This window comes from Aureisphaera galaxeae (assembly GCF_028561275.1).
GTDB lineage: Bacteria > Bacteroidota > Bacteroidia > Flavobacteriales > Flavobacteriaceae > Aureisphaera > Aureisphaera galaxeae.
The window spans coordinates 1-115,343 of the sequence record NZ_JAQQTF010000007.1; the positions used below are offsets into that span (position 1 = coordinate 1).

Consider the following 115,343-nt stretch of genomic DNA (forward strand, 5'->3'; position numbering starts at 1 on the left):
ACTGTTGTCGATGCTGCCTATCTGTACGCGCTGGATGTACTCGTCGTTGGTGTTGTTACCGTTGGACGCACAGTAGCCCGTCGGAGGGGTTCCCCCACCGCCGCCACCCGCGGTAACGGCCACGTTGTCGATCGCGATATCCGCCTGCCAGGTCCCACCCGTGATACGGTTGAAACGAAGCTCCACAGTACCGCCGGCATAGGCGTTCAGGCTCACGCTCTGGGCGTTCCACTGGTTGCCCTGGTTGCCAGTCTGGCTCCAAAGGCTCGTCCAGGTCGTACCGTCCGTGCTCGCCTCCACAGCGATGCTTCCCATATCCGTCGAACCGAACATGTGGTAGTCGAAGGTGAAGTTGGCGGCCGTCTCGCCGCTTAGGTCGATGCAAGGAGAGTTCAGGATCGCCTGCTTGTTAGGGTAGCCCGTTCCGTTCCCGGAAGCCTCCACGTACATGTACCACGTACTACCAGATCCGCTTGATGGACCCGTGTTGTTCGATGGCGTGCCACCGCTGTCGCGCGTCCAGTTAAGGTCATCCCCAGTCGCCTGGGTCCAGGCACCGATCGAGCTCTCGAAGCCCTCGCTGTAACCAGCCGTCACACCGCCGGTACAACCGCCCCCGCCACCACCGGTGGTCGTTGCGTTGGCCGCAGCGCTCTGTGCGGAGTTGTTCCCAGCAGCATCAAAGGCACGCACAGTGAAACTATAGCTCGTCGCTGGCGTAAGGCCAGTAACATTGGCCGATGTACCCGTAACGGTACCAAGGCTCGTTCCTCCTTGGAACACCTCGTAGCCGGTCACACCCACGTTGTCCGTAGAAGCCGTCCAGGTTAGCGTTAGCGAAGTGTCCGCTATGTTGGATGCAGCTAGATTCGTGGGAACAGTTGGAGCTTGGGTATCTGCAGTACTACCACCCTGCATGCTGAATGCATCCAGCGCGATATCTGCTTGCCAAGTACTTCCAGTTACACGATTAAAACGCATACGGAAGTTGCTTTGACCGGCATAGGTGTTCAGATTAATGCTTTCTGAATTCCATTGGTTTCCTTGGTTTCCTGTTCTGTTCCAGATACTGGTCCAAGTAGCACCATCGTCGGTACTTACCTCAAGATCGATACTTCCCATATCGGCAGCACCAAACATGTGGTAGCTAAAGTCGAAGGTAGCTCCAGACTCACCACTCAGGTCATAACAAGGTGAGTTAAGGATAGCACGCTTGTTAGGATATCCTGTTCCGTTTCCGGAAGCTTCTACGAATACATAGAAAGTTCCATCAGCAGCATTGGATGGTCCTGTGTTGTTAGATGGAGTTCCACCACTGTCGCGTGTCCAGTTTAAATCGTCCTGTGTAGACTGGCTCCAGTTACCTAAGTTGGTTTCGAAGCTTTCATCATCTGGATAAGAAGCGATGGTTCCAGAACATGCGTCTGGCGTTCCACCACCACATCCACTCGTAAATGAAGTAGACTGGTCATTGTTTCCGTTAGAACCTCCGTTTGTATTTTCGTTGGCATCTACCCCAACCCCACGAGCTGCGAATACATCCCAAATAATACAGTTATAGGCTCCAGCATATAGATCCTGATCTGCCTGAAGAATCCCATCTCTTCCAGAAACAAATCCCGGGTTGTTGGCAGTATTCTTTAGTCCTTCAGTAACCAAAGCCAAAGCAATGTTATTTCCTCCGGTTCCACTGTAGAAATCGGTATCGAATCCTTCCTGAGCCACTAAAGCCCAAGTAAGATCCCAAAGGATGGTTCCAAAAGCGTATCCTACACCGTGAGGAACGGCCAAACCGCTAATGTCTCCATAGGTTGTTCCGTTGATAGCAGTATTTGTAGAATATGGAGTAGGTCGAATTCCTCCACCATTAGAATCTTCGGCTAGAGCATAGTTTCCGATTCCTCTGGAATCGGTTCCTGCATCTCCCGTTTTCATGGTTAGCATTAATCCGAACCAGTCACTCCATCCTTCACCCATTTGCTCAGATCCTCCCAATACATTCTGGCTAGGTCCTCCGACCAAACGGATAGAGATTCCGTGACCATACTCATGGGCTATGATTCCATTGTCTAAGTCCCCATCAATTTGTGGATTTGCGGTGTTCCAAAGGAACATCTGCATTCTTGGGTTACTACCGTCCGGTGGCGTGGCAAAGTTTGCATTGTTAATTCCCGAACCGTCCTGCGCATCTGCATTTACAGAGTCACTTCCAGATCCTCCGTTTCCATAGTTATTCTCCTGGAAGTTACCACTGGCTTCGTTAAAACCATACTGATAAAATACGTCGTGCATGATGTTGTTCCAGTAGAAAAGGTTGGTAATGGCAGCCGATTGGTAGGTACTTGGCTGATTGTTGAAGTTGATTGGAAAATCGAAATCCAATCCAGCACCACCGTTAGGTGCGAATCCAGTTCCGTTGTTTCCATTGGCATCTTCCTGTGCCCATACGTTGTTTCCACGTGTAATGGTATATTCTGCACCTGCAGCTCCATTAGTATCGTGCCATCCGTATGGAGAAGCCGTTAAGTTTTGCGGATCGTTTACAATAGTACGACCCCCATCCAATGGGCTTTCCAATGGCATCGCATATACATTATAGCTTTCGCCAGCCATAAAGTTTGCAGGACCTTCTACTACAGGAGCTTCTTCTATAATGCGCTCCGCAGCGTGATCATGGTTTTCATGGTCATCTCCCCAGCTACAGGTAATCACCCAATCTTCGGTGCGAAGTACCTGCCCAGTAACTGCATCAATATTTTCGTTCCACCAGTGCTGGCCGTCTTTTTGGTAGTAACTTACGTTCCATACCAAACGGATTTCACCATTGTGTACTTGGTACATAGGCTGAACCACAATAGGCTCTTCAGATGCACGGGCATCGTTATACACATAGATCCCTTCAGCATTTTTTGTCCCGTTAAGAGCAGGCGCTATGAGGTTGTGCTGTTGCACGGTTTTCATAACAGCTGCCTCCGGTGTGAGGGATGCTTGGGTAGTTGCAACTTTCTCTGCAATGTTCGAAATAAACTGATCGATATGCCAAGTTACTTTTCCGTTGGTCACGGTCAGTTTGTATGTGGCATACTGAATTGGGATATTGTTGTGCATTTGTTGAATGTACACGTGTTGAACATCCGGATTTAAGGAAGGTACCACATCGGTAATCTTCCATTGTGTTAGGTCTGCTTGTTTAAAATGGGATTCCCCTTTAAGGACATTAAAATAGTCCTGTACAATCCCGTCCATCAAGCCTTGTGAAAAGGTTAATTGTCCTATCATACAGAGGAGGACAAAGAGGTACGTTTTTTTCATTTTTTCTCAATAGTTTATGATTAGTGTTTCATACCCAAAAGGGCATACGTCTCCAGTGCTTCCCAAAAAGGGAAACAAGGTAAAGGGTCTTCGATAAGGGGAGTATTTAGTTGTTTAGGGGAAAACGTCTAGAAAAATCGGATTCGTGTCATAGTTTAGGTTTGTTAGTTAATAATTGTTGTACGACGTCTCGTTAGATTGGGGAAGGAAATTCCTACAAAAACACACAAAATCAGCACTTTAACAATTTTTGTAAATGTTAATCTTTTTTGTCAAAAAATTAAACATTTGCACTAATATTGTTTATATTTTTAAGAATTTCGCAACAAAATAAATGTTTTTTTATCAAATATCAAATTTTATTCGATGAACGGTAACACTAATTCACTAATCCATTCATTTTTAACTTTTTATACCCTATCGATTTAATGGGATAATAAAGGTTTACCTCTATTTCGGAACAAAAAACTATCTTTGAATGCATGGCAAATTCCCCGCTTCTACATATTAAAGACCTCACCATTTCCTTCGGAAAAAAGAGCGAAAAAAAGACCGTGGTTCACGGCATCTCTTTAGATGTAAATTCCAACGAAGTTTTGGGTATTGTGGGGGAGTCCGGATCGGGTAAATCTGTCTCCTCACTTTCGATCATGGGATTGCTTCCTAAAAGGCTTGCCCATATAGAAGGTGAAATCCTTTTTGAAGGAAAAGACCTCTTGAAGGAGGAGGCCTCATCCCTTCGTAACATTCGGGGGAAGGATATTGCCATGATCTTTCAGGAACCCATGAGTGCCTTAAATCCGTCTTTAAAATGCGGCAAACAGGTTTCGGAAATACTGCAGCACCATCTTTCTATGTCTCCCTCCGAAGCAAGGAAGGAGACCCTATCCCTTTTCGAAAAGGTGAAATTACCGCGGCCCAATGCGATTTATTCCAGCTACCCACATCAAATAAGCGGTGGACAAATGCAACGTGTTATGATCGCCATGGCCATTGCTTGTAAACCCAAGCTCCTTATTGCCGATGAGCCCACCACAGCCTTGGACGTAACCGTTCAAAAAGAAATTATAGAATTACTGAAGGACTTACAGAAGGATACCGGAATGAGCCTTATTTTCATCTCCCATGACCTCAACTTAGTGAGTCAAATAGCCGATCGGGTCGTCGTAATGTTCCAGGGCGAAGTAGCTGAAAGTGGAAGCGTTTACTCTATATTTAAACTGCCCAAAGCAGATTACACCAAAGCATTGCTGGCTTCGCGGCCCACTTTGGGAGAACGTCTGGAAACACTTCCTACCATTGCTTCAATTAAGGACGATAGCTTTGTCCCCAAGGAAATATCGGTCCAACAGCGCGCCTTAAGACATAAAAAGCTATATACCCAAACCCCCATTCTCGAGGTGCGAAACCTTAAAAAGGAATATTACGGAAATGCACGACTTTTCGGTCGTAAGGAAGTGGTAAAGGCAGTAGATGATGTGAGTTTTTCCGTTTTTGAAGGGGAAACACTAGGCTTGGTTGGGGAATCGGGCTGTGGAAAATCGACCTTAGGGAAGACCATTCTTCAATTGGAGAGAGCCTCCTCGGGTAAAATCCTGTATAGAGGGAAAAGCTTGACCGATCTTAGTGCCAACGAAATACGAACGCTTCGGAAGGAGATTCAATTGATTTTTCAGGACCCTTATTCTTCTTTAAACCCAAGGCTTACCATAGGAGCCGCCCTAATCGAACCCATGCAAGTACACGGTGTTGGGAAATCTAAAAGGGAAAGGGAGAAAAAAGCCCTGGCTTTGCTTACACGTGTGGGGTTGGACGAAAGTTATTTTCATCGTTATCCTCACGAACTCTCTGGAGGACAGCGCCAGCGCGTGGGGATTGCCCGCACCATAGCCTTAGAGCCCAAACTCGTTATTTGCGACGAATCGGTTTCGGCTTTAGATATTTCCGTACAAGCCCAGGTATTGAACCTCTTAAACGAACTCAAGGAAGACTTTGGTTTTACCTATATCTTCATTTCACATGATTTGGCCGTCGTAAAATTTATGGCCGATCAATTATTGGTCATGAATAGTGGTAAAATAGAGGAATTGGGCGATGCGGACGAAATCTACGCACATCCCAATAGTGACTACACCAAAAAATTAATTGAAGCGATTCCCAAAGGAATATAATTGCGCATAAAAAAAGCCCGTCCTAACCTCACAAAGAACGGGCCTACCTTTATCTGAATCGTTGCAGACTTGGGGTAAAAAAGTTATCTCAACGTTACATCAATAAAAACACTTTTTTGGCTAGGTACATCATACTCTTAAAGAGCTGGAGCGTACTTTTTATTGATTTGGCAATAGTTTTCATAAGTAGGTAAAGTTGGTTATTTCTTTAGGGATGACTAATTTGTGAAAAAAATCTAAAAACAGGATAAAAGACACTGTTTTTTCGATGAAATGCTATTTTTTTTAACACTTTGTGTTGAACTCCTACAAAAATGATAGGAAAACATGCATTTTTTCGTTCCCTTTGCTTGAGCGTTCAGACCCTTCCCGTACCCTTTTTTGGTTTGGTGGAAAGCACATGTTCCACAGGATAATAGCTTCTTCCGTAGTTGGATCGTTTGTCTTCCCCTAACCTTTTAGCCACCTGATTGGTCATCTTAATTACAAATACTTCCTCCGCATTGGGAAAGGATAGATCTCGGCCATCGGCATCAATTTTCTTACCACGGGAAGAGTGATCCCTTTTGCGAGCTAAATAGTCTTCTGTTTCGTAGAGTTCGTTATAACAGTGTATCAATTCGTGAGAAAGCAAGGCGACAGGAGAATTATACCCCTTATTACGCCTAAACCACTTTTTCTTATGGTTCTTTCGAAACACAACCCCGTGAGTATCGTAGAACATGACACAATTTATATTGGGATTATAGGCATTCTTCTGTCCGGGAATGATCTTGATATCATTTTCCGTATCGGCCACCAGGACATCGATAATATCAACGGTTTGAACCTCCCCTTCATCCTCATACCGAATGGTCAAAGTATCCGTTCGGTACAGGAAATCAATAGCGATAAGGGTATTGCGAACAAATCGATCTGCTATTGTGGAATAGTCCCTATCCTCTTGGTAGGTATAGTGCACCCAATTCCCCTGCAGATCCTGAATATGCATGTTAAAAGGTCATTTCGGGGATATCGCCTTCAACGATTAGGTCGCCTTCTGTAGCGGTTTTTATATCCTCCACACTCACTCCGGGAGCACGTTCCAATAAGCGGAAACTGTTATTTTCTATAGCCAGTACAGCCAAATTGGTCACAATCTTCTTCACGCAATTAACGCCTGTGAGGGGCAATGAACATTCTTTCAATAGTTTGGATTGTCCTGCCTTATTGGTGTGCATCATGGCAACAATGATATTGTCTGCAGAAGCTACCAAATCCATCGCACCTCCCATTCCCTTCACCATCTTACCCGGAATCTTCCAATTGGCGATGTCTCCGTTCTGGGCCACTTCCATTGCTCCTAATATGGTAAGATCTACGTGCTGTCCACGAATCATGGAAAAGCTCATGGCAGAATCGAAAAAGGAAGCTCCTTTTAGTGCCGTAATGGTCTGCTTTCCTGCATTAATAAGATCTGGATCCTCTTCCCCTTCAAAAGGAAAGGGCCCCATTCCCAATACTCCATTTTCACTTTGAAATTCTACTTCGATATCGTCACGGACAAAATTGGCAACCAGTGTCGGGATACCAATTCCTAAGTTTACATAGTAACCGTCCCTTACCTCTCTCGCAATTCGTTGTGCTATCTGTTCTTTGGATAATGCCATTAGTCTCTTTTTCTTACGGTTAGATTTTCAATTCGCTTTTCGTACTTCTCCCCTTGAAAGATGCGCTGTACAAAAATCCCTGGGATATGGATATCGTTAGGGTCCAATTCACCCGCCGGCACCAGCTCTTCTACCTCCGCCACCGTGATATTGGCGGCACCACACATATTGGGGTTAAAATTGCGTGCAGTTCCCCTGAAAATTAAATTCCCTGCAGTATCCCCTTTCCAGGCTTTTATAAATCCGAAATCGGCCTTAAAGGCATGCTCCAAAATATGCATCTTCCCATTAAACTCACGGGACTCCTTTCCTTCGGCCACCTCCGTACCGTAACCTGCCGGCGTATAGAAAGCAGGAATTCCACTTTGGGCGGCACGACAACGTTGTGCCAATGTTCCTTGGGGGATTAATTCTACCTCCAACTCTCCGCTTAGCATTTGCCGTTCAAACTCTGCATTTTCACCTACATAGGAAGATATCATTTTCTTGATCTGTCGCTGCTGCAGTAAGAGTCCAAGGCCAAAATCGTCGACCCCAGCATTGTTAGAAATGCATGTAACACCCTTCACGTTGAGTGCTACCAATTGGGCAATGCAGTTTTCGGGAATACCCGACAAACCGAATCCTCCCAGCATGAATGTCATTCCATCTGCAACCCCTTTACAAGCCTCTTGGACGTTGGCTACCGTTTTTGTAATCATTCTTTAAAATTTTTACTAAAAGTACTGAAATTTGAAGGCATAAAAAAACCCCTTTGTCCAAATAAAACAAAGAGGTTTGGTGCTTTTTTTAATGGGCAGAACTAGAAGTCTATTTCATCATCGGGAATCTCATCGGTGCTTCCCCCGCCTTGACTTTTATAAGCTTCGCAATCGGTTTCAATAGAGATTTTTTGCGGCTTTTTAAAACTACTGGTAGAGACATCTAAGGTCTCATCTGCATAACACTTCTTCATATACACTCCCCAAATGGGCAAAGCCATCGCGGCTCCCTGTCCATAACGTGTGGCCCCAAAGTGTGTGGCTCGATCTTCACCTCCTACCCAAACTCCAGTAGCTAGGTTAGGGACCATTCCCATAAACCATCCGTCACTATTATTCTGCGTAGTTCCTGTTTTTCCTGCAATAGGATTAGTGAATTCATAAGGGTATCCTGTAATTACACTCTTATAGTCAGAACGTGCCTTAGCGAAGCTATGTCGTAATCTCGACCCAGATCCTCCCTGAGTAACCCCTTGCATAAGATTTACGGTTACATAGGCTGTTTCCTTACTTATCACGTCTTTTGTTTTGGGAATGTTCTGAAACAGTATGGTTCCATTTTTATCTTCTATGCGTTGTACCAAAATGGGCTCCACATAAACCCCTTCATTGGCAAACGTACTATAAGCGCCTACCATCTCGTAGAGGGTAATATCCGGTGTTCCCAATGCTATGGAAGGTACCTCGGGAACATCCTTGGTATCCACTCCCATTTTTCCCACCAAATCGATAATTGGGCTTGGCCCTGTCCTATCGATCAATCTTGCGGTGATGGTATTTACGGAACTTGCCAAGGCCCTTTTTAAGCTCATCATACCTCCATAATTTCCATCACTATTTTTTGGACTCCAATCCTTCATGTTTCCATGCTTTCCTGCGGGTATGGTGTAAGGTGTGTTCGGTAAGGTATCACAGGGAGACATATGCATTTGGTCGATCGCTGTGGCATATACAAAAGGTTTAAAGGTAGAACCAATCTGGCGCCTACCGGTTTTCACCATGTCGTATTTAAAGTGCTTATAGTTAATACCTCCCACCCAAGCTTTTATTTCGCCTGTTTGTGGAGTCATGGACAATACCGAAGCCCGAAAGAAATTCTTGTAGTACCGAATGGAATCCATAGGGGTCATGAGCGTGTCGATATCACCCTTCCATGAGAATATGTTCATTCGGGTCTTCTTGCTGAAACTGGCAATAATTTCGTCCTCACCCTTTCCTTGTGCTTCCATTTCCTTCCAACGATCGGTTCTGCGCATAGCGGCATTCATGATCGTATTTATCTCATCTTTGGTAATATCACGGAAGGGAGCTGTTTTGTTCTTTTGGTTTTGCTTGTCGAATTCTTTTTGAAGTCTTCGCATATGGGCATCTACAGCCTCTTCTGCATACTTCTGCATGTTGGCGTTGATGGTTGTGTAAACCTTTAGCCCATCACTATTAATGTCGTATAGGGAGCCATCGGCCTTAGGATTTTCCTTAGCCCATTGTTTCATATAACGTCGAATATGCTCCCGCACATAGGTTCCAATTCCCTCGTCGTGATCCTGAGGGGTGAACTTCACATTTAATGGAAGCTGCTGCAATGAATCCTTGGCATTTTCAGAAATATAATTGTATTTGGCCATTTGCGAAAGGACTACATTCCTTCTATTGGTAACCCCTTCGGGGTTTCTTCTAGGGTTGTACAGGGACGAATTTTTAAACATCCCTACCAACATGGCCGACTCTTCAACATTAAGATCTTGTGGTGCCTTGTTGAAATAAATGTTCGCAGCGGATTCAATACCAATCGCCAAGTTTAGAAAATCATAGGTGTTGAAATACATCGTAATGATTTCCTCCTTGGTATAACGTCGCTCCAAACGGGTAGCGATGATCCATTCTTGGGATTTCTGAACGATCCTTTCTACAATGTTCTTAGCAACCCTTCCCGTAAAAAATTGTTTCGCCAGCTGCTGGGTAATCGTACTGGCTCCTCCTCGGGTTCCTAAAAATGCCACAGCACGAACAGTTCCTTTTCCGTCAATCCCAGCATGATCGTAAAAGCGGACATCTTCGGTCGCAATCAAGGCGTTTACCAAATGCTCTGGTAGATCCTCATATTGAACCGGAGTTCTATTTTCTTTGAAGAATTTTCCGATTACTTCGCCATCCTCCGAAATTATTTGCGTAGCCAAATCCTTTTCTGGATTCTCCAAACTTGTTTCGTCTGGCAATCTTCCAAAGATTCCCCAAGAAACTAATAGAAATAGGAGAAAAAACAGAAGCACTCCTGAACCAAAAATCATCCAGAAAGTTTTGATGTGCTTCCTCACAGGGGTCGGCCCCTTTTTCTTTGCAACCGATTTTTTACTTGCTTGTTTTGCCATGGATGTTAGGGTTGATGGTTTGTTGCTTCTTCTATGCTATAACCGACTTCGGTGATGCCTTCCAATTGGGTAACGCCATGAACCTCACCGTTATTGCGCACCGCATGAGACACGGTTAGCTTATATTCGCCTTCCTCAAAAAAAGTCACATCTTCCTTATACCAAAGCTTGCTTTCCTTTACACTGCCAATACCTTTACCCAACCACGTACCATCGGCAGCGGCCATACGGTATTCTAAAGTATCGGTAATGGTTTTACCATGAGGAAACTCCATAGAGGCAATTAAAAATATGTTGTTAAAAGGGTAGTCATTGGTATTGCGAAGATGAAAGAAAACATTGTACTGTTTTAATGAATCCAGTGCAGGAATCTGAAATTCCATCACCTCATCCTTATGCCAATTTCCAGGCAAGTCGCGCATTTCACTAACGACGATTTGCGAATCACAGGCCGTAAAAAGCATGGGGAGTAATAGGATGCCTATAAGTTTACGCATTCTTATTGTTACGATTTCTGTTGCGATTTCGGTTTCGGCTCTTGTTTTTGTTTCTTCCTGAAGCGGACTTCTTTTGTCCTCCAGTAGTATTCGCCGTAACCGTTTCTGCCTTTTTCTTATTGTTTTTGTTTCTGCGCTTTTTTCTTCTTCGCTTTGGTTGATCGAATCGCGTAAGACTATCCTGTCCTACTACATTTTCGAACAATTCTTGGGTGGGATACACCTTATCCTCGATATAATCTTCAAGACTTGTCGCCTTTTTCCCTTTTTTATTCAGGGCTACGATTTCGTTCACTCGGGCTACCTCCATTTCGTGCCAAGTCATGCCTTCATTTTCATAGGAGAACCACATAAGGCCTTTGAAAATATCCACTTTCTGGCAATGTGCTTTTCCTTTTTCGGTACTTAACTTGATATCGGTTTTTGGAAACTCTTCCAATGCCTCCAAATAGGTGTCTAATTCATAATTGAGGCAACATTTCAACTTCCCACATTGTCCTGCCAATTTCTGGGGATTCAATGAAAGCTGTTGGTATCTCGCTGCCGAAGTATTCACACTCCGGAAATCGGTAAGCCAGGTAGAACAGCACAATTCGCGTCCACAGGATCCAATACCACCCAAACGGGCCGCTTCTTGACGGAACCCTACTTGTTTCATTTCAATTCGCGTGCTGAAGGCCCTTGCCAAATCCTTGATGAGCTGTCGGAAATCGACCCGCTCTTCGGCGGTGTAATAGAAAATAACCTTGGAGCCATCGCCTTGGTATTCTACATCGCTTATCTTCATCTGCAATCCCAATCGCATCGCGATTTCCCTCGATTGCTTCTGCACATCGAGCTCCTTGTCTCGCATTTTCTGCCAAACATCGATATCTTTTTGGGAAGCTTTTCGATAAACCTTGGGCAATTCGTCTAGGTTGGGTTGCACCTTCTTTTTCTTCATCTGCACCCGCACCAATTCGCCAGTAAGGGTCACAATCCCAATGTCGTGCCCTGGGGAAGCTTCGGTAGCGACAACGTCGCCAATACTTAAGGTAAGTTTCTCTGGGTTTCGGAAAAAGTTCTTTCTTCCATTCTTAAAACGTATCTCTACCGCATTAAAGGGATCCACATTGCCGGGAAGTGACATGTTGGAAAGCCAGTCGAATACCGTTAATTTATTACAGCCATCGGAGCCACAGGTTCCATTGTTTCTGCAGCCTTTTGGTTGTCCATTGGCGCCAGTAGCGCAACTGGTACAGCCCATATTTCTTTATATATAGCTCTTTTTCAGCCGAAAAAGAGACGAAGATTAAACATAGTTACGATCAGTAAATATACTGATAAAAGAATTACTGTTTGAACTTTAATTTTTCGGAACGCCCCTTCTTAAAAATCTTATTGCTGTTGTGCTTTCCACTGCGCAATCGTTTCTGCTCCTCGTACGGTAACTGAACAATCTCCACACATTCGTCACTACAACAACTTTGCATTTTATCGGCGCACTCATCACACTGAATGAACAACAAATGACAGGCTTCGTTGGCACAGTTTACATGGGTATCGCAAGGTTTTCCGCATTGGTGGCATTGGGCAATGATATCTTCAGAAATGCGCTCCCCACGTCGGTGATCGAACACGAAATTCTTCCCAATGAATTTATTTTCCAAGCCTTCGCTTTTTACCTGACGGGTATATTCAATGATTCCCCCTTCCAACTGGAATACATTTTTAAATCCTTTGTGCTTGTAATAGGCACTCGCTTTTTCACAGCGAATCCCTCCCGTACAATACATCACGAGTTTTTTGTCTTCCTTATGTTCCTTTAGGTCTTCTTCAATAATGTCCAACGAATCACGGAAGGTATCCACATCTGGAGTAATGGCATTTTTAAAATGACCTATTTCGCTTTCGTAATGGTTCCGCATATCGACCAAAACCGTATCCGGATCCTCAATGAGTTCATTAAAACGTTCGGCGTTTACATGCACCCCTTTGTTGGTTACATCGAAGGTGTCATCGTTCAAACCATCGGCCACGATTTTCTTGCGAACCTTTACCTTCAGTTTCAGGAAGGATTTTAAGTCATGCTCTACCGCGATGTTGAGGCGTACATCCTTCAGAAAATAAATTCCGTCCAAAAACTCTTTAAACGTGTTGAAATTCTTAGCAGGAACGGACAATTGCCCGTTGATCCCCTCGTTTGCCACATAGATTCGACCCAGGACAGCCATATCGTCCCATGCGATGAACAAATGATTTCTAAAAAGTTCGGGGTTGCCAATTTTGGCGTATTGATAAAAAGAAAGCGTAAGCCGATCTTCTCCGGCTTGTTCTAATAATTCCGCTCTCTCTTTTGCACTTAGTGTGTTGTACAGTTGCATGCTATACTTTTTTAGGTGAAAAGATGAAAACTTGTAATAATTGCGGCAAAAGTACGCTTTTGCGCCATTGTTGACAAAAAAAGGTAGTGGGGGCTTTTTCCTGTTGTGCCAAATTTGTAGAAGTGCTACCTTTAACGTTTTAAGAATTTTCAATAGACAGACACATGAGCAGCGAAAAAGAAGCGAAACTAAAGGCACTAAAACTTACACTGGACAAACTGGATAAAACCTACGGAAAAGGAACCGTAATGAAGATGGGAGATGCCGCCGTACAAGAGGTAGAGGTTATTCCCACAGGATCCTTAGGTTTGGATTTGGCGTTAGGGGTTGGAGGCTATCCGCGCGGAAGAGTAGTGGAAATCTACGGTCCGGAATCTTCGGGTAAAACCACCTTAACCTTACATGCCATTGCCGAAGCACAGAAAAATGGAGGGATTGCTGCCTTTATCGATGCAGAACACGCATTCGATCGTTATTATGCCGAAAAATTGGGAGTAGATATAGAAAACCTTATCATTTCCCAGCCCGACAATGGGGAACAGGCTTTGGAAATTGCCGATAACCTTATTCGAAGTGGTGCCATAGACATCATTATTGTAGACTCCGTAGCTGCACTTACGCCCAAAAGTGAAATTGAAGGGGAAATGGGGGACAGCAAAATGGGATTGCATGCACGATTAATGTCGCAAGCACTTCGAAAGTTAACAGCATCCATAAGCAAAACCAATTGTACCGTGGTCTTTATCAACCAATTGAGGGAAAAGATCGGGGTCATGTTCGGAAATCCAGAAACTACAACAGGAGGGAACGCACTTAAGTTCTACGCTTCCGTCCGACTCGATATACGACGTTCTACCCAAATCAAGGACAGCCAAAGCGCTGTGGTAGGGAATAAAACCCGTGTAAAAATCGTTAAAAACAAAGTAGCACCACCGTTTAAGACGGCCGAATTCGACATTATGTATGGCGAAGGGGTTTCTAAGGTAGGTGAGATCATCGATTTGGGAGTAGCTTACGAAATCGTAAAGAAAAGCGGCTCCTGGTTCAGTTATGACGACACCAAACTTGGGCAAGGCCGCGATGCGGTTAAAACATTGCTACTGGACAATCCTGAATTAATGGAAGAACTGGAGCAGAAAATAAAAGAGGCCATCGCAGCGGTGGCCAGCTAAAAATTTTTCAGCCCCACGCAACCCTTTTTTTCACCCTGTATCTACAGAATGTAGCAACTTGGGCGATATGGTTGCCTGCTTACGTTAATTAGGTAGTTGAATTTACTAAACAAGCCAACCATATTTGACGTTACAACAGCTCATAGAAGAATGCAAGCGGCATGATGCTAAAGCACAGGAATTGCTGTATAGGCAGTATTCTGGTGTATTGTTTGGGATATGTTTAAAGTATTCTCCCAACCGTGCCGAGGCCGAAGATAGTTTGCAAGATGCATTCATCACTATCTTCAATCGGATTGAGCAGTACCAAGGAAAAGGTTCTTTTGAAGGATGGATGAAGCGCATTACCGTGAATACGGTGCTTCAGAAATACAGGAAGAAAAAGGTATTCGATATATCGAATGAGGAACAACTGGAAGATGCAGAGGTGGAAGTGGAAACGACTCAAGTTCCTTTGGACTTTTTACTGAAGATCATTCAGGAATTGCCCGACCGTTACCGTTTGGTGTTCAACCTGTACGTGTTAGACGGCTACTCCCATAAGGAAATAGCCGAGATGTTGGGAATTTCTGATGGAACTTCCAAATCGAATTTAGCACGGGCCCGGATGAGCCTTAAAAAGAAAGTAGAATCGTTTCTTGACGACCAAAATAAACAGTAACCCCTCTGCAATGAGGTGATTTTGATGAGTGATAAGAAACACATAGACGACCTGTTCAAAGAGCAACTGCAACACTTTGAAGCGGCTCCTTCTCCTGAGGTTTGGAATAATATCCAAGCCAAAATGAAGAAAGAGAAGGACGACCGTAAGGTGATTCCGTTGTGGTGGCGCGTTGGTGGTGTGGCCGCTTTGTTGGCCCTACTGCTTACCGTGGGCAATATGGTATTTAACCCCTTTGGAGGTGGCGACGATCCTGTGTTGGTTGATGAGAACACGGAACGAAGCATTGAAAAAGAGGACGATACCCCTCCGATTACTGATAAAAAGATAGAGAACGAAGCTATTTCTTCTGAAGATGGGGTTGAAGAAATAAAGAAAGAGGAAGCATCTTCTTCTGATGATACCACCCCGACCGATTCCCAAGATCAATTACTTCAAAAATCGCGTAGTGGTCAAGAAGCCGTTGCTGTAGAAGAGCAGGAGAAAGTGAATAATGTAGCTCCTAACAATGATAAGCTTCTTAAGAAAGATATTGGGGTTGACAAAAATGCTCCTATAAAGGATGCTGTTGTAGCTTCTGAAAATGAAGAAAAACAAAAAGCAGAAGATCATAATCCGTTCCTCGACAAACAAAAAGATATTGATTCTCAAATTAAGGATGCTGTCGTAGCTTCTGAAAAGGAAGAAAAGCAAAAGACAGAAGATTTCAATCCGTTCCTTGACAAACAGAAAGGTGTTGATACCCAAATAAAAGATGCCCAAGAAACGGGCGTTGTGGTTGAAAACCAAGTGAAAGAAGAGCAAAAGAAATTGGACGATGAAGAGGAGCTGTTCAAAAACCCGATGGAGGATAAGGATCCATCTAAGGCAATTCAAGACGTAAATACTGCTGTGACAAAAGCAGAAGAGAAGAAGGATGAAATTCAGGAAACTCCTGAAGACAACAAGAAATCCATTTTCGATGCGATTGCTGAGGATCAAGAAACCGAAATCGCGAAGACCGATGATAAAGATGCCCGTCAATGGGAAGTAACCCCCAATTTCGGGCCTGTATTTTATAATAGTTTCGGTGAAGGTTCTTCTATAGATCCTATGTTCGCCGATAATTCTCAGAGTGGAGAGACCAATTTCAGTTATGGGGTACAGATTAGTTACGCCATTAACGATAAGTTGAGTATCCGTTCTGGGGTGAGTAATGTAAACCTAGGGTATAGCACCGGTGACATTGAATTGGCTACCGGACCCGTAGCTTCTGCCCTTGCCTCTGTAGATTATGGGGGGCGTTCTAATGTGTTGACTGCTTTGGATAAAGGTACCTTGGCCAATGTGCCACCAGATACCATGAATCCTTTTGATAACCTCCGTCCCAAATCCACCGGGGGTAATAATGCAGAATTAACGCAGAACCTTTCGTATTACGAAGTTCCATTAGAATTGAACTATGCCCTCCTCGACAGGCGATTTGGAATCAACATGATTGGTGGTTTCAGTACACTATTCTTAGGCGATAATGAGATTGTGGCCAATGACGGGGATTTCCGTGAAGTATTGGGAGAGGCCAATAACCTGAGCTCGGTGAGTTTTTCGACCAATATCGGACTCGGGTTTAATTACAAAATTAGTAAGAGATTAAAGTTTAATATCGAACCTATGTTTAAATACCAGCTCAATCCGTATACGGATTCGTCTGTAGACTTTAGACCCTATTATTTGGGGGTGTATAGTGGATTGAGTTTTAAGTTTTAGGTTAGTTTTTTAGTTGGTTAGGTTTGGATTATACCAAACAATGATGAAGAAAAACCGTTCCCATCGCCATAGGAACGGTTTTTTGTTTTTGGTCACTGCTCAAAACCCTCTTTTCAAATACAAGAAATAATTCTAAGGCATAAAAGAACCCCAAAGCGAAATGCTTTGGGGTTTAGTTAGGGTATAAATTCCGCACATTCTATGTCTGTTCTCACTTTTTTACAGTCTAATCGCCCTCAATAATAAATCCTTTGTCTTCTTTCTTATATCTTGTTAGAAAATTGTAAAACTCAATTTCATCCTTATTACCATTTTCCAAAGCATTCATTATTAAACCAATATGCGATGGATAAACTCTCGAGGTTCCATACAAATCTATCATGACTCCTTTATTATGAAGCTCAAAATGGATTCGCTCTAAGACACCCAATTTTAAAATAAATATAGGATCTTCTCTTTTGTGATCAGATATGTCATATATTTCTATCATTTCTTCTATTGCGGAAACGAAGTTACTACTTTTCTCTTTTTTATATCAACAATTACTCGATGCCCCTTTTCACCTCTTGTTCCAATGGTTCTAGTAAATACTTTCTCATACCTGACTCTTCCATCAGCTTGTATTATTACACCATCAGGACTTTTGATTGTTCTTCTCCTCAATTTTTCAATTTGTGATGGCTTCTTATATTTACTTTTGTTTGGAAATTTTTTCTTGTCAACATGTCTATTAGGGGTATGTTTGGTTCCTCGAGCTTTTATGGGAAGCAATGCATTTAAGGCAGTGGTTGCATCCTCTGTTGCCTCAGGATCTGCTTCTGCATCCCTCACCAGAATAGTAAGTGCCCTGAAGTACATATTATCTGGAATACCAACTATTGATTCTCCATTCAAAATGAAATTGATATCCTCATTAACCTTTTGAGAACCAACTATGCTATGCCCCTTACTATAATCATATCGATCAGCATTATAGAAGTAAGGTCGTGGATCATTTTCTGAACTATCCGAATCTTCGGAAGATTCTGTGTTTGAATCATCTGATGAAGGGCTAATAACAACCTCATCCAAAGTTCCTCCTTGCCTTGCCCATTGGCCAGTGGAGTCGATAACATAGGTTACTCCATTTACATCATACGTGTCCCCAGGCTTAAAATTTGCAGCATCGGGACAATCCGGGCAAAGACCAGATGGATCTGCAAACCATATTGGATTGTTCCAACCAAAGGCGTATGGGGAAATGTCTTCTTGTTCAAAATTATCCGCCATTGGATCTATCACCATAAATCGGGCAATTGACGAATCAAAATGTCTCCAATCCATCTCGAAAACATTTATACCTAAGTCCTTATTTAATTCTCTTGAATTAAATTTCCATTTTTGAGCTAGACTATTTCCAAAAGGATTAATACTATTATTATATCCCATCTGTACTAATCCAAAGGGATAATAGTTACTCTCTTCAATAATTTCTGTGGTCTCATCAATACTTCCATCACCATTGCCATCACTATAACTCAACCGGATGTTTCCCAAATGATCTTTGAACTGAAAAACGTAGTCAAAATCACTATACTCAGGACTTCCTTTTGGACCTGTGTTGGTTACCGTTGGTACGATATACCCTTCTGGGTGGTTAATGAACTCCAAGGTTTCTATACCCGCACCGGCATATAACTTCTTGTACTTAAGATTACCGGCATAGGAAATAGTGGTCTCTACTCCAATCCCCTCAACAACCTTCTTTTGCAATTTAACCCCAGTGGCATCATAGGTATACTCGATCCTCTTGTTGGGATTGCCATCGAAGGTAACTTGTGTAGGTAGGTTAAGATGGTTATAATCGATATCGGTGATACCCTTGTTGTTGTCCAACACCATGTTGCCGTTCTGGTCATAATGGTAGTCACTGCCTGTATTGGTGCCATCCTTAAACCCATAATCTTCCAATGGAGTACCATTCAGGTTTTCGTCCACCTGCAACAATACATTCCCATCATAGGTATAGCTTAGATCATCCCACATATCTATAAACATGCCATTATCATCATATCCCCTGCGGTTAAGCGAAAGGATGTTCCCGTTCTTGTCATAAGAGAGGTTGGATAAATCATGGTTATTTGTTAAAGCCATGTTAGAAAAAGCAGTGCCCTTTATACTTACAGCTCCAAGGATACGATTTAGGTCATCATAGGCATAATTGTAGCCTCGTACATCTTCATCATCACTTTCCGTTTGCCAAAAGGTCTGTGAAATGTTTCCGTTGTATAGCGGTGTTGGGCTGTCGCCTATAGCGCTATTCACTTCGTTATAATTGATCTTAAAGTTGAACAAGTCCGGAATTCCACCACCGATGCCCCCAGCATCCACCTTGTTAATGTCGGTCAACCAACCACGAATGTTGTATGTATAATCTACATCCTGCAACTCGTTATCGAAGGCACCGCCAAATAGGGTGGCATCGGCAATCTCTGCCCCTTCAAAACCGGTAAAACTTACTTTCCCTATAAGGCGATCCGAGTTGGAAGGAATATTCAGACTCTCGAACTCTGTTCCGTTCTTATAGAACTTCACCGAATTACCCACTCGTTCCACTTTAAAAATGTCATTGGCGGTATAGGTGCCATAGCTGAAAACCCCATTCGGATAGGCATTGCCATCCACCCGCAACTTGATCTTGACCCCTGTGGTGGTGGAATAGTGCAAATGGATTCCATAATCCATGTACAGATTATCCGCATTGTTGGCATTAGAAGATTTTACCAAACCTACCACTACATGTTTGTTCGTTTGCTGTGGACGAAACTGGATACCCCCATCTTCATTTGCCGGGACCTCCCCCTTGGTCTTTGCCAACGACGGCCATGCTTCCGCGTAGCCATTGGGATACGTGTTGGTGATCGTTCCATCATAGGTAACATCCACATGAGTTTGGTCTTCGAACCCATCCACAAAAGAAACGCCCCCCACGCCCTTTTGGACAAGTTGGCCCAGTTCGTCATATTGATTCATGACAATGCGTTGCACAGATTGATTCCCTATCTTCTGTTTGTGTGATACCAAGCGACCCAAATGGTCATACATAAAATAATTATTAGTGATCACAGAAGGAAGGCCCGCCTTTTGATGATTATGCACTGTCTCAAGAGGTTTACCCGTATAATCCAACAACAAGCTTACAAGATCATTTGTTTCCAAATAATCATTAACCGTCCGCATAAAGATTACACGTCCATAAGAATCATAGGCAGAAAAAAAGGTAATCCAATCATTCGAGCCCAAAACACGTGTTTTGATCACAGTTGAAAGCCCTTGAGTGGTAGTGCTTACCAAACCATTCTCAGTGGTGGGCTGTCCCAGTACCGTAGTCGGTACGCCAATACCATCTAAATGACGGTAGGTATCGTAATAATGGATAGTATAGATGTCGTAATTATTTACGTCTGGTTTTACGTTGTTTGTGTAGTAAATCGCTTGGCCATTGATTGTCTGTTCCGTCGCAGTTACGGTCTCGTACAGATCGTTTTCGTTGTCCATTATGGTCTGTAGTGCAACACGCGTACTGCCATAGGTGTTCTTTCCCGTATATGCAACACGGCCTAGAGCATCATACTTGGTGAACAGCCAGTGGTTGGTAAGCCGCAGGTTTGCATCCTGCGTAAAGACGGGACGGTCCAACTGGTCATACACAATATACTCCCATCCTTTCCCAGGTATCTTCTTCTCAATTAATCTATTCCGCTTGTCGTACTTATATTGATATCCTAATTTATCGAGAATATTTTGATCAATAGTATTTCCAATACCCAATATATTGTCCGTCCCTTCTGGCGAAATTGTGTAGGTTAAGTTGCCAAAATCGTCATACACATAATAAGTATCGTGATTTAGCGAACTAGAAGGTCCTTTAAGTCCTCCACTGTTAGGGTCCTCAGACACAACACGCTTTAGAATAACTTTGCCCGCCTTGTCCTTAAACTCATAGGTTGTCCCATTATTACCGTCGGTAGGAATCCAATTTTCATCTTTGGTCTGGGTGATGTACAACTCTCCATTACCGTAATTGCCATCATAGACAAGTTGAGGAGATTCGTAATCATTCCCATTAAACTGGACTCGGAACCTCTTTACAATTAAACCATTTGTATCATACCCAAACTTGATCGTATGGTTATCTCCAGATAACAAGTACATTCTCCAGTCTTCCCCCGGTGCTGCTTGCTGTTGAGTACGCAGTAAGGGCGAAGCTTCAAATTCTGTTTCACTATAGGGATTGGTTGTATTTTCATATTTAGGCGTATTGTAGAAACTGAGAATGTCGTTCTTCAAAGTGCTTGGGGCAGTAAAGCCAAGATCGTTCGCAATCTGCGTGCCACTGGCCCATGGCAAATATTGTTTTGGTTGCAATCCCAAATCGTCATATTCCATATAATTGGCTATGTTTTGACGATTGCCTCCAGCCCTAGCATTCAAACTTTGTACAGGACGACCAAGATCATCATAATAGGTGACTGACTCTATTTTGGAATCATCATTGGTAACTAAGCCTGTCTGTGTTGCTTCTTGATAAGAAGTAGATTTCACATAATTTTCGGTGGCATCTTGTCCCTTCGCCAAGAAAGGAAAGAACACGATTATAACTATTGTATATAGAAACTTTTTCATCTTTCTCGGGTATTAATTTGTTTTGTAATTGTATTCGTAAGAACCTACCAGATTCATATCCTGATCTTTCACTTTTACCAAGCGGTTGGGTGCATCGTATTCAAAGTATTGCACGTCACCATTGGGTTCTGTCATGGAGGTCACCCCTATGTCGGGTTTGTGGGTATAGGTAGTCACCAATGCTTCAGGAAAAGCTTGTCGAATCTTATCAATTTCATCACGTACCTGCTGATCCGTAGGGTCATTATTAAGAATGGCTAAGTTTATGATGGGAATTCCTGAAAATAATTGTGAATATTCAAGATTATCTACCTTGGCGACTGGATAGGTATGATCATACCCCCAGACGTAAGCCGTTTTTTGTGCCGTAACACTACCTGAGGAACCCGCCTTTCGGCTCATTTGCAAAACGTTGCCATAGTCATCATAAGTGTCGAAGTATACATTGGAAGTCGCATCTCCCTCTTTAATTTGAATAACTTCTTGGGGCAGCACAACCTCATTATGAGTAGTGTAAACCATTTCGGTTTCCGAGGTATTCCCATTAATCTCACCACTTACCTTCACAAGTTCCGTTAGACGGTTTTGACTAATAAGCGTATTGATTTCTGGCGTTAAACCGGCCACCACGTCCTGTGGATAGGTGTATTGTGCTTTAACTAAGTCTCCTTTACTGTCACTTGTCTCTACTCGTGTAACTTGACGATGGGAATTGTTGTCGTAATAATAATTGGTGATCTTTTCTATATAATCCCCGTCGAAATAATCCCTTTTTGTAGTTTTTATAGGTCGTTTCCAATAAGCATTGATGTAAAAGTTATTTTTATGATGAAAGCTTTGAGGACCGAAATAATACTTGTCTATATCGGAACTTGGAATCCCATTAGGAGGAGCCGAAGATCTCGTGCAAACATCTCCAGTAGCAGAAGGGTCTGGACATTCGCTAATATAACCTCCAGTATAATTTTCATAGTACCTTTCATACGTAGTCCCATTAGAATGGGTGTCGTAGATAACAATATAGCGATCCTCATTTCCATACAAAGTGTAGTTGGTTGCATAGATTTCGTCATTCAAATCATCTATGAGTACTTCATATTCGGTTTCAAAAGTCTGAAGTAGTTCGTTTTGTTTGTTGTAGACGGATTTTTTCTTCAGCTCTCCAGAGAGGAATTCATCATATCTATAATGGAATTTGTTTACAAAAGTAAATTCATTGTAGAACTCCGAAACAGTATATCCATTAATGGCTTGGGAAGAACCATCTAGCGAATAATTCACCTCTGTTACCTCATCGTAAGTGACAGCATTTTTGGCCCGGGAAGTTTGATTTTTTGAATATCGATAGAGATACAGATAATTTGCGATAGAAACCCCTGTACCACAACCTGGATCACAGGCGCAAGGACAACCAATAAGTTCGGACTCACTAATTAATTCGGTGTAATCCAGATGCTCTTGCAATAACCCAGAAGATGCTTCTTTATAATCGGTTTCATTAGGTACAGAATTCAGGTTTGAATAGTCATCATAATAATACCTTTTGTATCCCAATACATTCCCATCTCCATCGTGATTCTTAATTTTGTCCACTCGAAGTCCCCCGCCATAAATAACCTGCTCAATAAAGTTGGTTCCAGCTGCTTTATCAAAATAGTAGGTATAATGTGGGCTACTACTCATCAATAAATATTTGTAGGTTCCTGGCGCCAAATCCACAGAAAACTCGCCTTGGCTATTCCCTATGGTTTGTACTTGCTCTTGATAGAAATACCGTGAATTTGGATTGTCTCTAAATTCGGAAAGATTCGGAGTCACACTGGGATCGAAAATGACCAAAATAGACCAGGCAACGTTACAAGGTTCGGTTCCACCGGTTGGGTGAAAGTCTGAAGTAATCCGTAAAGGAGTATCTTCATAATCTATGGTAAAGGTCCCTAGAGAATCTAAAGGAACATCGAAACAGGCATCATCAAAAGCAAAATAGCCATATGGGTCTGTAGAATTAGGGTCTACTCCACCTGTAAGTTGGGTGATTGGATCCCAAGTCGTTACCGATGGGAACTCCTTTCCAACGGGATGAAGAGCATAATCGAAGGTAGTATACCCTCCTGTAGGATAATTGATTCGTTTAAGTGTGCCTATTTTTGCATCAAACAAATCCGCATCGCGAATGGCCCCATTTAAGGTAAAGTGATCGTTTTGGACCCTAGGAACAAAATGCGAATTCCCATTCATACCATTGTAGTAGCCCCAATAATCCTGTGCGTAGGACCATCTATCTGGGATAAAACCATCTCCTTCATATTCGAACGTATGGGTTTTAGATTCGGAACTTTCCGTTCCATTACTTCCAACATCATATTGAGTAACCCCCTTTAGGCGTAGCCTTTTTTGGTTCTCGTCAATAGCATTAATGTCTTCAAAATAATCTGTATCGGTTTCTAGACGGGTAACCAGATCTCCTAGATTGTTGTATAGCTTTATTTCGTCTAGGTATTTACCCCCCTCTAAATCTTCCCTTGCCTGAGATGAAAGCAGAAACTCTGCACGCTTTGTCCCATTAATTTTAATCTCTTTTAAATAGTACTGCTCTATTTTAAAGTTTTTAGCTTTTGTCCGAGGACCCCCTTCATCTGGGCCAGCAGTTACTCCCGAAATCCTGTTCTTTATGTAATTAATTTCACCATACTTCTGAGGGTTCGTCCATATATAGGGGACGTCGTTGTAAATAAATTCAATTACATCTCCTTTTACAGCAGAAACGATTTTGGTGAGGTGCCATGAAGACACAAATTTTAAGTATTGGTCGATTTCCTGGGGACCAGATGCCGTATTTAGAATCATGGTAAAATCGGATTCATTGAATTGTGGTTTCATAAACTCGAACCGGTTTCCATGTTCATCGGTAATTGTAAAATCCTGAAGGTATTTATGGTTTAGGACAGAATTTCCTGTAATAGTAGGAGTAATTTTTATCGTTGCATTGTTTACACAAATGGCAGTATCATTATTATAATCGATAAAGAATTTTCCCGAAAGTCCTCCCGGCGCATTGAATTCATAGTAATCTGGTTGTGTTTCATAGGCTCCCGTCACCACATCATCTTTGAATTGGAAATATTCTAACACATCACCGTCGGGATTCGCATTGTAGGGTAAGATGTGTTCCTTAAACTTGTTCATTTTAAGGTCTACCGAAGAAGCATAAAAAGGCTGATAGTCGAAGTTCGCATCAAAAGCATCATCCGGATTTCCAATATTGACCCTGTTTATGACTCCTCCCGCTTGTAAATTCCATCCCAAACCGACCCAGGTAGCCATTTGGTTTACCTTTATTCCTGAGGCGTCATAGGTTAGCGTAATAGGAATGGAAAATTCCCTTCCGGAAATCGTCCCAACGGGAATACTAATATTAGGAGTCCCTGTAAAAAGGGAAGCCCCTTGATCTCCAAATTTCGTCAGGGCAGCCGCTTCTGGCGCATTTGGAATGGTCACATTGGGAGATAAATTTTCTCCCGAAGGCACAAAAGGATCTTGTGCGTAGGTTGCCATTGTGCAGAACAGCAACCCAAGAAAAATGAGTTTTCTCATAACAATTGAATTTAAAATTGAACACAGATAACCACCCTTAAAGGGAGCTGCTTTCAACCCGTGTTTCAAGCAGCGGAGGGATGCCCCTAGAAGAATTTACCATCGAAAATAGAAGGAGAGAAGCAAGTAAAAAATAAAGAATGTATAAGTGCAGGGGTTCCTTTCAAATTCGTAAAGAAGAAATTCGAAATAGAATTTTTGGGACTCTAAAAAATTGAATATCAGCCGTGAATACTTGGATTTTGTAGTTCCTCCAAAATAAGTTCACGGGTCTGATCACGAAGCATGCGTTTGTCTTCCAACTCTAGAATACCGGTGGGAATAATGTCATGTACCCGAACCCGCATCTTTCCGGGACCTCCGCTAAAAAAGGTGTAAGAAAATCGTTTTTTGTTGTCATGAAACGTCATGGGAGCTATAGGAATCTTGTGTTCTATCGCCAAGCGAAAGGCTCCGTCCTTAAACTGATTCAGTAGCATGGTTTCATCATCAGGCACACCGCCTTCAGGAAAAATACAAACGCTCAATCCACGTTGCAATCGTTTTTGAGCTTCAGTAAACACATTGAGACGGCTTTTGGCATCGGAGCGATCTACCAAGATACAAGTTCGTTTGTAGAAAAATCCGAACAGTGGGATTTTGGCCAATTCGGCCTTACCCACAAACACAAAGGGATTTCTGGAAACCACATACAACATCAACATAATATCCGTCATCGACGTATGGTTGGCCACAAACATATAGCTCTTGCCTTTTTCAAACTTTACATCGCGTTTCACCTTGGGATAAAAGCCCATACCAAACAAAATGAGTTTTGACCAAAATCGCGCCAAGCGAAAGAAAAAAGGATACCAGCTGTCTTTTAGGATGCTTACAATGAGAATGGGAAACAATACCACTATGGGAAGGGCTACCAAGACGTAGAACCAAATTCGGTACAAAACATACCCTATGTTGCGAAGAAATCTCATTCGTTGCCAAAAATACTAATTTGAAAGTTGCAAATACTTCAAAAAAATTACCTTTGCTTGAAATTTGAGCAGAACCTAATTATGTCAAGAATTCTCACAGGAATACAAAGTACAGGAACCCCACATTTGGGGAATTTATTAGGGGCCATTATACCCGCCATTCAAATGGCCAATGACCCCAACAACGATTCCTATCTTTTTATCGCAGATATGCACTCCCTCACCCAGATTAAGGATGCGGAAACCCTAAGAAGCAACACCTATAGTACTGCTGCTGCCTGGTTGGCTTTTGGGTTGGACATTGAAAAAACGGTATTCTATCGTCAAAGCGATATTCCACAGGTGACAGAGCTTTCTTGGTATTTAAGCTGCTTTTTCCCCTACCAACGACTCACTTTGGCACATAGTTTTAAGGACAAAGCCGACCGATTGGAAGATGTAAATGCTGGGCTTTTTACATATCCCATGCTTATGGCTGCAGATATCCTTTTGTATGATGCTGATATTGTTCCCGTAGGAAAAGACCAACTACAACATTTGGAAATGACGCGCGACGTAGCCTCTCGTTTCCATGCAAAAATTGGCGGGGAAACCTTCGTGTTGCCAGAAGCTAAGGTACAAGAACATACGATGCTTATTCCAGGTACCGATGGTGCCAAGATGAGTAAGTCCAAGGACAACATCATCAATATCTTCTTACCAGATAAAAAGCTGCGCAAACAGGTCATGGGTATTCAAACCGATAGTACTCCTTTGGAGGAACCCAAAAATCCAGATACCTGTAATGTATTTGCATTGTATCAACTACTTGCCGCCGAAGATCAAATCGCAGAAATGCGCACCAACTACTTGGCAGGTGGTTATGGCTATGGACACGCCAAACAGGCCTTGTACGAATGCATGCTGGATCGCTTTGCTGAAGAACGCGCCCGATACAACCACTACATGGAAAACCTGAACGAAGTAGACGCTGCCCTAGAAAAAGGAGCTCAAAAAGCAAAAGCGGTAGCCGATGCGGTTTTGGCTCGCGTTCGTGAAAAAGTGGGTTATTAACGCGCCCCTCCCTGATTTCTTTTCTTAAGTAAGGCTTCTTTCTTAAGCAATTCGTGCTGGTCGGGCATGACACAATACATATAGAAAAAGAACAAGGCAATACAGAACATTCCCAATTCCAATAAGGTGATCCCATACAAAGGATCTCCGAAGAAAAACAGTGAATTCAGCACCTGTGTAATATCGCTAAGGAAGAAAAACAGGAATGCCGCTGTTATGGTCGATATGCGCGTCGACGTGTTTACAATCTGATACATAAGCCCGATACTGAACAACACCAGTTTTAGAATGGTATAAGCGAAACTGTATAATATGTGCATGGAGCTAAGACCAAAGTCATCGACTATGGCTATGATCTTTTTCGCAAAAAGAAAATCCAATACCAAAATGAGAATGATCATCCAACTCCACTTATTGAATTTCATCTTGAAAGGATGTTCCTTTAGCATTTTTAAGAAAATAAGCACGAAGCCCATGACCCAAAAAAGCTGGACCGTATTGAGATAGATTAACGCTCCGGTTTCCCCCTTCAGAACACGACTAAAGGAAAAATAAACCCCAAAGGCCGAAGAGATAATGAAAAGAGAGAACACCCAAACAAATAACTTGCTCCGCACCTCATCGAAAATAAGATGATAGGCTAAACCTAAGGAATACAGGATGAGGTAAAATACAAAAGCGAGTTTTGAGCTTTCATATCCGGCAATGCAAAGTCCTACGGCTGAGGCCAATAAAGCACCGCGAAAAATGTTCTTGAATGTGAGGGTCATTCCTCAAAAATAGAAAAAAATAAAGGGCAAAATGTTAATTGTTCTTGGTTATTAAAGATTCAAACTGTCCGAAATAACTTACCCGGCAAGGGTTGTACCAAGCCTTTCAGTTCCAAGGAAAGCAGTACAGAAGTGACTTTATGTATGGGCATGGAACATTCTATGGAAATAATGTCCAACAATTCTTTGTCCTTTTCTTTTAGATATTTCCAGATACATTTTTCGGACTCATTCAATTCAACAAACAGCCTGGTTTGCTTAGGCTTAGCAGTTTCCGTTTCCAAATCCCAACCCAAAACGTACACCAAATCCGCAGCCGAGGTTAATAAATGGGCCCTTTGGGTTTTTATAAGATTATTGCAGCCCTGGCTTTGCACGTCGCCCGCTCTTCCCGGTACTGCGAACACATCACGGTCATAGGAATTGGCAATATCTGCGGTGACCAAACTTCCCCCTTTTTCAGCAGATTCAATTACGATCGTGGCCTCACTTATCCCGGCAATGATTCGATTTCGCTTCAGAAAGTTGTTCCTGTCGAAGGGATCATCGCTCCAAAATTCGGTAAGGAAGCCTCCGTTCTCATTGATGTTGGAAACGTATTTTTTGTGCGACTTCGGATAAATCTGATTAAGACCATGGGCTAAACAGCCTATGGTTTGCAAACCACAATCCAAAGCCGCTCTTTGAGCGGTAATATCCACGCCATACGCAAACCCGGATACAATCACAGGATTCAAAGAGGCCAATTCCTCCACCAACTGACGACAAAATGAAGCTCCATAGGTGGTCACTTTTCGAGTACCTACGATGCTAATCACTTTCCGGTTCTTAAGATCCACATTTCCTGTTTGAAACAGTAGAATGGGGCCGTCCAAACAATGCTTTAAACGTTCTGGATAGGCAGGATCCATAAAATAGGAATACTCGATTCCTTCATTCTCGATAAAATGAAGTTCCCTTTCCGCTTCCGAAAGGCAATTGCGTTCATCCAAATATTTCAACTTTAAACTACCGATGCCAGGAATCTTTAAGAGATGACTTCTCTTTTCTTTGAAAATCCCTTCGGCAGAACCTATGGTATTGATTAACTTTTTGGCAGAAATATCTCCCAAATTGGGAACCCGCTGCAATGCCAAAACATACAGCAATTCGGTTTTTGATAGCATAGTGAAATCATGAGTGCCTGAACATCAAAACCGTAGTCCAATGTCAGGTTCATTAAAGGGAGTTATTAAAGCTACAAATTTTTCTGTTGTTAATAAGTTCGTTCCGCAACTATTGAATGCTTCCTTAAAATAATCTATGTTTGTTTTATGCAGTTGGCGAGCTATATTAAGGATTTACTCTATCGTTATGAGTGTGTTATCATTCCAGGGTTTGGGGCTTTTTTAACCCAGAACCATTCAGCTAGAATTGATGGCGCTTCCCATACGTTCTATCCGCCAGGAAAAACGATCTCCTTCAATAGACAGCTGCAAACCAATGACGGCATTTTGGCCAATTATGTGGCTTCTGTAGAAAACTGCAGTTACGAACTGGCCCTTCAAAAAATTCGAAATTTCACGGGAACCGTTTCCTTAGAACTTTCGGAAGGAAAAACAGTCACCCTTAAAAATATCGGTGATTTCTTTCTGAACCACGAAAAAACGGTTCAGTTTACGCCAGAAAGTGTTGAAAACTTCAACACGGCTTCTTTCGGATTGACTTCTTTTGTGTCACCTCCTATGCAACGTGCTGAAGTAGCAGAAGAAGTACAGAAGGACGTGGTTACCATGTACCAAGAAAAGAAGAAAACGGCCTATCCTTTCCTTCGTTACGCTGCCATTGGTCTTTTGGCCATTACCTTGGGTAGTGTTGGTGGATTGAAAGTATATGAAGGCCAAGTGGAGAAGCATAATTTTGCCGAAAAGCAAAAAGCCGATGCCTTGGTTGAAGATCAAATACAAGAAGCTACTTTCTTAATTGATAACCCACTTCCTACTTTGACCATCGACGTGGCGAAAGAAACGGGTAAATATCATATCGTAGCAGGTGCATTCCGTATTGAGTCCAATGCCCAGAAAAAGATCAACCTACTTTCCCAAAAAGGATTTTCTGCCCGTCTTATTGGTAAGAACCGTTATGGGCTTCACCAAGTCGTATACAGTTCTCACAGTGAGCGTTTAGAGGCATTGCGCGCCCTTAGGGACATAAAGCGTTCGGAGAATAAGGATGCTTGGCTTTTGGTTCAGGATTTGAACCGATAAAATCCCCTCTTTTTATTCCTAAAATACCATTGCTTCGTACCTTTGTAAAAAATTACTGTATGCAAGCAAAAACCCCTGCAGAGTCCCGAACCATCATTACCGATTTAGTCCTTCCCAGTGAAACCAACCCTATTGGCAATATGTTTGGAGGAGAGCTTTTGGCCCGTATGGACCGTGCCGCTAGTATCGCAGCTAGACGCCATAGTCGTAGGATTGTGGTAACCGCTTCGGTAAATCACGTGGCCTTTAACAAAATGATTCCCTTGGGTAGTGTGGTAACGGTAGAGGCGCATGTTTCCCGCGCTTTTAAAAGCTCTATGGAAGTATTTATGGATGTGTGGATCGAAGATCGGGAAAGCGGTATGCGAAGCAAGGCCAACGAAGCCATCTATACCTTTGTTGCAGTAGACGAAATGGGAAGTCCAGTTCCTGTTCCCGAAATTAAGCCCGAGTCCGCTTTGGAAAAGGAGCGCTTTGAAGGGGCGTTGCGAAGAAAGCAATTGAGTTTGGTTTTGGCAGGTAAACTGCAACCACAAGAAGCCACAGAATTAAAGGCTCTTTTTTCTTAAACCCTAGCAAATCAGTAGGTTTTACACTGTTAAAAGCCCCCACTATTTTCGGTTTTTAGGTTTCTATTGGATATATTTGGAATTGCTTTAGAAAAACCACCATTTCCTAAAGTTCATTTTACGTAAAATTCACCTAAAAATTCGACTATGAAAAAAACTACCTTTTTTTCAAGTGGAAAAAACGTTCTTACTGGGTTTCTACTTACCCTTTTCTTCGGTTTTTCCTATGCGCAGGACGCGTACACCATTCAATACCAAGATGAAATTCTGGATATTCAGGAAAACATTCAGTCCTTTCAATGGGATCAGATGCCAGAATCCTCTGAATTGGGGAATGGTTATTTTGGTTGGGTTCAATTCTATGAAACTCCAACCCAAGACATTCAGGATGCATTTAAGGCCAACCAATTACGGTTGATCGACTATATCCCGCATCACACATACTTGTTTTATTTCCCCGAAAACACTTCTATAGATTATCTAAGAAACAGTGGGGTTCGTGCCATCGTTCCGGTAGAAGGAAGGTTCAAATTATCTCAGGACCTTAAAAACGGAGATATCGGTAATTGGGCACAACAAGGTGATAAGATTTTAGTGAATCTGGTACACCATCAAAACGTGAATTCCGATTGGATCATTAACGATCTCGCCACCAAGCAAATCGCTTTGGTTCAGGAATATTCTGGATTCCATACGTTAGAACTTTCCATTCCGGACAACTGTTTGGACGAACTTTCCAATCTTCCCTATGTAAAGTGGGTAGAATTGATTCCTCCTCCTGCAGTTAAGGAAGATACGCGCGGAAGAGGGCTTCACAGGGCCAATGGCCTTGACACCCAAGGAGCGGGTAGAAACTATACCGGAGAAGGTGTAGGGGTGCTTGTTCGTGATGATGGTATCGTAGGTCCACACATCGACTTCCAAGGAAGGTTAGACAACTCTTTCGCCAGTGGTACGGGACAGACACACGGTGACGGTGTAGCTGGTATTCTTGCAGGTGCCGGAAATCGTAACCCGACCATGCGAGGTATGGCAGCGGGAGCAGACGTCTTTGTTTCCAACTACGGATCTAACTTTATGGATGCTGCTACTCAAACCCTTATTGGTAATGGTAGTGTACAGATTACAAACTCTTCTTATGGAGACGGTTGCAATGCCGGATATACCTCCAATGCCCGTAATGTAGATCAGCAGATCTATGACAATGAAAATCTACTTCACGTATTCTCTTGTGGTAATTCCAATGGTAACAATTGTGGTTACGGCGCCGGAAGTCAGTGGGGTAATATTACAGGAGGTCACAAGCAAGGAAAGAACTGTATTGCGACCGCCAACGTATTCTTTAATGGAATATTAGCCAGTTCCAGTAGTCGTGGTCCCGCGCATGACGGACGTATTAAGCCAGACATTACCGCTAACGGACAAAACCAAAACTCTACCAACGAAAATCACGGATACCTTACGTTTGGAGGAACTTCGGGTGCAGCGCCGGGTATTGCAGGTGTTTCTGCACAGTTGTACCAAGCGTATGCCGAAGCCAATGCAGGGGATCATCCACCTTCTGGTTTAATTAAGGCCACCTTATTAAATACTGCCAATGACTACGGAAACGTAGGACCGGATTTCCGATTTGGTTGGGGAATCGTAAACGGATTGAGAGCTGGTATCTTGATCGAAGAAGGACGTCACCTTACCGACGAAGTAAGCCAAGGAAACTCCAACACCCACACCATCAATGTTCCTTCTGGAACAACGCAAGTGCGTTTCATGTTGTATTGGACCGATCCTGAGGCAACTCCAGGAGCCAACCCAGCTTTGGTGAATGACTTAGATCTTGTGGTAACCGATCCTTCCAATGGAGATCATTTACCTTTCGTATTGGATTCTACGCCAGATCCTACCAGTCTTAATTTACCTGCTACCAACGGTGTTGACCGTTTGAACAATATGGAACAAGTGTTGTTGAACAACCCTGCGGCTGGAGATTACGATTTGGAAATTACTGGTTTCAATGTACCCATGGGGCCACAAGAATATTTCATTGTTTATGAAATCATTACCGAAAATCTAACCGTAACCTATCCTAACGGAGGAGAGCCTTTCGATCCTAGTGTAAACGAAAACATCCACTGGGATGCCATTAACACTACCGATGGGTTTACGATAGAGTACACCACCAATGACGGAAGCTCTTGGAACAGTATTGTGACGGTTTCTGCTGCTACCACCAATTACCTTTGGAATGTTCCTTCCGAAATTACGGGTGAAGCAAGAATTAGAATTACCAGCGGTTCCTTCTCGGATGAAAGTGATGGCAACTTTAGCATCGCTCCTACAGTTACGGGCATGAATATTACACAGGTATGTCCTACCGAAGCTTCCTTTACCTGGACTGCCGTAGCCGAGGCAGATGGATATGATTTGTACTTATTGGGCGACCGCTATATGGAAGTTGTGGGAAGTACCAATACCAACTCCATTAATGTTCCCATCGCAGATCCTTCGGACGAAATGTGGTACGCTGTTGCGGCCAAGAACGACGCACAAGGATGGTATGGACAAAGAAATGTGGCTACGTTCTACGCAGGTGGACTATTCAATTGTTCCCTTGCCAACGATCTCTCTATGAATGTAATTAACAGTACTCCTAACGACTTCTCTACCTTGTGTGGAACAGGAGATGGTATAGTATCTGTGGTGATTCAGAATACGGGAACCACTTCTCAAAGTAATTTCCCGGTGAGTTATGAAGTTACCGGTCAAGCTCCTGTGATGGAAACCTTTACAGGCACATTGGCCAATGGAGAACAAACCACCTATGACTTTACAACGCCTGTGAATATAACTTCCAATGGAGATTATGAATTGACGGTGTCTGTAGATCTTCCTGGGGATGAAAATGAATTCAACGATGAGCTAAGCATGGCTTTTAATGCCTATGTGGCAAGCACTACCAACTTTACCGAGGATTTCGAAACCAACGGAGTACCACCTCCAGGATGGGTAGTTAGCAATCCTGATGAAGATATCACTTGGGAAGAAGCTACTGGAATTACGGGAAGCGATGGTGCAAGCACCGAGACCGTGTTCTTGGATAATTTCAACTATTCTAATGTGTCTGCAGAAGACCAGTTATGGACAGATGCCTATGATTTCTCTAGTGTTGTTTCGGGTGTGTTCCAATTCGACTTGGCAAAAGCACAAAGATCGGCGGGAGCAAGTGATGTGATGTACGTAGGTGTTTCTACCGACTGTGGAGAAACCTTTACGTTGATCTATGGAAAAGGAGGATTGGATCTTTCTACCATTCCAAATTACGACAATTCAGGTCAATGGGAGCCAACTGCTTCCACCGATTGGAGAACCGAGCAAATCAGTATTGATGCCTATGCTGGACAATCTGCAGTCATCTTCAGATTTATCGTAGACAACAATAATGGTAACAGTACCTTCATCGACAATGTTAATGTGGATGCGCTCTTGGGTACGGAAGACTTTACCCTTTCAGAATTGGTGATTTCTCCGAATCCTGCTACGAATGCCTTCTCAATTTCTATTCAAGGAGGTGTGGATGCACAAGCGAAGGTAAACCTAGTGAATAGTCTTGGACAACAGATTCGAGCGTTCGATGCTTCCATTTTCAATGGAAACGAGGCGACGATAAATGTATCCGATCTTTCGGCTGGTCTGTATTTCGTTCAAATTCAGAATGGAAACCAGACAAGTACCAAGAAATTATTGATCCGATAAGGATTTAACATACATTTTACGGAAAGGACCGTCTTACCATTTGTAAGGCGGTCTTTTTTAATAGTATCTTTGCCATTCCATTCAGAATTAATCCTATGTACGTAGAACAAATCTATACCGGTTGTTTGGCTCAAGGCGCTTACTATATTGAAAGTAATGGCGAAGTGGCCATCATCGATCCCCTACGCGAAGTAAAGCCCTATGTGGAAAAAGCCGCTAGCAACAATGCTTCGATTAAGTATATTTTTGAAACCCATTTCCACGCCGACTTTGTAAGCGGGCACCTTACCCTTTCCAAGGACACGGGAGCTCCTATCGTCTATGGCCCTACTGCCAATCCTTCTTTTGACGCAGTCATTGCGGAGGACGGACAGACCTTTGCATTAGGTGATATTACCATTACCGCCTTGCATACGCCCGGGCATACCATGGAAAGCACTACCTATTTATTGAAGGACAAGGATGGAAAGGACTACGCCATCTTTACCGGGGATACTTTATTCTTAGGAGATGTAGGACGTCCCGATTTGGCGCAAAAAGCAGCTAGTTTGACCCAAGAGGAGTTGGCCGAAACGCTTTATGAAAGTTTGCGCAACAAGATCATGCCATTGGGTGATGATGTGATTGTATATCCTGCCCATGGAGCAGGTTCTGCCTGTGGAAAGAATATGATGAAGGAAACGGTAGATACCTTGGGGAACCAGAAGAAGATGAATTATGCACTGCGAGCGGACATGTCGAAGGAAGAGTTTGTAAAGGAAGTTACAGACGGCTTATTGCCACCCCCTTCCTATTTCCCATTGAATGTAAAGATGAACAAGGAAGGCTACGACCATATCGATACCATACTTGAAAGAGGAACTCGAGCGCTGTCGCCCAATGAATTTGAGGCTATTGCCAACGAATCCGGTGCAATTGTACTGGACGTACGCCATCAAAGCGAGTTTATAAAAGGCCATGTGCCAAGATCCATCTTTATTGGATTGGACGGTGGTTTTGCCCCTTGGGTAGGTGCTTTAATTGCCGATGTGCAACAACCCATTTTGTTGGTAACCCCAGAAGGAAGGGAAGAAGAAGCGGTAACACGACTATCCCGAGTAGGTTTCGATCAAACCTTAGGGTATTTAAAAGGTGGATATGAGGCTTGGCAAAGCGCCGAAAAGGAAACCGATTCCTTGGCTTCCATTCCTGCTACGGAATTGGAAAACATTCTTACTAACAATGCAAACACTCCTGTGTTCGACGTTCGTAAAGAGAACGAATACGCGGGAAGTCATATCACCACGGCAAAATTGACGCCTTTGGATTTCTTGAACGATCACCTCAACGAATTCCCAGGTGAGGAAACCTTCTATGTACACTGTGCTGGCGGCTACCGAAGTGTCATTGCAGCTTCCATCCTAAAGAGCCGTGGTATTCACAATCTGGTAGATATCGCGGGTGGATTTAAGGATATTAAGGCTACTGGGATTGCTTTGACTAACTAATAAATGGTACACCGGTATCCAGAAATTGAAGCCCTGAAGGCTTTTATTGAAAAACATTCCGTTACCGCTAAAAATTCAAATTCCGAAAGGATTCTTGAAGGTCTGCTTCCTGTCTATTTTGAGATGGGAAGGATCGCGGTCGAAATTCAGGTACAGGACGAATACAATGACCTAAGTCGCAATAATGATTTATTGTCGGTGGTTCTTTGTCTTCGGGAATTGGAAATGATCGATGAGGCCGAAAACTATGAAGGTTGGTGTTTTCAGAATGGAATCAAGGGGAATGAAGCCCTACAAGTATATTTCACGGAAATTGAAAAGGTGGTGCCTCAATTAAAACAATACTTCCTAGATAAAGAACTGGATTCTTTTATTTCCGATTGGGATTTTCAATTGAATGCTGGTGCCATTCAGGAACTGCGGAAGTAGTCTACATACGATATACCCAATCTGCCGGGTTCATCTTTTTGGTGTTTTGGTACACGAAGAACTTTAAAATGGCCCTTCCTGTCGATGGATGGGTAAATACTTTGCCAATAACATCCTTGGCATTCACCCTGTCGCCCTTTTTTACGCTCACAGAGGCCAAATTATTGTAGATGGTTATGTAGTTTCCATGACGGATATAAACGGCCTTATTCGCGCCCTTAAGCTGTTGTACCTGCATCACCTCACCCTTAAATACAGCCCGGGCAGTCGCATTGGATTCGGTAATGATTTCTACCCCATTAAAGGTTTGCTTCACATTAGGGAATTGCGGATGCTGTCGCGTTCCGTAACCATTCAACACCCGTCCTTTTTCCACAGGCCAAATAAGCTTTCCTTTGTTACTCTTAAAATCGGCCGCCAAGGCTTTGGCTTCGGGTGTAAGTGCAAAAGCAGTAGAGGATTTTTTGGTGGTGGTTTTTCCTGTAGATTTATTGGATGCGGCAATGGCTTCACGGATTAATCGATCGATTTCACGGTTAATTCTATCGGCCTCCTTTTGCTTGTTTCGGATTTGCTTGGCAAATTTCCCCTCATCTTTCCTTAGAGAGGCAACTAACGCCTCCTGGTTCTTTTTTTCCCGATCCAGTTCCTTTTTGGCTTCCCTATTTTCGGCCAAGAGCTTCTCTTTGTCCTTTCGCTGCCTAATAAGACTGGTGTTCAGTTCCTGCAACTCGACCGTCTTGCTTTTAATACTTTCCCCTTGTTGTTTGCGATGACGGGTGTATTGCTTCATGTACTGCGCGCGCTTGTATGCTTGAAGAAAATTTTCTGAAGACAGCAAGAACATCAAACGGCTCTGTTGCGATTTGCTCTTGTACGACTTGTTGATCATGGAGGCATAATCTTCCTTCAAGGTCACCAATTCTTCACGTAACTGATCTATGGTCGAAAGATTTTCATTGATTTCCCTAGTCAGCAAATTGGCCTGCTGATTGGTCACCCGAATCAGGTTTTGACGGGCCGAAATGCGTTGGTCCAAATCTTCCACCTCGGCCAAAATATTTTTCTTTTCGCCGCGTGTTTTAAATAACAGGGCATTGATCTTCTCAATCTCCTGCAATAGTAATTGGCGTTGTTCTTCCAATTGCTTCTGCTTTTTCGATTGGGCCGAAAGGGGCATAGCTGCTAGAAAGCAGAGCAAACATGTTATGTAAAAAAGACTTTTTTTCATTTCGCAAGATCAATTTCCTCATATCCTTCAGGAATACTAAACGGAAATTTTACAGAAACATTGAGATCAATTTTTTTGAATTCAACATCTATGGTCGTTTCACTGGTACCTTCCAGTGCTCGAATTGCGATTTGAGATGGGTATTGACTGCCTTCCAACTCCTGATATTCCCCATAGGTAAGGAACAACTCACGATCATCTGCAGGTTGGGTTAATTGACTGGACCGTACTTTGAAATTTTCGGGTCGAAGCAGTAGTGAATGTATAAAGTTATTGGGCTGTCTTTTGGGCTCTAATTGATAGCTATCTTCAGAAACAGAGGATTGATATTTTCCCCTGTCCAATTCGAAAATGGATTGCCCCAATAAGATGGCCTGGGTTTTTTCGAAATCCAAGGAAGTTCCCAACCATTCACTCAACAAAGCAAAATCCCCATCGAAATAGGTGTTGCCCAAAGTCTCATAATAACTCACCCTATCTGGAGTAATAAGGGCCTTTGCCAAAGTGATTCCTAAAACAGAAGCCTTCACCCAAATCTTTTGGTTCTTCTCCATTCGTAGGCTCACCGTAATACTTTGTTTTTGCTTTTCGTCCTTATAAGCCACACGTACCCGCGAGGCTAAGGTGGAAAAATTGGGAATGGCCGCTTCATGCGCTGTAATGATCCCCTTCAAAGCCAATCCGGAATTGGGCTTGGTCGACCCCACAACCGTTTTCGCTCCTTTACAGGAAAAGAACAACAAACTCACTAACATCATATATACAACTCCGCGCTTCATGCTTAATTGGAAAGGCTTATGCCCTCTGCTTTCTTTTTATACTCGGTTGCCCTTTTACTATCTCCTTTGTTCGTGTAAGCAATATGTAATTGCTCGTAAAAGTCCTTTTCCATTTTGGGATTGTCCAATAGGAAATCCACCCCTGTTTCCAGGCTTTCTATGGCCATATCCGATTGGTTCAATCGATTGTTGGCAACCCCGTTTAAAAGATATAACAAGGGCTGCGCCGGAAACGTAGATAGGGCATTTTCACTCAGTGTTTTTGCCGCTTCGTACTTTTTAACGTCTATTTGAAGCAAAAGTGTATTCTTTATCAAGCTGAAATTATCTTCGTCTAAAGCTGCTCCCTTTTCATAGAATCGAAGGGCGGCTTCCTTGTCCTGCTTGGTGAGGTAGTAATCGCCTAATTGTTCGTATACCTGTCCACTTCCTTCCGAAGAAAATTGGTTGATAACACCCTCCAAATCGGATTCATACTCTGGATTTTTGCCTACAAAATTCAGGAAGTCTCCCAGTACCTTGTACTTGCTTTCCCGTTCTATTTTCGTAGATCCAAACACAATGTTCATGGATCTCATGGCTTCTGTGGTATTACCTTCTTCCAAATAGAATTTATACAGTGCTAAATGCGCCAATTGCGATTTCGGTTGATTTTTAAGCAGCTCTTTGGCCGTTTCGAACGCCTTAGCCGTTTCTCCCTGTTCACTATACAGGAAGATAAGATTTAGGTAGTCCTGCTCCTTTTTGGGATTCTTATCAATTTTACTTTCCAAGTTCTTGATAGCTCCCTCGCTATTGCCTGTTATTTTGTAGATCTGACGTCTAAGCGCATTTCGGTAGGCAGTTTCACCCCAAGATTCATCCAATTCGTCCAACAGTTCTAAAGCTGCATCATATTGTTGCGTGCGGTGGTACAAATTGGCCAAATCTTCTTTGTAATCCTCATCCCTTAAAATGAGTTTCTTTACCAAAGGAATGGCTGCATTGTAATCGCGCTTCACATAATACAGATCATATAAAGCTTCCATCACATCGAGCTGCTCTCCTTGGGATTCGATGACTTTTTTGAAGTTTTCCTCAGCATCTTCGAACATCTTAAGATGCTTCTGGTTCTTTGCCATTTCAAAATACACCACCGCCTTACTCGTTTCATTGTCTTTTGCGGCTCTTTCCGCCTTTTTAAGGGCTGTTAATGCGAGTTCGTAGTTCTCTATCGCCTTTTGCTTCAAGGCCTCGAAGAAGTTCTCCTGAAAGGCATCGCTCACATTCCCTAAATCGTCGGTAGGTTCTTCCAGTTCAGTTTCCTGTGCCAATGCGGAAGCCGAGACCAAAAGTCCGATGATTAAAAAGAGATATGTAAATTTTATTTTCAAATTTTAAGTTTGGTCGAGCGCAGTCGAGACCTATTTGGCCTATGCCATAAAAAATCCCTCTCGGCTGTGCTAGAGGGGACTGCACAATTACTTCAACTGGGAATAATCCCCAATGCTCACATTGGTAAACTGTCCATTAAAATGGGCGTGGTTACCGATCATCGCATTGTCTAAAGTAGCATTTTTAATCACGGTCTGTGACTGAATTATACTATTTTTAACGGTACTGTCCTCAATTATTGTGCCTTCGCCTATAGAAACGTGTGGGCCAATGGTACAATTCTTCAAAACCACCCCATCCGAAATAAAGCATGGCTCCACAATAGTGGTGTTCTCTTGTTGAAGCGTATTTGAAATCAGCTGCTCATTACCTTCGGCCAAAAACCCAAGCATTTTGGCATTGGTTTCTACCGTTACCTCTTTGTTTCCACAGTCCATCCATTCGTTTACCGTTCCTGTTTTGAATACTTTCCCGTCGGCCATCATGCGCTTAATTCCATCATTGATCTGATATTCCCCGCCATGGATAATATCGTTATCCAATACGTATTGCAGCTCTTTCTTCAACACGCCTACATCCTTGAAATAATAGATCCCAATAACGGCTTGATCGCTAACAAACTCTGTAGGTTTTTCTACCAGTTCGATAATTTCATCCCTTTCGTTCAAGTTAACCACCCCATAGGCTTCGGGATTGTCTACCCTTTTGGTCCAGATCACACTGTCGGCTTTCTGGTCCAAATCGAAATTCGCCCGAATCAAAGTATCCGCATAGGCTATTACGGCCGGACCACTTAAAGAAGGCTCGGCACACATAATGGCATGTCCCGTTCCCTTAGGGTTCAATTGTCGATATATAGACGGCTTTGCTCCCAACCCTTTGGCCAATTCCTCAAGGCTTTCTACTACATCGTCCCCAAACCAAGCGGGATCTCCTAAGATAAAGGCGATTTCTTCGATGGGTTGATTCAATACCTCAGCTATATCACTCACCAAACGGTGTACAATGGGTTTGCCAGCCACCGGGATTAAGGGTTTTGGTACGGTTAAGGTGTGTGGCCGTAAGCGACTGCCTCGACCTGCCATGGGGACAATTATTTTCATAATTTGAATATGGGTATATTAAGATTGGGTATTTTATTTCGTTCCAGTGCTTCCAAAGCCACCTGCGCCTCTTTCGGTTTCGGACAATGCCTCCACCAGTTGCCATTCGGCCCTTTCGTGTTTCGCAATGACCAACTGAGCAATGCGCTCGCCGTCTTCAATCGTAAAATCATCATTGGATAGATTCACCAATATTACGCCAATTTCTCCGCGATAGTCGGCATCTATAGTTCCGGGGGCATTCAATACCGTGATTCCTTTTTTTGCTGCCAATCCACTTCGGGGACGTACTTGCGCTTCATAGCCTATAGGAAGCTCAATGAACAGTCCCGTTTTAACGATGGTTCTCTCTAGGGGTTTAAGGATTACAGGGGTTTCTATATTCGCTCTTAGGTCCATCCCCGCCGATGCTTGCGTTTCGTAATGCGGTGCAGGGTGATGTGATTTGTTGATGAGTTTTATGGTCATAAATCAATCAATGCCATTGGGATTGGTACTTGGGTACGCAATCATGGGCTTTTCTTCTATGTCTGAAATTTTAAAATATTTTTCGGTGTCTTTATGAAAGAAGCTAATTACGGCTTCATTCTCTTTTAAATCGAATGGAAAATCGCCCATAGGGGTGTTTTGGGCTTCCTTTTTAGGATCCAGATCCATTACGACATCCCGATTCTTGTTCGACGTAAAATAAGCAATGTATTTGTCTGGATAGCTAGGGTTATTCTTAGCCTTTTCCACTTTGCTCCTAAAGTACACATTCCTTACTTCGATCTCTTCCGAAATGTCCTCTATGGTGATGTATACATTTACACCAGAGCCTCCTTCCTGAACTCCGGCTACCCATTTCTGAAAGTAGCTTGATGTTACTTTAAATGGGGGCTGTTGTTCGAGGGAATACATGGTGTCTTTTCCTCCCGCACAATTGGAAAAACTAGCTAAACACGCCATTACTCCCAATAATACGGTTAATTGTTTTAAATACTTCATAGTAAAGGTCCTTTCAAAAGCCTTGCCATAAAGGTACGAAAAAGCCCTCCTAAAAAGGAAGGCTCTTCTATAATGAATTCTTGTAAACAATCAATGTTTATCCAGCCAAGGCCTCGGCACCTCCAACAATCTCCAAGATCTCTCCTGTAATGGCAGCCTGACGGGCTTTGTTGTATTCTAATGTCAAGTTCGCTTTCAATTCGCTTGCATTATCCGTCGCCTTGTGCATCGCTGTCATACGGGCTCCGTGCTCACTCGCAACACTATCTCTAATGGCTTTGAACAATTGGGTTTTCAAACTCTTCGGAATCAATTCTTCAACGATCTTTTCCTTAGAAGGTTCGAAAATGAAATCGGAATTGGAAGTAGACTCGCTTGCTTCTTCTTTCTTTGCGGGAACAATAGGCAAGAATTGCTCATGCATCACAATCTGTGTAGCAGCATTCTTAAACTTGTTGTACACCAATACGATTTTGTCGTAAGTCCCTTCAGCAAAAAGATCCATCAATTTTTGAGCGATTTCTGCAGTTGCATCGAAAGTAAGGTTGTCGAAAATTTCGTTGTTGTTTTCGATCACCGTTTCCGATTTGCTCAAAATATCATTTCCTTTCTTACCAAGGGTCACAAAATCTACCTGCTTTCCTGCATAGGTTTCCTGAACAGAACGGTTGGCTTCCTTTACAATGTTACTGTTAAAGGCTCCGGCCAATCCACGATTGGAAGTAATTGCTACTACCAATACTTTGTTCACCTCGCGCTGGTCTGCAAATTTGCTTCCGCTATCCCCATCCAATGTAGCGCTCAAATTCTGAAGCAAGGCCGTTAATGTATCGGCATAGGGACGCATGGCAGTAATAGCGTCCTGGGCTTTCTTCAGTTTGGCTGCAGATACCATTTTCATAGCACTGGTAATCTGCATGGTTGAACCTACAGAGGAGATTCGATTACGGATTTCTTTTAAGTTTGCCATACTCTCAAGTTATGAGTTATGATAATATAGATATCACCCTTCGACAAGCTCAGGGTGACATCATAATGATGCTTAGTATCTAGACGATAAATCTTTTGCAACAGAAGTTAAGGTATCGGTTACTTCGTCGGTCAGTTTTCCAGACTTCAACGTATCCAACACACCTCTGTGCTTAGCATTCAATAATTCGATATAGTCTCTTTCGAATTCCTTTACCTTTTCTACAGGAACATCACGCAACAAGTTCTTAGAACCTGCATAAATGATAGCTACCTGATCTTCTACAGTAAATGGATCGTTCTGAGCTTGCTTAAGGATTTCTACGTTACGCTTTCCTTTTTCGATTACGTTCATGGTCGCAGCATCCAAATCGGAACCGAACTTAGCAAAGGCTTCCAATTCACGGAACTGAGCCTGATCCAGTTTCAACGTACCAGCTACTTTCTTCATGGACTTAATCTGAGCCGAACCTCCTACACGAGATACAGAGATACCTACGTTAATCGCAGGACGCACCCCAGAGTTAAATAAGTCGGACTCCAAGAAGATCTGACCGTCTGTAATGGAAATTACGTTGGTCGGGATATATGCGGAAACGTCTCCTGCTTGTGTTTCAATAATTGGAAGGGCTGTTAAAGATCCTCCTCCTTTTACTTTTCCTTTCAAAGACTCTGGAAGGTCGTTCATGTTTGCTGCAATCGCATCATCGTCGATCACCTTTGCAGAACGCTCTAACAAACGAGAGTGAAGGTAGAATACGTCTCCAGGATATGCCTCACGTCCCGGTGGACGACGAAGCAATAGGGATACCTCACGGTAAGCAACCGCCTGCTTAGATAGATCATCATAAACGATCAATGCAGGACGTCCTGTATCACGGAAGTACTCTCCAATAGCTGCACCTGCGAAAGGAGCATATACCTGCATCGGAGCAGGGTCTGAAGCGTTAGCAGCAACGATGGTTGTATAGGCCAAAGCACCTTTGTCTTCCAATACCTTAGCAATGTTTGCTACAGTAGAAGCTTTCTGTCCTACAGCAACGTAGATACAGTATACTGGCTCACCCGCATCGTAGAATTCTTTCTGGTTCAAAATGGTATCGATACAAACCGTGGTCTTTCCTGTCTGACGGTCACCAATAACCAACTCACGCTGTCCTCTTCCTACAGGGATCATGGCGTCTACAGACTTAATTCCAGTTTGTAACGGCTCATTTACAGGCTGACGGTAGATTACCCCGGGGGCTTTACGCTCCAAAGGCATTTTAAAAGTTTCCCCTTCGATAGCTCCTTTACCATCGATAGGTTGTCCTAGTGTGTTTACTACACGTCCTACGGTTCCTTCACCTACGTTAATAGAAGCAATACGTTGGGTACGCTTTACGGTAGCTCCTTCCATAATTTCTTTGGAAGGTCCTAACAATACGACCCCTACGTTGTCCTCTTCCAGGTTCAATACGATCCCTTCCAAGCCGTTTTCGAACTCTACCAATTCCCCGTATTGAGCATTGGATAGCCCATATACACGAGCAATACCATCTCCTACGGTAAGTACAGTTCCTACTTCGTCTAATGAAGCACTTGCTTCAAAACCTGTAAGTTGTTGCTTTAAGATTGCTGAAACTTCAGCGGGTTTAACTTCTGCCATTTTGTTTTCTGTTTATAAACCCCGTGCTAAATGGGGGAGATACCGGCCTAGACCGAATCTTTTTCAATTTAAATTGACTTACTAAATTCTCTTTTTAATGTTCCTAGTTGGTTGGCAATACTTGCATTGTACTGCATATCACCTACCCTAAGGATGAATCCACCAATGATGGACTCGTCTACTATATTTTCGATGGAAACATTATCGCTTCCTGTCATTTCCTTTACCTTGGCCAACACTTTTGCTTCCATTTCGGAAGAAAGCTCAACCGCCGTTGTAACCTCAGCGACCTTAACTCCTTTGGCTTCATTGTAAAGATTAATAAAGCTATTCGCTACGTTACCCAGAATATCGGCACGTTCATTTTGAGCCAATACGGTAATCAATCGCTTGGTGTCTTCAGAAGTATTTGTAAAAATCTGTAGTAAAGCAGATTTTTTATCCTCCACCTTGATTAGGGGACTCTTCAATAAAGAACGTAGCTCTTTGCTGCCATCTAAAGTCGCCTGCACATCTTGCATATCACCAAAAACGGTGTCGATGGCATTGGTTTCTTGGGCCTGTAGCAAAACTGCTTTTGCATATCGTATGGCTGCTCTACTCATGACTTTCTTAGTTTAATTTGGCGTCTCCCAACATGGACTCAACCAACTTCAACTGCTTGTCTTTGTTGGATAGTTCTTCCTTCACTACTTTTTCTGCAATCTCAACAGATAGGGAAGCCACTTGGTTTTTAATATCGGCAACAGCTGCCTTCTTCTCACTTTCGATAGCTGCTTTGGCATTGGCGATCATCTTATCGGCTTCTCCTTTCGCCTCTTCTTTGGCATCGGAGATCATCTTCGCCTTCAACTCACGCGCTTCCTTCATCATGGCATCTCGCTCTTCTCTTGCTTCTTTAAGCAACTTCTCATTGTCTGCCTGAAGATTCTCCATTTCGTGCCTTGCTTTTTCGGCAGCATCCAATGCATCCTTAATACCATCTTCACGGTCATTCAATGCCTTAAGGATCGGTTTCCAGGCAAATTTTACCATTAAAAAGATAAGAATAAGGAATAGGACGGTTTGCTTAACAAACAGGTCTAGCGAAAAGTTTTCTAATAATTGTTCCATTCTATATAATTCTTTAAAACTGTTTTTTTAATAATCATTTCCCTACAACCAACCGTTGCAGGGAAATGATCTAATTTTAGGATTACTTTCCTAAGAAAATCGCTGCAAAAGCCAAACCTTCCAAAAGTGCCGCGATAATAATCATCGCAGTTTGAATTTTGTTAGTCGCTTCTGGTTGACGAGCGATTCCTTCCATTGCACCTCTACCGATTTGACCTAAACCGATACCAGCACCGATCACGATAAGACCAGCACCAACTAGGTTAGGAACCAATGAAGTAGCTTCTTGAAGAATTGCTAAAGACATAATTAATATATATAGTTAAACAATAAAATTAACGTTTAGTGGTGCTCCCCTTCTTCTACAGCCATACCAATGAACAACGCCGATAGCATTGTGAAAATGTAGGCTTGTAGGAAAGCAACCAACACCTCAATAAGTGTAATGAACATGGATAATACCAATGACAAGGCCGTAGACCCTGCCCAATGCATTTCTTTTTGCATGGTAATACCAATGGCAACCAAACTCATTACTACAATATGCCCTGCTGTAATGTTCGCAAACAAACGAACCATGAGGGAGAACGGCTTAATAATAAGTGTTCCCGCCAATTCAATAAGGGCTAAAAGAGGGCGCAACAAGTATGGTACTCCTGGCATCCACAGCTGGTGGCTCCAGAAATGTCCATTACTAGATGCTAAATAAATAATCAAGGTAAAAATGGCAAGAGCGGCTGTTACAGCCAACTGTCCTGTTACATTAAATCCGAACGGCATAAGCCCAACCATGTTCAAAATCCAGATAAAGAAAAACACAGTCATTAAGTACCCAGTAAATTTGCGGTACTTATGACCAATATTTGGTTTTGCAATCTCATCACGCACATAGATCACAAGCGGCTCTAGCACACGACCAAAACCTGTTGGAATCTGCTTTGTTTTATATTGTTTTCCTAATCTAGAAAACCATAACAACATAAGAAGTCCAATCAGAATAATTCCGAAAACACTTTTGGTGATGGAAAGATCGAAAGGTTTGGTAGCATTTACAGGATGGTGATCTGCATCGAACTCTACGCTAGTAGCTCCTGCATTCAGTTCATAGATTACCCCATGATTTTTTACGAAGCGGCTGTTTCCTCTTTCAACAATCTCCTTTCCGCTATCATCATGGTGAAATGCAGAAGACATAAAAGCTGTCAATCCATTTTCTCCCCAGAGAATCACAGGAAGCCCAAAGCCTACGTGATGTTCTTTACCACCAGAAAAGTAGGAAAACAAATGAAAATCATGTGAATCCTTGGTGTGATGAACAATGTAATCGGTAATTTCTTCAGGGGTGTTGACGGGGTCTCCGTGCTGGGCTTGGTCCTTGTCTTTATCATCCTTTGCAAAAGCGGTAAATGAAACCAGAAAAATAAGACTTATCGACGCTAGAGTTCTTAATGTTACCTTCATTCCTTTTTTTACTTCCTTTATTATCAAATAGTGAAGTTCTAAAATTCGGCGCAAAGGTAGGTATTATTTTCCGAGTAGAATACCTTATTCAATCATTTTTTTAAGGGTTCTTTTTTTTAATATCCCAGACAAGAAAATGACCTCAAAAAACAAGGTGAAAAACATGGGTGTTAATAGGCTAATTCCTTCGGTTTTCGTTAGCGATCCGGCACTGAAAAAATCCTTGTAAAAGAAGATGGAAAATGCAATGATCTTAATCGCAACAGAAGTCAAATACAAAAAGCCAATCTGATCACTGAGTTTTTCCTTTCCCGAAAGAACATAAAAGAGCAGGCATAAGGCTACCGAAAAAACTCCTAAGAAGATATATACCTCCCTCAGCGAAAAGGATAGGGCAACATCAGAGCTTACCAAGAGATACTCATGGAAGTAATAGGCAAGTACAAAAACCAATAGGAAACTACCTATATATATAATTGCCAGTTTCTTCACTTGTCGTTGGCATTGAATTTATTGATGCGATAAACAACCGAAAACATGGCTCCAAACACAGCTAAAATCGTAATGGTTTCTTCTAGAAAAGTGGTTTCAAATTTTTTGTCCAACCAAACTCCGAGTAGGTTACCCAAATATATAATTAAACCCATCTGTAAGCCAATTCCTGAGAATATGGCCCAGTTCTTTAAACCTTTGGGGTTCTTTTTGGACACAATTTAGTTCGCCTGCTCGGAAGAGGCCTTTTTTAACCGTTGCTGACGGTCATACGGGCTGGGTTTGTCCTTGTCCGCCGAAGGATTGCTTTTCTTAGAACCGTGCATGCTACAAGAAGCATTGAAGGTAGCGCCTGGCTCTACGGCCAATTTACCCACCACAACTTCGCCTTCTATATGCGCGGTCGACTTTAGGGTTAGGGTTCCGGAAACATCCAAATTACCCTCGAAACGGCCTTCAATGTCCGCATTTTCGCAGGTAAGCTTTCCTTTAATGATTCCCGATTTTCCCAAAACCACTTTAGAAGGTTTGCTAATGGTTCCTTCTACGATTCCGTCTATTCTAAAAAATCCGTCGGAAACGATGTCACCCGTGAATTTTGTTCCTTCGTTAATCCTGTTTTGGCTTGCTGATGGTTCCATAGTTTTTCTGTCTTTTTTTTCTGAAAACATTGTAGTTAATTTTGGGGATTACTGTTTTCCTCTTGCGTATTGACAGCACTGCTTAGGTACGCATCTAAGTTCTTGTGAATCTGTACAATCTTGTAATGAGGGGATGCAATTTCAAAATAAGGATGGTCGATCCTATACTCTTTCTTCTCTTTCAAAACTTCTGCAAATCCTTTTCCTCCCAATTTGGTATTCAATCCGTGAATGATCACAAATAAGGTGTTGGGATCGTAGTAATCTATAGAGGTAGACATGTCAAAATAATTGTATTCCTTAATGGCTTCATCCAATTTTGCCTGAAGCGCATCGGCTTGTTCTCTTTCTTCGGTAGTAAATTGATATACTACTTTCCACTTGGCATTCTCCTTGGGCGTATTAAATTGCTTCACAGACAATTTAGGAAGAATGGTATTGTAAATCTCCTGTGCCTGCTTTCCTTCTTCCGCTTGTGGGTAGTTCAAAGCGATGAAGTTTAAGGCTTTCTTATATGCCTCGAAACCGTCCTTACGCGCCAGTGCCGTGGCCTTCAACATCTCCAGTTTGGGAACGATCTCATTCCCTGTGTAAATGGTGATGTATTCATCGGCCGTGTCGATCACGTATTGATACTTCCCAGCCTCGAATTCCTTGTACAAGGCTTTGTATTTAAACTCCGGACTCGATTCGTCGGTAGCCAATTGTACATTCGGATTTCGTAGTATTTCCGCATAGCGGGAATCCGGATGATTGGTAAGAATATCGTTCTTCCATTTCTCGGCCATAGCCGTGTTCTCGGTCAATTCGTAAATCTTGAATAGATTGTATTTTGAAGGTAACACCAAACGGTCTTCTGGGCCATATCCCAATAGGGTTTCCAATCGATTGGTCGCCAAATCGTACTCACGGAATTTTTCCTTGTAGATAAGCCCTAATTGATAGTAGGCAAAATTACGATCGCCTGTAAGGCTATCGATCACCTTAGGGTCCCTTGGAATCTTATTAAGATAGGTTTCGGGGTCGAATCGCTCGTTATCGGCAATGGGCTCTATAGACTCCAATTCCTCTTGCCCCTGAAAGGTCCCTGCTCTTCTGGAAGATACTCTCCATCCATCGGTCAACTTTCGCTCTCCCCAGATCTTTCGGAATTCACCTCTACCATAGGCAACGGTCGTACTGTTATAGAAATAGAATTTACCTCCTCCTTGGCCGTCTTTATCTCCTCCCAACGAGGTATTCTTTTTGTAAAACTCTTGATTGGCAATACGTTCATCAACCTCGGCTTGGGCGATAGAATCGGCAATTGCTTTTTCACGAAGCTTCGTGGTATACTCGGTAAAAAATGCCACTTGCTCCGCTTCACTCATAGCAGCAATTCTCAAAATGGAATCGTTTCTGTTGGCGATAAGCTCGTACTTAATAACATCGTCAAGGTTCTCCCTTTTCTTCTTCACGCGTCTCCATTGTCTTGTTTTTGGCTCCAAGAACGTTAGCGTACTATCGTAGTAAGCACCGGCTCTTTGGTACAAGGCACGATCAAAATTGATCTCCGCCAAAGTGGAATAGTTAATCGACTGTAATATACGGTCGTTGGCATAGTTTTGAATGGATTGGTTGTAGTAAATAACCGCCGTGTCGATATTCTCGGTATTGCGGTAATACTCTCCCATCGCATTGTAGATAATATCCTTGAAGGGACGGTTTTCACGATCTTCTTCCAAATCTTGAAGTAGCTCCAAGAAAGCGATTCGGTCCCCTTTTTCATAATCGAAATTCCGACCTTGTTTAATGTAGGACTGAATCATATAAATACGTGGCGACTTTCGGTTCAAGTCGATCACTTCCTGATAGGCCATATTGGCACTATCCTTTTGTTCCAAATAATCGTAGATCTGCCCCTTAATGAAAGAATAACGACCTTTCAACTCATTGTCCTTTACATATTCGGAAGCCAGTTTAATGTGTGGTAAAGCCTCTTCAATAGAATCAAGATTAATATACGCCTGTGCCATAATCGCAGAGGCATCGGCAGCATCTTCGTCGCTCAATCCTTCTTTTTTAAGCAGTTCTGCCAACTCTTCCAAAGCACCTTCCTCATTGCTCAACCTAATGTTGGTCTTCGCCTTCCACATCCTTGCTTTATTGATGCTGTTGCTCGTAGGGTATCTATTCAAAATAAAATTGAATGCGTCCTGTGAAGCGACAAAGCGCTCATCGTAGTAACGCGCTTTCCCCAAAAGCATATAGGCCTCATCTATCTGTGGATTGTACTCTTTCCCGTCGATGTAAATGGAATGCTTCTGAATGGCCTTTGCAGCCTTTTCCTCAGCACGGGTGAATTTAGATTCGGTTTTAGGTTTTTCACCAGGCTTAGTGATTTTCTTCTTTATCTCGATACGTTCTACCGGAAGGATCTCCCAGAAATTGTCCCTGAAAGTCTGGGCCAGTTGGAGCTTTCCTTCATCGTAAGCTACTCCACCATTGTAGAGCGCATTGTACTCGGCAGTAACCGCATGATAGTTGCGGCTCATAAATGTATTTTTCTTTCTCGAACAAGATGCGAGCAGGATAACCGTAACTAAAAGTATCGTAATTTTTTTCGCGTACTTCAACATTCTTTAGAATTCTATGATACTGTAACTTAAATCCTTTGTTTTTAGTATGTACAACCCCCCAAAGGAAACGTAAAAATACGTTTCTTTTTGACATGACTGCTGAATTTGGTTAAAATTTGCCTCCGTTTCGAATTTTGGAGGCCTTAAGGACAAAAATTCCTTCGTACTTTTGCCAAAATTTTTTGCTATGAGCGAATTCCATTTGCTACCCATTTCTGAAATTGAAAGAGAAACCCCAAACGCGGTTTGCATTACCTTCGATATCCCTACCCAACTTACCGACACATTTGCCTTTAAAGCAGGACAATACATCACCCTAAAGGCCCAACTGAATGGCAAAGAGGTGCGTAGAGCCTACTCTTTGTGTAGTAGCCCTAAGAGCGGCACCTGGTCCGTAGGTGTGAAAAAGGTAGAAGACGGAACCTTTTCGGTATATGCCAACGACGTTTTGAACGTAGGGGATTCCCTGGAAGTCATGGCGCCACAAGGACATTTCGTTTTCGAACCTCAAACAGAAGAAAGTAAGCACTACGCTGCATTTGCAGCAGGAAGCGGAATTACCCCAGTACTTTCCATTGTAAAAGATGTGTTGGAGCGGGAACCCCAAAGTCGTTTTGCGCTGGTGTACGGAAATAAAAGCAAGGAAGAAACCATGTTTTGGGAAGCCTTAGAAGACCTAAAGCAACAGTATCCAGACCGTCTTATTGTTGAATATATTTTCAGCCAGAGTGAGGAGAAAAATGCCATGCGTGGTCGTATAGATCGTTCGGTGGTGAATTACTTACTGAAGAACAAGTTCCAGGATTATAACTTTGATAGCTATTACCTCTGTGGTCCAGAAGCCATGATCGATACGGTGACCCAAACCCTTCAGGACAGAGGCGTTTCAAAGGAAAGCATCCTTTTCGAACTCTTTACTTCTTCGGATGAAGGGGAACTTACCGAATCGCATGAGGGCACTACCGAAATCACCGTTATCGTTGACGATGAAACCGAAACCTTCACCATGTCCAAAGAAGAAAGTGTCTTGGACGCTGCTTTGGATAAGGATCTCGATCCTCCCTATTCCTGCCAAGGAGGGATTTGTAGTTCCTGTATCGCAAGGGTAAAGGAAGGAAAAGTAGAAATGCGCAAAAATCAGATCCTAACGGATTCCGAATTGGAAGAGGGCCTTATCCTAACCTGTCAATCGCATCCTACCACGCCTAAGTTAGTGGTAGATTACGACGATGTATAAAAGCTTCTAAAGGATTTCCCGAAGTTTCTGCACCACCCTTTCCGAAGGGACGCTCTTCATCGCATCTTCATAACCTTCGGGGTATTTGTTTCCATATACCGAAGTTGGGATCATAGGAAATTGGTTTCTATCGGCCATTAATTGATAATCATCGGGCTGATTGAAAGGAACGAACCCTGCATAGGGATGGGTTACGCCCCACAAAGTGACCACCGGCACACCATACATGGCGGCCAAATGTCCATTCGCACTGTCCATAGCTAGCATCAGATCTAAATTGGAGATAAGAGCCAACTCTTCTTCAAAAGTTAGTGTTCCTGCCACATTGGTTACCGAGGTAAATTGCGAAGCCAATTCTTTGAGCTGTTTCTCTTCTTCTGCACCACCGCCAAAAAGCATGATCTTATAATCCCCCAAAACATCTAATTCCTGAATGACTTCCTTCATCTGTCCCAAAGGATACATTTTGCTGGAATAGGCAGCGAAAGGAGCAATCCCAATGCATTTTTTGGGCTCCGTCCCAATAAGGGTTAGCAATCTGGGCGTTAGTTTTTCACGTTCCGGAAATTGATGGGCAGAGAGATCGATGGGTATATTCAACGAAGCAAAAACATCTGCATAACGTTGGTGCATCGACTTGAGCTTTACCAATCCCATGCCTTTGGCATTGGTGAGTTTTTTCTTCTCTTGTCTCCCTTTGTCCAAGGTAACCGAAGGAATTCCACTGAAAGACAAAACACGCGTTACCACTTTCGATCGAATGACATTATGTAAATCGGCCACATGATCTATCCCCAAGCGCTTCACTTCCTTAGCCAATCGCCAAAGACCGAAGAACCCTTTGTGCTTTCCTTTGACCTCGGCCTCCTTAAAATTCACATTGGGAATATTGGAAAACAGCGGTTCAAATTGTTTTCTGGAAAGTACCGTTATCCTAAGTTCTGGATAGGTTGCTACCAGCACCCTAAGTATGGGAACAGTCATAGCTACATCCCCGAGTGCAGAAAGCCGGATAACGAGAATGTGTTTGGGAGTTTTCATCTTGGGTATGAAAGCGACCTGAAAGACCTGCCTATTTCTGGCCCCTTAGCACAGGATTCAATTCGTCGTCGTTGTACATCTTCATCTGCTTGTACACTTTCATGTACTTTCTTCCATGAGCGATGTCGTCCAATAATTGCTGAATGGCCGTGCTCAAATCCACACGTTGCTCCAACAATACATCTAATTTTTTCTGACAGGCAGCACGGTGTTCATCGGAGGCATCGTCGCGAGTAGCCTCTTCGTTCATGTGGTATACCTTTAAGGCCAAAATAGAAAGACGATCTACTCCCCATGCAGGACTTTCGGTGTTGATCGTCGCATTTTCTTGCACCTCAACATCGCCGTATTGATCCAAGAAATAACTATCGATATACTCTACCATATCGGTACGGTCCTGATTGGAGGCATCGATTTTACGCTTCAAGTCCAAGGCTGCCATGGGATCGATATTGGGATCTCTAATTATATCTTCGTAATGCCACTGAACGGTATCGATCCAACACTTTCTATACAAAAGATGTTTAAGCAAATCCGAATCCTTATCGTAAGCATTTGTAAAGGGCTGATAAGGATCATCTACAATGTGATAGGTGTCTATTACTTCCTTGAAAATGGTATTGGCAATTTCTGTGAATGTCATCTCTTTTGTATAAACGTGTCCAAAAATAAATTAGGTGGCAAAGGTACCACATTTTACAGTAGGATGCAGCAAGTACAGAAAGGTTCCTTATGCATTAGGAAATGAAAAAACGCAGGAAGGGCAACAACAGGAATACCCATAACAAGATCTCCTTAAACCACTTTTCGGAATCGTGCTCCACATAATTGGCGAGTATGATTGCCATAGGGGCAAAAGCGAACAGGAATTCGGCCGTGTTTTTGGCTTCCGAACCGAGAATGATCACCAAACATACCAACAGCAGCACAACGACCAACATATAATTGGGTCTTTCCTTTTTTTGGATTCGGGATAAAACACCCATCCTATTAAACAAGGCCCAAATGAGAGATCCTGTAATAAAAGCGACACCTATCAATGAAGTTTTACGTCCGTAAGTCGAAAAATCTAAAGAAGGCGTTTTAAAAAGATCGGACAACCATGCAAAGTTATCCTCAATTAAAAGGTGGGCGGCCATGGCAATGAGGATCACCGCCAAAAGACCTACCAGTGGAATAAAGAAAAATCTCAGCTTCGTTATGGGCATGATGAATATGGCCCATTGCAGCCCCAATAACATGATAATGCTGGGAGGGTACAGAAATGTCGCGATGGCAATCCAAAGGGAAGCGTCCAATATTTTGCGTTCATTGTTCTTAAGGGACTGTAAACTAAATATTCTGCGCATGGCAAATAGTAGGCAGACTTGAGCCCCCACCATTTTTATTTCTGAAAAAACATCTGGGAAAAAACATACCAAGGATGCGAACAACAGAATGGTAAATGCGTTGATTTGTGCGAGACCGTTCTTCCGTACGATAAAATCCAATAGGAAAAGGGAAAACACCAATAAGAGAGCGGTTATTGCCGTTTCTCCCAACTCGAGGAGTTGAAAATCGCTTCCTTTTTCAATAAAAAACCAAAGGGTGGCGAACAACAAAAGGTACAGGCTTACAATAAGAAAATTTAATGGTCCGGATTTCCTGAAAAAGCTTGTAAGCATGTAAGTTTATTTCTATTTTTGTACCCCTAAAGATAAAGATATGTCCTTAAAAGAAATTTTTTACGGAATACAGGATTTTACCGAAGCTGTGTTATTTGCACCTTTCAATGCGTTGCGTTCATTGGAATTGGAGAACTGGTGGGGAGCAAATGTCATGTCATGGGTATTTACCTTAATCGGATTCGTCGCTTTTGTGTATTGGATGAAAGAACTTAAGAAGTTCAATGATAACAACGAGGAAGACAGAACCCAGATTTCACACTCCTTCTTAGGAAAAGACTCGGATTTAAGCCGTTCATAATACTAAAAAGCCCCTCGATGAGGGGCTTTTTTAATGCTTTCTTTTTTGGGTTCTACAGATCGAACCCTATGTCCTTTCGGAAATACATCTTGTCAAAAGATATCTCATCCAAGTTTTCATACGACTTTTCCAATGCCCTTCTAAAGTCCTTATCCAAAGAAGTCACTGCCAACACCCTTCCTCCACTGGTCACCACATTTCCATTGCTAATGGTTGTCCCTGCGTGGAAAACAATCGACGTTCCTATACGTTCTATACCGGTAATTTCCTTCCCTTTTTCATACGCCTCTGGATACCCCCCGGAAACGGCCATTACAGTAGTAGCAGCACGTTCGTCAATTTCCAATGCAACGGCATCCAGACTTTGAGTCGCGGTAGCTTCCAATAAACTCACCAAATCGGTTTTAATGCGCGGCAATACAACTTCGGTTTCTGGATCACCCATTCGTACATTGTATTCGATAACAAAAGGATCCCCATCTACCTTGATAAGGCCAATGAAAATGAATCCCTTGTATTCTATTTCTTCTGTCTGAAGTCCATTCACTGTAGGTTTTACAATACGCTCCTCGATCTTTTGCATAAAGGCCTGGTCGGCAAAAGGAACAGGGGAAATGGCACCCATACCACCTGTGTTTAGTCCTGTATCACCCTCGCCAATGCGCTTGTAGTCTTTGGCCGTAGGTAGGATTTTGTAGTTTTTCCCATCGGTAAGCACGAACACACTCAATTCTATACCATCCAAAAACTCTTCAATCACCACCTTTTCACTGGCAGCACCAAATTTTGAATGGGTAAGCATGTTTTCCAATTCGGTTTTGGCTTCATTCAAATCCTTTAGGATCAGTACCCCTTTTCCAGCAGCCAATCCATCGGCTTTCAACACATATGGCGCTTGTAGGGTTTCTAAAAAGGCCTTTCCTTCTACCAGGGTATCGGCGGTAAAACTTTGATAGGCCGCCGTTGGGATTCCGTGTGCACTCATAAATTCCTTGGCGCGTTCCTTGCTTCCTTCCAACTTCGCTCCATTGGAAGAAGGCCCAATGACCATTACATTTTTTAATGCCTCATCATTTGCGAAGAAATCGTAAATACCTCTCACCAATGGATCCTCAGGACCCACCACTACCATGTGGATGTTTTTCTCCTTCACAAACTCTTTGATGGCCGGAAAGTCGTTCACACCTATGGGAACATTCTGGGCTATTTTGTCGGTTCCTGCATTTCCGGGAGCTACATATAAGTTTTCCGAACGAGTACTTTCGCAAAGCTTATACGCAAATGCGTGTTCTCTTCCTCCCGATCCTAATACCAAAATGTTCATGATAGACTGTTTAAATTTTAGACTGCAAAAGTAATTGTTTGTAAATTGACCCCATAATCTTTTTTCTTTTGAATTTGTTCGAAATTACGTTGCGGCTCAATGGTTTCCCCATACAGGATGCCAAAAGGAAACTGAAAGAAATTCAAGCCATTCCCGAAAACGAGTACCACGACTATATTGAAAAAAAGCGTAGCGAAATTGTAGATTTTCACTTTCGGCAGAATCCATTTTACCAGGAATTTTTGGGGAACAAGAAACCTGAACGCTGGGAGGATATTCCCGTCATGCAAAAGGCAGACCTGCAACGCCCGCTTTCTGATCGCCTTTCAAAAGGATATACACAAAAGAACTCGTACATCAACAAAACTTCAGGGTCGAGCGGGCACCCTTTTATCTTTGCAAAAGACAAATTTTCGCATGCGCTGTCTTGGGCGGAGTTCATGGATCGATACCAGTGGTTCGATATTGACCTCAACAAAAGTTTTCAGGCGCGATTTTATGGCATTCCGCTAGACACCTTAGGCTACCAAAAGGAACGACTAAAAGACCGTTTGAGCAGACGCTATCGGTTTCCCATTTTCGACCTTTCGGATAAGAAATTGGAAGGGGTATTACGTGCCTTCCGCAAAAAGAAGTTCGACTACATAAGTGGCTATACCAGCTCCATTGTTTTGTTTGCAAAATTCCTTCAGAAAAAGGGACTCATTCTCAAAGAAGTGTGTCCTTCCTTAACCAGTTGTTTGGTAACCAGTGAAATGCTTTTTGAAAGCGATAAAAAGTTATTGGAACAAACGTTTCAAATCCCGATTGTGAACGAATACGGAGCGAGCGAATTGGGATTGATCGGATTTACGAACAAACACGATGAATTCGTTGTGAACAGCGAAGCCTTATTAATAGAGGTCTTAGACGATAATGGAACAGTTGTTCCAAATGGAAGTCCTGGTCGAATTGTTATCACCTCCTTCTACAACAAGGCTCATCCTATGATTCGATATGATATTGGCGATACGGGCATTCTTTCCCGAGCCGGTTCACCCAAAAAACCTGTACTTCAGCAACTCATTGGGCGCACCAATGACATCGCTCAATTACCCAGTGGCAAAACAGTTCCTGGGCTTACCTTTTATTACGTAACCAAGAGTGTAATTGAAGACGATGGGAATGTAAAAGAGTTCGTTATAGAGCAAACAGCTATAGACGCTTTCAGAATTTACTATACGTCTGAAGAAGCCCTTACCGAAGACAAAGAAAAAATCATTGAAGAAGCCCTATACAAATATCTCGAATCGGGCCTTTCCCTTTCTTTTGAACGAGTGGCCGTATTGGATCGCAGCAATCGCGGGAAATTGAAGCAGTTTATTTCAAAATTATAACTACCACGTTTCAATCTGCTTGGGCCGTACCAAGAAATACTCCCAGAAGAATCGAAGCATACACAGGAAAGATTTCAAGCTGTTATAGTTTAAATACCTTCGGTAAAATTGATAGTTATACTTGACCAAATTCACCTTATTCGAGCTAATGGACCCTTTTCGCACGCGATAATACGCAAGGTCTTCCTGCAGTCCCAAAGCGGGACGACCGCTCTTTTTTATGGCTTCTAACCAAACGGCCCAATCCTGTCTTTTACGAATAGGCGGCGCCATTATTTTTCCAATCTCAGCGCATTTGTAGATACCCGTTAGGTTCCCGATATAGTTATTCGTGTGCTGTTTTTCATAGCTTAACTCAGGTAGTGCCTTTATCCTTTTGCTTAATGGATTGCCCTGCTCGTCCATGTGAACATAGCTGGTAAAGGATACAGCCACCCCTTTTTCCTGCATACTTTCTATCTGCTTTTCCAGTTTGGAGGGATGCCACCAATCGTCACTGTCTAAAAAGGCTATATAATTCCCCTTAGCGAGCTCTGTAGCGTGGTTTCGGGAATAAGCGGCGCCTTTATTCTCGGCATTCAAAATCAGCTTTATTCTAGCGTCTTTTTCGGCCCATGCTTTTACAATCGAGGTGGAAGTATCGGTAGACCCATCGTCTACAATGATCTGCTCCCAATTCTCGTAGGTTTGGTTAAGAACACTTTCTATGTTCTGGCCAATGAAAGCCTCTGCATTATACAGCGGGGTGATAATGGAAACAAGGGGTTGGGTATTAGTATGCTTTTTCTTCACCACGAAGGGCATTGTATATGGTTTGCACCACAATTTTTATATCCAAGAAAAGGGACCAGTTCTCCAAGTAGAAAATATCGTATTTCACACGGTTTATAATGTGATTATCGTCCTCCACTTCACCACGGTATCCACTCACCTGTGCCAATCCAGTAATTCCCGGTTTAATGAAGTGCCGTACCATGAACTTGTCAATGCGCTCAGCATACATATGGGTATGGCTTACCATGTGAGGACGCGGGCCTACGACGGACATTTCTCCCTTCAGCACATTGATGAACTGAGGTAGTTCGTCAATACTCGTTTTCCTGATAATCCTACCTACCCGGGTTACTCTTGGATCCCCTTTACGGATTTGGTGAAGGTGCGCTTCTGGATTGGGGCGCATGGACCTAAACTTGTAGCAGTAAAACTCCTTATAGTCCAATCCATTCCTTTTTTGTTTGAAGAATACCGGCCCTTTGGACTCCAACTTAATGATAATCGCCAAAACCGGGGTGAGCCAAGAGAGTATCCCAACGATAATGATCAGGGACAGCACAATGTCGAAGCTACGCTTTACAAACTTGTTGAAAGGTTCGTCTATAGGGATCTTTCTCAACGAGAGAATAGGCAGTACTCCATAATAAGTAAAATCAAGGCGCTTGGTATAGATTTCCTTATTGTCCGGCAAGAACTTCAGGATTTTAAGATTGTTGTCGGCATAATCGATAAGCTTCACTAAGCTATCGTTATCCAATTCTGCAACAGAGGAATAAATCTCATCAATGTTGTTTTCCGAAATATATTCGAAACATTCCTCCAAAGGCGTTACACTAATGTCGAACGTCTTTCGTAGCTGATAGCCATATTCGGTCCTGTTTTCGAAAAATGTGCGCAGCTGATCCGTCTTTTGGTTCAATCCTATAATCACCACCCTTCGAATGTTTCCTCCCCATAATCTGCGGTACTTTTTCAGTAAGAAGAAAATGGCCAATTTCACGGCAGAAATGCATCCCATTACCGAAATCGCGTAGTACAGAACCATCCATGGGTTCATGGGTTCTTTGTTATAAATTCCAAAAAACGTGAATACGATGAGCAGGAAATAAACCGTCTGCTTTCCTATTAAGCTGAGGAGATTACTCACATGGGTAAAGCGGTATATCTCATAGAAATGGGTGCGCAGTGCTGCAATGATCCAAGCCAGGGAAACGAAAATGACGTAGTTGAGAAAAGGGAAATTGGCGTCTAAAAAATAATACGCCAGGGCATGGATAAGTATAAGGTCGATACCATAGGTAATCGGCCTTAAAAATCCTGAATATCTCCCTGTTCTAAAAATCATTAACGTCTATTGTGTTTTGAGAAATCCTTATGCTCTTTTTTGAACAATTCTTCTTCGGTTAATCCTTTAAAATATTCGAAAGTCTTACGCATCCCTTCAGATCGTGGGGTTTTAACGTCCCACCCCAATATTTCCTTGGCTTTGGAAATATCTGGCTGTCGTTGTAATGGATCGTCTTGAGGAAGCGGTTTGAAAACAATTTTCTGATCCGTTTCCGTAAGCTTTATAATCTCCTCTGCAAAATCCAAAATGCTGATCTCATCCGGATTCCCAATGTTTATGGGCAGGGAATAATCGCTTAGCAATACCCTGAAAATCCCTTCTATCTGATCGTCGACATAACAAAAGGATCGCGTTTGTGATCCATCCCCAAAAACGGTTAAATCTTCCCCTCGCAATGCCTGTCCCATAAAGGCAGGTATTACGCGACCATCGTTCAAACGCATTCTTGGGCCATAGGTGTTGAAGATTCGAACGATACGCGTTTCCAATCCATGAAAGCGATGGTATGCCATGGTAATGGACTCCTGAAAACGCTTTGCTTCGTCATATACCCCTCGTGGACTAATTGTGTTCACATTTCCGTAGTACTCTTCGTTCTGAGGATGCACCAAAGGATCTCCGTAAACTTCAGAAGTTGAAGCAATAAGAATGCGCGCATTTTTTTCCTTGGCCAACCCTAACAGATTATGCGTTCCTAACGAACCTACTTTTAATGTCTGAATAGGAATCTTTAAGTAATCGATGGGGCTTGCTGGAGATGCAAAATGCAATATATAGTCCACCTTGCCGGGAACGTGTACAAATTTGGTTACATCGTGATGATAAAAAGTAAACTTCTCCAAACCGAAGAGATGCTCTATGTTCTTAAGCTCCCCCGTGATAAGATTATCCATCCCTATGACTTCACAGCCTTGGGCTATGAATTTATCACATAGGTGCGACCCCAAAAATCCAGCAGCTCCGGTAATTAGTATTCTTTTATTTTCTAGATGCGTTTCCAAATGCTTCTTGTTTTAGTTTCGACCGATGGATTGATATGTAAATCCTTCGCTCCGCATTTCCTCTACATTATATAGATTCCTACCATCGAAAATGGTGGGCTCATTCAATAACTCTTTCAATTTATTGAGATTGGGCGTACGAAAAATGCTCCATTCTGTACAGATAACCAAAGCATCTGCTCCGTCAAGGGCATCATACATGGAAGAAGCATAGATTAAACGCTCGCCAAATCTTTTCCTAATATTGGGCATGGCTTCTGGATCGAAAACTGTGAGTTCCACTCCAGCGCTTAATAGGGCTTCCATAATATCGATGGAAGGTGCTTCTCTAATATCATCGGTTTCGGGCTTAAACGCCAATCCCCAAATGGCCATTTTCTTTCCGCTAAGATCATTGCCAAAATGTTTATTTATTTTCGGAATTAGGGCCGTTTTTTGTGTCTTGTTAACGTTAATGACCGAGTTCAAAATCTGAAACTCATAATCCAATTCCCTTCCTGCCTTTCTTAGCGCTTTTACATCCTTAGGAAAGCACGATCCTCCATAGCCGATACCCGGGAATAAAAATCGTTTCCCAATTCTCGAATCCGTTCCCATACCAACGCGAACCTTATCCACATCGGCTCCCACCTTTTCGCAATAATTAGCGATTTCATTCATGAACGTGATCTTCGTAGCCAAGAATGAATTCGCTGCATACTTGGTTAGCTCAGCCGATTTTTCGTCCATGATGATCACGGGATTTCCGGAACGCACAAAAGGGGCATATAATTTTTGCATGAGTTTCGTAGCTCTCTCACTGCTAGAACCTACCACAATACGTTCGGGCTTAAGAAAGTCGTCTACCGCAAAACCTTCACGTAAGAACTCAGGGTTAGATACTACATCGAATTCGCAGGTGGCATTTTTAGCAATCACTTGGGTCACCTTTTCGGCAGTTCCCACAGGAACCGTACTCTTGTCCACGATTACCCTATACTCCTTTATTTTTTTGCCAATTTCATCGGCTACATTGAGCACATACGACAAGTCCGCCGAACCGTCTTCATCTTCCGGGGTGGGCAACGCTAGAAATATAATATCTCCATGCTCCAAACCTTCGTCCAATGAGGTAGTAAAGCGAAGCCTGCCAGCATTTATATTTCGATCGAAAAGAACGTCCAAGTGAGGTTCGTAGATGGGAACAATACCACTTCTCATCTTCGCCACTTTTTCGGCATCGATATCTACACATATCACTTCATTTCCGGTCTCTGCCAAACATGTTCCGGTTACCAAACCAACATATCCTGTTCCTATGACTGCTATTTTCATTTACTTACAATTTTTTAAACGCGGCAAAAATACAATTTGCCTAGCTTTTAGGGCTCATTTAGAGCCGTGTTTTCACTCTTTGCTTCAGCAATTAAGAGCATAATGAATATGAACCCAACATAGTAGGCCCCAATTTGTCTATGAAATAAGTTTTCTACCAGCGCAAAACTCACCAGGGTGAACAATAACGCCGTGGGTAAATACGCTTTTCGGTTTCGTACGAATAGAATGACTATGCTACCCAAGAAAAGCAACAAACCTATGGCCCCACAGGCCAAATAAAAATCGATAAATTGATTGTGCGTATTGTATTTTTGGGATAGAAACCACGCCTGTTTTCTTTCGTCCTCTACACTCGTCTCGTAACATAAAAGCATCTCTCGATTGGTTTGGGTGAACCCCTGTCCCTTTAGAAGTGTTCCCTCCATCTTAGAAACTTGATGGGCACAATCCCAAATAACTGCCCTGGGTTCTACCGCCAAAGTATTTTCTATAAGCCCGTCGTTGTGTTGGCTGCCCGAATAGAATATCTGATTTCGAAGGTCATTGTTCAAAATAAACGTAAGAATGATCGCCAGAAGGAAACCTCCGGTTACGAAGAACATTTGCGGCAAGCGTTTCTTTTTGTAGAAAAAGCTCAGTACAAATATGACCAGAAGCACGATGATCGAAATACGTGAAACAATCAACAGGACAAATAGTACATTCAGAATGATATTGGCCACGTAATAGGGGTTGTCCGGGTGATAGGTGTCTCTCATGGATTGATAGGATGCCAGGATACTGAGCACACACAAAAGCCCCAAATAAAGACGCTCCGTTAATAAGGCTTCGATGATGATGGCAGAATCCAAAAAGTTAAAGCTGTCCGACGCATTTACGACCATTACCAATTTAATCAAGGAGAACACTATCGCGGCTAAAGACGAAAAAATGACCGCCTTATAGATTTTTTTAAACCCATCTATGGGAATATACAGTACTACCAATCCTAAGGAAAGCAGTACTTTTTTCAAGACTACCCAATCTTCTTCCAGTCGCCCAAAAACAAGGGCATTCAACACCAAGTATCCCACAAAAACACCCAATAAAATAGTGGGCATTCGCTTTAAACGTAGTATATGGTTTTTGCGAACAATAAATGGAAAGAGAATCGCTAGGATTGCCAGTAATATGTTGGGAAGTGCCCTTAGGTAATTGTCGAATGGAATTGTAAAAAACAACAACAGGAACACATAGGGGTATATGGAAGCAAAAAGGATTCTCACAGGCTCATATATGAGTGAATAAAAGTAACAAAGAATCTGGAAGCATCCTATTTTCCAATACGATCTAGTTTTGTGCCTCGATGGCTTCGATCAATACTTCTGCGGAGCGAACCCAATGGTATCTTTCTTCTACTTTGTTTTTAATGTCCTCTAATGGATACGGTTCTCCCGTGAGGGTTGCTTGTATAGCACTTTCTATTTCTTGTTGATTATCGGGATCCACATGGTATGGGAAGAAATCGAATTCGGACATAGCGGTAGCCGAAGAGCAAATTACTGGTTTTTTGAATACGGCTCCTTCTAAAGGTGGAATCCCAAACCCTTCGGCAAAGGAAGGATACACAACCATTTCGCAGGCTGCATAAAAGTGTTTTAGGTCTGCATCCGAAATCCCCGAAAGACATACGAGATGATCCTTGAAAGTAGCTTGACTTTTCTCCAAAAAGGCATCCATTTCCGGATAATCTATATCATGCTTCCCTATAAAGACCAATTGATATCCTTGCTCATGGAGTTTTAGGTTTGCAAAGGCCTTTAAAATAGAAATGTGGTTTTTCCTGGGCTCTATACGGCTTACATAAAGCAAGTATTTGCTGCAATTGAACTTTTCTTTGATATAAGCCGAAGCATTTTCCGTATCATCCTGAATGGTTACCGCGTTGGGGGTTACATGTATGGATGATTCTGGAATCGCATAGTATTCATGGATTTTTTCCTTGGAATATTGTGAAACCGTCAGCAATACGTCGGCCTTTTTTGCAGACCTTTTAAACAGTTTGCCATTTATAAAGCGATATTTCTTCGGAAAATACGAGGCAAACCGTTCTTCTTCAAAAAGTATATCGTGCGTGGTCACTATATACTTACCCCGTTTTATAAGCGGGGAAACGTACTGAAAGTGGGCATAATCGATTTGATGTTTTCTTATAATCCTGGGAAACTCCGAGAGCAATCTACGATACTTGTTTCCCGAAGGAAGTTCAACGAATTGGGCGTTTTTGTAGTCTCCAAAAACCGCCTCTACATTCTTAATGTCCCAAGCAGCAAAGTAGAAGGTCCAATCCTTCCTAAGATCGAGCATGGCCCTGTACAGGCCCAACAAATAGGTGCGGGAGCCTTGAAATTTTCCATCGAAAACATGGGCGTCGATCAATATCCTCATAAGTGGTCCTTCCTTTATGTCGCAAAACTATGAAAAATGGGGGAAGCAGCCCTTTTTTAAAGAATTTGTGATCCTTATTCTGCTTCTTGGGAGGACTCTTCCATTTTTTTCTCGAGCGTATTCCCTAAGGGGATTTTCGCCATCATCCCATACAGCACCAAGAAATGAAGCATGCCTCGTTGTCTCCAGATATAGGATTCGGTAACAAATACCGAGGCCATAACGATGAGAAAAAAGAGTAGGAAAAGTTCGCGGGTGTTGAGATATCCTTTCAGCATAAAAAACAATAATAGAAGGATCCCAACAAAACCGAACACCCCTAATTCGGAAAAGGCCTGGATGTACTGATTGTGAAAATTGTACACATTGTACCCCCAATAGAGGTTGTAGTGATTCTGCTTTTCTACGATTTTCTCTTGGGAGGCATTGATTCCGAAACCGCTAAGAAAAGTATCGTTCTCATTGGCCATTTCGTAGAAAATACGGGCCTGAAACAATCGGATGGTGGTTCCTGTCCATGGATACACCCGATTGAATTCCTCACACGTAAGTACCTCTTTTACGTTGGAAGTAAACTCCTCTTCCATTCTTTGTTTCAATGGGCTAAATAAAAAGGCAACAACTGCACCAATGGCTACGACCCCTAAAATAAGTACCCGCTTTTTTGAAAAGAAACGCTTACTGATCCAAAATCCGATAAAGGCACACAGTAAGGTTACAATTACCATGTTTTTGGAGGAAAGCAAAAGTAGAAATACGAATAAGATTCCCGCTACCGCTACATTAAACCAGCTTCGTTTTGCATAAAAAGCCATGTATAAAAGACTTAAGGCCGTCATGCAGGAAACGTAAATGGCATTAAGCTCAAATACGGCAACAAGGCCATGATAAAACAGGTCCTCTCGGTTGCCATTCTGTATATATTTAAACGCAGCCACCGCAATAAAGAACAGTGCGAATAAAGCTATTCCAACAGCGAAACGATATAGCACTTTTTTCCAGATATCTTTGGATAGGGTCGGCATGAAAAGAAAGGCCAGTGGCAGGATTAGGAAAGGGAGTTGTCGTTCCAATCCACGCATGGATTTATCTACATTTTCGCTCCATAGGAGGGAACAAACCATTAAGAGGAACAAGCCAAAGGGAGCCCAATACGCTTTCTTCCAAACTACTTTTTTGTGGATTAAAAAAGAAAAGAAAGCAAGGCTGCCCAACACAATGGTTGTAATAGAACTGAATGCATAAGGTAAAGGAAGGCTAATTAGCAAGGCTGCCAATAAATAACCGTGGGTGTCTTCAGAAAGAAGCAGTTCCTTAATCCTTTGCATAGACTTCTTCGAAAAAATTCAAGTACTTATTGTTGATGATGTCCCATGCGAAAAGGTTGCTTATTTTATCCGAATTATTGCATAAAAAGGACTTGTGGGTCGACTTGTCGTTTATGGAATCGATATATCCTGCCACCTCATCGGAGTTCGTAAAATAAAAAGCATCCTCCTCCAAAATTTTCCCATTAAACTCATTCTTATGGGCAATGATGAGTGCATTGCTCGCCATGGCTTCCAACAAGGATGGATTCGTACCCCCAACACTGTGTCCATGGAAGTAAAGATTGGAGTAATACCGAAGATTGTTCAAATGATCAAAGTTGTAGATCCCACCCAAAAACTTGATATGTTCCACCTCTTTGAACTTTTGAGTGAGGTGTTTCCCAAAAGCATTGGTGTCGTGCTTTCCAATCACCAAAAATGGTGTTTTCTGCTTTGCCTTTGCCACTCCATCCAAAATGGTTTCAATATTGTTCTCAGGCTCCATACGGGCAATGAGCATATTGTAGCCTCCCGTTTCGAGTCCATATTCTTTTAACACATCTACATTGGGGTTTTCGAACTTTTCGGCACCATAGGCGATATATCTCGACTCCCTTTTGTACGTTTTCTCCAAATAATTTTGAATCCCAATGGAGTCGGCTATAAGATAATCGCTGCTTTTAACGGCCCATTTCTCTGCATGTTTCAGGAAATGCCGAACTGCTTTGCTGTATTTGGAACGCTTCCATTCCAAACCATCCATGTTTGTGATGATCAAAGGTTTTTTGGGTAGTAATTTGTACCAAACAGAATTACTGGTATACCCCAATTGCAATAGGATGTCGAAGTTCCTTTTCTTGGCGTCTAAAATACAGTTAAGGTCGTAGATAAATTGTCCCGCTGTTCCTATCTTCTCCTCGGGATCGTTACAGTGAATAATGTGGGCGCCCATGAACGTTTTTTCCTGGTAGGGATGTGAGTGCGAAGAATACACATATACCTCATGCCCCTTTTCGGCTAGAAAAGCTGCAAAAAACTCGGCAAATTGCTCGAAACCGCCATGATAGTTAGGAATTCCCCTCGTCCCTAATATTCCTATTTTCAAAATCGCTAAACTGTTTTAGGGCCAAAATGCCACCAATTAAAAATGTTGCCATGTCGTATGGCTTAAATATTCCCGTCACCACCAAACTGGAGGCAAAGATATAAAAGGAGCACGCTACCAGTAAACGATTAAACGATACCCTATTCCTTTCTATCTGTCTGTTATAATACTGCATGTACAGCATACCAATCATGGATAAGTACACCAGCAAGCCTATGAGGCCCGTTTTCATATAGACGTAGGCAACACCATTATGCACCGTAGGAAGGTGTCTAATCTCCTCTCCCTGTAGCATGATATCGAACCCTACATCTACCGTAGAGCCAAACCCTTTTCCTGTAAGCCACGACTTTTCCTCGTTCACTTCGTTCCATACCAAACTGGCTTCATAGGCACGCCACCTGGGCCACAATTCCCTTCGGTCCAATTTGTTCTTGTCAAATTTAATGGGCTCCAAGGTTTCGGTATAGGAGTTCTTCATTTTGGTTAAGAACGTACTAATAAGGGTGGGGTTCTTGGTTTCGGAAGGTTCATACTGACTTAAAAACAGAATGAACAATCCTCCTGTCACCAGCATCCCGAATAAAGCTACAGCTCCCCTTGCATTCAGTTTTAGGTATCCGTAATACGCCAATACCATTAAAACGAGCACAATCATCATGGTTCGGGAGAAATACAAAAGGAAAGATACCGCCAAAAGAATAACAAAGAATTGGTACAGCACCTTAAACCGCGTTTTCTTCACGGGAAGTCCCCGTACGCAGATAATGGCAAAGAGTGCCAACATCTCCACGTGATTGAAACGACCAAACTTATTCCTGAACTTATCCACACCAGGTTTCATCCCGATGATTTCCACCCCGATATGGACCATATGAATAAGGGCGAAAGAAAAACCGGCCAATACAACAATGTTGAAGAAGTCTGTCTTTTTCTCTAGGTTCTTTACCGAGAAATATACGGCCAACAAAATGGTAATGGGGCGTAGGAAATACACGAAATCCTTGACGAAATCGTAGACGCCACCATCGAACGTGAACAGGCTTAAAAAGCCAATGCACATTAAACCAAAGAGTATGGATGTAATGGTAAAAACCTCCTTCGAAAACCGGCTGCCAAAATTGAACAACAAAACCCCAGCCGAAACCAAAAAGGAGATTTCGAGGTTCTCTGTCCATAGTGCTACAATGAGCAATACAATTCCTGTTCTAATGAGGTTCTGACTCATGATTTATCTTTTGTATCCGAAGGGTTCAAAATCCTTCTGGTACAATTCGTATACTTTATCCTTTATTTCTTGTGTAAAAACGGCATCAAATTGCTGTTTCTTGGCGTTCAACTTAAAATATCTCCACAAATAAGGAGTACGTACCAAGTGACCTACGGCCCGATTCCACTCCCCCTTAGATTTGTTTACATGGGGGAGGGTTGCGCCTTTAAGCCCACAAATCTCTTTTACTTTTTCGATATCTTCCTTTATCGTCTCCAGCCTTCCCAAATAATCTACCATAAGCTCGCCCTTTTCACTGTATAAATAATCATACTGCGACTTAAAAAAGAAGTCATTTTCCTTCAGTTTTCGAGGCAATACATGGTTTACAAAACTCCTAAAACTAATGATCTTGGAATACCCCAGAAAGTTATAAAAAGAAAATGCCCTTTTATAAGGATCCCGTACAAAGGAGAATTTGAAATAATCCTTGAAACGGGCTTCGTCTATATAGTTTAACTTCACATATTCTGAAGCTGTAAGATGGGCCAAGCGAAAAGGCCCTTCTTCGTTCGGTTCTTTCTTCCTTAATAGCAAACTTGCCCTTGTATCCCAGTTAAGCCCTAGTTCGTTTAGGAACATGGTCTCTATGCTCTGACCGGCCACCTTGGGCACATGAACAAAAATTACTTTATGCTGTTTGCTAATCATGCTTTCTCTTCCTGTTTATTTTGAATTATATCCCCATTTCTCTTGCAATGGAATGCTCGTCAATTCCTCCAGCTTTCGTACATCTTCGGCAAAATAATCCATCAATTCTTCCCTAAGTCCAGCATCTAATGTTATGTCCATTTCCTCGCTGGTAAAAAGTTTCCGTTTTGTCCAGTCCCTCAATCTGCTTGGCAGGATGGATTTTATGGTATCTTTTATAAAGCGGCCTCTCAAAAAATTGAGCAAACCTATGTTTTTATACGCCACTTTTTGGTTGTGTTGAATCGTATGATCCACGTGGAACGCGTCATCAATCTTCAGAAAGTGAAATAATTCCTTTAACGTTGCATCCTTATCTCGAGTCCAATCTTCAAAAATGAGCAATTTAATGCGATCCTTTGGAAAGACGTCAAAGTAACTTTTCACAGCCTCGAAATAGGTGCTCCATTCCAAATACAAATTACCTCCTCCCCAAACGCGATCCAAAGGTGCCTTTAAAGCCTTTGCGAAATCAGGTTCACGGTCATATCCCACTCCATAATTCATTACAAAATGACTAAAGGCCCTATCTACAGGGTTTCGCAAGGTAATGATGATCCTCGCTTCTGGATTGTGGTCATAAATGCGCTGTGCCGTTTCCGTTCCCCATAAATAGGATGGGCTCACGTCACCCTTTATTTGATCGGGTCTCGTTTCCGAAAAAAGATCTCGGTATACATCGAACGATTTAATGATCTTGGTGTGGTAGCTTTCTCCCTTTTTGGGCGCTTTATAATCGGAATGGTCGTTGGATTCTACCTGCGAAAAGTGGTTGAGTTCCTTTACGTCCGATAGGAATACCTCTGGGTGCTGTCCCAAATAATTGTGCAGGGATGTTGTACCGCTTCTGGCGGCCCCCACAACAAAAAAATCTACAGCAAACGATTCCATCACAGACTTAAAAAGGTTTTAACACGATCCGTTCTATATACATATATAACGGCTACTGTATTCCAAAGGACCATACTCACCGAAGTAGCTACCGCAGCACCTATCATTCCATGTATCGGGATGAGTATGTAGTTAAGCACAATATTGATAACCAAGGCCGAAATAAGAATGATCTGAAATTTCTTTTGCTTTCCCGTCATATTGAGATACACCCCAATAGAACCGCAAAATGTATTGATAATTTGCCCTCCCAATAATATGATCAGGGCTACATTGGCCGCCGAATACCCGTCTCCGAAAAATTCGAGAACATAGGAAGAGAACAACGCCAACACTAGGATTACGGGGGCCGTCATAAAGAAAATAAGTTGCGTGCCCCTTCGTATGGTGTTCTTCAGCTTATCCATGTGCTTGGAGGCGTAGAATTCGGCAATTTTGGGAGCGATAACGGCATTTACCGAAGACAACACTATAGATATGAGCAACGTAAGCTTTACTGCCACGCTGTAATAGGCTACGGTCTCGAAATCGGTGAAATAGGTAAGCATTAATACGTCCAAACTCTGCATCAAGAGAAATGACGCAGCACTTACCGCCATGGGCGCAGAACGTTTTAAAATATCTCGATAATTAATGGTTACAGACGCACCGGAATCCTTAAAGCGGGTTCGGGTAAAATACCATAAAACTGCAATAGAAGACAACAGCGACAACAGCACAAAGTTGAGCAGGAAAACATCTACCAAACGGCCCGTTTCTCCATTGGCAAAAATGTACCAAACGGCCCCAAAGAAGAAAATGTAGCGCAATACATTTCTAAAAATCTCAGAAACGTAAATTTTGTCCATTCCCCGAAAGGTGTCTATGTTGAGCATCGTGACTCCATAAAAAAACACGGCCAATAGGGTCTTGGTTACGTTGGATGAAAGATGAAAACCCGTAAGCTCGGATATGGCTTCAATTCGAAATAACTGACTTCCCAAGAGAATAAGCACTGAAAGCGCGAATACTATGAGAATCATCTGTGCATAGACCTTTTTTATGTATGAAAGGCGTTCCATAGAGGCCAAAAAACCGGAATAGTAAATCACGGAAGATTGCATCCCAAAAATGGCCAAGGTTCCCAGCACCAATAATAAAGAACGGCTAAAGTCGTACTCCCCCACTAAGGAAGCTGGGAAGTTTTGGGTAATTAATGTGGTAACTAAAAAAAAAAGGATGACACCCAGTACACGGAGTAGCAGCACATTGATGCTCCTGCCTACCACCGCAGACTTAAAAAAACCGAGCAACTTATTCTGAATATCCATACCCCTTTGCCGTGTGATCGCCTAAGGGCAATCGAAATCACCGGTGTTTAGCTATCTTGGTTCGAGAAATTTCTCAGAGATCGGAAGGTGTAGCGAATAAACGCAATACCCAAAAAGGCAAATACCAAAATAAGGGGAATAATCACCATATTGTTTTCCAATAGCGATCGCTCCTTTTTATATAGCGTAGGATGATTCATGTTTACCACAACCTGATCCAATTCTACCGCCTTCATTCTAAAAGCCTCGATCTCCTTCTCCAATTCATATTTAGTAGCCAATAGTTGAGCAACACTAAAGTTCTTATCTACCACGTAGATTTCATTCGAATTGGTAGGAAGGGATTCGTTGCGGTTGTAGGTGGCAATAACATCGTTTATTTGCTTGATGGTAGCCTTGTTGTTTTCAATACCATCGCTCAACGTCTTTTGATACTCGTTCTTGTAGTCCGTAAGATATTCGCTATTGTTAATGTAGGACACCAGTGTATCTACAACACTGTTTTTCGTAGAATCGGTCACTACAATTTTAAGCTTGTGGTATCTGTATTGTCCCGTAAACGTTTCGGAAATCTGAGTGATTTCACCGTCTTCTTCAAATTCGAATTCTACATAGCGAAGGATCCCGTCGTAGGTGGGCTCGTTGGGCTCGTACCCTTCTACCAAGTCCCGTAGGTTAATCACTGGTTCTATGGTCATCTCGCCCATTTCGGCAAATACCGTAGGAATCCCTTCTTCCTTGAAGAATTTTTTCTTGGTCTCTCTTTTCTCGGTGATTTTCGCATTCAGGGATTCTATAACACTATATACATAATCTGCCGATTTGAAGTTGGCCTTCAACAAGATCTCGGCCTCTTTCACATCGTTTTTAAGCGTATTTAGAAAGTATCCTCCACCTACTCCAACGAGTATGAGGATAAGCAATAACACCCATTTTTTGATAATAAAATCATATGCCTTAAAGCACTCCCTAAAAAACCCTTTAAGCTTCTTTAAGAATGCATTGAGCACATAAAAAATATCAATTTCTTCTTTGTTCTGATCCATGGGTCAAACACTTTTTTGATTGTCAATTAAAATTTTCAACGACTCCTGCCAATCCAATCGGGGGGTATTGAAATGGTTATAAAACTTTTCCTTGCTCAACACACTATAGGCCGGTCTGGCTGCAAAAGTACGGTAATGGTCGGTTTTTTCAAGTGATACGGCTTCTAATTTTCCCGTATGCTCGAATATGGCCTTGGCAAAATCGAACCAAGTGGCTGCTCCTTCATTGCTGAAATGATATATTCCGTAGGCTTCACTACCAGAAGCTATAATACTCAGCGCAGCATACGCCAAATCATTGGCATTGGTAGGGGTTCCCAGCTGTTCGGTGGTAATGCTTAAATCCCGGCCTTCATCCGCAAACCGAAGCATAGAGTTAAAAAAGTTGTGCCCGTACTGTGAATACAGCCACGAAGTTCTCATTATGAAATGTCTTGTACATTTTTCCTGAATCCATTCTTCCCCCTTCAGTTTCGAAGCGCCATAAACACTAATCGCGTGGGTTTCGTCGGTTTCCACATAGGGAGATCGCTTGGTACCATCGAACACATAGTCAGTAGAAATATGGATGAGCGTTATTTCTCTTTCCTCACAGGCTTCAGCGATGTTCTTAGCACCTTCGGCATTCACCAAATAGGCACTTTCCTCTTCACTTTCGGCCTTCTCCACATTGGTATAGGCCGCAGCATTGATACAATACTGAAACGTTTCGGTTGCAAACAACGCATCGATAGAAGCCTTATTGGTAACGTCCAACTGCCCTCGATTCACAAATACAAAGTCGTAATTATCGAAATCCTTGGAGGCATCCCTAAGGCATTTTCCCAATTGTCCGTCTGCGCCTGTTACCAGTATTTTGCTCATTGAATTGCTTCCTCAAAAGTGGGAAGTTGTAGGTCTTTTTCTGAAACTAATAAATCTTCCTTGGCAAGATGCCAATCGATACACAGGGTTGCGTCGTTATAAATGATCCCTCCTTCACTTTCTTTGTGATAAAAATTATCGCATTTATAGGAGAAAACGGACTTCTCGGAAAGAGTGATGAATCCATGGGCAAATCCACGTGGAACAAAGAGCTGAAGATGGTTTTTCTCACTTAAAATAATGGAGTAGTACTTCCCAAAGGTTTCAGAATCCTTCCGAAGGTCGACCACGACATCCATAACTTCTCCTTTAATGACCCTTACCAGTTTTGCCTGCGCCATTTCCCCGGTCTGAAAGTGTAGACCGCGAAGTACCCCTTTGGAAGAAACCGACTGATTGTCCTGAACGAAATCCACATCCAATCCAGTGGCTTCCCTGAAGGTTTTTTGATTGAATGTTTCACAAAAAAAGCCCCGATCATCGTAAAACACCCTTGGTTTTACCACGAAGCAGTCCTTAAGAGGGGTTTGGGTAACTTCCACTTTTAGTCCAATTGAATTAAATGCTTGCCGTAACCACTTTTCAGCAAAGGTTCGGCTAATTGTATGAGTTGTTCCTTAGTGATATAGCCCATTTCATAGGCTGCTTCTTCGATCGCCCCGATCTTAAGCCCTTGTCTCTCCTCGATCACTTGCACGAATTGGGAGGCTTGCATCAACGATCCGAAGGTTCCCGTATCCAGCCAAGCAGTTCCTTTATCTAAAATGCTTACGCTCAATTTTCCTTGCTGCAAATACACATTGTTTACATCGGTAATTTCCAATTCGCCCCTTGCGCTGGGTGCAATGTTGGCCGCTATATCCACAACGGAGTTGTCGAAGAAATAAATTCCAGGAACCGCATAGTTCGATTTTGGATTTTCTGGCTTTTCTTCGATGGAAAGTGCCTTGCCGCTGGCATCGAACTCCACTACGCCATAGCGTTCTGGGTCCTGAACATGATAGGCATAGATAACCCCGCCATCGGGATCATTGTTGCTCTGGAGCAATTTCTTGAGTCCACTACCGTAGAAAATATTGTCTCCAAGAATAAGGGCTACTTTGTCATCGCCGATAAAATCTTTTCCAATGATGAAGGCTTCCGCCAGTCCGTTCGGGTGTTCCTGAACAGCGTATTGAAAATCACATCCGAATTTTTTCCCATCGCCCAGTAGTTTCTCAAACAAAGGGAGATCCTGCGGGGTAGAAATGATCAATATTTCCCGAATACCCGAATACATAAGGGTAGACAAGGGATAATAGATCATGGGTTTGTCGTATACGGGCATGAGCTGCTTGCTCACTGCCAAGGTTAACGGGTGCAATCTGGTGCCGGAGCCACCGGCGAGTATGATTCCCTTCATAGCAGTCTATCTTGGTTGTTTAGGTACCATTCTATGGTCTTTTGTATACCACTTTCAAAATTTTCATCGGCCTTCCAACCTAAATCCCCTTCAATTTTGGTAGCATCTATAGCATATCGGAAATCATGCCCCGGTCGATCGGTCACAAAACTGATCTGATCGCGGTAAGAACCTTCCTTGGGTTGCAATTCATCCAACATGTCGCAAATGGTGTGGGCAATGTATAGGTTTTTACGCTCATTTCGGCCACCAATATTGTAGGTTTCACCCAAAACTCCTTTGTCTAGAGCCAACTTAATGCCTACGCAATGGTCGCGCACATACAACCAATCCCTTACATTCTGCCCATCGCCATAGATAGGGATGGGTTCTCCAGAAATCGCTTTTCGGATAATGGTAGGGATCAGCTTTTCCTTATGTTGGTTGGGGCCGTAGTTATTGGAACAATTGGTCGTTACCACAGGCATATGATACGTGTGGAAATAACTTCTTACGATAAAGTCTGAAGAAGCCTTGGACGCACTGTATGGGCTATTGGGCGCGTAGGCTGTGGTTTCGGTAAACAATCCTGTATCCCCCAAGGTACCATACACCTCATCGGTAGAGACGTGCAGAAACCTTGCTTCTTCGAATCCTTCCCTAAAATCGTTTGGACCCTTCATCCAAGTCTTGTAAGCTGCATGCAAAAGAGTAAACGTGCCTACAATATTGGTTTCAATGAAGGCTCCTGGACCTGAAATTGAGTTGTCCACATGCGATTCTGCCGCAAAATGTACCACTCTATTGAATTGGTGCTCTTCAAACAGTTCATTTACAAGTTTTTCGTCGCAAATGTCCCCCTGAATAAAATGGTAGCGGACATGATCTGAAAAACCTCCTAGGTTTCTCATATCCCCCGCATAAGTGAGCTTATCCAACACATAAATTTCGTCCTCTGTGGACTCCAAAACATACCCTACGTAATTGGATCCAATGAACCCTGCGCCGCCGGTAACTAAGACTTTGTTGTTTCTCAAAATATTTTTTTAGGTTGCTCTAAAATTTGCTTTAACATTTTTTCGGTGATTGCATAGGTAGGTTTTACACCTGTAGTGCCTAATCCACCCGATGCCAAAGTGCTTCCCGTTTCCAAAGGATTATCACTGGCATAGTATGCATATCTCACCTTTACCTTCGGATTGATACTTCCTCGTATTTTGGAAGCCGATTGTATTGCTTTCTGATAGTGTGCCCCTTCCATTTCCAGCCCGATCACGTTCCAAGTGGATTCGTGGAAAAACCTTAGGATGTCCCTATTTTGAAGGGATGTCCCCAATACAGTGATCATGGAGCCGGTACATACGTTAAGGCCCTCATCTTCAAAGTTTTTCTTTTTCAATTGGTTTTTGAAAGGGTAATTATCCGCCGTTCCCTCGAAAATATGGGAGGACGGAATCATGATATCGCCCTTGCCACCTTCTAAAATTCCAGCTTTCCCCATAATGGATACGGAATCCACGTTCAAAAAGGTACGTTTGCCATTCTGCATCAACGGTTTTAGCAATTCGTCCATGGTTTCATAGGCCTGCTCGCCAAAAGCATAGTCCATAACGATGATCACAGGGGCTTCCACGCCTTCAGTCGGTGTATATATGCTTTCCGGAAGGCGTGCTGCATCGAAAATCTGCACGTCGATATTGGTTCCGCTCTCATCTTTGAGGTACACCATACCACTTTCCATGGCTTTTTTGTTCACTTTGCTCCGCATCTTCTCATTTTCGGACTTGCTCAGCATCTCAAACAGATCTAGGCGCGATTTCCCACGCTTTTCTGTAGTGAGTGATATCTCGGCAAACAAAGAGTTCATAACGCTGTGCATATTGGCGCTAATGATGTGTATGGGGCGTTCCAAAAGTCCTTTGCTAAGTAATTCCTGTTTTATTCGGTACGCCCAACGTTCCCCGTGAATGTGGTGGCCCAGTCGTTCCCGCAGCACGGGACTGAAGGTAATAAGCCGTTTTTCGTCCCTAAGGTGCTCTGCAATAGCGCCTTTCCCCAAGTAATAGATGATCTTTAGGAAACGATCTGGATCTTCCTTGCAGGAAAATTGTGGGTATACTTCCGAAACTTCTTCAAAAGTTCGGCCTAGGAAATTGGCAGTATGTGTAAGGGCAATCTCTTTTTGCTCTTGTGTCAGTTTTCCTTTTCTGTTCACCGCTTCTTCCAACTTTTCCCAATCACGGATCAAGTTCCCTTCATCATTGATCAACACCTGCCGCATGATCTTGTGCGATTCCACATAGAGAAATGTGAGGTGGGTAAGGATATCGTAGATTTCACTGCGGCCCCTGGTCACTTCAATATTCATCTGCTCCTCGTCTATACGATAGCAGTGTCTTCTTCTTTTTAGGGGAATGATAGGCTCAAAATGCGAATTTTTATAGCCTTCATCACTGGTCAGGTTAATGTACCTGCACTCTTCGATACCATAAGGAAGACGGTCTATAACGTAAACCAGCCCCTGCAATTCGATCTTTTCCTCGGCAATGGATCCGTAAATCTCTGGACGAAGAATAAGCAGTGCTTCCCGAAGGGTTTCCCCACTTACGCCCATAGGCTTGTAAAAGCCGCGATTAAATAAATGGCGCATGGTAATGTACATGCGCTCGATGGCGCTGGAACTTTCTTGCGCCCTTGTTCTTGTATGAATGTGAAATTGACTCATTCTTTTTCGCGACAAAGATAACACTATTTTATCCTTGAAATTTCAAGAGACTATCTGCAATTTTGCGGTCGTTGGAGAGTCTTGGAATTTTGTTCTGTCCTCCTAACTTTCCTTGTGACTTCATATAATCGTTAAAACTCTCTTTTCGCACTGGAGTAATTTTTAAAGGTTGCAGTACTTTTCCATCGATAAGATCGAAATAGTAGCTGTTCTGGGACTGCATGGAGCTGTCTATCACCGCTTCGATTTCGGAAAGGTTTTCGGGTTCCCCATCGAATTCTACCAACCACTCGTGGTACGGTAATCCTTCTTCTGCCTCAGTTTGTGGAGCTACTGTAAATTCCGTTATGGAAAAGCCAAACTGTGACATGGCTTCCTTCATGGCCTGCTCTACCTCTTTTCCTATGACATGTTCCCCAAAGGCAGAAATAAAGTGTTTAATCCTTCCTGTCACTATCAATTTATAGGGCTTGATTGATGTAAACATCACCGTGTCTCCAATGTTATAGGCCCATAAACCAGCGTTGGTAGATATGATAATCACATAATTCACGTCTGTTTGCACTTCACCAATGGTCAAACGGGGCGGGTTCTCTTCAAAAAACTGATCTGCAGGAACAAATTCATAAAATATCCCTGAATTAAGTAGCAACAACAATCCCGAGTCTTTTTGCTCATTCTGAAAGGCAAAAAACCCTTCAGAAGCGGGAAACAGTTCGATACTATCGACTTTTCGGCCTATTAGGCTTTCAAATTTCTTTCGATAAGGTTCGTAATTTACCCCGCCATAAATGAACAGGTTGAAGTTTCGGAACAATTCGCCCACCTTTTTGCCACTAGTGGTTTGTAGGCGTTCAAAATACATCTGTACCCAGGAAGGAATCCCACTAATGACCGTCATATCCTCGTCCTTGGTTTCTTCTACAATAGCGTCCACCTTGGTTTCCCAATCCTCAATACAATTGGTATCCCAACTTGGAAGTCGGTTTTTAAGAAGGTATCCCGGCACGTAATGCGCCACGATGCCTGATAACCTGCCAAGCTTTATACCATTCTTCTCATCCAATACAGGGCTTCCCTGCAAAAAGATCATTTTACCATCCACAAATTGAGTATTCCCGGTTTCGTGGATATAACAGAGAAGGGCGTTTCGAGCTGCTTCTATGTGTGTAGGCATCGACTCCTTCGTGAGTGGAATGTACTTGGCCCCAGAGGTGGTTCCCGATGTCTTTGCAAAATACAAGGGCTGTCCCGGCCATAAGATGTCCTTTTCTCCATTGACCACTCGATCTGCATAGGGCCTTAGTTGTTCGTAATCCCTGATGGGTACATTGGCGGCGAATTCGGAAAAAGAACTAATGTTGGCAAAGTCATGATCTTTCCCGAATTGTGTGTCTTTGGCTTTTCGGATGAGTTCTTGAAAGACCTTTTGTTGGGTTTCCTCAGGTTTGGAAATCCAACGGTTCATTTTTTTTACAACTCGGCTGGCAAAAATCTTGGCTCCAAACGACTTTAGGGACATAGTTAATCGAAATCAATAAAATTGGTTGGGTCTATGGGATATCCATCGCTCCATAATTCGAAATGTAAATGGGGGCCCGTGGTAAGTTCCCCTGTATTTCCGGCACGTGCAATGACTTCTCCGGCCTTCACCAAATCGCCTTGTTGTTTGTTCAGGGAAGCATTGTGTTTGTATACGGATATGAGGTTGTTGTTGTGCCTAATGATAATCACGTTACCGGTTTCTGCGGTCCATTCGGCAAAAATCACGGTACCATCGCCAGCAGCTAAGATAGGACTGTCCTTTGTTGTGACAATGTCTACTGCAAAATGCTTGCTTTCGGGATCATAATTTTCGGAAATAGGCCCTTTCACAGGGGCGAATAGCACAAAATTGGGTTGTTCGTTATCGATAAGTGGATTGTACTTGTCTTCCTGCGATACAATTTCGCGCAACAGTAAATCCTGGGCAGAAGGGGATAAATCGACTCCAGAGGTGTCGGTTTGTGCCGCCTCGATGATAGAATCCCTATTAAAATCGACTGCTTTTACATCGCCCGTAAGTACTTTCTTTATGGAAGCAATGTATTGCTCGTTTATGGAAATCGCCTGTTGTAAGGAGTCTGTTTTAAATGCTAAGGTGACCGCTTGTTTTTTAAGCGAAGTAGAGGAATACCCCGGAATATACTCACGTAAAGGCGTAAAAGCAATGAGCAGAATGGTTAAAACGATGAGGATGAGCGCAGAAATAGAACTGAACACAAACACATTAAGCCGGTTCAATTTAAAGGAAAAGCGCTCCTCAAAAGTTGCCTCGTTAAGTACCACCAAGCGGTACTTGTGCAGCAGTTTTTTCCTGATTTTCTTTCCTCTTTTTTCCTTTTTTGCCATTTACGAAAGCTGTGGGTTGCAAATGTAAGGCTTTGCCATTAAACTTAAGGTGAAAACGTTCTATCTACGAAATTCTTGTTACCTTTGCCTCATAAATTTATGCAAATGGAATCTTTAGTATTACCCCTTGCCATAGGACCTTGGCAAATTGTATTGATCGTTGTTATCGTATTGTTGCTTTTTGGAGGAAGAAAAATACCAGAATTAATGCGAGGATTGGGAAGCGGTATCAAAGAGTTTAAGGATGCTTCCAAGGAAGATACCACAGATCAGATAGAAGACAAAAAATAAGCGTTTATCGCCTTACAGAATAGAAAAGCCCGTGAGATCTCACGGGCTTTTTTTTGTGATATATTGTTTCGGCCTACTCAATCTTGGCCGACTTCAAAATGGATTCCAATTCAAATTGCAGATCGCGCTTCTCTACCGAAGGGGCATACGTAAACCCTTCCAAAATTAAATAACGGCTATTTGCTTCGTCGCGGATAGCATAATTTAAGAAAGGCCCCGCCATAAAGGCATCCTTTACCTCCCAAGTTCCCTTGGTTTCATAGGCAAACTTCCCATCGATTTCTGTGGTAAACAAATAAGGAGCATAGGCTTCTTCGGTAATAAACAAAGCGTCGTCTTCTACTGGCAAATAACCGGACCCTATAGAATCCCGCATCTTAATGATATCGCCAATGGCGGTAGAGTCATTGGTAATAAATGACATTGGGATTTGATAAATTAAAATATTGGTGGTGCCCTGTTTTAGGTCCTTTCGCATCCAATAGTAGTCATCGCTAGCAGCGGCCAAACGATAAGCGCTTGGAACCTTAAGGCTTAATCCAAATCGTTCCTTGAGGGAATCTATTTTCTTAACGGAACGTTTTGTTCTCTTTTGTCTTTCTTTGAGTTCCGCATTACGAAAAGCAGCTACAATACGCGCTTGTTCGGTGTCCAGCAATTCCATGATTTTCTCTTCGGAGGTTCCTGTTACGAAAGCTCCTATTTGTGGCCTTGCGTAGGAGTTTTTCTTCAAGATTACGGTGTCTTTGTCGCCTAGTTTAATGTGGACAAAGGTTCGGTAGGTGCGTGCAAACCCTTCGAACACGTCGGGGTTTAGCTGATTGATAGTAAATAATGGTTCCTGTTGTGGCAAGCCATCTACTAGGGCAGCGAAATGTTCTCGCACCTTCTCGCCTACGGGGCCATTCCACAAATCATTGGAAACAACAACTTGGAGGCCATTGATTCTCCCTACGGAATCAGTCAAGATGGAGGTGTCTCTTTTAGAGGAGGCTGAGTCTTGGCAGGCAACCAGCAAAAGCAATCCTGCTAGGAGGAAATAATAGATATTTTTCATGAAGAAGTATTTCAATAGTTAACCTTTTGAAACCTTGAGGGTCATCCCGGGCTTCAATTTTGTACCACTAATATCGTTCCACTTTTTCAATTGCTCTACGGTAACTCCAGGAAATTTTTGTGCAATGCTCCATAAGGAGTCTCCATTCTTCACCGTATACGTCTTTCCAGACTTAGCTACGGCATTACTGGCAACTCCAGAATTGGATGGGGTTTTGGCCAGTTTTCGAGGGTAAATGGTAAGTCGTTGACCGATGCGAAGTCGATCACTTCTAAGCCCATTCCATTGTTTTATTTTTCGTACAGATACACCATATCTGTTGGCAATTTTGCCAAGAAAATCCCCACTTCGCACGCGATAACGTATGCGGTCATTCTGTTCGAAGAACTTAGGAAGTGGCTTTTCGCGTTCATTCAATTCCTTTTCTGCCAGTGCATAAATGGCTTCTTCGTTATTTACGAATTTACCCACCTCTTCAACGGGCAGTCTAAGTACATAATTCTCATCCTTAATTACAGGAATGATTCCCAATTTGTAGGAGGGATTAAGAAACTCGATCTCCGCCAAATCTACCTGTGTAATGCGGGACACCTGTTCCAAAGTGATCATTTTTTTCACACGAATCGTGTCCGTGGCAATATATGGGTATTTGGGTCCATTGCTCTTAAAACCATGCTCTTCGGCAAATTCGAATATGTACATGGTGGCCAAGAATGCGGGTACATAACCGGCAGTTTCACGCGGCAGATGATGACGAATATTCCAATAATTTCGATGGCCTCCCGATCTTCGAATCGCTTTGGAAACATTTCCAGGACCACTATTGTAGGCTGCTAGGGCAAGATCCCAATCATCCAAGCTATCGTAGAGGTTATTCAGGTATTTTGCGGCCGCTTCCGTAGCCATTAGTGGGTCCGATCTTTCATCCACGTAGCTATTCACCTCCAAGCCAAAAATCTTTCCTGTACTGAACATAAATTGCCAAAGTCCCTGAGCCCCAACCCGAGAAGTTGCGGTAGGTTTCAGTGCCGATTCTACAATGGCTAAATATTTCAATTCCAAGGGTAGACCTTGTCGATCCAGTTCCTCTTCGAACATGGGAAAATAATAGTCGCTCAAAGCCATGAGCTGGGACATGGTCCTGCGGCGGTTCTTTAAATAACCCTTAATCACACTTTCCAATGCAGGGTTATACTCTACATTGAAAGGGGTTCTGGCATCCAATTCCTTGAGGCGTTGTTTCAACACTTCGGTTGGCAGCTCCTCATAATCCACTGGCTCATAGGTCTGCTGGGTAATGGAACCATATACTTCTTCAAAAAGATCGTTGTTGTACAACTTGTCCAACCAAACAGAATCCAGTTTTCGGGCCATGGCATTGTCTTGCAGGTCATACACCGTGGAGTCTTTGGTTTGCGTTGCAATAATGGTCTTTGGTAAGTCGCTATCAAAACTTTGAACTGCGATAGAATCTACTACCAGAATGGTTTTGGTAGGCAAGGAATCGATCGCTTGGCTATCCACTTCCTGAGCCAACAAACTACCCATCAAAAAAGACGACAAAAGGAATAAAAAAGGTGATTTCATAAGGGAATAACGCAGCGTTTGCCACTAAATTTTGATAAAAGTAAGGATTTACCCCTTTGGGGCAAACAATTTAATAGGGTTTTGGCAATTAGTCCAAGATGGCCTTGATCCCAGGCAGGGTCTTTCCTTCCAGCATTTCGAGCATAGCGCCTCCTCCTGTAGATACATAGCTCACTTTGTTTCCGAAGTCGAATTGCTTTACGGCAGCGACAGAATCCCCACCCCCAACAAGTGAGAAGGCCCCATCTGCAGTGGCCTCGGCGATTGCGGTACAAACATCAACGGTTCCTTGAGCAAACTTGTCCATTTCGAAAACGCCAATAGGTCCGTTGAACAAGATCGTCCTTGATTTTACAATAACGCTGGCAAATAATTCGCGCGTTTGGGTAGCTCCGTCCAATCCCATCCATCCATCGGGAATGTTATTAATGGCGGCGGTATCCGTATTGGCGTCTTTGGAAAAAGCATCTGCTATGATACAGTCCACTGGAAGGTGAACTTCCACGTTTTTCTGCTGGGCTTTATCAAGGATTTCCAAAGCCAGTTGTTGCTTGTCATCTTCTACCAAAGAGTTTCCTATTTGTCCACCCTTCGCCTTAACAAAGGTGAACGCCATACCACCACCAATGATGAGATGGTCTATTTTATCGAGTATGTTTTCTATGATGGTAATTTTTGAAGACACCTTAGCCCCTCCAATAATGGCAGTTACGGGCTTCTCCCCATCACTCAACACCTTGTTTACGTTTACGATTTCGGAAGCCAGAAGGTTCCCGAAGCACTTGTTGTCCCGAAAGAATTGAGCAATGACGGCTGTTGATGCATGAGCCCTGTGGGCGGTTCCAAAAGCATCGTTCACGTAGATGTCGCCGAAAGCGGCCAGCTCTTTCGCAAAAGAAGCATCCCCTGCCTTTTCCTCCGGGTGATAACGCAGGTTTTCCAACAATAAAATTTCACCAGGTTGCAGTCCATCTACTGCTTCCTTTACGCTATCCCCAATGCAATCGTCCGCAAATTTCACCTGAACGCCAAGAATTTCGGAAGCGCTGTTCACCACATGTTTCAAAGAAAATTCCGCTTCTTTTGCCTTAGGGCGCCCAAGGTGTGACATAAGAATACAACTTCCCCCATCTTCCAAAATTTTAATGATGGTTGGCTTCGCCGCTTCGATCCTCGTAGTATCCGTCACTTCCTGTGCGTCGTTTAAAGGAACATTGAAGTCTACGCGAATAAGGGCTTTCTTATCTTTGAAATTAAAGTCGTTAATTGTCTTCATAGGTGAATTTTTACGGGGCAAATATAATTCATTTTCACCGTCAGCGTATTAAGGGAATGGTATGAATTTTCGCCTGAAAAAAATGTGTAGTTTTGCCTATGGATTTTTCCGAAATCATTGGTCACACCCATATCAAGAATCATCTAAGGACCACGGTGCAACAAGGCAGGATTGCCCATGCACAATTGTTCCACGGTCCTGCAGGAAGTGGATTGCTACCCTTGGCCATTGCCTATGCCAGGGAATTGTTGTGCAGCACGCATGAAGAAGGATCCCAAGCCTATGAGCGCTGCGCTAGAAATGTACACCAATTTACCCATCCCGATTTACACTTCGTATATCCCGTAAACACCAACGACACCGTGAAGAAAAATGCAGTGTCGAGTTTGTTTATGGAAGAATGGCGTAACTTCTTGAATGAGAACCCTTATGGATCCCTTTTCGATTGGTTTCAACAATTGGGTATAGAAAATAAGCAGGGGAATATTAGTGTACTAGAAGCCGAAGACATTTCGAAAAAACTGGCCTTGAAAGCCTATGAAGGCGGGTTCAAAATCATGATCGTTTGGATGGCCGATCGGATGAATACGGAATGCTCCAACAAGATCCTGAAGTTGGTTGAGGAGCCGCCGGAAAAGACCGTTTTGTTGTTCCTTGCCGAAGACTCAGAACAAATTATCAATACCATACGTTCGCGCTGTCAACTGCTACAAGTACCGCTGTTACCAGAAAGCGAAATTGCCAAAGCATTGGTTTCTAAAACGAACGTTTCAGAATCTGAAGCCCTGAGAATCAGTAGACAAGCCCATGGGGATTACAATAAAGCCCTGCATATTCTCTCCAAGGACAACGAGGATTTGGTGTTCGAAGAATGGTTTGTAGCTTGGGTACGATCCGCCTTTAAGTCCAAAGGAAATAAGAAGGCCATTCAGGATCTGTTACAGTGGAGTGAAAAGGTAGCTGGAAAGGGTCGCGAAACCCAAAAGAATTTTCTGCAATATTGCATCGAACTATTCCGCCAAGCCTTGCTTAAAAATTACGGCTTGGATTCGTTGGTTTATTTGGAAACCCAAGACCCAAAATTCTCCTTGGAAAAATTTGCTCCTTTTGTGCATCAAAATAACATCTATGAAATTTTGAAGGGATTGGAAGATGCCCTTTATCATGTGGAACGAAATGGAAATGCCAAAATTATTTTCACCGATCTTTCCATCCAATTGACGCGCCTTATTCACAAGAAGGAAGTGATATAAGAAAAATCTATCGCTTTGTTAAGACAAAATAATCAATGATTATTAAAACAGGCTTTAAATAAGCTGTTTTAAGGCCTTTTTCAAAAAAGAGCACCCAAACACCAAGCCTGCGGCTCAAATTGGCCGTACAAGCGCTCTTTTTGGCTTATTTCTCCTTTTGGAAGCAGTAAAGCAAGGAAGAATACTCTTTGGATGACATGGCAGAGAGATTTGATCTAAATCCTTTCCAAAATGCCTTGAGGGAAAATGAATTTCCAGTTTTGTATTTTTCAGAAAGTAGACTCACATAAAATGCATCGAAGGGCATTGGACGCGTTGCAACTAATTTGAAATGTTCAGAGATAAGCTTTCGCATTGAGCTTTGTGAAAAATGCCAAAGATGTCTTGGCACATCATAGGCCGCCCAAAATTCTTTGTAGTGCTTTGCATCCCAAGAATTGAAATTAGGAACAGCAATGATTAAGTTCCCTCCTGGTCGAACCAAAGCTTCGATTTTGTGAACGGCTTCTTCTAGATCGGGTAAATGTTCTAACACATGCCAAAGGGAAACCACATCGAATTGTTTTCCTGCAAAAGCATCCATTCCTTTTTCTAGGGACACATTTTTTTCTTTTGCAAAATCTCGTGCCTTTTCGCTCACCTCTACTCCATGAATGCTCCATCCTTTTTCTTGAGCCACTTTTAAAAATTCTCCAGTTCCCGCTCCGATGTCCAACAAAGATCCTTTCCCTTCATTCAATCTTGAGATGAGTGAAACTTTCTTTTTAAGGGAATAGGTTTTTACGGATTGGTACAAAAACGAAAGCAAACCTTTTTTGGAATCAGTATGCGAAATGTATTCTTCACTTTCGTAATATTTGGAAAGGTCTTCAGCTTGAGGACAAGGTTTTGTTTCCAAAAACCCAAAGGCTTCATTTTGCACCAAAGAAAATTCCTCGTGGCTTACGAGGAAATCTTTTGTTTTTATATAAACGCTTTCTTCTTTCGGAATCAACTTTTCAAATTTGTTTCACGTGGAACATATAAAAAATCATCGGCCCATATAGACCAACAAAACGGAAATATCGTTGGGAGAAACTCCACTTATTCGAGATGCCTGAGAAATGGTAACTGGTCGAATGGCAGACAATTTTTCCATAGCCTCAAACGATAACGACTTCAATTTTGTATAATCGAAATTGTCCGGGATTCGGATACCTTCCAAACGATGCAGTTTGTCTGCATTCAGTTTCTCCTTCTTTATATACCCCGAATACTTTACTTGGATTTCGGTTTGCTGAAGCACCTCTGTGTCCAATTCGTTATCGTCTATATATTGATTCACGCTCTCAACCTTGCGCATGTCCTCCATGGTAATATTGGGTCGTGAAAACAACTTGAACATCTTGTCGCTTTGTTTTACCAAAGCCGAACCTTTGTTTTCTAGAATGGGATTTATTTCTATAGGCTGAACGCTGGTGTCTTTAAAGAACTTGATGAAAGCATCACTGTCCTCTCTTTTCTTTTCCATTTTCTTCATTCTTGCTTCACTGGCCAATCCCATTTCAAAGGACTTTGGGGTGAGTCTAAAATCGGCATTATCCTGACGCAATAGGGTTCTATATTCTGCTCGAGAAGTAAACATGCGATACGGCTCTTCCGTTCCCTTTGTGATTAGATCATCGATCAAAACCCCGATATAAGCCTCGTCCCTTTTCAAGATAAAAGGATCTATTTCCTGTACTTTTAGATGAGCATTTATTCCTGCCATGAGGCCTTGCGAAGCGGCTTCCTCATATCCCGTTGTTCCATTAATCTGTCCGGCAAAAAACAATCCCGAAACCAATTTTGTCTCTAGGGTATGTTTCAATTGGGTGGGTGGAAAGTAATCATATTCGATCGCATAACCCGGTCTGAAGAACTTCACATTTTCAAAACCAGCACATTCTTTCAAAGCTTTATACTGAACATCCTCTGGCAAAGAAGTAGAGAATCCATTGATGTAATATTCTACCGTATCCCATCCTTCTGGTTCCACAAATAATTGATGCCGATCCTTATCGGCAAATCGATTGATCTTATCTTCGATAGATGGACAATATCTAGGGCCAATACTTTTAATTGCTCCATTAAACATTGGCGAACGGTCAAACCCTTCGCGAAGCAATTCATGAACCATCGAACTTGTGTATGTCATATGACAAGCACGTTGTTCCTTTAACGGAATCGTCTCATCAGAATATGAAAATTTCTGTGGTTCTTCATCTCCTGGCTGAATGATCATTTTAGAAAAATCCAACGACCTTCCATCTACTCTCGGAGGTGTTCCCGTTTTCATTCTCCCAGCATCGAATCCCAACTCGACCAAATCTTTTGTAATTCCTGTTGCGGCTCTTTCACCTGCCCGGCCTCCACCAAATTGCTTTTCCCCGATGTGGATTAAACCATTCAAAAAAGTTCCATTAGTAAGTACAACGGTCTTGGCTCTGACTTCCAAACCGAGTGAAGTTTTCACTCCAACCACCTGATCATTTTCAACCAAAATTCCGGAAACCATCTCTTGATAGAAATCCAAATTCGGCGTTCCCTCCAACATCAATCTCCATGTTTCTGCAAAACGCATTCGGTCGCTTTGCACCCTCGGGCTCCACATGGCAGGCCCCTTGGATTTGTTCAACATCTTGAATTGAATCGCTGTTTTGTCCGACACAATTCCGCTATATCCTCCAAGCGCATCAATTTCACGAACAATCTGTCCTTTCGCAATTCCACCCATGGCAGGATTGCATGACATCTGTGCTATGTTCTGAAGATTCATTGTAATGAGCAAAGTAGACGAGCCCATGTTCGCGGCAGCAGCAGCTGCCTCTGAACCCGCGTGTCCAGCACCCACAACAATTACATCATACTCTTTACCAAACATAATTTACAATGTTCCACGTGGAACAATCAATAAAATTAAATTAACTATCTGATTATCAGTTTAATAACAGTTTTTTAAGGGATAAATCCTCCATTTCACGCATTTTCACTCCCTCTTCTTCAGATTTATCTTTGTAACCGCAATAATGAAGTATTCCATGAATAATAACACGATGTAATTCGCTTTCAAAACTAGTCCCAAAATCCGTAGCGTTATCCTTAACTCGATCTGTAGAAATATAAATCTCCCCACCTATCATTTTACCCATCGTATAGTCGAAACTAATGATATCCGTATAGGTATCGTGCTCCAAAAACTTTAAGTTAATTTCATGCAAATATTCATCGCTACAAAACACATAGTTCACATCTCCCAATTCATAACCTTCGTCCACAACCACTTTAGAAATCCAATTCCTGATTTCGCTTTGATGGTCCAGTATAAAGTCATTCTGACTATGGAATTCAATCATTCGTGCCGTCGAAATACTTCTTTACTTCATTCTTGTATTTCTGCTGCAAAGGTAAGGCTTCTCTATTCAATATTTCAGTAGTGTTGAAATACTTCTTTACTTCCTCAGGACTGAGGCGTAGATTGTTATCGTAGTTCGTACGGTTGGTTCGGGACTCTCTTCTGTTCTCTTGTCCTTGCTTAAAGTCCGCTTCATCCAACTTAAGCAACTCATATTGCAGATTCAACATGCGTTCTAAAGTTCGCTGATTAAATCCTTTGTCCAACAACTGCTGTTCAATCCCTTCCATTTCCTTGATCAACTTCCCGCCGCGACCCTTAAGGCCTTCTTTACTTAATCGATCCTCTAACTGATTTCGTAATTGTTGTTGCTGTTTGTATATCTCGTATAGCTCTCCATTCAAATCCTCATTGTACCCATCGCTTTGGTTTCCTTCACCATCCTTATTTCCTTTTCCATCTCCATTTCCGTCACCACCATCTCCACTATTGCCATCGCCTGATTGTCCTTGGCCATCTTTGCCTTCTTGGCCCTGTTGTCCTTCCCCGGATTGGCCTTCCTTGGATTCACCTTCCTGTCCTTCTTGTCCTTCACTGCCTTGTCCCTGGCCTTGACTCATTCCCTGTTGCATCTGTTGAGATAAACTTTCTTGCTGTTTAATTATATCCGGCAACTGAAATCCTTGTCCCTGGCCTTGACCTTGGCCCTGCCCTGCGCCTGGCATGCTCATCATTTGTTGTTGCATATTGCCCAACAAATCACTTAACAAAATGGCCAATTCATTTGCTCCAGTAACAGTATATTGCTGACTAGAAACACCGCTTCTCATTTGGTTTTCAGCTAAACGCTCCAATGATTTGTCAATGTTAAATTCTATATCAGTTAGGGATTCGTTGATCTTTTCCCCTAACAATGGTTGGCGCAATGACAACGCAAATAGGCTATCGTCAATATGCTGAAAATTCAACTTCAAGTCATTTTGATTATTTAATTTCCTTCCGAAGGCGGCACTCCCATAATCGATGCCTTTGAAATCTTCCATGAGTCCCTCTTGTTCGAAAGAAAACACCACAAGATTGTCTAATATCTGACGCAGCATTTCTACATCCTCTTCTATGGTTTCCATCTGACCAGCCTGCATTTGCATCTGCATTTGCTGCCCCATCTGCTTCATCTTTTTACCCGCCTTTTGCTGACTGGGTTTTGCACCATCCTGATTCTGATTCTGTAATTGATCGGTCGCCTTTTGCTGCTCCTGCTCAACCTCCTGCTCGCCTAACTTGTCCTGAGGAATATCCATAGGCTCCTTTAGCCCTTTGTTCTCCTCTTGAAGTTCTTTCATTTCCTTTTTATAATCCTCAAACTTCTTGTTGAGCTCTTCCTGCTTCTCTGTTGTATTCTCCTCTTTTGGTGCATCCGCTAGTTTCTCTTGTTCTTCTCCTAACTTGAAGATTTCCTCTGCTAGCTTCTCCGCCTTTTTGGTCACATAGTATCGTTTGGTCAACTCTACCAGCTGTTCCAAATTCTTCTCCTGATTTTTGTTCTGTTTTCCAAGCTTCTCTAGCTTTTCGCGCAGTTCTTCCTGATCTATTTTATCTTGTAGGCGCTCCAGTTCCTTTAACAACTCCTCATTTTCTTCTAGGCGTTTTTCGTTTTCATCCAAACGGTCTTTAAGTTGCTCTTTAAAAGGATCCTCCTCTTTATTCTCTGGCTGAAACTTCTCAAGATTCTCCTTCATTTCCTTGGAGAAATTCTTCATCATTTCCTCTTGCTGTTTTTGTCGCTTTATGAAGTTTTCCAATTTCTTTTTGTCATTCCAATTCAGTTCGCTCTTTTCCTTTCCAATCTTATTCAACTCATCCAATCGCTTTTCTTGGTCCTTTAGTTCACGGAGGGACTTATTCATGTCTTGGATATTCTCTTGCTGCTCATTTAGCTGAAGATTCTCTTCTTCGTCCTCCGTAAGCTTTCTGAAACTATAGAAACCACTCTTTGAGGATTTAAAATTGTGAATGCGATCGTTATCGAACACCTCAAAATAATATTCATAGGACACTCCATCCTGAAGTAGTAGATTACCAGGAAAAGTAAACACAAATTGATCTACGTTATTCGTACTAACAGGTATAGACTGTGTCTCCTTGGCATCCTCTTCCCCGACGGGATAATATACCACTTGCAGCTTGGTCAAACCATAATCATCAGACACTTGCCCTAGGAAATAATTCACTTGACTGTCGGTACTATCTACTCTGGATTGTACGTCTATTTCCGGATATTCATCTTTAATAACCCCAATGGCAAATGAAAGATTTTCATATTCCTTTAAATGTTCGTTCGATGTGGTAATAGCATAGTCTAATTTCCGGAAGACACTTTTCTGAAAATTGAAAGCATCATTTTCAGATACAAAAGCATAAGCTGTGTCTTTCGTTTTCAGGACAACTTCATCAGTATTTCGCGTAGCCACTTCCCAACGTATCTTTGTCCCTTCCGGCACTGTAGCATTTCCACTACTGTTAAGTACTTCGTCCTTCCTTCCGGTATATGCCGGATAATCCAAAACCATTTCGAATCCAAGCAAAGACGGCGTTTGCAATACCTCCAACGAATATTCTTGTGAAGTGACCGAATTGCCATGTAGGCGAAATGCAATAGGTTCGGTGGGTTGTGCAAAGGTATATTCGAAACGTCCCGGCGAGGTTTGCTCTAAATAATAGCTTTCATTATTGAAACTAATAGTCGCATTTTCAGGTACAACATCCCCTTCGGTAATCACCTTTACGGTAAAGTTCTTATTCTCCACTGCCGTTAATTCCTCATTCACAACAACGAATGAAAATGGTGCGGGTGGTTCATAAGCGGTATCGTAGTTCACAACACGTTCATAGCTGTCTGAAAAAATATCCTTATCCCACAGCAGGCTCACCAGTACAATCACGATTACAGGAATCGCTGCATACTTTAAATACTTGGCGTTCCTTTGAAAATTAATCGCACTCTTGAAAGGTACAGGTTGCAATTCGGAAGCCTTCTGATCTATACTGGCCGCTAGCAGCTCACTTTCTCTTTGATTTTGGTTTAACTGTATGACATTCAACAACTTATCACTAACTTGAGGGAAATGACTTCCAATGATCTTAGCAGATTCTTCATAGCCTATTCCTTGCTGTAACTTGAAAAGTTTGGCCAATGGAAAAGCAATAAAGCGTGCGAATAAAGCCAACTCCACAACAACAAAAGTCCAAAACAGCAGGGTTCGGCCAGTGGGTTCCAGCCAAAGAAAATGCTCTACCAAAAGTGTAATGATAAGCCACAATAAGCCTGTAGCAAAAAAGAGAATCGCCCCCTTTATTAACTCGTTGGTATAGTATTTTTTAATAAATTGTTCCAGCTTTTGCTGGATGATACTAAACGTGCTCATAATCAAACAGAACTTCTAAAATAGCACAAAAATTGCTCCAAGATAGGATATTATGAAAGATTTAAAATATTTAACAGCCTTTAGCATTCCCCTAGTGGCGATTATTGGACTCACCCTTAGGGGAAATTGGGCCTTTTTTACACCCGTATTTGCCTTTGTGCTCATCCCCATTTTGGAAATTTTACTGCCCGTTCAACCTGAGAACTTGAATGAAGAAGAAGTGCTTTCCAAATCGAAAAGCAAGTTTTTTAATGTTCTCCTCTACCTCAACCTTCCTTTGGTTTATGGCATCGTGGGTTGGTTCCTTTGGAGCCTCACCCAAACGACATATACCACCTTCGAGTTATCGGGACTCATATTTTCAGTCGGGATCGTAGTAGGGTCCAATGGTATTAATGTAGCCCATGAATTAGGCCATAGAAAATTGCAATGGGAAAAGACCCTTGGGAAAATGTTATTGCTTCCCTCCTTATACATGCACTTCTATGTTGAACACAACTTCGGTCATCATTTGCATGCCGCTACCCCGGAAGATCCGGCCAGTGCGAAATACAATCAAAGTGTGTATTCTTTTTGGATTACTTCCATGTTCCGTCAATATGTAAGTGCGTGGAAGATTCAGAAGGATCTTTTAAAACGTCAAGACTTATCTTTCTTCAGCATAAAAAATGACATGCTTTGGTATGTGATCTTTCAGCTGGGCTATCTAACTGCCATTTACTTTCTATTGGGGTTCACTGCTGTTTGGGTCGCTGTTGTCTTGGGATTTGTGGGGGCACTGTTGCTGGAGACCATCAACTATATAGAACATTACGGACTTAGTAGAAAGAAACGCGAAAGTGGTCGTTACGAACGGGTAAGTGAGATCCATTCCTGGAACTCCAATCACGTGCTCGGGCGTATGATGTTGTATGAGCTTACGCGCCATAGTGACCATCATTACAAAGCCCATAAAAAGTATCAGTTGTTGGACTATCATGACATCAGTCCACAAATGCCTTTTGGCTATCCTACCTCCATGGTGCTTAGCCTCATCCCGCCACTTTGGTTTTCTATCATGAACAAACGAATTCCCGCGGAGATGAAGCCATAGAATTGTATCTTTGCCCTCTCAAAATTCTAATTCTTTTTTGATGGCTAAGAAAGTTCGCGTTCGTTTTGCGCCCAGCCCAACTGGGCCCTTGCACATTGGAGGGGTTCGTACCGCATTGTTCAACTATCTTTTTGCTAAAAAGCACGATGGTGTTTTTGTACTTCGTGTTGAGGATACCGATCAGACGCGTTATGTGGAAGGTGCCGAAGATTACATCAAGGAGTCTTTGGAATGGCTCAACATTCCTTACGATGAAGGCCCTGGGAAAGAAGGTGGTTTTGGCCCTTACCGCCAAAGCGAAAGAAAGCACCTATACAAGCAATATGCGGATCGACTGATCGCTGAAGGAAAAGCCTACTATGCCTTCGATACTCCCGAAGAATTGGCCGCACAAAGAAGCCAATACGAGGCTGAGAAAAAAACGTTTATCTACAATTGGCATAACCGTCTAAAATTGACCAACTCCCTTTCACTTTCGGAAGCGGAAACCCGAGAGCGATTGGATCGAGGAGACCACTACACCATTCGATTTAAAAGCCCAGAAAATGAAATGCTCCATCTAAAGGACCTCATCCGCGGTGACATCCAGATAGACACTAATACGTTAGATGACAAAGTGTTGTTCAAGAGTGATGGAATGCCTACCTATCACCTAGCCAATATTGTAGATGATCACCTCATGGAAATTACCCACGTAATTCGTGGTGAGGAGTGGTTACCTTCTCTGGCACTGCACCAACAATTGTACGATGCCTTTGGTTGGGAAGCGCCACAATTCGCACACTTATCATTAATCCTAAAACCCAACGGAAAAGGGAAATTGAGCAAACGTGATGGTGAAGCCGGAGGATTCCCAGTATTTCCTTTGGAATGGAATGCGCCCGATGGCGGAACTGCTTCTGGTTACCGTGAGGACGGATACCTTTCGGAAGCTGTGTTGAACATGTTGGCGTTCTTGGGATGGAATCCAGGAACCGAACAAGAACTGTTCGATCTGGAAGGATTGATCCAATCTTTCAGTCTAGAAAAAGTGAACAAAGCAGGGGCTAAATTCGATCCAGAAAAAGCCAAATGGTTCCAACAACAATACTTTCAACAACAGGAAAATGCTTCGCTTGCCACACAGTTTGAATCTTTGTTGAAATCGAAGGGGATTGAAACCTCGTTGCCTGTATCGGAAATAGTTTCCTTGGTAAAGGAACGCGCCACCTTTGTAAGTGATCTTTGGGATCAAGCTTCTTTCTTCTTTGAAGCGCCCACGGCTTTTGATGAAAAAGCTTCAAAAAAGGCCTTTAAAGAGGATACCCCTGCCATCCTTACTAATGTGTTGGGTATTATGGAAAATGTAGCAGAATTCAACGCAGCGACCCTATCGACAGAAGTAAAGGGTTGGATCACTTCCCAGGAAATGGGCTTCGGAAAAGTAATGATGCCCTTACGCCTCTCCTTGGTGGGAGAAATGAAAGGGCCTGATGTTTTCGACATTGCGGCTATCCTTGGAAAGGATGAAACCTTGTCTCGTATTCAGAAAGCTATAGAAACAATCTCCTAGAAATAGAAAATCGCCATCGCAATGATGGTATGCGGATTTCCTTGGAAGTTTACGTTTGGTTCGTTGATGTCTTCAGAATCATTGAGTCGCTGGAAGATGTTAGTTACACCATATTGATATTGTGCGCTCAATCGGAAGTTCTCCAAACCTGCGGTAATACCGCCGGCTACAAAGAAATGTACGCGTGATATGTTTTGTATGTCCTTGGCTTCTAGAGTTTCGTAACCATCTAATATGAAACCTTCGAACTCCTCCTGTTTCAGTTTCATCTTTCCATTCACATTTAAGATAGGTCCAAACTCAAGACTTAAGTGTTTATGAACAATGTTGAAGCTTCCCAGAATATTGATCTGAGCAGATTGAATAGTATAGTCGATTTCCTGTTCAAAAAACCCTTGCTGGGTATTGTTCAAGTCACGCCCTAGGATTTGTACTTCATTCTGCACAAAATTGATTCCGTAGATAAGGTCGAATGCATTGTAAAAGGATCCTCGGGTGGTGAATCCCATCATATACCCGTTTCCTTGCGTGGTCGTGAAATTATCGGTGTCGATATCAAAAAAAGTAAACCCTCCCTGAAGACCCAGGTGGTTGTTTTCATCGAAGTTGCGCTGTGCGATTCCCTGCAGGCTGAAACAGAGTAGAGTAACGAAAAGAATGTTTTTAAGACTCATAAGTGTGGGGTTAAATAAAGGCGCAAAAGTAGCGTATTTTTTGTACCTTCAAAACAGTAATAACAAATACTTGGTTTACAACGAGTAAACTCTTGGTTAACATTAAAATTTTTATTCTATGGGCGGATATTTATTAGTACCAATTCTCATTTTCGGGTTCTTCATTGCATTGATGTTTGTTTTCATCGTGAAACAACAAACAGCAGCTGTAATAGAACGTTTCGGAAGGTATCAAAGTATACGGAATTCCGGTATTCAGTTTAAAATTCCTGTCATCGACCGCATCGCAGGTCGTATCAACTTGAAAATCCAACAGTTAGATGTAATCGTAGAAACAAAAACGAAAGATGATGTTTTTGTACGATTAAAGATTTCTGTTCAGTATCAGGTAATTAAGGACAAGGTGTACGACGCATTTTACAAGTTGGAAAACCCGCATGACCAGATCACATCTTATGTGTTCGATGTGGTACGTGCCGAGGTTCCAAAAATGAAATTGGACGATGTTTTCGAGCGCAAGGACGACATCGCTATCGCGGTGAAAAAGGAGCTGAACGAAGCGATGATCAATTATGGATTCGACATTATTAAAACCCTTGTTACCGATATCGATCCAGACATGCAGGTAAAAGCGGCCATGAACCGAATCAACGCTGCAGAGCGCGAAAAAGTAGCGGCTGAGTACGAAGCTGAGGCAGAACGAATTAAAATCGTTGCCAAAGCCCGTGCAGAAGCAGAGAGTAAGCGCTTGCAAGGTCAAGGTATTGCCGACCAGCGAAGAGAGATCGCTCGTGGTTTGGAAGAGTCTGTCGAGGTATTGAACAATGTTGGGATCAATTCCCAGGAGGCTTCTGCGCTAATTGTAGTAACACAACACTACGATACGTTGCAGAGCATCGGTGAGGAAACCAATAGCAACCTTATCCTATTGCCAAACTCTCCACAGGCAGGAAGTAATATGTTGAATGATATGATTGCTTCTTTTGTGGCCAGTAATAAAATTGGAGAAGAAATGAAGAAGACGAATGCTGCGAAGGGAATTGGTAGGAAGAAAAATCCACCTCCAACAGATGGTGGTTTCGAATAAATAATTTTAAACAATAAGGAAAGCCGCTTTGTCACGTTGAGCGCCGTCGAAACGTCTCGCAAACAAAGCGGCTTTTTCTATGCAATAATTTTAGCTTCTGCAACCAATAATTCGTTCTTATCCTCCATCCCTTTTTGGATGAAGTCTGAAGCTTCTGGGGTTCTTTCCACTCCTTTTTCCAACAGCACGCCCAAAGTAATCATGGCTGCTATTCGAGTACCCGCTTTTTTAGCAGCTGTTGCGAACAGGGGTTCCAAGTCTGCATAAGGAACATTGGCAGCCAACTCCTTGATTTTTGCCTTAGCGGCTTCCTGTTTCTCCGTAGGCAAGTTGGTATACTTTTTACCCAAGCGCTTTATTTCTTCTATGGCAGGTCTTTGATGTTGCTGCTGTGGCTTGGGCTGTCCCTGTGGTTTGTTTTCGGTGGGTTTTTTCTTGGCCCAAGAATCACGAAGACCCACAGTTTTGTTGAACACCAAACGCTCGAGCGTACTATCATCATCCACGCTGAAATAACCCAATCTTTGGAACTGGAAACGATCTCCAGGTTGTGCATTTGCTAAAAACGGTTCTATGTGGGCTTCAGAAACAGACAAAGAATCCGGGTTAATGAAATCCATAAAGGTTCTGTCCTTGTGTCCATCGGGTGCTTCATCGTTGAACAGTCGATCGTACACGCGTACTTCCGCCTTCTTTGCATGGGCAATCGACACCCAGTGCAATGTTCCTTTTACCTTTCGCAAACTAGCTTCTGTGCCACTACCACTTAAACTGTCCGGGTCGTAAGAGCAATGGATTTCCGCAATATTGCCATCGGCATCCTTTACCACGTTTTCACCCTTAATGATGTAGGCATTTTTAAGGCGTACTTCTTTGCCTAAGGTCAATCTAAAAAACTTGCTGCTGGCTTCCTCCTTAAAGTCTTCCCTTTCAATATAAAGCTCCTTGGAAAATGGCACCTCATGACTTCCCGCCGTAGGATCCTCAGGGTTGTTTTCGGCAGTAAGCATTTCTTCCTTTCCATCAGGATAATTGGTAATGACCAATTTCACGGGATTCAATACCGCCATTACACGATTGGCCTTCTTGTTCAGATCCTCACGAATGCAGAACTCCAACAAAGAAACATCGATCACATTGTCACGCTTGGCAACACCAGCAGTTTCCACAAACTTTCTTATGGCTTGTGGCGTGTATCCTCTCCTACGCAGTCCGGAAATGGTGGGCATTCTAGGATCGTCCCATCCATTTACAATGCCTTCTTCTACCAACTTCAGCAGCTTACGCTTACTCATGATGGTATAGCTTAAATTCAATCGGGCAAACTCCCGCTGAATAGGCATTCTAGGATATACCTCCTTGCTGTATTGGTATACCTCATCCCGAAACCAGTTGTACAGTTTTCGGTGGGGTTTAAATTCCAAAGAACACAGGGAGTGCGAAATTTGTTCTATATAGTCACTCTCCCCATGGGTCCAATCGTACATGGGATAAATACACCATTCATTTCCTGTTCTATGATGCGATTTGTGGAGTATACGATACATAAGCGGATCCCGCATCAACATATTGGGATCTTCCATATCGATCTTGGCTCTCAACACATGCGTTCCTTCTTCAAACTCTCCGTTCTTCATGCGTTCGAACAAATCCAAGTTCTCAGCTACCGAGCGATCGCGATATGGGCTGTTGGTTCCTACCTGGGTTGGGGTTCCTTTTTGCTCGGCCATGGCTTCACTGGACTGGGAATCTACATACGCCTTCCCATCCTTAATCAACAATACCGCCCAATCGTACAGCTGCTGAAAGTAATCTGAAGAATACAATTCATTCTCCCATTTGTATCCTAACCAAGCCACATCCCTTTTTATAGCATCTACATATTCCTGCTCTTCCTTGGCTGGGTTGGTATCGTCGAAACGAAGGTTAACGGGTGCATTGTACTTTTCACCCAAACCGAAACTAATCCCAATAGCTTTGGTGTGCCCAATATGAAGGTATCCATTGGGTTCGGGTGGGAAACGGAAACGGAGCTTTTTAGGATCCAATCCGTTTTTTAAGTCCTCTTCTATGATTTGCTCAATAAAGTTGAGCGATTTGGTTTCTTCTGCCATTTTTAGTTTTATTACCCCGAGCGTAGTCGAGAGGTTTTTAAGATGTCCCAAACTCACATTAAATTCTCAACTGCCTGCCTGCCGGTCAGGCAAGCGCTCGATCAGACACCTTTAAAACAGCTGCAAAGGTAACCAATAACTTGAAAAAAGTATCTTTGCCAAAACTTTTTACATGAGTACGATTACCCTCAAAAACATCCGTATTTTCACCAACCACGGCTGCCTTATCGAAGAGGAAAAAATAGGGAGTGATTATTTAGTCAATCTCAAGGTGAAAGCCGATTTATCGAAGGCTTCTGAAACCGATCACCTAAAGGATACGGTAGACTATGTTCATTTACAGCATATTGTGAAGAACGAAATGGCGGTCCGTTCTAAGTTGTTGGAACATGTAGGGCAGCGTATCATAGATCGTATTTTTCAGGAAATCGATTTGGTAACCAAGGCCAAAGTCACTATTTCTAAACTAAACCCACCCATTGGGGGCGATGTGGAAGAGGTGAGTGTTACTATGAAGTCCCAACGATAATACGGTTTTATTAGGTTTATTACATGTAATCTTTTTATATTTGCCGTCTACATCATGGCGTCTTGGCCGAGTGGCTAGGCAGAGCTCTGCAAAAGCTTGTACAGCGGTTCGAATCCGCTAGACGCCTCTAAAGAATCCAGCTGAAACGGCTGGATTTTTTTATGGAACAAATCTTAATTTTGAATGGGAAGTTTGGTCTTGGGGATTCGGTCCAGTCCCTTTTGTACCTGATCTGGGAAGATGCCTTCTACCAAAAGAAACATCCCGAAAAGAATGATAAGAATACTGACCCATTTCTTAGTTTTAATAATAAACCGTGGGGTCATCTTGCTTTTCAGTTTTTTCGCCAAAGAAATCTTCGCAACATCGGTAAGAAAAAAGGTTACCAATACAGTTGTAAGAAACAAGAACACCCCGTTTTCTGAAGTAGTTAATGCATTCGCCATGATGAGTGTTCCGATCCAACCGGCCAATACACCGAAGTTTACGAAGTTGAGCAAAAATCCTTTCAGGAATAATCCACCCAAATTTTTCTTCACATTAACCGCATAATGTTCCCGTACGATTTTAATGAAGGATTTTGCCGTTCGTATATAGGATATGATGCCATAGGCAATCAAAATAACACCCCCGAAAATAAGAAGTCCCGGGTCGTCCTTTACTCGTTCCAATATCTTGCTGGTACTAAAATAGGCGATGAGGATAAAAATGATGTCAGCAAAAATAGCCCCTAAATCAAAAAAAAGACCGGCACGAAATCCTTTGGTGATGCTGGTCTCAATGAGGGTAAAAAAAACAGGGCCTACGGCAAAAGCCAATAGGAACCCATACAAAGCTGCATATGGTAAACCCTCAAACATATATGTAAAAGTACAAATTACTTTTGGGCTGTTTGAGGGTTTGTGTGATTATTGATTCTTAGTTGTTACCCTGAGCACGCCTGTACTGAGCGCAGTCGAAGTATCGAAGGGTCTTACGGACAACAAAAAACTAGTCTTTTATAATGATACGTCCACCAGCCAGTCGTTTTTCATCAATTTCCTTTGGGTTTCCGTAAACATATACATCACCTCCTGCAGTGACACGAATTTCAGCTTTATCACTGGCATTGATATCGGCTTCCCCAGCAGCAGTAATTCCTACTTTGGTTCTTTGGGTTAACAATTCGCGACCTTCAAAAACACCGCCAGTATTGATTTTAATTTCCTGACTTTTAGACAATCCAGATGCCTGTACAATTCCTCCAGTCACCGCACGCACCTTGGTTCTATCTACCTGAAGACCCACTTTAATACGACCTCCTTCTTGGGCTTTCAGTTCAATTTCCTCTTGCTCTATCATTGCACTCGCGACGATCTGTGAACCTTCGTTAGCATCTATGGTTTCTATTTCTTTAAAATACACTTCAATGTAAGTGTCTTCGCCACGAAAACGGGTATCGGTTTCCATACGAAGTTTTAAGGTTCCGTTGTGGTTTATCACTTTTACATTATAGGTGTTTTCCCCTTTGATCACTACTTTGTTCTCATCGGATTGAATAAGATTCACAACCATAAGGTCATAAACTTTCAGTTCGTGAAAGTCGCCTACATCTTTTACGACTTCTCGTTGGGCAAATGTGGTTAGGGTTAGTAAGGCCAGTGTGAGGGTTAGAATATATTTCATTGCTATCGTTCTTTATCCACCGAAGTTCAATAGAGTGAAGGTGGGTTATTTTTGTTTTGAGTTCACCAAAGCTTTTGCGAAGGTGAATTGATTTCCCCTTAAAGATGGTCTTTAGAAAGGAATGTTACACAGATATAAACAGAATTTGATATTTATTATTTTCAATACATGGCTATAGGTCCAAAATAATACACTTCTATTTGAAAAATTGTAAATAGAATTGAAAACAAAGTTCCACCAATAAAGAAAACCCATCTAGCCTTATAAAACTTCAATGCTGTATTTAAATAAACCTTGTCATATAATTCGATAAGAATACCTAGTGAAAACAAGATATTAGCTCCGACACCATACACAAACATTCCGATAATCTCAGTCATCCCAAAAGTATCGGGGACAATATTGATAATATATCCAATCCCAACAGCACCAACAATTAAGTTATACCAAACTCTTTTATTGTCCCACCATTTTAAGGAACTCTTAATCGTATCATCCATAATGCAATTAATTGGTTAATTGTCGTCAATAACTACTGCGAACTTTCTAAAAATCAATTCTGGATCCCAATCGTCCATCTCGGTAGGACCATGTCCATGAGAAATATAGTCTACTAACTTTCCATTCTCGAAAAAATACTGACAATTCCAAGGGATCGTATCCTTTGTTGCTTCATCAATATACAATTCTTCTTCAATTGCATATTTCAAACTATCACCTTCAGTATAGTAGATATCCCGATAAAAATAAGGAGGTTCGTACCTTGAATCACTGTAGATTTTAATGTAAGGTTCTGTCTCGCAACCTTGAGTAAGTTCGCATACAACTACGTTTTCATCATCTTTACTACCTATTGTAGCAATCGCATAATCTATATCACAAAAACCCAAGTTTCTGGTCACATCCTTCCGAATCTTCTTCCTATATTCCTGAGTTCTCCCGAAAGACTCTTGACTAAATACATTTAAAAAACATAGAATAAAGAACAATGAACATAGGTATTTCATGGCATAGTGAATTTATTGTTTTCTATTCACTCAAAAACCTAACCGAATTGAATTGAATCCCCTAAAATTTCAAGAATCTTGGTTTTCTCACCTATTCTCTATGCCCCAACATCGTAAAGTCCAAATGCTTTTTCATTAGATCTGCATTCTTCACTTTTACATACACTTCATCACCAAGGGTATACGCATTTTTGGTGCGGTCGCCTATTACTGCAAATTCATCTTTGTGAAAGGTATAATGATCATCCTGTAAATCGCCCAAACGAACCATCCCTTCACACTTATTGGAAATGATTTCTACATAGATACCCCATTCGGTCACTCCAGAAATTACACCCAAAAATTCTTCATCTTGATGGTCCTTCATATACTTCACCTGCATATACTTAATGCTATCACGCTCAGCATTGGCTGCCAATTGTTCCATATCACTGGAATGTTGGCATTTATCTTCATAGGTTTCTTCCTTGGCACTTTTGCCACCATCCAAATAATACTGCAATAATCGATGCACTATCACATCAGGATATCGACGGATAGGAGAGGTGAAGTGGGTGTAATAATCGAATGCCAATCCGTAATGACCAATGTTATTGGTAGTATAAACAGCTTTGCTCATACTACGAATGGCCAAAGTATCGATCATATTTTGTTCTTTTTGGCCCTGCACATCTTTCAATAATTTATTCAAAGAAGCTGCAGTACTTTGTCGATCTTGAGTATTCAATTTATACCCAAAACGTCTAATGATATTTTCCAGCTGGGCAATCTTTTCATCATCAGGTTCATCGTGCACTCGATACACAAAGGTTTTCTTAGGATTCTGTTTTCCAATAAAAGCAGCGACACTTCTATTAGCCAATAGCATAAATTCTTCAATCAGTTTATTGGCATCCTTGCTTTCTTTGAAGTACACACCTTCGGGTTCATTGTGTTCATCCAAATGAAATTTCACTTCTACCTTATCAAACGAAATGGCACCTTCATGCATTCGTTTTTTCCTAAGGATTTTTGCCAATCGGTCCAGCTCCAAAACAGCTTCCGCAATATTGGGATCTACATTGTAAGCCTTTCCGGTTAATGAAATGTCATCCGGAATGGTCCTCTCGACTGCGCTCGAGGAGACATTCGATTCAATAATATATTGTGCTTCTTCATAAGCAAATCGGGCATCGCTATAGGTAACCGTTCTTCCAAACCATCGATTTACCACTTCCGCATCCTCATTCATTTCGAACACGGCAGAGAAGGTATACTTCTCTTCATGAGGTCGCAACGAACAAGCGCCATTACTCAATATTTCCGGTAACATAGGTACAACACGATCTACAAGATATACTGAAGTAGCTCTTTCAAAAGCTTCATCATCTAACACAGTTCCAGGTTTCAAATAGTGCGATACATCGGCAATATGAATTCCTATTTCATAATTTCCATTTTCCAACTTCTCAAACGAAAGCGCATCGTCAAAATCTTTGGCATCTTTCGGATCTATGGTAAAGGTCAATATGCTTCGCATATCCCTACGCTTGGCAATTTCTTGGGGTTGAATGGACGTATCCAACTCATTTGCATAGGCTTCCACTTCATGTGGGAATTCATAAGGCAATCCGTATTGAGCCAAAATCGCATGAATTTCCGTGTTGTGTTCTCCAGGTTTCCCTAGGACTTTGATCACAGATCCTACAGGCGATTCACTGTTTTCCTCCCAACCTTCCATCTTCACCAACACTTTATCACCGTCTTTCGCTTTGGCAATTTTACTCTTCGGAATGAAGATATCCGTGTTCATATTGTATCCCGTACATTCTACAAAAGCAAATCGGTCGGACACCGTAATAGTACCGACAAATTCTTTTCGTTTCCGTTGCAAGACTTGGGTTATCTCCCCTTCTATTTTTCCGTTTTTTCTTCGTTTAAATACATACACTTCTACCACATCGCCATGCAAGGCTCGGTTTATGTGTTTGCTTTTCACGAAAATATCATCTTCCATTCCTTCGACCATGACATAACCTTGTCCTCGACTGGTTAGATCTAGGGTTCCAGTATGGTAATTCATGGAAGGGGTTAAAATATATTTTCCTCTTTCTATTTCCTGAAGGGTCCCTTTACCCTGCATTTTTTTCAGGGATTTTATAATATGGTTCCTACCACTGGCATCGCTAACACCTAACTTGGCTGCGATTTGTTTGTAGTTAAGTCCAGTGGATCGGTTTTTTCTGAATATTTCTAAAATGGGTTGTGAGAGTCCTTCTGCGTATTTTTTCTTACTTCTCTTTTTCCTTTTCGGCATGGTTACTGTAATAATTTTCAAAAGTACGTTTATTAAGTGATTGTAGCTTCAATACATCCTAAAATTTAGTAACTTAGTCATATGGAACGCTATCAAACTATTGCTGTTTTTACTTACGCTAGCGAGTACACCGTACTCAAACATTTGCTGCAGCAAAGCGGGATTCGTTTTGTCTTTCAGAACGAAACGACCATTGGCATCCTTCCTTTTCATTCCAACGCCATTGGTGGGATCCAGCTCAAAGTCCACGAAGACGATATCCCCTCTGCACATCAGATCATAGACGATCTCAACAGTTCTTCACATTTACGTATCGTATAGTTTATAATCATTTTCTAAAAAAAGCACTTATCCACTTTTTCAACACTTATTAAAATATCTCTTTTCTTTTTTTTGAAATTTTAATTAAAAATGATGATTATGGTGTGATGTTGAAATGTGGAATAACTTTTTGAAAGATTCTTTTGAATTTCACTTATGCTTTTTTTCGAATAGGTTATGAACAAAAAACCACAAGTACAAACGATTGAAAAATAGGAAATTTCCATTTTCATTCACAGTTGTGAACAAGGTATATCAACAATTCAATTTTAATAAAAATTTTGAAAAATATTGTTGTTAACTGAGAGAAGGCAGCGGAAAAATAGACAATAAAATTAGGTTAACTTTTTTGTGGTTTTCCCGTAATTTTTCAATCTGGAAATTCAAAATAAATCTCCAAATATTTTTATGCTTTTTATGGAAACAAATATGAACAATGTTGTTAACTAAATTATTACGGTAGTTTTAAGAAAATGTAAAGAATTGATAATATTGGGATTAGAAATAAATCGATAAATGAACTCCTTGGAGTATCTTTGCACAAAACCTTCAATATGAAAATCGCCATAGGAAACGACCACGCAGGAACCGATTATAAATTCGCCATTGTTAAGTACCTCGAAGATCAGGGAATCACCGTAGAAAACCACGGTACCGATTCTTTTGATAGTGTAGACTATCCCGATTTTGTGCACCCTGTGGCCAAAGCTGTGGAGGAAAACAATGTGGATTGGGGTATCCTTATTTGTGGAAGTGCCAACGGTGTCGCCATGACCGCGAACAAATACCAAAAAGTACGCGCGGGTCTTTGTTGGACCAAGGAAATTGTGGAACTTATCCGACAGCACAATAACGCCAACATTATCTGTATACCGGCACGCTTCACTGCCATTCCACAAGCAGTAGAAATGGTAAAGACTTTCCTAGCCACAGAATTCGAAGGCGGTCGCCACCAGCGACGAGTCGATAAAATAGCCTGTTCCTAATACCATGGCACATTCCCACCACCATCACCATCATCATGACCACGGGGAGGTAGCGGGAAGAAATTTGCTGATCTCCATTGTTCTTAATCTTATCATTACCGTTGCCCAAGCAATTGGTGGATTGATTTCTGGCAGTCTTTCCCTATTAAGTGATGCGCTTCATAATTTTAGCGATGTCCTTTCTTTGATAGTAAGTTACATTGCGAGTATTTATTCCAAAAAAGAGGCTTCGCTCGATAAAACCTTTGGTTATAAACGGGCGGAGATTATTGCCGCCTTTGTGAATTCGGCCACGCTCATAGTGGTCGCTGTGTATTTAGTATACGAAGCAGTAGAACGATTTATAAATCCACAAGAGATAGAAAGCGGCTTGGTTATTTGGCTGGCGCTACTCGGAATAGTTGCCAACGGCTTTAGCGTTTTGTTGTTGCAGAAAAATGCCAAGGATAATATGAATATGCGTTCGGCGTACCTACACCTTATTACCGATATGTCTGCTTCGGTAGCCGTGTTGGTTGGTGGATTACTTATGAAATATTTCGATTGGTTTTGGGTAGACAGTGTACTTACTGTTCTCATTGCCATTTACCTAGTGGTAGTAGGCCTAGATCTATTAAAAAGTTCGTTTCAGGTCTTAATGCTCTTCACACCCAAGGATGTAAATTTGAAACAGTTGAAGGAGGCCGTGCAACAATTTCCTGAAATTAAAAACCTACACCATGTACACATCTGGCAATTGAACGAAAAGGAAATTCATCTAGAAGCACATATCGATTTTTACGAAGATATTTCCCTTTCAGAATTCGATCGTATCTTGGTACAATTGGAAGAACTGTTGTATCATGATTTTGGAATTAATCATGTCAACATTCAACCCGAATACGCCAAAAGCGACGCTAAAGAAACGATAGTACAGGATTAATATGGAAATAGTTGTAAAAACTTTCGACCAACTCACCATCGACGAATTATATAATATACTTCAGCTGCGCTCTGAGGTATTTGTGGTAGAACAGGATTGCGTGTATCAGGACATCGACGGCAAGGATCGAAAGGCGCTGCATGTGTTCGGAAAAAAATCGGGCCGCGTTGCGGCCTACACCCGATGTTTTGCACCGGGCATTTATTTTGAAGAAGCAGCCATAGGCAGGGTAGTAGTTTCCGAACCTGAAAGAAAATACGGTTATGGATACGATATTATGAACGCCTCGATCACGGCCGTAGAAGACCACTACCAAACAACACACATAAAACTCTCGGCCCAGACCTACCTTACCCACTTTTATGAACGATTGGGCTTCCAAAAAGTAGGGGAAGAGTACCTCGAAGATGGAATTCCACATATAGGAATGGTAAAATCCTGATTGTTTTTTATCAAAAAATCAAAAACAGGGGGTCTGTTTTCAATATTTTATAAATTTTTTCGATTTAACCCTAAATTTTAGGGGGTGTAAACTCATTTTTTTACATTTATTCCTATAAAAAATTAAAATTTATAGGGGTATGGGTAAAAAAATGAACTTTTATGGATTGATTCTTTTGGTTTTAATCGCATTGTTATTAGGAACCGAATATCAATTTATTGAAAACACTTCCGAAATCGACAAAGGAGACACCGCTTGGATGATCGTGGCCAGTGCTTTTGTACTGCTTATGACACCAGGTTTGGCCTTTTTCTATGGGGGTATGGTGAGTAAAAAGAGCATCATCTCTACCATGCTACAAAGCTTTGTGGCCTTGGGCGTCATTAGTGTCCTTTGGGTAGTGGTTGGATTTAGTCTCGCTTTTGGAGAGAGTATGTACGGGATCATAGGTGACCCTCGGACCTACTTTAATTTCAATGGGGTTTCTGTTTCGCCCAATGCAGACTTTTCAGAAACCATTCCGTTTCTGTTGTTCGCCCTTTTCCAATTAAAGTTCGCGATCATTACACCGGCGCTCATTACAGGAAGTTTCGCCGAACGGATCCGATTTCGCAGCTATATCCTCTTCATGGTATTGTTTTCGTTGTTCATTTACGCACCCTTGGCGCACATGACTTGGCATCCGGACGGCCTACTCCGCAATTGGGGTGTTCTGGATTTTGCCGGAGGAACAGTGGTACACATGTCTGCCGGAATCGCCGCCCTAGCGGGCGCCATTTATTTGGGTAAACGCCGCGAGCGCATTGAAAAACCCGCGAACATTCCGTTCGTGATTTTGGGAACCGGTTTACTGTGGTTTGGTTGGTTCGGCTTTAATGCGGGTTCTGCCCTTGGCGCTAACGCCGATGCAGTCATCGCTTTTGCCAATACGAATCTGGCATCGGCCACCAGTATGATTGCTTGGATATTTTTAGACCGATTTCAAAACCGAAAAATGTCGGCCTTGGGTGCATGCATTGGAGCTATTGTAGGCTTGGTAGCCATCACCCCAGCTGCCGGCTTCGTAACCATTGGTCAGAGTATTTTCATTGGTTTTGTAGCTGCGGTCGTGAGTAATTTTGCCATTCGTTTTCACAAAAAATCCGAGGTCGATGATACCTTGGATGTCTTTCCCAGTCATGGCGTAGGTGGAATCGTAGGTATGCTGCTTACAGGGATTCTTGCGAAGGACGTTGGCCTCATTTATGGCGAGACCCAAACCTTTGTATATCATTGTATAGCTTTAGTGCTTGTCTCCGTCTTTACTTTTTTTGGAAGTTTGGGGCTGTACAAACTTACCGACGTCTTAGTGTCCATTAGGGTGAGGGAAGATCAGGAAGAACGAGGTCTGGACGCTTCCCAACACGGGGAGTTTGTGGAGGCATAACCAAAAAGAGCCTACTTCGGGTTCTTATCTTTCATATAGTTTACTTGTAATTGTGCAGATGGGCGGTTTTTACCGCCCTTTTGTCGATTATTTACCTATATTTGAGTAAGAAAGCCTTAAATCATAATCGTTTGACCCCTAAAACCCCGTGTTTTTCAATCTATGGTTGCTAGGGATGCTATCCCCACAGATTTATACAGAAAGAGAGTTCCCCAAACTTAATACTGATCCTAACATGAAAAAAATTCTACTTTTTAGCGCTTTAGTGCTATCGGCCACCACCCTGTTTTCCCAAGAGTATTTAGAAATGATTCGAGAAGGCACGCATAGCGTGCAGGAAATTCAAGCCGCTGCCGAAGCCCATTTCAATATAGTGGGAACCGGAAGGGGAACTGGATACAATCCTTACAAAAGATGGGAATACAGTGCCCAGCACAGTATGAATGAGGAAGGTTACCTCCCAACCAACGAAGCATTGTTGACCGAATTTTTTGCCGCAAAGGCGGCCCAACAAGAAATGCGCATGGTCGATACCAGCAACTGGGAAGACTTAGGGCCCACCACTTGGAACTCTACATCGGGATGGAACCCAGGCGTAGGTAGAATCACAGCTTTTTCGGTGGACCCTGCAGACCAAAACCACATTATTGTAGGATCGCAAACCGGAGGGGTTTGGAGGACCATTGATGGCGGAACCAACTGGACGGTACTCACCGACTCCTTCATAAATATGGATGTATACTCTTTGGCCATTGACCCAGTGAACAAGGATCTTTATTACTGGGGATCCTCTTCAGGAATCATTTTTGTTTCCACAGATGCGGGAGGCACTTGGAATCAATTAGTGAATTTAGCGGGTTCTGATGTAAACCGAATTTTGATCGACCCTACCGATACCTCAAAAATATTTTGCTCTATCGTAAGCGGAGGAATTTTTCGAAGCACCAACAGCGGAGCTTCTTGGTCAGGAACCTTGACCAGCGAATCCACGGGATATGATTTAGAATTTAAACCAGGCGATACCAACACCATATATGCCTCGGGAAATAGATTTTACGTTTCCACCAATGGCGGAAGTAGTTTTTCTGAAGTATCCTCCTCCTTTAATTCTTCCCAAACAAAAATGATCGCGGTTTCCCCCGCAGATGCCAATGTGGTCTATGTAGTTGAAGAAAATAGCGGAATCTTTGGCGGCTTCTTTAAATCCACCAATAGCGGAAGCACATTCACAGAATTGAATCATACAGGTATCAACTATTTCGGATATAGCGATACCGGAAGTGATAGTAGCGGACAGGCTCCACGAGACATGGATATTGCCGTGAGCCCGCTGGATATTGATGAAGTGCATATTGCTGGAATCCATACCTGGCGATCCTTAGATGGAGGGGTTTCCTTCCAGCTCTCTTCCTATTGGACGGAGTCCGGAGCGGCCAGTAGAAATGTGGGGTATTGCCATGCAGATGTCGATATGCTTGAGTTTGTAGGTGATAAACTATATGCAGGAACCGACGGCGGAATTTTCGTAGCCAATGATTCCGATGGCACCATGAACGACTTTTTCTATACCGATCTTACGTTTGGGTTGGGAATTAGACAGTTCTATAAAATCGGGGTATCCCAAACCGATCCGGAAATCATCGTGGGAGGAGCTCAGGACAATGGGTCGTCCTTTTATAACACCTCTGGAAATTGGTTCGATTGGCTGGGAGCCGACGGTATGGAAAACTTTATAGATAAAGACAATAGCAATATTTTCTACGGCACGTCCCAGAATGGAGTGCTTTATAAATCCACAAATGGAGGGGCTAGCCGATTTAATCTAGCAACCCCGCCAGGAAGTGGAAACTGGGTAACTCCTTTCGAACAAGACCCTACCGACACCGATGTGATCTATGTAGGTTACGATGAGGTATACAAATCGACCAATGGAGGATCCACTTGGTCGGCCATTTCGCAAGACTTCGGACCCAATATGGATTACCTAAAAATTGCACCCAGCAATAACCAGATCATGTATGGATCGGTAGACGGGAATCTCTACAAAACCACGAATGGCGGTACGACCAATTGGACTGCCCTTTCCGGATACAGCGGGTCCTTTATTAACGATATTGCGATTCACCCCACCGACCCGAATCGTGTAGCGATAGCAACCAACAACAGCAACCGCGTGTTTATTTCGGAAGACGGGGGATCCACATGGACTCCTATGCTTTTGAACCTACCAAGTTATACTGCCTATGCCTTGGTGTGGGAGAACTCTGCAGTTAACCGTCTTTTCGTGGGAATGAATTATGGCATTTACTACATAGACGATAATCTTACCCAGTGGCAAATCTTCGCAAACAACCTGCCCAATGTTCGGGTGTATGAGTTGGAAATAAACGAAACCAAGGGGATGATTTATGCAGGAACCTATGGAAGGGGAGTGTTTAGATCCCTACTTCCGGATATTGCATCCGATACGGATGCACCAACGACACCAATTAACTTGGCTGCAGCCAATATCGATGTGACCTCTTTCGACTTGAGCTGGAATGCCTCTACGGATAATATTGGGGTTACGGGATACGAAATATTTCAGGATGGAAGTAGTATCGCAACCTCGGCTACCACCAACTATAGCGTGACAGGATTGAACCCATCGACGACATACGCCTATACCGTTCGAGCTTTCGATGCTGCTGGAAACGATTCCGCTTTTAGTGCACCATTAGATGTGACGACTTTGGCTCCTACCCCCGTTTCTTGTACGAATACCATATCCTCACTGCCCTACAGTGAAAGTTTTGAAACACCCGGGAATCTGGGATTGTGGGCACAGGCTACGGGAGATGATGGTGATTGGGTACAGGATAGTGGAGGAACCCCTTCGACGGGAACAGGACCCAGCACGGGAAGTGACGGATCCTATTATCTGTTTTTGGAAGCCTCCAGCAATGGTTCTCCTGGCGAAATCGGAGCAAATGCCAGCGCTATTTTAGAAGGGCCTTGTATTGCTCTATCGTCCCTTTCGAATGTACAGCTCACTTTCGATTACCATGCCTTGGGAGATAGTATTGGTACAGCCAGCGTAGTTGTTCAAGGGAGTATCTCCGAAGGAATTTGGATCAACCTATATACGACACCTTCCCCATTAACCAGTCAAGATCTTTGGGTTGGGATTACCGTAGATTTAAGCAGCTATACTCAGGACATGAAAATCCGTTTTGTCGGAACCACCGGAGGTGGATGGTCCAGTGATTTGGCGATAGACAATATTGGCTTTGACCAAGCACTTTGTGCAGGCGTAGCAAAAACTTGGAATGGTGCTACATGGAGCCCGGCAGGAAATCCCGGCAGCACGGATGCTGTTATCATTAACGGGAACTACGACACCTCTATCCACGGAAACCTGAATGCCTGTACCCTTACCATAAACACAGGATTTACTTTAGATGTGGCCGCGGACAATTTCATTAAAGTAGAAAACGACATTACGGTAGATGGAAGCCTGCAAGTAGCCCATACGGCAAATGTGGTACAAACCAATGGATCTGCACCCGTAACCAATAACGGAACCATAAACGTACGGGTAACGACCCCGAATTTAGCGAGCCGCGATTTCATGGTTTTGGGTAGTCCCATGACTGCCGAAACACGACAAAGTGTTTGGAGTAGCGCCTTCTTGGTGCTCGAAGCCCTTACACCGAACTTTGTGCCACATCCCGATGTGACGGCCACGTTCCCTGCGGCTGAAAACTTTGCCGATGACAATAATGATTTTTGGAATGCCGTTGCGACAGGAACCATTACGCCGGGTGAAGGATACATTGTGCGTCCTCAAGCTGGATACGGACAGCCCGGAGGTGTTTTCAATTATGATTACCAACTAGGGACACTGAACAACGGAACTGTCAATTTTAATGTACAATACAATACCTCTAAAAATGATAGTCCAAATATTTTGGCCAACCCCTACGCTTCAGCCATTTCCGCCGATGCGTTTATCACCGCGAATTCCATGATCGATGAGGTGTATTTTTGGGAGCACTTAACTGCTCCTAGTCCAGGATTGCCAGGAGCAGGGAACATGAACTTTTCCATGCAAGATATATCCGTTTACAACCTTGCCGGGGGAACTGCTGCTGCTGCCGATCTTACAGGAACACTTACAGAGCCCAACGGGGTAATTGCCACAGCACAAGGCTTCGGAATTAAAGCCACTGCTGCTGGAACGGCCCAGTTTACAAATACAATGCGACTTACATCCGGCAACAATACGCTGCGTTTGGCCCAAGAAATGGATCGCGTGTGGCTTCATGTTACTTCCGAAGAACATGCGCTATACAGCACGACTTTGGTTGGATTCTCTGATCTTACAACTTCTGGTTTCGATCGAGGTTACGACTCCCGAAGATTGGCGAGTGTAGTATCCTTATATTCTCACCTGGATACCGATATTTCAAAAGAAATGGGGATTCAATCCCTTTCCAAACTTCAGGAAGACAGCAAGGTTTCTATAGGATTCTCGAGCCTTGTAACGGAAGAAACCCGTTATACAATTTCCATGGTAAAAAGGGAAGGAGCCCTTATGGAACAAGTTGAGGTATTCTTGCACGATAACGAGTTGGGCGTATTGACTAATCTAACCGAAAGCGACTATGAGTTCACCAGCGAGAAGGGCACCTTTGGCAACCGATTTACCCTGCTCTTCCAAGGGGAAGTATTAGGCGTTGAAGGGATATTGAATGATGTGGGCATCAAGGTATACCCGAATCCAACGACCGGAAGGGTCGAGATTTTATCGACCGCAAACACTTTGGTGGCAAAAGCCGAACTCATGGACTTGCACGGAAGGGTGTTGAAAACGGTACCGGTAAACAACACTTTAGGCACGATAGACATTTCTGAATTTAGTAGTGCGACCTATTTACTGAAGCTTTCTACCGATAGTGGAGTAGAAAGCATCAAGCGAATCGTTAAAGAATAAGTCTTGTTCATATAATTTAAAAAGCCCGGTTCTATCAAGGACTGGGCTTTTTGTTCTTAGAAAGGTTTGAAATCCAATTTTAAGGACTTCTCAGTTTACCGTTAACTTCAAATAGCGACCGAAAACTCCTAAATATCGACCGTTCAGGGTATTCCGAATAGTATCTGGAAGCATTTGTTTTTCCTTTGTTTAAGAAACATAAGCTAACTAAATACCAAATACTATGAAGAAACTTCTCCTTTCCATGCTATTTCTTGTTGTTGTCTCCAATTCCTATGCTCAGGAGTATCTGGACATGATCCAGAAAGGCACGTACACCGTGCGGGAAATCCAACAAAAAGCGAAAGAATATTTCGACTTGGTGGGCACAGGGAAAGGAACAGGATTTAAACAATACAAACGCTGGGAATACGATGCCCTACGGTCGATGGATGAAAGGGGGTATCTTACATCGCCCGAAGCAATGATGGACGAATTTTATAGGGCCCGCCAACAAAACAGAGCGAATGGTTCTGGAGACTCAAGCCATTGGGAAGAATTAGGCCCAACAACATGGAACCCTACTTCCAGTTGGGGCCCGGGTGTAGGTAGGGTCACCACGTTTGCAGTAGACCCCTCCAACCGGGATCATATCATTGTAGGGTCCTCGGGAGGGGGCGTATGGAGAACAGTTGACAGTGGTTCTACATGGACCGCACTTTCAGACAGCTTTGTGAATATGTATGTTTATTCACTAGCCATTCATCCCACAAACAAGGATGTGTATTATTGGGGTTCCGCTTCGGGAATCATTTTCGTCTCTGCCGATGCAGGATCCACTTGGAACGAGCTGGTTAATCTAGCCGGTTCGGACGTGAATAAAATCTTGATCGACCCTTCAGACCCCTCGACTGTTTTTTGCTCTATTGAAGGCGGGGGTATATTCCGAAGTACCAATAGTGGAGCAACCTGGTCGGGAAAATTAACCAGCGAATCCACAGGGTATGATCTTGAATTTAAACCTGGCGACCCCAACACAGTATATGCCTCAGGGAATAGTTTTTATCGTTCCACCAATGGAGGGGCTTCCTTTACCAAGATATCTTCTTCGTTTAGCTCTTCTCAAACCAAAAAGATAGGAGTTTCTGCCGATGATAGCTCGGTCGTTTACGTGGTTGAAGAGGATAACAAAAAGTTTGGAGGTCTGTTTAAATCGACCAACAGTGGAACGTCGTTTACGGAGCTAAACCATACTAGCAAAAACTACTTCGGATATAGCGATACGGCAGCCGATGACGGAAAGGGACAAGCTCCTAGAAATATGCAAATCGCAGTGAATCCTGCAAATGTAGATGAAGTTCATATAGCAGGGATTTATACGTGGCGGTCTATGGATGGAGGAGACTCGTTTTCCCTTTCTTCCTATAAATACTCTGGATACGAAAGCAGAAATGTGGGCTATTGTCATCAGGACATTAATGCTACGGAGTTTATTGGGGATAAAATGTACCTAGGAACCGACGGGGGCATTTACGTGGTTAACAATCCAAGCGGAACCATTGACACCTCCTACTTTACCAATATGACCTTCGGCATGGGAATTCGGCAACTCTACAAGATTGGGGTTTCGCAAACCCATCCAGAAATTGTTTTGGGAGGCGCACAAGACAATGGCGTAGCGTTTTACAACACCTCGGGAAATTGGTTCGATTGGTTGGGGGCCGACGGCATGGAGTGCTTTATAGATAAGGACAACAACAATATTTTTTATGGATCCGTTCAAAGAGGGTCTTTATATAAATCCACCGATGGTGGACAGACTCGAACAGGTTTGGTGGAGCCTTCCGGAAGCGGAAGCTGGGTTACGCCTTTTGAGCAAGACCCAACGGATTCCGATGTCATTTATGTGGCTTTCGAAAAAGTTCATAAATCGACCAATGGAGGAAGTTCATGGACGGCTATTTCCCAAGATTTTGGAGCCAGTTTGGATTATCTAAAAATCGCTCCTAGTGACAATGACATCATGTATGCTTCAGAAAACGGTAGTTTATATAAGACCACCAATGGAGGTGCTACCGATTGGACCGCCTTAAGCGGTTATGGGGGAACATTTATTAATGATGTGGCCATACACCCGCAAGACCCGAACCGATTGGCCATAGCTACTAACAATACGAACCGAGTATTTGTTTCCGATGATGGAGGTGCTACATGGACCGCTAAAAAACTGAATCTACCCAGCTATAGAGTGTATGCGCTGGTTTGGGAGAATTCTTCCCATAACCGGCTCTTTGCAGGAATGGACTACGGAATTTACTATTTGGATGACAGTATAAGCCAATGGCAGATCTTTTCGAATGATTTGCCCAACGTAAAGGTGAATGAATTGGAAATTCATGCTAGTAAAGGCGTATTGTATGCAGCCACCTATGGTAGAGGGGTATTTCGGACCCCGCTTCCAGCCCCTGTTTGTTCTAGCAAGGCAACCTCTTTACCCTATGCGGAAAGTTTCGAAACACAAGGAAATTTAGGTTTATGGTCGCAGGCTACGGGGGATGATGGCAACTGG

At 42.6% G+C, this 115,343-nt stretch carries 94 protein-coding genes and 1 tRNA gene (1 of these 95 running past the window's edge); 27 read left to right on the plus strand and 68 right to left on the minus strand.

Translation table 11 applies throughout. The features are described from left to right. Window positions 1-3,312, minus strand: a 3,312-nt coding sequence (locus POV27_RS13225; protein ID WP_272863261.1) for a M36 family metallopeptidase, incomplete at its 3' end; no start/stop codon positions are given. Window positions 3,313-3,794: 482 nt separating this feature from the next. On the opposite strand from POV27_RS13225, the gene POV27_RS13230 reads away from it, so the two are divergent. Beyond that, complete coding sequence (locus POV27_RS13230) at window positions 3,795-5,483, plus strand: ABC transporter ATP-binding protein (protein WP_272863262.1); 1,689 nt, start codon at window positions 3,795-3,797, stop codon at window positions 5,481-5,483. A gap of 358 nt (window positions 5,484-5,841) precedes the next feature. On the opposite strand, the gene POV27_RS13235 is transcribed toward POV27_RS13230, so the two are convergent. From POV27_RS13235 to trhO, 7 genes are all read right to left on the minus strand, one after another. Further along, window positions 5,842-6,474 (minus strand): hypothetical protein, encoded by a 633-nt coding sequence (locus POV27_RS13235; RefSeq protein ID WP_272863263.1) that lies wholly within the window; start codon window positions 6,472-6,474, stop codon window positions 5,842-5,844. A 1-nt stretch (window position 6,475) separates the two neighbouring features. Beyond that, window positions 6,476-7,132, minus strand: a complete 657-nt coding sequence (locus POV27_RS13240) for a CoA transferase subunit B (protein ID WP_272863264.1) — start codon at window positions 7,130-7,132, stop codon at window positions 6,476-6,478. Then, window positions 7,132-7,833: a CoA transferase subunit A gene (locus tag POV27_RS13245; protein WP_272863265.1), complete on the minus strand. Its 702-nt coding sequence runs from the start codon at window positions 7,831-7,833 to the stop codon at window positions 7,132-7,134. Before POV27_RS13245 ends, POV27_RS13240 begins: the two co-directional genes overlap by 1 nt. A 101-nt stretch (window positions 7,834-7,934) precedes the next feature. Next, window positions 7,935-10,262 carry a penicillin-binding protein 1A gene (locus POV27_RS13250; RefSeq protein WP_272863266.1) on the minus strand — a complete coding sequence of 776 codons (2,328 nt, stop codon included), beginning with the start codon at window positions 10,260-10,262 and terminating at the stop codon, window positions 7,935-7,937. Window positions 10,263-10,267: 5 nt separating this feature from the next. Beyond that, complete coding sequence (locus POV27_RS13255; protein ID WP_272863267.1) at window positions 10,268-10,759, minus strand: gliding motility lipoprotein GldH; 492 nt, start codon at window positions 10,757-10,759, stop codon at window positions 10,268-10,270. Beyond that, a complete protein-coding gene (locus POV27_RS13260; RefSeq protein WP_272863268.1) occupies window positions 10,752-12,005 on the minus strand; it encodes a PSP1 domain-containing protein in 1,254 nt (417 codons plus the stop codon). Before POV27_RS13260 ends, POV27_RS13255 begins: the two co-directional genes overlap by 8 nt. A gap of 85 nt (window positions 12,006-12,090) precedes the next feature. Beyond that, window positions 12,091-13,122 (minus strand): oxygen-dependent tRNA uridine(34) hydroxylase TrhO, encoded by a 1,032-nt coding sequence (trhO, locus tag POV27_RS13265; RefSeq protein ID WP_272863269.1) that lies wholly within the window; start codon window positions 13,120-13,122, stop codon window positions 12,091-12,093. A gap of 164 nt (window positions 13,123-13,286) precedes the next feature. On the opposite strand from trhO, the gene recA reads away from it, so the two are divergent. The 3 genes from recA (at window position 13,287) to POV27_RS13280 (ending at window position 16,701) form a co-directional block, all read left to right on the plus strand. Beyond that, window positions 13,287-14,294: a recombinase RecA gene (gene recA, locus POV27_RS13270; RefSeq protein ID WP_272863270.1), complete on the plus strand. Its 1,008-nt coding sequence runs from the start codon at window positions 13,287-13,289 to the stop codon at window positions 14,292-14,294. A 124-nt stretch (window positions 14,295-14,418) separates the two neighbouring features. Beyond that, window positions 14,419-14,955, plus strand: a complete 537-nt coding sequence (locus tag POV27_RS13275) for an RNA polymerase sigma factor (RefSeq protein ID WP_272863271.1) — start codon at window positions 14,419-14,421, stop codon at window positions 14,953-14,955. A gap of 24 nt (window positions 14,956-14,979) precedes the next feature. Then, entirely contained in the window at window positions 14,980-16,701 is a 1,722-nt protein-coding gene (locus POV27_RS13280) for an outer membrane beta-barrel protein (RefSeq protein ID WP_272863272.1), read from the plus strand. Window positions 16,702-16,927: 226 nt separating this feature from the next. Here POV27_RS13280 and POV27_RS13285 read toward each other — a convergent pair whose 3' ends face one another. The 4 genes from POV27_RS13285 to POV27_RS13300 form a co-directional block, all read right to left on the minus strand. Continuing rightward, window positions 16,928-17,191 carry a hypothetical protein gene (locus tag POV27_RS13285; RefSeq protein ID WP_272863273.1) on the minus strand — a complete coding sequence of 88 codons (264 nt, stop codon included), beginning with the start codon at window positions 17,189-17,191 and terminating at the stop codon, window positions 16,928-16,930. Between the two features lie 5 nt (window positions 17,192-17,196). Continuing rightward, a complete protein-coding gene (locus POV27_RS13290) occupies window positions 17,197-21,366 on the minus strand; it encodes a DUF6443 domain-containing protein (protein WP_272863274.1) in 4,170 nt (1,389 codons plus the stop codon). 12 nt (window positions 21,367-21,378) lie between these two features. Further along, window positions 21,379-24,960, minus strand: a complete 3,582-nt coding sequence (locus tag POV27_RS13295) for an RHS repeat domain-containing protein (RefSeq protein ID WP_272863275.1) — start codon at window positions 24,958-24,960, stop codon at window positions 21,379-21,381. A gap of 221 nt (window positions 24,961-25,181) precedes the next feature. Further along, a complete protein-coding gene (locus tag POV27_RS13300) occupies window positions 25,182-25,931 on the minus strand; it encodes a lysophospholipid acyltransferase family protein (RefSeq protein WP_272863276.1) in 750 nt (249 codons plus the stop codon). Between the two features lie 81 nt (window positions 25,932-26,012). On the opposite strand from POV27_RS13300, the gene trpS reads away from it, so the two are divergent. Next, complete coding sequence (gene trpS, locus POV27_RS13305; protein ID WP_272863277.1) at window positions 26,013-26,984, plus strand: tryptophan--tRNA ligase; 972 nt, start codon at window positions 26,013-26,015, stop codon at window positions 26,982-26,984. Here trpS and POV27_RS13310 read toward each other — a convergent pair. Continuing rightward, complete coding sequence (locus tag POV27_RS13310) at window positions 26,981-27,754, minus strand: hypothetical protein (RefSeq protein ID WP_272863278.1); 774 nt, start codon at window positions 27,752-27,754, stop codon at window positions 26,981-26,983. The two genes, trpS and POV27_RS13310, sit on opposite strands and share 4 nt — an antisense overlap. Window positions 27,755-27,813: 59 nt before the next feature. Beyond that, a complete protein-coding gene (dprA, locus tag POV27_RS13315) occupies window positions 27,814-28,920 on the minus strand; it encodes a DNA-processing protein DprA (protein ID WP_272863279.1) in 1,107 nt (368 codons plus the stop codon). A gap of 147 nt (window positions 28,921-29,067) precedes the next feature. On the opposite strand from dprA, the gene POV27_RS13320 reads away from it, so the two are divergent. The 5 genes from POV27_RS13320 to POV27_RS13340 all read left to right on the plus strand — a co-directional run bounded on the left by POV27_RS13320 (window position 29,068) and on the right by POV27_RS13340 (window position 36,235). Further along, complete coding sequence (locus tag POV27_RS13320) at window positions 29,068-30,000, plus strand: HU domain-containing protein (RefSeq protein ID WP_272863280.1); 933 nt, start codon at window positions 29,068-29,070, stop codon at window positions 29,998-30,000. Window positions 30,001-30,059: 59 nt separating this feature from the next. Further along, window positions 30,060-30,569 (plus strand): acyl-CoA thioesterase, encoded by a 510-nt coding sequence (locus tag POV27_RS13325; protein WP_272863281.1) that lies wholly within the window; start codon window positions 30,060-30,062, stop codon window positions 30,567-30,569. Between the two features lie 147 nt (window positions 30,570-30,716). Further along, complete coding sequence (locus POV27_RS13330; RefSeq protein WP_272863282.1) at window positions 30,717-34,319, plus strand: S8 family serine peptidase; 3,603 nt, start codon at window positions 30,717-30,719, stop codon at window positions 34,317-34,319. Window positions 34,320-34,414: 95 nt separating this feature from the next. After that, window positions 34,415-35,806: an MBL fold metallo-hydrolase gene (locus POV27_RS13335; RefSeq protein WP_272863283.1), complete on the plus strand. Its 1,392-nt coding sequence runs from the start codon at window positions 34,415-34,417 to the stop codon at window positions 35,804-35,806. Window positions 35,807-35,809: 3 nt separating this feature from the next. Then, window positions 35,810-36,235, plus strand: a complete 426-nt coding sequence (locus POV27_RS13340) for a hypothetical protein (protein ID WP_272863284.1) — start codon at window positions 35,810-35,812, stop codon at window positions 36,233-36,235. Between the two features lies 1 nt (window position 36,236). Here the strand turns inward: POV27_RS13340 and POV27_RS13345 are convergent, their stop codons facing one another. The 16 genes from POV27_RS13345 to porW all read right to left on the minus strand — a co-directional run bounded on the left by POV27_RS13345 (window position 36,237) and on the right by porW (window position 50,651). Further along, window positions 36,237-37,466, minus strand: coding sequence for a murein hydrolase activator EnvC family protein (locus tag POV27_RS13345; protein ID WP_272863285.1), 1,230 nt, complete (start codon window positions 37,464-37,466; stop codon window positions 36,237-36,239). Next, entirely contained in the window at window positions 37,463-38,245 is a 783-nt protein-coding gene (lolB1, locus tag POV27_RS13350) for a lipoprotein insertase outer membrane protein LolB1 (protein ID WP_272863286.1), read from the minus strand. Before lolB1 ends, POV27_RS13345 begins: the two co-directional genes overlap by 4 nt. A 2-nt stretch (window positions 38,246-38,247) precedes the next feature. Continuing rightward, the gene (locus POV27_RS13355) at window positions 38,248-39,618 is read right to left on the minus strand and encodes a tetratricopeptide repeat protein (protein ID WP_272863287.1); all 1,371 of its coding nucleotides are present in this window, start codon (window positions 39,616-39,618) and stop codon (window positions 38,248-38,250) included. An 87-nt stretch (window positions 39,619-39,705) separates the two neighbouring features. Continuing rightward, window positions 39,706-40,722 (minus strand): sugar nucleotidyltransferase, encoded by a 1,017-nt coding sequence (locus tag POV27_RS13360; RefSeq protein WP_272863288.1) that lies wholly within the window; start codon window positions 40,720-40,722, stop codon window positions 39,706-39,708. A gap of 33 nt (window positions 40,723-40,755) precedes the next feature. Next, window positions 40,756-41,190: a dUTP diphosphatase gene (gene dut, locus POV27_RS13365; RefSeq protein ID WP_272863289.1), complete on the minus strand. Its 435-nt coding sequence runs from the start codon at window positions 41,188-41,190 to the stop codon at window positions 40,756-40,758. Between the two features lie 3 nt (window positions 41,191-41,193). Further along, on the minus strand, window positions 41,194-41,709 hold the full coding sequence (locus POV27_RS13370) for a hypothetical protein (protein ID WP_272863290.1): 516 nt from the start codon (window positions 41,707-41,709) through the stop codon (window positions 41,194-41,196). A gap of 97 nt (window positions 41,710-41,806) precedes the next feature. Then, the gene (gene atpG / locus POV27_RS13375) at window positions 41,807-42,679 is read right to left on the minus strand and encodes an ATP synthase F1 subunit gamma (protein WP_272863291.1); all 873 of its coding nucleotides are present in this window, start codon (window positions 42,677-42,679) and stop codon (window positions 41,807-41,809) included. Between the two features lie 72 nt (window positions 42,680-42,751). Continuing rightward, the gene (gene atpA, locus POV27_RS13380) at window positions 42,752-44,326 is read right to left on the minus strand and encodes a F0F1 ATP synthase subunit alpha (protein WP_272863292.1); all 1,575 of its coding nucleotides are present in this window, start codon (window positions 44,324-44,326) and stop codon (window positions 42,752-42,754) included. Window positions 44,327-44,394: 68 nt separating this feature from the next. Further along, a complete protein-coding gene (atpH, locus tag POV27_RS13385; protein WP_272863293.1) occupies window positions 44,395-44,931 on the minus strand; it encodes an ATP synthase F1 subunit delta in 537 nt (178 codons plus the stop codon). Window positions 44,932-44,938: 7 nt separating this feature from the next. After that, window positions 44,939-45,439 carry a F0F1 ATP synthase subunit B gene (locus POV27_RS13390; protein WP_272863294.1) on the minus strand — a complete coding sequence of 167 codons (501 nt, stop codon included), beginning with the start codon at window positions 45,437-45,439 and terminating at the stop codon, window positions 44,939-44,941. Window positions 45,440-45,521: 82 nt separating this feature from the next. Beyond that, window positions 45,522-45,746: an ATP synthase F0 subunit C gene (gene atpE / locus POV27_RS13395; RefSeq protein ID WP_087523796.1), complete on the minus strand. Its 225-nt coding sequence runs from the start codon at window positions 45,744-45,746 to the stop codon at window positions 45,522-45,524. A 35-nt stretch (window positions 45,747-45,781) separates the two neighbouring features. Next, window positions 45,782-46,900: a F0F1 ATP synthase subunit A gene (atpB, locus tag POV27_RS13400; protein ID WP_272863295.1), complete on the minus strand. Its 1,119-nt coding sequence runs from the start codon at window positions 46,898-46,900 to the stop codon at window positions 45,782-45,784. An 84-nt stretch (window positions 46,901-46,984) separates the two neighbouring features. Next, the gene (locus tag POV27_RS13405) at window positions 46,985-47,392 is read right to left on the minus strand and encodes a DUF6168 family protein (protein ID WP_272863296.1); all 408 of its coding nucleotides are present in this window, start codon (window positions 47,390-47,392) and stop codon (window positions 46,985-46,987) included. Beyond that, window positions 47,389-47,610 (minus strand): AtpZ/AtpI family protein, encoded by a 222-nt coding sequence (locus POV27_RS13410; protein ID WP_272863297.1) that lies wholly within the window; start codon window positions 47,608-47,610, stop codon window positions 47,389-47,391. The genes POV27_RS13405 and POV27_RS13410 overlap by 4 nt, the downstream gene beginning before the upstream one ends. A 3-nt stretch (window positions 47,611-47,613) precedes the next feature. Continuing rightward, window positions 47,614-48,063 (minus strand): bactofilin family protein, encoded by a 450-nt coding sequence (locus POV27_RS13415; protein WP_272863298.1) that lies wholly within the window; start codon window positions 48,061-48,063, stop codon window positions 47,614-47,616. Window positions 48,064-48,068: 5 nt separating this feature from the next. Beyond that, entirely contained in the window at window positions 48,069-50,651 is a 2,583-nt protein-coding gene (gene porW, locus POV27_RS13420) for a type IX secretion system periplasmic lipoprotein PorW/SprE (protein ID WP_473087681.1), read from the minus strand. Between the two features lie 187 nt (window positions 50,652-50,838). Here porW and POV27_RS13425 point away from each other — a divergent pair, with 187 nt between their 5' ends. Next, on the plus strand, window positions 50,839-51,888 hold the full coding sequence (locus tag POV27_RS13425) for a ferredoxin--NADP reductase (protein WP_272863300.1): 1,050 nt from the start codon (window positions 50,839-50,841) through the stop codon (window positions 51,886-51,888). Window positions 51,889-51,894: 6 nt separating this feature from the next. Here POV27_RS13425 and POV27_RS13430 read toward each other — a convergent pair whose 3' ends face one another. The 3 genes from POV27_RS13430 to POV27_RS13440 form a co-directional block, all read right to left on the minus strand. Next, window positions 51,895-52,929 (minus strand): glycosyltransferase family 9 protein, encoded by a 1,035-nt coding sequence (locus tag POV27_RS13430; RefSeq protein WP_272863301.1) that lies wholly within the window; start codon window positions 52,927-52,929, stop codon window positions 51,895-51,897. A 31-nt stretch (window positions 52,930-52,960) separates the two neighbouring features. Then, entirely contained in the window at window positions 52,961-53,572 is a 612-nt protein-coding gene (locus POV27_RS13435; RefSeq protein ID WP_272863302.1) for a DUF4254 domain-containing protein, read from the minus strand. 94 nt (window positions 53,573-53,666) lie between these two features. Then, a complete protein-coding gene (locus tag POV27_RS13440) occupies window positions 53,667-54,593 on the minus strand; it encodes a DUF6427 family protein (protein WP_272863303.1) in 927 nt (308 codons plus the stop codon). 40 nt (window positions 54,594-54,633) lie between these two features. On the opposite strand from POV27_RS13440, the gene POV27_RS13445 reads away from it, so the two are divergent. Next, window positions 54,634-54,894 (plus strand): DUF6341 family protein, encoded by a 261-nt coding sequence (locus POV27_RS13445; RefSeq protein WP_272863304.1) that lies wholly within the window; start codon window positions 54,634-54,636, stop codon window positions 54,892-54,894. 52 nt (window positions 54,895-54,946) lie between these two features. Here the strand turns inward: POV27_RS13445 and purD are convergent, their stop codons facing one another. After that, window positions 54,947-56,218: a phosphoribosylamine--glycine ligase gene (gene purD / locus POV27_RS13450; RefSeq protein WP_272863305.1), complete on the minus strand. Its 1,272-nt coding sequence runs from the start codon at window positions 56,216-56,218 to the stop codon at window positions 54,947-54,949. A 68-nt stretch (window positions 56,219-56,286) separates the two neighbouring features. Here purD and POV27_RS13455 point away from each other — a divergent pair, with 68 nt between their 5' ends. Continuing rightward, the gene (locus POV27_RS13455) at window positions 56,287-57,594 is read left to right on the plus strand and encodes a phenylacetate--CoA ligase family protein (RefSeq protein WP_272863306.1); all 1,308 of its coding nucleotides are present in this window, start codon (window positions 56,287-56,289) and stop codon (window positions 57,592-57,594) included. Here POV27_RS13455 and POV27_RS13460 read toward each other — a convergent pair whose 3' ends face one another. The 20 genes from POV27_RS13460 to POV27_RS13555 form a co-directional block, all read right to left on the minus strand. Continuing rightward, window positions 57,595-58,398, minus strand: coding sequence for a glycosyltransferase family 2 protein (locus tag POV27_RS13460; RefSeq protein WP_272863307.1), 804 nt, complete (start codon window positions 58,396-58,398; stop codon window positions 57,595-57,597). Then, window positions 58,367-59,713: an exopolysaccharide biosynthesis polyprenyl glycosylphosphotransferase gene (locus POV27_RS13465; protein ID WP_272863308.1), complete on the minus strand. Its 1,347-nt coding sequence runs from the start codon at window positions 59,711-59,713 to the stop codon at window positions 58,367-58,369. Before POV27_RS13465 ends, POV27_RS13460 begins: the two co-directional genes overlap by 32 nt. Further along, window positions 59,713-60,717, minus strand: a complete 1,005-nt coding sequence (locus POV27_RS13470; RefSeq protein ID WP_272863309.1) for a UDP-glucuronic acid decarboxylase family protein — start codon at window positions 60,715-60,717, stop codon at window positions 59,713-59,715. Before POV27_RS13470 ends, POV27_RS13465 begins: the two co-directional genes overlap by 1 nt. 12 nt (window positions 60,718-60,729) lie before the next feature. After that, window positions 60,730-62,031, minus strand: a complete 1,302-nt coding sequence (locus POV27_RS13475) for a UDP-glucose dehydrogenase family protein (RefSeq protein ID WP_272863310.1) — start codon at window positions 62,029-62,031, stop codon at window positions 60,730-60,732. A gap of 47 nt (window positions 62,032-62,078) precedes the next feature. Further along, window positions 62,079-63,299: an O-antigen ligase family protein gene (locus POV27_RS13480; RefSeq protein ID WP_272863311.1), complete on the minus strand. Its 1,221-nt coding sequence runs from the start codon at window positions 63,297-63,299 to the stop codon at window positions 62,079-62,081. Between the two features lie 64 nt (window positions 63,300-63,363). Further along, window positions 63,364-64,461, minus strand: coding sequence for a glycosyltransferase family 4 protein (locus tag POV27_RS13485; RefSeq protein WP_272863312.1), 1,098 nt, complete (start codon window positions 64,459-64,461; stop codon window positions 63,364-63,366). A 74-nt stretch (window positions 64,462-64,535) separates the two neighbouring features. Further along, window positions 64,536-65,789 (minus strand): O-antigen ligase family protein, encoded by a 1,254-nt coding sequence (locus POV27_RS13490; protein ID WP_272863313.1) that lies wholly within the window; start codon window positions 65,787-65,789, stop codon window positions 64,536-64,538. Continuing rightward, a complete protein-coding gene (locus POV27_RS13495; RefSeq protein ID WP_272863314.1) occupies window positions 65,776-66,876 on the minus strand; it encodes a DUF1972 domain-containing protein in 1,101 nt (366 codons plus the stop codon). Before POV27_RS13495 ends, POV27_RS13490 begins: the two co-directional genes overlap by 14 nt. Continuing rightward, a complete protein-coding gene (locus tag POV27_RS13500) occupies window positions 66,839-68,104 on the minus strand; it encodes an O-antigen ligase family protein (protein ID WP_272863315.1) in 1,266 nt (421 codons plus the stop codon). Before POV27_RS13500 ends, POV27_RS13495 begins: the two co-directional genes overlap by 38 nt. A 3-nt stretch (window positions 68,105-68,107) precedes the next feature. Next, entirely contained in the window at window positions 68,108-68,797 is a 690-nt protein-coding gene (locus POV27_RS13505; RefSeq protein ID WP_272863316.1) for a sulfotransferase family 2 domain-containing protein, read from the minus strand. 15 nt (window positions 68,798-68,812) lie between these two features. Beyond that, window positions 68,813-69,727, minus strand: a complete 915-nt coding sequence (locus POV27_RS13510) for a sulfotransferase family protein (RefSeq protein ID WP_272863317.1) — start codon at window positions 69,725-69,727, stop codon at window positions 68,813-68,815. Then, a complete protein-coding gene (locus POV27_RS13515; RefSeq protein ID WP_272863318.1) occupies window positions 69,727-71,037 on the minus strand; it encodes an MATE family efflux transporter in 1,311 nt (436 codons plus the stop codon). The genes POV27_RS13510 and POV27_RS13515 overlap by 1 nt, the downstream gene beginning before the upstream one ends. Window positions 71,038-71,084: 47 nt before the next feature. Then, on the minus strand, window positions 71,085-72,083 hold the full coding sequence (locus POV27_RS13520; protein WP_272863319.1) for a hypothetical protein: 999 nt from the start codon (window positions 72,081-72,083) through the stop codon (window positions 71,085-71,087). Between the two features lie 3 nt (window positions 72,084-72,086). Then, complete coding sequence (gene rfbD / locus POV27_RS13525) at window positions 72,087-72,947, minus strand: dTDP-4-dehydrorhamnose reductase (protein ID WP_272863320.1); 861 nt, start codon at window positions 72,945-72,947, stop codon at window positions 72,087-72,089. Beyond that, a complete protein-coding gene (gene rfbC / locus POV27_RS13530; RefSeq protein ID WP_272863321.1) occupies window positions 72,944-73,489 on the minus strand; it encodes a dTDP-4-dehydrorhamnose 3,5-epimerase in 546 nt (181 codons plus the stop codon). The genes rfbD and rfbC overlap by 4 nt, the downstream gene beginning before the upstream one ends. A gap of 2 nt (window positions 73,490-73,491) precedes the next feature. Continuing rightward, a complete protein-coding gene (rfbA, locus tag POV27_RS13535) occupies window positions 73,492-74,349 on the minus strand; it encodes a glucose-1-phosphate thymidylyltransferase RfbA (protein WP_272863322.1) in 858 nt (285 codons plus the stop codon). Then, on the minus strand, window positions 74,346-75,365 hold the full coding sequence (gene rfbB, locus POV27_RS13540; RefSeq protein WP_272863323.1) for a dTDP-glucose 4,6-dehydratase: 1,020 nt from the start codon (window positions 75,363-75,365) through the stop codon (window positions 74,346-74,348). Before rfbB ends, rfbA begins: the two co-directional genes overlap by 4 nt. Next, window positions 75,362-77,053: a DUF6909 family protein gene (locus POV27_RS13545; protein ID WP_272863324.1), complete on the minus strand. Its 1,692-nt coding sequence runs from the start codon at window positions 77,051-77,053 to the stop codon at window positions 75,362-75,364. The genes rfbB and POV27_RS13545 overlap by 4 nt, the downstream gene beginning before the upstream one ends. Window positions 77,054-77,081: 28 nt before the next feature. Continuing rightward, a complete protein-coding gene (locus POV27_RS13550; protein ID WP_272863325.1) occupies window positions 77,082-78,575 on the minus strand; it encodes a GH3 auxin-responsive promoter family protein in 1,494 nt (497 codons plus the stop codon). A gap of 2 nt (window positions 78,576-78,577) precedes the next feature. After that, complete coding sequence (locus POV27_RS13555; protein ID WP_272863326.1) at window positions 78,578-79,444, minus strand: M23 family metallopeptidase; 867 nt, start codon at window positions 79,442-79,444, stop codon at window positions 78,578-78,580. Window positions 79,445-79,549: 105 nt separating this feature from the next. Between POV27_RS13555 and tatA the strand changes: the two genes are divergently transcribed. Next, window positions 79,550-79,735, plus strand: coding sequence for a twin-arginine translocase TatA/TatE family subunit (tatA, locus tag POV27_RS13560; RefSeq protein WP_272863327.1), 186 nt, complete (start codon window positions 79,550-79,552; stop codon window positions 79,733-79,735). 73 nt (window positions 79,736-79,808) lie between these two features. Here the strand turns inward: tatA and POV27_RS13565 are convergent, their stop codons facing one another. The 3 genes from POV27_RS13565 to POV27_RS13575 all read right to left on the minus strand — a co-directional run bounded on the left by POV27_RS13565 (window position 79,809) and on the right by POV27_RS13575 (window position 83,655). Then, window positions 79,809-80,792: a DUF4837 family protein gene (locus POV27_RS13565; RefSeq protein WP_272863328.1), complete on the minus strand. Its 984-nt coding sequence runs from the start codon at window positions 80,790-80,792 to the stop codon at window positions 79,809-79,811. A gap of 18 nt (window positions 80,793-80,810) precedes the next feature. After that, window positions 80,811-82,379, minus strand: a complete 1,569-nt coding sequence (locus POV27_RS13570) for a LysM peptidoglycan-binding domain-containing protein (RefSeq protein WP_272863329.1) — start codon at window positions 82,377-82,379, stop codon at window positions 80,811-80,813. 88 nt (window positions 82,380-82,467) lie between these two features. Beyond that, entirely contained in the window at window positions 82,468-83,655 is a 1,188-nt protein-coding gene (locus POV27_RS13575) for a phosphoglycerate kinase (RefSeq protein WP_272863330.1), read from the minus strand. 98 nt (window positions 83,656-83,753) lie between these two features. On the opposite strand from POV27_RS13575, the gene POV27_RS13580 reads away from it, so the two are divergent. Next, window positions 83,754-84,908 carry a DNA polymerase III subunit gene (locus POV27_RS13580; protein ID WP_272863331.1) on the plus strand — a complete coding sequence of 385 codons (1,155 nt, stop codon included), beginning with the start codon at window positions 83,754-83,756 and terminating at the stop codon, window positions 84,906-84,908. A 145-nt stretch (window positions 84,909-85,053) separates the two neighbouring features. On the opposite strand, the gene POV27_RS13585 is transcribed toward POV27_RS13580, so the two are convergent. From POV27_RS13585 to POV27_RS13600, 4 genes are read right to left on the minus strand one after another with little or no spacing between them, the layout of a single operon-like run. After that, on the minus strand, window positions 85,054-85,902 hold the full coding sequence (locus POV27_RS13585) for a class I SAM-dependent methyltransferase (protein ID WP_336375838.1): 849 nt from the start codon (window positions 85,900-85,902) through the stop codon (window positions 85,054-85,056). A gap of 36 nt (window positions 85,903-85,938) precedes the next feature. Continuing rightward, window positions 85,939-87,810 carry a tRNA uridine-5-carboxymethylaminomethyl(34) synthesis enzyme MnmG gene (gene mnmG, locus POV27_RS13590; RefSeq protein ID WP_272863332.1) on the minus strand — a complete coding sequence of 624 codons (1,872 nt, stop codon included), beginning with the start codon at window positions 87,808-87,810 and terminating at the stop codon, window positions 85,939-85,941. Between the two features lie 55 nt (window positions 87,811-87,865). Then, window positions 87,866-88,282 (minus strand): rRNA maturation RNase YbeY, encoded by a 417-nt coding sequence (gene ybeY / locus POV27_RS13595; RefSeq protein ID WP_272863333.1) that lies wholly within the window; start codon window positions 88,280-88,282, stop codon window positions 87,866-87,868. Continuing rightward, window positions 88,275-91,706: a DUF4175 family protein gene (locus POV27_RS13600; RefSeq protein ID WP_272863334.1), complete on the minus strand. Its 3,432-nt coding sequence runs from the start codon at window positions 91,704-91,706 to the stop codon at window positions 88,275-88,277. The genes ybeY and POV27_RS13600 overlap by 8 nt, the downstream gene beginning before the upstream one ends. Before the next feature lie 52 nt (window positions 91,707-91,758). On the opposite strand from POV27_RS13600, the gene POV27_RS13605 reads away from it, so the two are divergent. Both POV27_RS13605 and gltX read left to right on the plus strand, forming a co-directional pair. Then, entirely contained in the window at window positions 91,759-92,799 is a 1,041-nt protein-coding gene (locus tag POV27_RS13605) for an alkane 1-monooxygenase (RefSeq protein ID WP_272863335.1), read from the plus strand. Between the two features lie 40 nt (window positions 92,800-92,839). Beyond that, window positions 92,840-94,351 (plus strand): glutamate--tRNA ligase, encoded by a 1,512-nt coding sequence (gene gltX, locus POV27_RS13610; protein WP_272863336.1) that lies wholly within the window; start codon window positions 92,840-92,842, stop codon window positions 94,349-94,351. Here gltX and POV27_RS13615 read toward each other — a convergent pair. Continuing rightward, window positions 94,348-95,025 (minus strand): hypothetical protein, encoded by a 678-nt coding sequence (locus POV27_RS13615; protein WP_272863337.1) that lies wholly within the window; start codon window positions 95,023-95,025, stop codon window positions 94,348-94,350. The two genes, gltX and POV27_RS13615, sit on opposite strands and share 4 nt — an antisense overlap. A 118-nt stretch (window positions 95,026-95,143) precedes the next feature. On the opposite strand from POV27_RS13615, the gene POV27_RS13620 reads away from it, so the two are divergent. After that, the gene (locus POV27_RS13620) at window positions 95,144-96,112 is read left to right on the plus strand and encodes an SPFH domain-containing protein (RefSeq protein WP_272863338.1); all 969 of its coding nucleotides are present in this window, start codon (window positions 95,144-95,146) and stop codon (window positions 96,110-96,112) included. A 77-nt stretch (window positions 96,113-96,189) separates the two neighbouring features. Here POV27_RS13620 and POV27_RS13625 read toward each other — a convergent pair whose 3' ends face one another. Continuing rightward, a complete protein-coding gene (locus POV27_RS13625; protein ID WP_272863339.1) occupies window positions 96,190-98,226 on the minus strand; it encodes a glutamine--tRNA ligase/YqeY domain fusion protein in 2,037 nt (678 codons plus the stop codon). 172 nt (window positions 98,227-98,398) lie between these two features. Between POV27_RS13625 and folB the strand changes: the two genes are divergently transcribed. Beyond that, a complete protein-coding gene (gene folB, locus POV27_RS13630) occupies window positions 98,399-98,755 on the plus strand; it encodes a dihydroneopterin aldolase (RefSeq protein WP_272863340.1) in 357 nt (118 codons plus the stop codon). Between the two features lie 56 nt (window positions 98,756-98,811). Continuing rightward, window positions 98,812-98,882: transfer RNA gene (locus POV27_RS13635), tRNA-Cys, on the plus strand. A gap of 46 nt (window positions 98,883-98,928) precedes the next feature. On the opposite strand, the gene POV27_RS13640 is transcribed toward POV27_RS13635, so the two are convergent. From POV27_RS13640 to rnr, 5 genes are all read right to left on the minus strand, one after another. Then, window positions 98,929-99,615: a LysE family translocator gene (locus POV27_RS13640; RefSeq protein ID WP_272863341.1), complete on the minus strand. Its 687-nt coding sequence runs from the start codon at window positions 99,613-99,615 to the stop codon at window positions 98,929-98,931. A 130-nt stretch (window positions 99,616-99,745) separates the two neighbouring features. Then, window positions 99,746-100,420, minus strand: a complete 675-nt coding sequence (locus POV27_RS13645; protein WP_272863342.1) for a head GIN domain-containing protein — start codon at window positions 100,418-100,420, stop codon at window positions 99,746-99,748. 161 nt (window positions 100,421-100,581) lie between these two features. Then, window positions 100,582-100,920, minus strand: coding sequence for a hypothetical protein (locus POV27_RS13650; protein WP_272863343.1), 339 nt, complete (start codon window positions 100,918-100,920; stop codon window positions 100,582-100,584). A gap of 15 nt (window positions 100,921-100,935) precedes the next feature. Then, window positions 100,936-101,427: a hypothetical protein gene (locus POV27_RS13655; RefSeq protein ID WP_272863344.1), complete on the minus strand. Its 492-nt coding sequence runs from the start codon at window positions 101,425-101,427 to the stop codon at window positions 100,936-100,938. A gap of 91 nt (window positions 101,428-101,518) precedes the next feature. After that, window positions 101,519-103,723: a ribonuclease R gene (gene rnr, locus POV27_RS13660; protein WP_272863675.1), complete on the minus strand. Its 2,205-nt coding sequence runs from the start codon at window positions 103,721-103,723 to the stop codon at window positions 101,519-101,521. Window positions 103,724-103,804: 81 nt separating this feature from the next. On the opposite strand from rnr, the gene POV27_RS13665 reads away from it, so the two are divergent. The 7 genes from POV27_RS13665 to POV27_RS13695 all read left to right on the plus strand — a co-directional run. Next, window positions 103,805-104,044: a DUF2007 domain-containing protein gene (locus POV27_RS13665; protein ID WP_272863345.1), complete on the plus strand. Its 240-nt coding sequence runs from the start codon at window positions 103,805-103,807 to the stop codon at window positions 104,042-104,044. 554 nt (window positions 104,045-104,598) lie between these two features. Then, window positions 104,599-105,030 carry a ribose 5-phosphate isomerase B gene (rpiB, locus tag POV27_RS13670; protein ID WP_272863346.1) on the plus strand — a complete coding sequence of 144 codons (432 nt, stop codon included), beginning with the start codon at window positions 104,599-104,601 and terminating at the stop codon, window positions 105,028-105,030. Between the two features lie 4 nt (window positions 105,031-105,034). Next, entirely contained in the window at window positions 105,035-105,952 is a 918-nt protein-coding gene (locus tag POV27_RS13675) for a cation diffusion facilitator family transporter (protein ID WP_272863347.1), read from the plus strand. 1 nt (window position 105,953) lies between these two features. After that, complete coding sequence (locus POV27_RS13680; RefSeq protein WP_272863348.1) at window positions 105,954-106,394, plus strand: GNAT family N-acetyltransferase; 441 nt, start codon at window positions 105,954-105,956, stop codon at window positions 106,392-106,394. Window positions 106,395-106,533: 139 nt separating this feature from the next. Continuing rightward, the gene (locus POV27_RS13685; RefSeq protein ID WP_272863349.1) at window positions 106,534-107,820 is read left to right on the plus strand and encodes an ammonium transporter; all 1,287 of its coding nucleotides are present in this window, start codon (window positions 106,534-106,536) and stop codon (window positions 107,818-107,820) included. Window positions 107,821-108,055: 235 nt separating this feature from the next. Continuing rightward, window positions 108,056-112,795: a T9SS type A sorting domain-containing protein gene (locus POV27_RS13690; protein WP_272863350.1), complete on the plus strand. Its 4,740-nt coding sequence runs from the start codon at window positions 108,056-108,058 to the stop codon at window positions 112,793-112,795. Window positions 112,796-113,018: 223 nt separating this feature from the next. Next, a protein-coding gene (locus POV27_RS13695) for a VPS10 domain-containing protein (protein ID WP_272863351.1) crosses the window boundary here: on the plus strand, window positions 113,019-115,343 show its 5' portion. 1,764 nt of this gene lie beyond the right edge of the window; 2,325 of the gene's 4,089 nt are visible here — the first part of the coding sequence; the start codon lies at window positions 113,019-113,021; its stop codon lies beyond the right edge, outside the window.

Bases quoted from the DNA above. Each gene is read 5' to 3' on its own strand.
- atpE (WP_087523796.1), bottom strand. From the start codon at position 45,746: ATGTCTTTAGCAATTCTTCAAGAAGCTACTTCATTGGTTCCTAACCTA.
- POV27_RS13310 (WP_272863278.1), bottom strand. From the start codon at position 27,754: ATGACCCTCACATTCAAGAACATTTTTCGCGGTGCTTTATTGGCCTCA.
- POV27_RS13565 (WP_272863328.1), bottom strand. From the start codon at position 80,792: ATGAAAAATATCTATTATTTCCTCCTAGCAGGATTGCTTTTGCTGGTT.
- POV27_RS13485 (WP_272863312.1), bottom strand. From the start codon at position 64,461: ATGAGGATATTGATCGACGCCCATGTTTTCGATGGAAAATTTCAAGGC.
- POV27_RS13600 (WP_272863334.1), bottom strand. From the start codon at position 91,706: ATGAGCACGTTTAGTATCATCCAGCAAAAGCTGGAACAATTTATTAAA.
- POV27_RS13325 (WP_272863281.1), top strand. From the start codon at position 30,060: ATGCAAGCAAAAACCCCTGCAGAGTCCCGAACCATCATTACCGATTTA.
- POV27_RS13440 (WP_272863303.1), bottom strand. From the start codon at position 54,593: ATGCTTACAAGCTTTTTCAGGAAATCCGGACCATTAAATTTTCTTATT.
- lolB1 (WP_272863286.1), bottom strand. From the start codon at position 38,245: ATGAAGCGCGGAGTTGTATATATGATGTTAGTGAGTTTGTTGTTCTTT.
- POV27_RS13285 (WP_272863273.1), bottom strand. From the start codon at position 17,191: ATGATAGAAATATATGACATATCTGATCACAAAAGAGAAGATCCTATA.
- POV27_RS13260 (WP_272863268.1), bottom strand. From the start codon at position 12,005: ATGGGCTGTACCAGTTGCGCTACTGGCGCCAATGGACAACCAAAAGGC.
- POV27_RS13230 (WP_272863262.1), top strand. From the start codon at position 3,795: ATGGCAAATTCCCCGCTTCTACATATTAAAGACCTCACCATTTCCTTC.
- POV27_RS13345 (WP_272863285.1), bottom strand. From the start codon at position 37,466: ATGAAAAAAAGTCTTTTTTACATAACATGTTTGCTCTGCTTTCTAGCA.
- POV27_RS13520 (WP_272863319.1), bottom strand. From the start codon at position 72,083: ATGGATCAGAACAAAGAAGAAATTGATATTTTTTATGTGCTCAATGCA.
- rpiB (WP_272863346.1), top strand. From the start codon at position 104,599: ATGAAAATCGCCATAGGAAACGACCACGCAGGAACCGATTATAAATTC.
- POV27_RS13300 (WP_272863276.1), bottom strand. From the start codon at position 25,931: ATGAGATTTCTTCGCAACATAGGGTATGTTTTGTACCGAATTTGGTTC.
- POV27_RS13685 (WP_272863349.1), top strand. From the start codon at position 106,534: ATGGGTAAAAAAATGAACTTTTATGGATTGATTCTTTTGGTTTTAATC.
- gltX (WP_272863336.1), top strand. From the start codon at position 92,840: ATGGCTAAGAAAGTTCGCGTTCGTTTTGCGCCCAGCCCAACTGGGCCC.
- folB (WP_272863340.1), top strand. From the start codon at position 98,399: ATGAGTACGATTACCCTCAAAAACATCCGTATTTTCACCAACCACGGC.
- POV27_RS13330 (WP_272863282.1), top strand. From the start codon at position 30,717: ATGAAAAAAACTACCTTTTTTTCAAGTGGAAAAAACGTTCTTACTGGG.
- porW (WP_473087681.1), bottom strand. From the start codon at position 50,651: ATGTTGAAGTACGCGAAAAAAATTACGATACTTTTAGTTACGGTTATC.
- POV27_RS13550 (WP_272863325.1), bottom strand. From the start codon at position 78,575: ATGTCCCTAAAGTCGTTTGGAGCCAAGATTTTTGCCAGCCGAGTTGTA.
- recA (WP_272863270.1), top strand. From the start codon at position 13,287: ATGAGCAGCGAAAAAGAAGCGAAACTAAAGGCACTAAAACTTACACTG.
- POV27_RS13570 (WP_272863329.1), bottom strand. From the start codon at position 82,379: ATGAAATCACCTTTTTTATTCCTTTTGTCGTCTTTTTTGATGGGTAGT.
- POV27_RS13555 (WP_272863326.1), bottom strand. From the start codon at position 79,444: ATGGCAAAAAAGGAAAAAAGAGGAAAGAAAATCAGGAAAAAACTGCTG.
- POV27_RS13615 (WP_272863337.1), bottom strand. From the start codon at position 95,025: ATGAGTCTTAAAAACATTCTTTTCGTTACTCTACTCTGTTTCAGCCTG.
- POV27_RS13475 (WP_272863310.1), bottom strand. From the start codon at position 62,031: ATGAAAATAGCAGTCATAGGAACAGGATATGTTGGTTTGGTAACCGGA.
- POV27_RS13575 (WP_272863330.1), bottom strand. From the start codon at position 83,655: ATGAAGACAATTAACGACTTTAATTTCAAAGATAAGAAAGCCCTTATT.
- POV27_RS13680 (WP_272863348.1), top strand. From the start codon at position 105,954: ATGGAAATAGTTGTAAAAACTTTCGACCAACTCACCATCGACGAATTA.
- POV27_RS13640 (WP_272863341.1), bottom strand. From the start codon at position 99,615: ATGTTTGAGGGTTTACCATATGCAGCTTTGTATGGGTTCCTATTGGCT.
- trhO (WP_272863269.1), bottom strand. From the start codon at position 13,122: ATGCAACTGTACAACACACTAAGTGCAAAAGAGAGAGCGGAATTATTA.
- POV27_RS13650 (WP_272863343.1), bottom strand. From the start codon at position 100,920: ATGGATGATACGATTAAGAGTTCCTTAAAATGGTGGGACAATAAAAGA.
- POV27_RS13435 (WP_272863302.1), bottom strand. From the start codon at position 53,572: ATGACATTCACAGAAATTGCCAATACCATTTTCAAGGAAGTAATAGAC.
- POV27_RS13255 (WP_272863267.1), bottom strand. From the start codon at position 10,759: ATGCGTAAACTTATAGGCATCCTATTACTCCCCATGCTTTTTACGGCC.
- POV27_RS13335 (WP_272863283.1), top strand. From the start codon at position 34,415: ATGTACGTAGAACAAATCTATACCGGTTGTTTGGCTCAAGGCGCTTAC.
- POV27_RS13655 (WP_272863344.1), bottom strand. From the start codon at position 101,427: ATGAAATACCTATGTTCATTGTTCTTTATTCTATGTTTTTTAAATGTA.
- POV27_RS13675 (WP_272863347.1), top strand. From the start codon at position 105,035: ATGGCACATTCCCACCACCATCACCATCATCATGACCACGGGGAGGTA.
- POV27_RS13665 (WP_272863345.1), top strand. From the start codon at position 103,805: ATGGAACGCTATCAAACTATTGCTGTTTTTACTTACGCTAGCGAGTAC.
- POV27_RS13465 (WP_272863308.1), bottom strand. From the start codon at position 59,713: ATGATTTTTAGAACAGGGAGATATTCAGGATTTTTAAGGCCGATTACC.
- rnr (WP_272863675.1), bottom strand. From the start codon at position 103,723: ATGCCGAAAAGGAAAAAGAGAAGTAAGAAAAAATACGCAGAAGGACTC.
- POV27_RS13370 (WP_272863290.1), bottom strand. From the start codon at position 41,709: ATGAAGTATTTAAAACAATTAACCGTATTATTGGGAGTAATGGCGTGT.
- POV27_RS13235 (WP_272863263.1), bottom strand. From the start codon at position 6,474: ATGCATATTCAGGATCTGCAGGGGAATTGGGTGCACTATACCTACCAA.
- mnmG (WP_272863332.1), bottom strand. From the start codon at position 87,810: ATGTTTGGTAAAGAGTATGATGTAATTGTTGTGGGTGCTGGACACGCG.
- purD (WP_272863305.1), bottom strand. From the start codon at position 56,218: ATGAACATTTTGGTATTAGGATCGGGAGGAAGAGAACACGCATTTGCG.
- ybeY (WP_272863333.1), bottom strand. From the start codon at position 88,282: ATGATTGAATTCCATAGTCAGAATGACTTTATACTGGACCATCAAAGC.
- POV27_RS13295 (WP_272863275.1), bottom strand. From the start codon at position 24,960: ATGAGAAAACTCATTTTTCTTGGGTTGCTGTTCTGCACAATGGCAACC.
- POV27_RS13625 (WP_272863339.1), bottom strand. From the start codon at position 98,226: ATGGCAGAAGAAACCAAATCGCTCAACTTTATTGAGCAAATCATAGAA.
- rfbD (WP_272863320.1), bottom strand. From the start codon at position 72,947: ATGAGCAAAATACTGGTAACAGGCGCAGACGGACAATTGGGAAAATGC.
- tatA (WP_272863327.1), top strand. From the start codon at position 79,550: ATGGAATCTTTAGTATTACCCCTTGCCATAGGACCTTGGCAAATTGTA.
- POV27_RS13490 (WP_272863313.1), bottom strand. From the start codon at position 65,789: ATGCAAAGGATTAAGGAACTGCTTCTTTCTGAAGACACCCACGGTTAT.
- POV27_RS13280 (WP_272863272.1), top strand. From the start codon at position 14,980: ATGAGTGATAAGAAACACATAGACGACCTGTTCAAAGAGCAACTGCAA.
- trpS (WP_272863277.1), top strand. From the start codon at position 26,013: ATGTCAAGAATTCTCACAGGAATACAAAGTACAGGAACCCCACATTTG.
- POV27_RS13250 (WP_272863266.1), bottom strand. From the start codon at position 10,262: ATGGCAAAACAAGCAAGTAAAAAATCGGTTGCAAAGAAAAAGGGGCCG.
- POV27_RS13580 (WP_272863331.1), top strand. From the start codon at position 83,754: ATGGATTTTTCCGAAATCATTGGTCACACCCATATCAAGAATCATCTA.
- atpG (WP_272863291.1), bottom strand. From the start codon at position 42,679: ATGGCAAACTTAAAAGAAATCCGTAATCGAATCTCCTCTGTAGGTTCA.
- dut (WP_272863289.1), bottom strand. From the start codon at position 41,190: ATGACCATAAAACTCATCAACAAATCACATCACCCTGCACCGCATTAC.
- POV27_RS13360 (WP_272863288.1), bottom strand. From the start codon at position 40,722: ATGAAAATAATTGTCCCCATGGCAGGTCGAGGCAGTCGCTTACGGCCA.
- POV27_RS13245 (WP_272863265.1), bottom strand. From the start codon at position 7,833: ATGATTACAAAAACGGTAGCCAACGTCCAAGAGGCTTGTAAAGGGGTT.
- POV27_RS13505 (WP_272863316.1), bottom strand. From the start codon at position 68,797: ATGATTAGCAAACAGCATAAAGTAATTTTTGTTCATGTGCCCAAGGTG.
- rfbA (WP_272863322.1), bottom strand. From the start codon at position 74,349: ATGAAGGGAATCATACTCGCCGGTGGCTCCGGCACCAGATTGCACCCG.
- POV27_RS13415 (WP_272863298.1), bottom strand. From the start codon at position 48,063: ATGTTTTCAGAAAAAAAAGACAGAAAAACTATGGAACCATCAGCAAGC.
- atpH (WP_272863293.1), bottom strand. From the start codon at position 44,931: ATGAGTAGAGCAGCCATACGATATGCAAAAGCAGTTTTGCTACAGGCC.
- POV27_RS13390 (WP_272863294.1), bottom strand. From the start codon at position 45,439: ATGGAACAATTATTAGAAAACTTTTCGCTAGACCTGTTTGTTAAGCAA.
- POV27_RS13515 (WP_272863318.1), bottom strand. From the start codon at position 71,037: ATGGATATTCAGAATAAGTTGCTCGGTTTTTTTAAGTCTGCGGTGGTA.
- POV27_RS13430 (WP_272863301.1), bottom strand. From the start codon at position 52,929: ATGAAAACTCCCAAACACATTCTCGTTATCCGGCTTTCTGCACTCGGG.
- POV27_RS13425 (WP_272863300.1), top strand. From the start codon at position 50,839: ATGAGCGAATTCCATTTGCTACCCATTTCTGAAATTGAAAGAGAAACC.
- atpB (WP_272863295.1), bottom strand. From the start codon at position 46,900: ATGAAGGTAACATTAAGAACTCTAGCGTCGATAAGTCTTATTTTTCTG.
- POV27_RS13645 (WP_272863342.1), bottom strand. From the start codon at position 100,420: ATGAAATATATTCTAACCCTCACACTGGCCTTACTAACCCTAACCACA.
- POV27_RS13545 (WP_272863324.1), bottom strand. From the start codon at position 77,053: ATGAGTCAATTTCACATTCATACAAGAACAAGGGCGCAAGAAAGTTCC.
- POV27_RS13510 (WP_272863317.1), bottom strand. From the start codon at position 69,727: ATGGAATCGTTTGCTGTAGATTTTTTTGTTGTGGGGGCCGCCAGAAGC.
- POV27_RS13605 (WP_272863335.1), top strand. From the start codon at position 91,759: ATGAAAGATTTAAAATATTTAACAGCCTTTAGCATTCCCCTAGTGGCG.
- POV27_RS13445 (WP_272863304.1), top strand. From the start codon at position 54,634: ATGTCCTTAAAAGAAATTTTTTACGGAATACAGGATTTTACCGAAGCT.
- POV27_RS13620 (WP_272863338.1), top strand. From the start codon at position 95,144: ATGGGCGGATATTTATTAGTACCAATTCTCATTTTCGGGTTCTTCATT.
- atpA (WP_272863292.1), bottom strand. From the start codon at position 44,326: ATGGCAGAAGTTAAACCCGCTGAAGTTTCAGCAATCTTAAAGCAACAA.
- POV27_RS13240 (WP_272863264.1), bottom strand. From the start codon at position 7,132: ATGGCATTATCCAAAGAACAGATAGCACAACGAATTGCGAGAGAGGTA.
- dprA (WP_272863279.1), bottom strand. From the start codon at position 28,920: ATGCTATCAAAAACCGAATTGCTGTATGTTTTGGCATTGCAGCGGGTT.
- POV27_RS13290 (WP_272863274.1), bottom strand. From the start codon at position 21,366: ATGAAAAAGTTTCTATATACAATAGTTATAATCGTGTTCTTTCCTTTC.
- POV27_RS13340 (WP_272863284.1), top strand. From the start codon at position 35,810: ATGGTACACCGGTATCCAGAAATTGAAGCCCTGAAGGCTTTTATTGAA.
- POV27_RS13690 (WP_272863350.1), top strand. From the start codon at position 108,056: ATGAAAAAAATTCTACTTTTTAGCGCTTTAGTGCTATCGGCCACCACC.
- POV27_RS13500 (WP_272863315.1), bottom strand. From the start codon at position 68,104: ATGAGTCAGAACCTCATTAGAACAGGAATTGTATTGCTCATTGTAGCA.
- POV27_RS13460 (WP_272863307.1), bottom strand. From the start codon at position 58,398: ATGCCCTTCGTGGTGAAGAAAAAGCATACTAATACCCAACCCCTTGTT.
- POV27_RS13320 (WP_272863280.1), top strand. From the start codon at position 29,068: ATGCAGTTGGCGAGCTATATTAAGGATTTACTCTATCGTTATGAGTGT.